The organism is Candidatus Binataceae bacterium, from assembly GCA_035650475.1.
In the GTDB taxonomy this organism is placed as follows: domain Bacteria; phylum Desulfobacterota; class Binatia; order Binatales; family Binataceae; genus JAKAVN01.
Map to the genome: position 1 here is coordinate 569,120 of DASRHP010000009.1, position 113,722 is coordinate 682,841.

At 67.0% G+C, this 113,722-nt stretch carries 107 protein-coding genes and 1 tRNA gene (2 of these 108 cut by a window edge); 34 read left to right on the forward strand and 74 right to left on the reverse strand.

The window, feature by feature from the left end; translation table 11 throughout:
• The 6 genes from VFB33_08920 to ruvX form a co-directional block, all read right to left on the reverse strand.
• Nucleotides 1–903, reverse strand: partial view of a BatA domain-containing protein gene (locus tag VFB33_08920; protein HZO81804.1) — the start only. The gene continues 930 nt to the left of window position 1, outside the view; only the first 903 of its 1,833 coding nucleotides appear in the window; its start codon is at nt 901–903; its stop codon lies beyond the left edge, outside the window.
• Nucleotides 904–913: 10 nt separating this feature from the next.
• Nucleotides 914–1,813 carry a DUF58 domain-containing protein gene (locus tag VFB33_08925; protein ID HZO81805.1) on the reverse strand — a complete coding sequence of 300 codons (900 nt, stop codon included), beginning with the start codon at nt 1,811–1,813 and terminating at the stop codon, nt 914–916.
• Nucleotides 1,814–1,819: 6 nt separating this feature from the next.
• Nucleotides 1,820–2,836 (reverse strand): AAA family ATPase, encoded by a 1,017-nt coding sequence (locus tag VFB33_08930; protein ID HZO81806.1) that lies wholly within the window; start codon nt 2,834–2,836, stop codon nt 1,820–1,822.
• Between the two features lie 14 nt (nt 2,837–2,850).
• Nucleotides 2,851–4,149: a hypothetical protein gene (locus tag VFB33_08935; protein HZO81807.1), complete on the reverse strand. Its 1,299-nt coding sequence runs from the start codon at nt 4,147–4,149 to the stop codon at nt 2,851–2,853.
• Nucleotides 4,150–4,319: 170 nt separating this feature from the next.
• Nucleotides 4,320–5,243, reverse strand: a complete 924-nt coding sequence (gene mltG / locus VFB33_08940) for an endolytic transglycosylase MltG (GenBank protein ID HZO81808.1) — start codon at nt 5,241–5,243, stop codon at nt 4,320–4,322.
• 223 nt (nt 5,244–5,466) lie between these two features.
• A complete protein-coding gene (gene ruvX / locus VFB33_08945; GenBank protein HZO81809.1) occupies nt 5,467–5,892 on the reverse strand; it encodes a Holliday junction resolvase RuvX in 426 nt (141 codons plus the stop codon).
• 261 nt (nt 5,893–6,153) lie between these two features.
• Between ruvX and VFB33_08950 the strand changes: the two genes are divergently transcribed.
• The 3 genes from VFB33_08950 (at nt 6,154) to VFB33_08960 (ending at nt 9,466) form a co-directional block, all read left to right on the forward strand.
• Nucleotides 6,154–7,428: a M23 family metallopeptidase gene (locus VFB33_08950; protein HZO81810.1), complete on the forward strand. Its 1,275-nt coding sequence runs from the start codon at nt 6,154–6,156 to the stop codon at nt 7,426–7,428.
• 126 nt (nt 7,429–7,554) lie between these two features.
• Nucleotides 7,555–8,349: a glycerophosphodiester phosphodiesterase gene (locus VFB33_08955; GenBank protein ID HZO81811.1), complete on the forward strand. Its 795-nt coding sequence runs from the start codon at nt 7,555–7,557 to the stop codon at nt 8,347–8,349.
• 100 nt (nt 8,350–8,449) lie between these two features.
• Entirely contained in the window at nt 8,450–9,466 is a 1,017-nt protein-coding gene (locus VFB33_08960; protein ID HZO81812.1) for a TIGR03617 family F420-dependent LLM class oxidoreductase, read from the forward strand.
• A 36-nt stretch (nt 9,467–9,502) separates the two neighbouring features.
• Here VFB33_08960 and VFB33_08965 read toward each other — a convergent pair whose 3' ends face one another.
• A complete protein-coding gene (locus VFB33_08965; GenBank protein HZO81813.1) occupies nt 9,503–10,060 on the reverse strand; it encodes an ABC transporter substrate-binding protein in 558 nt (185 codons plus the stop codon).
• Nucleotides 10,061–10,453: 393 nt separating this feature from the next.
• Here VFB33_08965 and VFB33_08970 point away from each other — a divergent pair, with 393 nt between their 5' ends.
• Nucleotides 10,454–11,236, forward strand: a complete 783-nt coding sequence (locus VFB33_08970) for a lipopolysaccharide kinase InaA family protein (protein ID HZO81814.1) — start codon at nt 10,454–10,456, stop codon at nt 11,234–11,236.
• Nucleotides 11,237–11,271: 35 nt separating this feature from the next.
• Nucleotides 11,272–11,994 carry a VIT1/CCC1 transporter family protein gene (locus VFB33_08975; protein HZO81815.1) on the forward strand — a complete coding sequence of 241 codons (723 nt, stop codon included), beginning with the start codon at nt 11,272–11,274 and terminating at the stop codon, nt 11,992–11,994.
• On the opposite strand, the gene VFB33_08980 is transcribed toward VFB33_08975, so the two are convergent.
• The 18 genes from VFB33_08980 to VFB33_09065 all read right to left on the reverse strand — a co-directional run bounded on the left by VFB33_08980 (nt 11,991) and on the right by VFB33_09065 (nt 31,965).
• The gene (locus tag VFB33_08980; protein ID HZO81816.1) at nt 11,991–12,797 is read right to left on the reverse strand and encodes a sulfotransferase; all 807 of its coding nucleotides are present in this window, start codon (nt 12,795–12,797) and stop codon (nt 11,991–11,993) included. The genes VFB33_08975 and VFB33_08980 overlap by 4 nt on opposite strands.
• 7 nt (nt 12,798–12,804) lie before the next feature.
• Complete coding sequence (locus VFB33_08985) at nt 12,805–14,040, reverse strand: glycosyltransferase family 2 protein (GenBank protein HZO81817.1); 1,236 nt, start codon at nt 14,038–14,040, stop codon at nt 12,805–12,807.
• A gap of 26 nt (nt 14,041–14,066) precedes the next feature.
• Entirely contained in the window at nt 14,067–15,935 is a 1,869-nt protein-coding gene (locus VFB33_08990) for an ABC transporter transmembrane domain-containing protein (protein ID HZO81818.1), read from the reverse strand.
• Between the two features lie 84 nt (nt 15,936–16,019).
• A complete protein-coding gene (locus VFB33_08995) occupies nt 16,020–16,982 on the reverse strand; it encodes a glycosyltransferase family A protein (protein HZO81819.1) in 963 nt (320 codons plus the stop codon).
• Between the two features lie 74 nt (nt 16,983–17,056).
• Nucleotides 17,057–17,956, reverse strand: coding sequence for a sulfotransferase (locus VFB33_09000; GenBank protein ID HZO81820.1), 900 nt, complete (start codon nt 17,954–17,956; stop codon nt 17,057–17,059).
• Nucleotides 17,957–18,106: 150 nt separating this feature from the next.
• On the reverse strand, nt 18,107–19,027 hold the full coding sequence (locus VFB33_09005; GenBank protein ID HZO81821.1) for a sulfotransferase domain-containing protein: 921 nt from the start codon (nt 19,025–19,027) through the stop codon (nt 18,107–18,109).
• Nucleotides 19,020–20,018, reverse strand: a complete 999-nt coding sequence (locus VFB33_09010) for a class I SAM-dependent methyltransferase (protein HZO81822.1) — start codon at nt 20,016–20,018, stop codon at nt 19,020–19,022. The genes VFB33_09005 and VFB33_09010 overlap by 8 nt, the downstream gene beginning before the upstream one ends.
• A 33-nt stretch (nt 20,019–20,051) precedes the next feature.
• Nucleotides 20,052–21,038 carry a sulfotransferase gene (locus VFB33_09015; GenBank protein HZO81823.1) on the reverse strand — a complete coding sequence of 329 codons (987 nt, stop codon included), beginning with the start codon at nt 21,036–21,038 and terminating at the stop codon, nt 20,052–20,054.
• Complete coding sequence (locus VFB33_09020) at nt 20,968–21,273, reverse strand: Rieske 2Fe-2S domain-containing protein (GenBank protein ID HZO81824.1); 306 nt, start codon at nt 21,271–21,273, stop codon at nt 20,968–20,970. Before VFB33_09020 ends, VFB33_09015 begins: the two co-directional genes overlap by 71 nt.
• A gap of 86 nt (nt 21,274–21,359) precedes the next feature.
• A complete protein-coding gene (gene argJ / locus VFB33_09025; protein HZO81825.1) occupies nt 21,360–22,556 on the reverse strand; it encodes a bifunctional glutamate N-acetyltransferase/amino-acid acetyltransferase ArgJ in 1,197 nt (398 codons plus the stop codon).
• 144 nt (nt 22,557–22,700) lie between these two features.
• Nucleotides 22,701–25,379, reverse strand: a complete 2,679-nt coding sequence (gene secA, locus VFB33_09030) for a preprotein translocase subunit SecA (protein ID HZO81826.1) — start codon at nt 25,377–25,379, stop codon at nt 22,701–22,703.
• 86 nt (nt 25,380–25,465) lie between these two features.
• Entirely contained in the window at nt 25,466–26,398 is a 933-nt protein-coding gene (murI, locus tag VFB33_09035) for a glutamate racemase (protein HZO81827.1), read from the reverse strand.
• The gene (locus VFB33_09040; protein HZO81828.1) at nt 26,398–27,513 is read right to left on the reverse strand and encodes a hypothetical protein; all 1,116 of its coding nucleotides are present in this window, start codon (nt 27,511–27,513) and stop codon (nt 26,398–26,400) included. Before VFB33_09040 ends, murI begins: the two co-directional genes overlap by 1 nt.
• Entirely contained in the window at nt 27,503–28,057 is a 555-nt protein-coding gene (locus VFB33_09045) for a hypothetical protein (protein HZO81829.1), read from the reverse strand. Before VFB33_09045 ends, VFB33_09040 begins: the two co-directional genes overlap by 11 nt.
• 30 nt (nt 28,058–28,087) lie before the next feature.
• Entirely contained in the window at nt 28,088–29,020 is a 933-nt protein-coding gene (locus VFB33_09050) for a glycosyltransferase family A protein (GenBank protein ID HZO81830.1), read from the reverse strand.
• Complete coding sequence (yihA, locus tag VFB33_09055; protein HZO81831.1) at nt 29,017–29,646, reverse strand: ribosome biogenesis GTP-binding protein YihA/YsxC; 630 nt, start codon at nt 29,644–29,646, stop codon at nt 29,017–29,019. Before yihA ends, VFB33_09050 begins: the two co-directional genes overlap by 4 nt.
• 232 nt (nt 29,647–29,878) lie before the next feature.
• Complete coding sequence (locus VFB33_09060; protein HZO81832.1) at nt 29,879–31,432, reverse strand: amidohydrolase family protein; 1,554 nt, start codon at nt 31,430–31,432, stop codon at nt 29,879–29,881.
• 68 nt (nt 31,433–31,500) lie between these two features.
• Nucleotides 31,501–31,965, reverse strand: a complete 465-nt coding sequence (locus VFB33_09065; protein ID HZO81833.1) for a YbhB/YbcL family Raf kinase inhibitor-like protein — start codon at nt 31,963–31,965, stop codon at nt 31,501–31,503.
• Nucleotides 31,966–32,363: 398 nt separating this feature from the next.
• On the opposite strand from VFB33_09065, the gene VFB33_09070 reads away from it, so the two are divergent.
• Nucleotides 32,364–32,588, forward strand: a complete 225-nt coding sequence (locus VFB33_09070) for a helix-turn-helix domain-containing protein (GenBank protein ID HZO81834.1) — start codon at nt 32,364–32,366, stop codon at nt 32,586–32,588.
• A 120-nt stretch (nt 32,589–32,708) separates the two neighbouring features.
• Here the strand turns inward: VFB33_09070 and VFB33_09075 are convergent, their stop codons facing one another.
• The 4 genes from VFB33_09075 to pyrF form a co-directional block, all read right to left on the reverse strand.
• The gene (locus tag VFB33_09075) at nt 32,709–33,482 is read right to left on the reverse strand and encodes an SDR family oxidoreductase (GenBank protein HZO81835.1); all 774 of its coding nucleotides are present in this window, start codon (nt 33,480–33,482) and stop codon (nt 32,709–32,711) included.
• A gap of 34 nt (nt 33,483–33,516) precedes the next feature.
• Complete coding sequence (locus VFB33_09080) at nt 33,517–33,936, reverse strand: DUF1634 domain-containing protein (GenBank protein HZO81836.1); 420 nt, start codon at nt 33,934–33,936, stop codon at nt 33,517–33,519.
• Nucleotides 33,926–34,756 (reverse strand): sulfite exporter TauE/SafE family protein, encoded by an 831-nt coding sequence (locus VFB33_09085; GenBank protein HZO81837.1) that lies wholly within the window; start codon nt 34,754–34,756, stop codon nt 33,926–33,928. Before VFB33_09085 ends, VFB33_09080 begins: the two co-directional genes overlap by 11 nt.
• 172 nt (nt 34,757–34,928) lie before the next feature.
• On the reverse strand, nt 34,929–35,726 hold the full coding sequence (gene pyrF / locus VFB33_09090) for an orotidine-5'-phosphate decarboxylase (protein ID HZO81838.1): 798 nt from the start codon (nt 35,724–35,726) through the stop codon (nt 34,929–34,931).
• 255 nt (nt 35,727–35,981) lie between these two features.
• On the opposite strand from pyrF, the gene VFB33_09095 reads away from it, so the two are divergent.
• Both VFB33_09095 and arsM read left to right on the forward strand, forming a co-directional pair.
• Nucleotides 35,982–36,332 (forward strand): metalloregulator ArsR/SmtB family transcription factor, encoded by a 351-nt coding sequence (locus tag VFB33_09095; protein ID HZO81839.1) that lies wholly within the window; start codon nt 35,982–35,984, stop codon nt 36,330–36,332.
• Nucleotides 36,333–36,366: 34 nt separating this feature from the next.
• The gene (arsM, locus tag VFB33_09100; GenBank protein ID HZO81840.1) at nt 36,367–37,194 is read left to right on the forward strand and encodes an arsenite methyltransferase; all 828 of its coding nucleotides are present in this window, start codon (nt 36,367–36,369) and stop codon (nt 37,192–37,194) included.
• Nucleotides 37,195–37,229: 35 nt separating this feature from the next.
• Here the strand turns inward: arsM and VFB33_09105 are convergent, their stop codons facing one another.
• From VFB33_09105 to VFB33_09115, 3 genes are all read right to left on the reverse strand, one after another.
• Nucleotides 37,230–38,513, reverse strand: coding sequence for a competence/damage-inducible protein A (locus tag VFB33_09105; protein ID HZO81841.1), 1,284 nt, complete (start codon nt 38,511–38,513; stop codon nt 37,230–37,232).
• A 57-nt stretch (nt 38,514–38,570) separates the two neighbouring features.
• Nucleotides 38,571–39,038 carry a phosphatidylglycerophosphatase A gene (locus VFB33_09110; protein ID HZO81842.1) on the reverse strand — a complete coding sequence of 156 codons (468 nt, stop codon included), beginning with the start codon at nt 39,036–39,038 and terminating at the stop codon, nt 38,571–38,573.
• Nucleotides 39,039–39,249: 211 nt separating this feature from the next.
• Nucleotides 39,250–40,071: a cytidylate kinase family protein gene (locus VFB33_09115; protein ID HZO81843.1), complete on the reverse strand. Its 822-nt coding sequence runs from the start codon at nt 40,069–40,071 to the stop codon at nt 39,250–39,252.
• Nucleotides 40,072–40,349: 278 nt separating this feature from the next.
• Here VFB33_09115 and speY point away from each other — a divergent pair, with 278 nt between their 5' ends.
• Nucleotides 40,350–41,468: a deoxyhypusine synthase gene (gene speY / locus VFB33_09120; GenBank protein HZO81844.1), complete on the forward strand. Its 1,119-nt coding sequence runs from the start codon at nt 40,350–40,352 to the stop codon at nt 41,466–41,468.
• 8 nt (nt 41,469–41,476) lie between these two features.
• Nucleotides 41,477–42,334, forward strand: a complete 858-nt coding sequence (locus tag VFB33_09125; protein HZO81845.1) for a 3'(2'),5'-bisphosphate nucleotidase CysQ — start codon at nt 41,477–41,479, stop codon at nt 42,332–42,334.
• A 46-nt stretch (nt 42,335–42,380) separates the two neighbouring features.
• Here the strand turns inward: VFB33_09125 and VFB33_09130 are convergent, their stop codons facing one another.
• From VFB33_09130 to VFB33_09145, 4 genes are read right to left on the reverse strand one after another with little or no spacing between them, the layout of a single operon-like run.
• Nucleotides 42,381–43,721, reverse strand: coding sequence for an ACS family MFS transporter (locus tag VFB33_09130; GenBank protein HZO81846.1), 1,341 nt, complete (start codon nt 43,719–43,721; stop codon nt 42,381–42,383).
• Nucleotides 43,722–43,760: 39 nt separating this feature from the next.
• Entirely contained in the window at nt 43,761–44,189 is a 429-nt protein-coding gene (locus VFB33_09135; GenBank protein HZO81847.1) for a helix-turn-helix transcriptional regulator, read from the reverse strand.
• Nucleotides 44,190–44,225: 36 nt separating this feature from the next.
• Complete coding sequence (locus VFB33_09140; GenBank protein HZO81848.1) at nt 44,226–44,582, reverse strand: FxLYD domain-containing protein; 357 nt, start codon at nt 44,580–44,582, stop codon at nt 44,226–44,228.
• Nucleotides 44,583–44,609: 27 nt separating this feature from the next.
• Nucleotides 44,610–45,773 (reverse strand): acyl-CoA dehydrogenase family protein, encoded by a 1,164-nt coding sequence (locus VFB33_09145; GenBank protein HZO81849.1) that lies wholly within the window; start codon nt 45,771–45,773, stop codon nt 44,610–44,612.
• Nucleotides 45,774–45,993: 220 nt separating this feature from the next.
• Here VFB33_09145 and VFB33_09150 point away from each other — a divergent pair, with 220 nt between their 5' ends.
• The 7 genes from VFB33_09150 (at nt 45,994) to VFB33_09180 (ending at nt 56,008) form a co-directional block, all read left to right on the forward strand.
• Complete coding sequence (locus VFB33_09150; protein ID HZO81850.1) at nt 45,994–47,025, forward strand: DUF1646 family protein; 1,032 nt, start codon at nt 45,994–45,996, stop codon at nt 47,023–47,025.
• Between the two features lie 345 nt (nt 47,026–47,370).
• Nucleotides 47,371–48,783 carry a type I glutamate--ammonia ligase gene (glnA, locus tag VFB33_09155; GenBank protein HZO81851.1) on the forward strand — a complete coding sequence of 471 codons (1,413 nt, stop codon included), beginning with the start codon at nt 47,371–47,373 and terminating at the stop codon, nt 48,781–48,783.
• A gap of 359 nt (nt 48,784–49,142) precedes the next feature.
• Complete coding sequence (locus VFB33_09160; GenBank protein HZO81852.1) at nt 49,143–49,490, forward strand: hypothetical protein; 348 nt, start codon at nt 49,143–49,145, stop codon at nt 49,488–49,490.
• A gap of 420 nt (nt 49,491–49,910) precedes the next feature.
• Nucleotides 49,911–51,989, forward strand: coding sequence for a mechanosensitive ion channel family protein (locus tag VFB33_09165; protein HZO81853.1), 2,079 nt, complete (start codon nt 49,911–49,913; stop codon nt 51,987–51,989).
• Nucleotides 51,990–52,227: 238 nt separating this feature from the next.
• Nucleotides 52,228–53,223 (forward strand): aldo/keto reductase, encoded by a 996-nt coding sequence (locus tag VFB33_09170; GenBank protein ID HZO81854.1) that lies wholly within the window; start codon nt 52,228–52,230, stop codon nt 53,221–53,223.
• A 65-nt stretch (nt 53,224–53,288) separates the two neighbouring features.
• On the forward strand, nt 53,289–54,674 hold the full coding sequence (locus VFB33_09175) for an amidohydrolase family protein (protein HZO81855.1): 1,386 nt from the start codon (nt 53,289–53,291) through the stop codon (nt 54,672–54,674).
• A gap of 44 nt (nt 54,675–54,718) precedes the next feature.
• Nucleotides 54,719–56,008: an amidohydrolase family protein gene (locus VFB33_09180; GenBank protein HZO81856.1), complete on the forward strand. Its 1,290-nt coding sequence runs from the start codon at nt 54,719–54,721 to the stop codon at nt 56,006–56,008.
• Nucleotides 56,009–56,037: 29 nt separating this feature from the next.
• On the opposite strand, the gene VFB33_09185 is transcribed toward VFB33_09180, so the two are convergent.
• The 7 genes from VFB33_09185 to VFB33_09215 form a co-directional block, all read right to left on the reverse strand.
• Nucleotides 56,038–56,802 (reverse strand): glucose 1-dehydrogenase, encoded by a 765-nt coding sequence (locus VFB33_09185; protein ID HZO81857.1) that lies wholly within the window; start codon nt 56,800–56,802, stop codon nt 56,038–56,040.
• A 60-nt stretch (nt 56,803–56,862) separates the two neighbouring features.
• Complete coding sequence (locus VFB33_09190) at nt 56,863–57,672, reverse strand: MOSC N-terminal beta barrel domain-containing protein (protein HZO81858.1); 810 nt, start codon at nt 57,670–57,672, stop codon at nt 56,863–56,865.
• 79 nt (nt 57,673–57,751) lie between these two features.
• Entirely contained in the window at nt 57,752–60,043 is a 2,292-nt protein-coding gene (locus VFB33_09195; protein ID HZO81859.1) for a N,N-dimethylformamidase beta subunit family domain-containing protein, read from the reverse strand.
• A gap of 57 nt (nt 60,044–60,100) precedes the next feature.
• The gene (locus VFB33_09200) at nt 60,101–60,469 is read right to left on the reverse strand and encodes a hypothetical protein (protein HZO81860.1); all 369 of its coding nucleotides are present in this window, start codon (nt 60,467–60,469) and stop codon (nt 60,101–60,103) included.
• A 147-nt stretch (nt 60,470–60,616) separates the two neighbouring features.
• Nucleotides 60,617–61,465, reverse strand: a complete 849-nt coding sequence (locus VFB33_09205; protein ID HZO81861.1) for an MBL fold metallo-hydrolase — start codon at nt 61,463–61,465, stop codon at nt 60,617–60,619.
• 195 nt (nt 61,466–61,660) lie between these two features.
• Nucleotides 61,661–63,043: a replicative DNA helicase gene (gene dnaB, locus VFB33_09210; protein ID HZO81862.1), complete on the reverse strand. Its 1,383-nt coding sequence runs from the start codon at nt 63,041–63,043 to the stop codon at nt 61,661–61,663.
• A 172-nt stretch (nt 63,044–63,215) separates the two neighbouring features.
• Nucleotides 63,216–64,037, reverse strand: coding sequence for a rhomboid family intramembrane serine protease (locus VFB33_09215; GenBank protein ID HZO81863.1), 822 nt, complete (start codon nt 64,035–64,037; stop codon nt 63,216–63,218).
• A gap of 57 nt (nt 64,038–64,094) precedes the next feature.
• Here VFB33_09215 and VFB33_09220 point away from each other — a divergent pair, with 57 nt between their 5' ends.
• Nucleotides 64,095–64,817, forward strand: coding sequence for a dienelactone hydrolase family protein (locus tag VFB33_09220; protein HZO81864.1), 723 nt, complete (start codon nt 64,095–64,097; stop codon nt 64,815–64,817).
• Between the two features lie 105 nt (nt 64,818–64,922).
• Here VFB33_09220 and VFB33_09225 read toward each other — a convergent pair whose 3' ends face one another.
• From VFB33_09225 to VFB33_09245, 5 genes are all read right to left on the reverse strand, one after another.
• Nucleotides 64,923–65,627, reverse strand: a complete 705-nt coding sequence (locus VFB33_09225; GenBank protein HZO81865.1) for a nitroreductase family protein — start codon at nt 65,625–65,627, stop codon at nt 64,923–64,925.
• An 84-nt stretch (nt 65,628–65,711) separates the two neighbouring features.
• Entirely contained in the window at nt 65,712–66,362 is a 651-nt protein-coding gene (locus tag VFB33_09230; protein ID HZO81866.1) for a response regulator transcription factor, read from the reverse strand.
• 5 nt (nt 66,363–66,367) lie between these two features.
• Complete coding sequence (locus VFB33_09235; protein HZO81867.1) at nt 66,368–68,098, reverse strand: ATP-binding protein; 1,731 nt, start codon at nt 68,096–68,098, stop codon at nt 66,368–66,370.
• A 37-nt stretch (nt 68,099–68,135) separates the two neighbouring features.
• The gene (locus tag VFB33_09240) at nt 68,136–70,916 is read right to left on the reverse strand and encodes a UPF0182 family protein (protein HZO81868.1); all 2,781 of its coding nucleotides are present in this window, start codon (nt 70,914–70,916) and stop codon (nt 68,136–68,138) included.
• A 51-nt stretch (nt 70,917–70,967) separates the two neighbouring features.
• Entirely contained in the window at nt 70,968–71,282 is a 315-nt protein-coding gene (locus VFB33_09245; protein ID HZO81869.1) for a hypothetical protein, read from the reverse strand.
• 149 nt (nt 71,283–71,431) lie between these two features.
• Between VFB33_09245 and VFB33_09250 the strand changes: the two genes are divergently transcribed.
• Nucleotides 71,432–73,144, forward strand: coding sequence for a thiamine pyrophosphate-binding protein (locus VFB33_09250; protein ID HZO81870.1), 1,713 nt, complete (start codon nt 71,432–71,434; stop codon nt 73,142–73,144).
• A 49-nt stretch (nt 73,145–73,193) separates the two neighbouring features.
• A complete protein-coding gene (locus VFB33_09255) occupies nt 73,194–74,810 on the forward strand; it encodes an AMP-binding protein (GenBank protein HZO81871.1) in 1,617 nt (538 codons plus the stop codon).
• Nucleotides 74,811–74,919: 109 nt separating this feature from the next.
• Here VFB33_09255 and VFB33_09260 read toward each other — a convergent pair whose 3' ends face one another.
• From VFB33_09260 to VFB33_09270, 3 genes are all read right to left on the reverse strand, one after another.
• Nucleotides 74,920–75,471, reverse strand: a complete 552-nt coding sequence (locus tag VFB33_09260) for a carboxymuconolactone decarboxylase family protein (GenBank protein HZO81872.1) — start codon at nt 75,469–75,471, stop codon at nt 74,920–74,922.
• A 108-nt stretch (nt 75,472–75,579) separates the two neighbouring features.
• On the reverse strand, nt 75,580–76,212 hold the full coding sequence (locus VFB33_09265; GenBank protein HZO81873.1) for a DedA family protein: 633 nt from the start codon (nt 76,210–76,212) through the stop codon (nt 75,580–75,582).
• Between the two features lie 81 nt (nt 76,213–76,293).
• Entirely contained in the window at nt 76,294–77,715 is a 1,422-nt protein-coding gene (locus VFB33_09270; protein HZO81874.1) for a DUF945 family protein, read from the reverse strand.
• A 220-nt stretch (nt 77,716–77,935) separates the two neighbouring features.
• Here VFB33_09270 and VFB33_09275 point away from each other — a divergent pair, with 220 nt between their 5' ends.
• The 5 genes from VFB33_09275 (at nt 77,936) to VFB33_09295 (ending at nt 81,830) form a co-directional block, all read left to right on the forward strand.
• Nucleotides 77,936–78,400, forward strand: a complete 465-nt coding sequence (locus VFB33_09275) for a nuclear transport factor 2 family protein (protein HZO81875.1) — start codon at nt 77,936–77,938, stop codon at nt 78,398–78,400.
• A gap of 51 nt (nt 78,401–78,451) precedes the next feature.
• Nucleotides 78,452–79,222, forward strand: a complete 771-nt coding sequence (locus VFB33_09280; GenBank protein HZO81876.1) for a dienelactone hydrolase family protein — start codon at nt 78,452–78,454, stop codon at nt 79,220–79,222.
• Nucleotides 79,222–80,583, forward strand: a complete 1,362-nt coding sequence (locus tag VFB33_09285; GenBank protein ID HZO81877.1) for an amidase — start codon at nt 79,222–79,224, stop codon at nt 80,581–80,583. The genes VFB33_09280 and VFB33_09285 overlap by 1 nt, the downstream gene beginning before the upstream one ends.
• Nucleotides 80,584–80,666: 83 nt before the next feature.
• Nucleotides 80,667–81,407: an SDR family NAD(P)-dependent oxidoreductase gene (locus VFB33_09290; protein HZO81878.1), complete on the forward strand. Its 741-nt coding sequence runs from the start codon at nt 80,667–80,669 to the stop codon at nt 81,405–81,407.
• 123 nt (nt 81,408–81,530) lie between these two features.
• Nucleotides 81,531–81,830, forward strand: a complete 300-nt coding sequence (locus tag VFB33_09295; protein ID HZO81879.1) for a hypothetical protein — start codon at nt 81,531–81,533, stop codon at nt 81,828–81,830.
• A 65-nt stretch (nt 81,831–81,895) separates the two neighbouring features.
• Here VFB33_09295 and VFB33_09300 read toward each other — a convergent pair whose 3' ends face one another.
• The 6 genes from VFB33_09300 to VFB33_09325 all read right to left on the reverse strand — a co-directional run bounded on the left by VFB33_09300 (nt 81,896) and on the right by VFB33_09325 (nt 89,629).
• Complete coding sequence (locus tag VFB33_09300) at nt 81,896–83,218, reverse strand: aminotransferase class III-fold pyridoxal phosphate-dependent enzyme (GenBank protein HZO81880.1); 1,323 nt, start codon at nt 83,216–83,218, stop codon at nt 81,896–81,898.
• 31 nt (nt 83,219–83,249) lie between these two features.
• The gene (locus tag VFB33_09305) at nt 83,250–84,680 is read right to left on the reverse strand and encodes a SpoVR family protein (GenBank protein ID HZO81881.1); all 1,431 of its coding nucleotides are present in this window, start codon (nt 84,678–84,680) and stop codon (nt 83,250–83,252) included.
• 30 nt (nt 84,681–84,710) lie between these two features.
• Nucleotides 84,711–85,955: a sporulation protein YhbH gene (gene yhbH, locus VFB33_09310; GenBank protein HZO81882.1), complete on the reverse strand. Its 1,245-nt coding sequence runs from the start codon at nt 85,953–85,955 to the stop codon at nt 84,711–84,713.
• A gap of 108 nt (nt 85,956–86,063) precedes the next feature.
• Nucleotides 86,064–87,998: a hypothetical protein gene (locus VFB33_09315; protein ID HZO81883.1), complete on the reverse strand. Its 1,935-nt coding sequence runs from the start codon at nt 87,996–87,998 to the stop codon at nt 86,064–86,066.
• Between the two features lie 242 nt (nt 87,999–88,240).
• Nucleotides 88,241–89,131 carry an MBL fold metallo-hydrolase gene (locus VFB33_09320; protein ID HZO81884.1) on the reverse strand — a complete coding sequence of 297 codons (891 nt, stop codon included), beginning with the start codon at nt 89,129–89,131 and terminating at the stop codon, nt 88,241–88,243.
• Nucleotides 89,132–89,203: 72 nt separating this feature from the next.
• Nucleotides 89,204–89,629: a hypothetical protein gene (locus VFB33_09325; protein ID HZO81885.1), complete on the reverse strand. Its 426-nt coding sequence runs from the start codon at nt 89,627–89,629 to the stop codon at nt 89,204–89,206.
• Between the two features lie 191 nt (nt 89,630–89,820).
• Between VFB33_09325 and VFB33_09330 the strand changes: the two genes are divergently transcribed.
• Complete coding sequence (locus VFB33_09330) at nt 89,821–91,206, forward strand: amidase (GenBank protein ID HZO81886.1); 1,386 nt, start codon at nt 89,821–89,823, stop codon at nt 91,204–91,206.
• 31 nt (nt 91,207–91,237) lie between these two features.
• Here VFB33_09330 and VFB33_09335 read toward each other — a convergent pair whose 3' ends face one another.
• The 5 genes from VFB33_09335 to VFB33_09355 all read right to left on the reverse strand — a co-directional run bounded on the left by VFB33_09335 (nt 91,238) and on the right by VFB33_09355 (nt 96,130).
• A complete protein-coding gene (locus VFB33_09335) occupies nt 91,238–92,020 on the reverse strand; it encodes an RMD1 family protein (protein HZO81887.1) in 783 nt (260 codons plus the stop codon).
• Between the two features lie 81 nt (nt 92,021–92,101).
• The gene (gene glgP / locus VFB33_09340) at nt 92,102–93,865 is read right to left on the reverse strand and encodes an alpha-glucan family phosphorylase (protein HZO81888.1); all 1,764 of its coding nucleotides are present in this window, start codon (nt 93,863–93,865) and stop codon (nt 92,102–92,104) included.
• Between the two features lie 89 nt (nt 93,866–93,954).
• Complete coding sequence (locus VFB33_09345) at nt 93,955–94,146, reverse strand: hypothetical protein (protein ID HZO81889.1); 192 nt, start codon at nt 94,144–94,146, stop codon at nt 93,955–93,957.
• 38 nt (nt 94,147–94,184) lie between these two features.
• Nucleotides 94,185–94,340: a hypothetical protein gene (locus tag VFB33_09350; protein ID HZO81890.1), complete on the reverse strand. Its 156-nt coding sequence runs from the start codon at nt 94,338–94,340 to the stop codon at nt 94,185–94,187.
• Nucleotides 94,337–96,130: a PAS domain S-box protein gene (locus VFB33_09355; GenBank protein HZO81891.1), complete on the reverse strand. Its 1,794-nt coding sequence runs from the start codon at nt 96,128–96,130 to the stop codon at nt 94,337–94,339. The genes VFB33_09350 and VFB33_09355 overlap by 4 nt, the downstream gene beginning before the upstream one ends.
• A gap of 402 nt (nt 96,131–96,532) precedes the next feature.
• Between VFB33_09355 and VFB33_09360 the strand changes: the two genes are divergently transcribed.
• Complete coding sequence (locus VFB33_09360) at nt 96,533–97,063, forward strand: transcription termination/antitermination NusG family protein (protein ID HZO81892.1); 531 nt, start codon at nt 96,533–96,535, stop codon at nt 97,061–97,063.
• A gap of 51 nt (nt 97,064–97,114) precedes the next feature.
• The gene (locus VFB33_09365) at nt 97,115–97,639 is read left to right on the forward strand and encodes a carboxypeptidase-like regulatory domain-containing protein (protein HZO81893.1); all 525 of its coding nucleotides are present in this window, start codon (nt 97,115–97,117) and stop codon (nt 97,637–97,639) included.
• A 64-nt stretch (nt 97,640–97,703) separates the two neighbouring features.
• Here VFB33_09365 and VFB33_09370 read toward each other — a convergent pair whose 3' ends face one another.
• From VFB33_09370 to VFB33_09390, 5 genes are all read right to left on the reverse strand, one after another.
• Entirely contained in the window at nt 97,704–98,753 is a 1,050-nt protein-coding gene (locus tag VFB33_09370; protein HZO81894.1) for an NAD(P)-dependent alcohol dehydrogenase, read from the reverse strand.
• Nucleotides 98,754–99,003: 250 nt separating this feature from the next.
• A tRNA-Ser gene (locus tag VFB33_09375) sits at nt 99,004–99,095 on the reverse strand.
• Between the two features lie 76 nt (nt 99,096–99,171).
• Entirely contained in the window at nt 99,172–99,525 is a 354-nt protein-coding gene (locus VFB33_09380) for a cytochrome c (protein ID HZO81895.1), read from the reverse strand.
• A 77-nt stretch (nt 99,526–99,602) separates the two neighbouring features.
• Nucleotides 99,603–99,884, reverse strand: a complete 282-nt coding sequence (locus tag VFB33_09385; protein ID HZO81896.1) for a hypothetical protein — start codon at nt 99,882–99,884, stop codon at nt 99,603–99,605.
• 29 nt (nt 99,885–99,913) lie between these two features.
• A complete protein-coding gene (locus VFB33_09390; protein HZO81897.1) occupies nt 99,914–101,425 on the reverse strand; it encodes a hypothetical protein in 1,512 nt (503 codons plus the stop codon).
• Nucleotides 101,426–101,772: 347 nt separating this feature from the next.
• Here VFB33_09390 and VFB33_09395 point away from each other — a divergent pair, with 347 nt between their 5' ends.
• The 3 genes from VFB33_09395 (at nt 101,773) to VFB33_09405 (ending at nt 104,573) form a co-directional block, all read left to right on the forward strand.
• A complete protein-coding gene (locus VFB33_09395) occupies nt 101,773–102,228 on the forward strand; it encodes a universal stress protein (protein ID HZO81898.1) in 456 nt (151 codons plus the stop codon).
• Nucleotides 102,229–102,300: 72 nt separating this feature from the next.
• Nucleotides 102,301–103,827, forward strand: coding sequence for a sigma 54-interacting transcriptional regulator (locus VFB33_09400; GenBank protein ID HZO81899.1), 1,527 nt, complete (start codon nt 102,301–102,303; stop codon nt 103,825–103,827).
• 278 nt (nt 103,828–104,105) lie between these two features.
• Nucleotides 104,106–104,573, forward strand: a complete 468-nt coding sequence (locus VFB33_09405) for a hypothetical protein (protein HZO81900.1) — start codon at nt 104,106–104,108, stop codon at nt 104,571–104,573.
• Nucleotides 104,574–104,600: 27 nt separating this feature from the next.
• On the opposite strand, the gene VFB33_09410 is transcribed toward VFB33_09405, so the two are convergent.
• Nucleotides 104,601–105,275 (reverse strand): DJ-1/PfpI family protein, encoded by a 675-nt coding sequence (locus VFB33_09410; GenBank protein ID HZO81901.1) that lies wholly within the window; start codon nt 105,273–105,275, stop codon nt 104,601–104,603.
• Nucleotides 105,276–105,305: 30 nt separating this feature from the next.
• Nucleotides 105,306–106,226 carry a TIGR03560 family F420-dependent LLM class oxidoreductase gene (locus tag VFB33_09415; protein HZO81902.1) on the reverse strand — a complete coding sequence of 307 codons (921 nt, stop codon included), beginning with the start codon at nt 106,224–106,226 and terminating at the stop codon, nt 105,306–105,308.
• 109 nt (nt 106,227–106,335) lie between these two features.
• On the opposite strand from VFB33_09415, the gene VFB33_09420 reads away from it, so the two are divergent.
• On the forward strand, nt 106,336–107,607 hold the full coding sequence (locus tag VFB33_09420) for a hypothetical protein (GenBank protein ID HZO81903.1): 1,272 nt from the start codon (nt 106,336–106,338) through the stop codon (nt 107,605–107,607).
• Here the strand turns inward: VFB33_09420 and VFB33_09425 are convergent.
• Nucleotides 107,588–107,875 (reverse strand): hypothetical protein, encoded by a 288-nt coding sequence (locus VFB33_09425; protein HZO81904.1) that lies wholly within the window; start codon nt 107,873–107,875, stop codon nt 107,588–107,590. The genes VFB33_09420 and VFB33_09425 overlap by 20 nt on opposite strands.
• 49 nt (nt 107,876–107,924) lie before the next feature.
• Here VFB33_09425 and VFB33_09430 point away from each other — a divergent pair, with 49 nt between their 5' ends.
• On the forward strand, nt 107,925–108,332 hold the full coding sequence (locus VFB33_09430; protein ID HZO81905.1) for a phasin family protein: 408 nt from the start codon (nt 107,925–107,927) through the stop codon (nt 108,330–108,332).
• A 41-nt stretch (nt 108,333–108,373) separates the two neighbouring features.
• Here VFB33_09430 and VFB33_09435 read toward each other — a convergent pair whose 3' ends face one another.
• Both VFB33_09435 and VFB33_09440 read right to left on the reverse strand, forming a co-directional pair.
• The gene (locus tag VFB33_09435; GenBank protein HZO81906.1) at nt 108,374–109,510 is read right to left on the reverse strand and encodes an ArsA-related P-loop ATPase; all 1,137 of its coding nucleotides are present in this window, start codon (nt 109,508–109,510) and stop codon (nt 108,374–108,376) included.
• A complete protein-coding gene (locus VFB33_09440) occupies nt 109,510–110,397 on the reverse strand; it encodes an ArsA-related P-loop ATPase (protein ID HZO81907.1) in 888 nt (295 codons plus the stop codon). The genes VFB33_09435 and VFB33_09440 overlap by 1 nt, the downstream gene beginning before the upstream one ends.
• Nucleotides 110,398–110,481: 84 nt before the next feature.
• Between VFB33_09440 and VFB33_09445 the strand changes: the two genes are divergently transcribed.
• Nucleotides 110,482–110,715: a DUF4911 domain-containing protein gene (locus tag VFB33_09445; protein HZO81908.1), complete on the forward strand. Its 234-nt coding sequence runs from the start codon at nt 110,482–110,484 to the stop codon at nt 110,713–110,715.
• A gap of 16 nt (nt 110,716–110,731) precedes the next feature.
• Here the strand turns inward: VFB33_09445 and VFB33_09450 are convergent, their stop codons facing one another.
• Together VFB33_09450 and tatC are read right to left on the reverse strand one after the other, a co-directional pair.
• Nucleotides 110,732–113,140, reverse strand: coding sequence for a glycoside hydrolase family 15 protein (locus VFB33_09450; protein HZO81909.1), 2,409 nt, complete (start codon nt 113,138–113,140; stop codon nt 110,732–110,734).
• A 33-nt stretch (nt 113,141–113,173) separates the two neighbouring features.
• On the reverse strand, nt 113,174–113,722 hold the 3' portion of the coding sequence (gene tatC / locus VFB33_09455; GenBank protein ID HZO81910.1) for a twin-arginine translocase subunit TatC. The gene runs 252 nt beyond the window's last position; 549 of the gene's 801 nt are visible here — the last part of the coding sequence; its start codon lies off the right edge, out of view — the gene reads right to left on this strand; its stop codon occupies nt 113,174–113,176.

A 113,722-nucleotide genomic window follows, 5' to 3' on the forward strand; every position in this document is an offset into this window, starting at 1 on the left:
CATGAAGCCGTCGGCGGGCTTCAGCTCCGCCCGATAGACGGCGGCCGGCGCCAGGTTGGAAAATTCGATCGCGCTGGCCTGCCCCGGGTCTAGGCGCGCCTGGGCCCGGCCCACCGGCTTGCCGTCGCCGCTGATCGCGACTTCCAGCGTCTGTGCGGCGGGGCTGAAGTTTGCCACCGTGAGCTGCGCGTGGAGCGCGGCGCGCCCGAGCGCCTCGCGGCGCAGGGCGAACGATCCGATCGCGTAGTTGGGCGCCGGACTGCTGACCGCAAAGGCCTCGATGCGCGCGGGCACCGGCGGGGCGAGCGGCAGCGCGCCCGCGTAAAGCACTCGGCGCAGGCGCCGATCCGCCGCGAGCCGACTGAGCAAGGAGGTGACCGCCGCGGGATCGGCCGGGGCGTCGCTCGGCTTAAGCGCCTCGAGCGCGGCGGCGGCCGCGGCCGTGCTGGGGAACGGCGTGCCGAGGCGATGGGGCTGCGGCGCGGTGAGATAGACCGTGACTTCAGCCTCGCCGCTCTCGCGCTCGAGCGCCTCCCTGAGCGCCGCGCGCGCGGCATCGAAGCGTGTGCGGTTCCCCGCCGACGTGGAGGCGTCGGGCCTGGTTGCGGCCGCCTGCATCACGGCCGAATCGTCAAGCACCACCGCCATCGGATTACCTGCGCGGGTTACGTACGGCTCGGCGATCGCCAGCACCGCGAGGCTTAAGATGAGCAGCTCGACGAAGAACATCCAGTCGGGCCGCGGCCATCCGCCGAACCGCTTGCCGCGCCGCGCGCGCAGCGCGCGGAAGGCGATCACGCTGGATACGGTGACCCGCCGTGGGCGCTCGCGCACCAGGTAGGCGACGGCGAGCGCCGGGACCAGCGCGAAGAGGTACAACGCGCCTGGATAGACGAAGCCCATCGCCGCCCGGCTAATGCCTCAGACCAAAGTCCGCGAACGCGCGCAGGAAGAAGTCATGGAAGTTCTGCTCGGTCGAGTACAGCGTGTAGTGCAGGCCGCGGCGCAGGCAGAAGGTTTTGATCTCGCGCGCCAGGCGATGGAGCGTCTGGCGGTAATGCTCGCGCTCGCGGTTGCCGATCGAAACCATCACGCGCTCGCCGCTCTCGGCGTCGACCAGCTCGACGTCGCCGCCGAGGCCGGCGGCGCTAAGCTCGCTGCCGCCGAGGATCTGCACCGCGGTCACGTCCATGTTGGCGGCGGTGAACAGTCCCAGCCCACGGGTCACCGAATTTATCATCATCAGGTAGTCCGAGATGACGAAGACCTTGCCCGCGCGGCGAATCGACACCAGCTCGCGCGCAAGTGCCGCCGCCAGGTCCAGCTGGCCAGCGGGACGAACCGCGCCCAGCCGCTGCGCGAGCTCGACGATCCGATGGCGGCCGTAAACGAAGCCCGGGGTGGACGCCTTGCCGTCGCCCGCCAGCACACGCACCATCACGCGGTCGCCCTGCGCCAGCGCGACGTAGGCGAAGGCGAGCGCGGTCGCCACCGCCATGTGGAACTTGCGGTCGGCCTCGGGCAAACCCATCGAGGCGCTGGCATCGAGGAAGATATAGGTCAGAAGGTCTTCCTCTTCCTTGAAAAGCTTGATGTAGAGCTTGTCGGTGCGGCCGAAGAGGCCCCAGTCAATATAGCGGAAGTCGTCGCCGAGGGCGTAGTGGCGAAAGTCGCTGAACTCCAGCGACGAGCCGCGCCGGGGCGAGAGATGGGAGCCCTTGCCCAGCCCCGCGTACTCGCGCCGGGTCTTAATCCGCAGTTGTTCGAGCCGGGCCAGGAAGTCCGGCGTGAATTCCTCGGGCAGTCCCAGCATCGCGGGCTACGCGCGCGGCCGCTTGAGCCGCTTGGTCACCTGTTCGAGGATCGAGTCGGTGGTCACGTTCTCCGCCTCGGCCTGGAAGTTACGCAGCAGGCGATGGCGCAGGGCGGGGAGGATCGCGTCGGCGACGTCGTCGTAGCTGACGCTGACCCGCCCGTCGAGGAGTGCGTTAACCTTGGCGCACAGGATCAGCGCCTGGGCGCCGCGCGGGCTCGGCCCAAAGCGCAAGTACTGCGAGACCTCGGGGATCGCGCCGGGGCCGTTGGGTGTGCAGGCGCCGATGATTCCGATCGCGAAGCGCTCGACCGGCTCGGCCACCATCACCTCGCGCACCAGCGCCTTGAGCTGTTCGATCGCGGCGGGTGCGTTGGCCGGACTGAAGATCGGCTGGGCGACGTGGGCCTGCGCGCCGGTGGTGCGGTTGAGGATTTCGCGCAGCTCCTCGGGCTTCGGCGAGCCCATCACGACTTTGAACAGGAAGCGGTCCATCTGCGCTTCCGGCAGCGGATAGGTGCCTTCCAGTTCGATCGGGTTCTGGGTGGCGAGCACGAGAAATGGGGGCTCGAGCGGATAGGTGTTGCCGAAGACAGTGACCTGCCGCTCCTCCATTGCCTCGAGCACCGCCGACTGGGTCTTGGGCGTTGCGCGGTTGATCTCGTCGCCGAGCACGATATGGGCGAAGATCGGCCCGGGCTTGAAATGGAACTCGCGCCGGCCGTCGGTCTCAGTCAGGACCTGAGTGCCGACGATATCAGAGGGCATCAAATCGGGCGTGAACTGGATCCGCTTGAAGCTGAGCCCCAGCGCGTCGCTGGCGGTCTTGCACATCAGGGTCTTACCGAGCCCGGGGACGCCCTCGATAAGCACGTGGCCGCCGGCAAACAGCGCGGTCAGAAGTTTGCGAATTACGTCCAGGTGGCCGACGATTACCTTGCCGACTTCGGCCTCGGCGCGTGCAAAGACGCGGCGGAATTCATTGACCCGCTCGGCCGGAGTGATTTGCGCAGCCGCTCCCATGCCTTCTCCTTCGTTTAGTGAATCAAATCGCGGTAGCGTGGCGGCACAAGCTGCCGCTCTTGGGGCGCCAGGTCAAGCCGCTCGGCCTTGAGCGGAACGTTGGCGTAGGGGGCGCTGGCGACCGGACGATTGGTGTCGGCCACCAGCTTGCCACCGTCGCCCGTGGCGACCTCGGTCGGCAGCCGGAACAGGACATAGCGCGCGTCGCGAATCTCGATCGGCGCCCCGGTTTTGCCCAGGCTGAAGCGCTGGAACTTTTCTGCCGCCGGGAACTGTCCCAGATGGGTGTCGCCGCTTCCGCCCTTGTCCTGCTTGCCGCTCTTGCCGCCAGAGGGCATCCGCTCGCCCTTGGCCGAACTGTCAGGCTTCGGAATTTTGGCCTGCGCGAGGGCATCGGGCTGGTTTGCTGGCCCCTTCCTGTCCTTATCGCTGCCCGGCTTGAGCGCGTTGCCCTTCCCCCCGTTGGCGGGTTTTGGCGCATTGCTCTCGTCGTGGACGCCGGCTTCGATCTGCTCCTGCGCTTTGCTGACGTCGTTGCGCAGTTCGGCGATCTGTTGGTCGCTCTTGGCGCCGTTAGGTTTTTCGCCCGCGCCGGCGCCTTGCCCCGCTCCTTGTCCCTGACCTTGCCCGTTGCCTTGGCTGTTACCCTGGCCGTTGCCTTGGCCGTTGGCGCTGCCCTTGGTGTTGCCGCTTTGCGCGCTCTGCTCAGTGGAGGAGCCCTTGGGCGGCTGCTTTTGCAGCTCGCGCATCACCTGGTCCAGCCGGGCGAGCTTCTCCTGCGGGGGAAGGGCGGGATTTTCGAGCGCGGTGGCCGCCGCGAGCACCTTTGCGGCGAGCGTACGGTCAGAAGGATTTTCCGACTTGGCGATTTGCTCGGCGATGGCCCGCAGCTTGCTCGCCTGCAATTCGGCGGGCGACGGCGGCCGCACCAGGGCCATTGCGGCCGCGACTAGCAGCGCCAGGATCGCCACCGCCAGCGGTAGCGAGCGGACGAGCGGCCGGCGGAGGTCGAGGGCAAATGCACGATTGGGGTCAAACCGTTCCAGATAGCCTATCGCGCGGCGCCACAGCAGGGGGAAGAGCGGCGTTCGCCGCGCCCGCTGGCTTTCGCTCTTCTCCGGCTCGGCCAGAGTCGCCAGGGTGACGATCTCCTGGCGGCCGCCGACCGCCTCGTCCACCCGCTGTGCGGCTGCGACGAAATCGCTCGCCTCCCGATACGCCGCCCACGCCATCCACCCGCTCGCGCCCGATGTCGCCGCGCCGAGGGCGAACAGGGCAAGGCGCACGTCGGCAAGAGTTTGCGCCGCCATCACATAGCCCATCCGCTGCCACGTGAGGCCTGCGATCGGTTCGAGCGCGGCGCCCAGCGCGAGCGCGGTCAGCGCCGGCAGCGAGAGCGTCAGCCCCGCATGCACCGCGGCGAGCAGCCGCAATCGGCGCCGCGCAAGGGAGATCTGCTCGACTGGGTTGATCACGACGTGGTTTACCGGCGGGCGGCGGCGGACGCGAGCCCGGCCGGGCGGCCCTGTGCCGAGCGCTTTTTCACCAGCGCGATCGCGCGTTCCTGTTCGAGCAACGTGCGCGAGAAAATGTGAGTTCCGTCGTTGCGCGCCACAAAATACAGATAGTCGGTGTGCGCCGGATACAGCGCCGCCATTATCGACGACATTCCAGGGTTTGCAATCGGTCCCGGCGGGAGTCCGGCAAATGTGTACGTGTTATAGGCCGAGGCAGTATGCACTGCCGCCGCCGCGGACTCCGGTTCCCCCAACGGATTATACTGGGCCGTGGGATCGGACTGAAGCGGCATCCCCAGCCGGAGCCGATTGTAGAAGACGCTGGCGATCGTCGGACGCTCGCCCGGAACCTTAGCCTCTTTTTCGATGATCGAGGCGAGCGTCAAGAGGTCGTGCGCTCCAATGCCCAGTTCGAACATCCGCTGCTCGACCTCGGGTGTCAGGACCGAATACAACCGCGCGAGCATCGTAGCCAGGATTTCTCGCGTGCTCGCATGCGGCGCGAAGCGGTAGGTTGCTGGAAACAGGTAGCCCTCGGCCCCCAGCGGGCGCAGCCCGAGCGCATCCACCAGCGGCCCGTACTGCGCGGCCGCCTCGAACTGCCACTGGCAAACCAGGCCCGCCTCCGCAAGCCGCTCGGCCACTTGATGCAGCGTCGCGCCTTCGGGGATCGCCACCGTCACCACCGTGAAGTCGCCGTTGACGATATGGCGCAGGACGGTTGGCAGGTCCTCGCCGCCATAGAAGGCGTAGTCGCCGGGCTTCAAATTGCGTCCGCCGCCGGTCAGGTCCGCGTACAGCGCGGCCGCGCGGGCGCTGCGCACGACCCCTGCGGCCTCAAGCCGCCGCGCCACAGTCGCCAGCGAATCGCCCAAATTTACGGAAACCATTCGAGGTTCCGCAAATCTGGGTGTCGGAACGAAGCAGTCGTAAACAATCCACCCGGCGGCGACAACAGCGCCGACCACTGCGATTGCGGCTGCGGCAAGGACGTAGCGGGTCACCCTGGCACCGTCGCGGAAACGAGACAGTTCTGTTCGAGCATAGCTACCCCTTGCGCCGGTTTCATCTCGGCCGCCGTTTTGCCCCAGAGTATGAGTCGCCTTTGAGGGCTTACGGGCCTAACCGACCTGCGCGGCGCTGCAGCCATCCTTCCAGGATCACCACGGCCGCCATCACGTCCACCACGCCGCGCCGCGTCCAGCGCGAGGAGGTTGCCTCGCGGAGTCGCTCCCTGGCTTCGAAGCTGCTCAGCCGCTCGTCGTACAACTCGACCGGAATACCAGTGGCGGCCGCTAGCCGCTCAGCAAAGGCGCGTGCTGAGCGCGCCATTGGGCCTTCGCTACCGTCCATGTTGAGGGGCAGCCCGACGACGACATGGCGTATGTCGCGTTCGGTTAGGTAGGCGCGGAGGGCCTCCAGGTCGGCCTTCATCGAACGCCGTTCTATTAAAACCCCTGGATAGGCGTTGACGTCTCGGTCGTCTGTGACGGCGACACCTAGGCGCTTGCGTCCAAAATCGATAGCGGCCGTTGCCATCAGGGCTTAGTTCATCTTATTTTCCAAATAAGTAGATCTGGCGAAAATCATGTGACCAAAGTGTTGCGTCTTGGCACCAATTCCCCTACCTTGGCGACAATGCTTCGGGGGAGCAGCACACGTGCCTTTCCGCGCCTGTTCACGGCGTTAGTGGTCGCCGCGGCGGCGACTTTTGCTTCAATACAGCTTTTTTTCCAAGCTGGCGAACCTCCTACCCCCGCTACGGCGATACTCCAGCTCTCCGCTGGCAGCATCCAGGACATGTCGCTGGAAACCGCCGAGAGCGCCTCACCCGCTGCGGACCCGATTATCATCGAGTTGACGCTCGATCGCTCCTCTTCCCTGTTGCGCTATCTGGAAGACGCCGGGCTCGACCCGGCGGAGGCGCAGCACTGGGCCGACAAGTTCCGGGAAGTGGCGAGCACGCCGATGCTGCGCCAAGGCCATGCGCTGGTGCTCTACAAGGACCCCGAGACGGGTGACTTGCGCGGGCTGCGCTACGACCTCAACACCAACGTTGCGATCAATGAGCGCGGACTTGGCGCCGGCGTTATTCGCACTTCGCGCGAGCTTATCCAGTACGACATTCGGCGAGTGGCCGTCGCATTTCAGGTCACCCGCAGCTTCCGCACCGCCGCGCAGAATCACAACCTGCCTGAGCCGGTCGTCTATACCTTGGAAAGCGCGTTCAGCGACCATCATCTGGACGAGCTTCCGACGGGCTCGGTGGTCAAACTTATCTATCAAGAGAAGGTCAGCCGCGACGGGCGCTACCGGCTGGTCACAGGCGTTGAGGCGGCACAGGTCGAGGATGGCGAGCACGTGATGAGCGCCTTCGCCTTTCGCGACGAGCACGGGCAGCCGCGCCTGTTCGACGCCAACGGGCAGGAGCTGGGTGAGCCGCAATCGCTGCGCTACCCGGTCAAATTCGAGTACATCTCCTCCGGCTTTACCTTCCATCGCTACCATCCGATCCTGCACGAGTACCGGCCTCACGTCGGCGTTGACCTAGTGGCGCGCTACGGAGCGCCGGTACAGGCGATCGCTGACGGACGAGTCGAGACCGCGGGATGGTGCGGCGAGCTCGGGAGGTGTGTGCGGCTTGATCACTCGCACGGCATGGTCAGCATTTACGGCCATCTGTCGCGGATAAGTCCAGGGCTGCAGGCCGGTTCGTGGGTATCGATGGGTGAAGTGATCGGGCGGGTTGGCTCAAGCGGATTGTCCACCGGTCCCCATCTCCACTTCGCGCTGGAAAAAGAGGGCCGCTACGTCAACCCGCTCACGCAGAGCCTTGGAGTCAATCATCAGGTGTCGCCGCGGATGCGCTCGCTGTTCGAGCAGTTCAAGGAAAACTACCTCGCGATGCTGGCGAAGCTACCCGACCTCGGCGGCCACTTCCACCTCGGTATCTCCGAAGCGTCAGCCTCGTCGGGCGCGGCCGGTGCATCCGGCAGCCGGCTCGCCCCCGCGCGCGCCTCGCGCCACCACGGGCGTCGGCGCTGGCGCCCGGTGCGCACAGCCCTCGCACGCTGACGTTGCGGATGGCCGGCGCCGCGCAGATTGCGGCTCATCTGCTGTCTAGTATGACAAAATGCCTTGCGCCGGCGATTCAGGTTTGCCGGCCTGCCGATCTAATTCGGCGCCGGCCGTCTTTTGGTGATGCCTCCGGAATACGATAGCGAGTTCTTTGTTCCTTCCCGTCCGCGCATTATCGCTCACCGCGGCGCAAGCGGCGAGTATCCGGAAAACACGCTGGCAGCCTTTCGCGCCGCCGCCGAGGCCGGCGCGCCGTACTTCGAGCTCGACGTGCATGCGACCCGCGACGGCGTGATCGTCGTCAGCCACGACGCCGAGCTCAGCCGCACCTGCGGAATCGACGCCGCGATTGCCGAGATGACCTCCGCTGAGCTTGCGCGGGCCGACGCGGGATGGGGATTCAGCGTCAGCGGCAGCGGCGAATTTCCCTTCCGCGGACGCGGGCATCGGGTCCCGACGCTGGAGGAAGTCTTCGCGGCCTTTCCGCGCCATCGGTACATCATCGAAGTCAAGCAAAGCGAGCCGAGCCTGATAGTTCCGCTGCTCGAAGTGATTCAGCGCTCCGGGATGCGCCGGCGGGCGCTAATCGCGAGTGAGCATCAGGCGCCGATTGACGAAGTGCGCGCGCTGGCCCCGGATATCCCGACCGGCTTTCCTTCCGCCGAGGTTGCCGGATTCATGAAGGCGATGGCGCCGGAGGGCGAGCCCTTTCGGCCCCGCGGCGCCGCGCTCCAGATTCCGTCCGAGTACGAATCGTGGCGGCTGGTCACGCCTCAGAGCGTGGCGGCTGCCCATCGGATGGGCGTTGAGGTTCACGTCTGGACGGTCAACGAACTTGCCGAGATGCGCGCGCTGCTCGCGCTGGGCGTCGATGGCATCCTGACCGACTATCCCGCGCGTCTCGCCGCGCTTCTTTAAAGAGCGTCCGGCCTGGTGGACGCCGGTTCCCCGCAAAGTCGGCTTTCTGTTAGGATTCCCCGCGCTTTGCGATCGGGTCAGTGATGGGAGGCCTGAAGCGATGAAACTCGACACGATGCTTTCGGCGCGCGAGCTGCGCGAGGTGCCGGCGGCGGCGCGGGCGGCCGAAGAGGCCGGTTTCGACGCAGTATGGTCGATGGAGGCCGGCAACGACGGCTTCCTGCCGCTGGCGCTCGCGGCCGAGCATACGCGGCGGATCAAGATGGGGCCGGCGGTCGCGATCGCCTTTCCGCGCAGCCCGATGGTGACAGCCTACACTTCTTACGACCTTGCGCGGCTGTCCGAGGGTCGCTTCATCCTCGGCCTTGGCACCCAGGTAAAGGGGCATATCGAGCGCCGCTACGGGATGCGCTGGGAGCCGCCGGTGCCTAAGCTGCGCGAGTACCTCGAATCGCTCAATGCCATCTTCAAATGCTGGAATGAGGGCGGAGCCAAACTTTCGTACAAGGGCAAGTACTACAATTTCTCGCTGATGACGCCGTTCTTCGCCCCGCGCCCGCATCAATACAAAGTCCCGGTTTATATCGCGGGGGTGAACCGGCATATCCTGCGCCTGGCCGGGGAGCTGTGCGACGGCCTGCACGCGCATCCGTTCAACTCGCCCAAGTACCTGCGCGAGTTTGTCCTGCCCCATCTCGAGGAGGGGCTGCGCAAATCCGGCCGCACGCGCAAGGACTTCACCATCTTCACCACCGCCTTCGTGGTGGTTGGGCGCAACGATGAGGAGATCGAGAAGGCGCGCGCCGGCGTGCGCCAGCAGATCGCCTTTTACGCCTCGACCCGCACCTACCAGGTCGTACTCGACACCCACGGATGGGGCGAGGTCGCCGCGCGGCTCAACGAGAAGGCCGCCAAGGGCGACTGGAGCGGGATGGCGAAGGAGATCACCGACGAGATGCTCGACGTCTATTCGGTGAGCGGCAACTGGGACAATATCGCGGCCAAGGTCAAGGCTCGCTACGACGGCCTGCTTGACCGGGTCGCCTTCTATATGCCGTACAAGGCGGGCGCCGACGAGGACGCCTGGCGCGCGCTCTGTAGGCAGTTCAACGGCTGAGCGAAGCGACCTTGCACCCTGGTCGCCTGGCGGGGCCTACTTGCTCAGCGTCTGTTCCAAACCCCGGGTCTTTTGCTGGAGCAGCTTGACCAGCGCGGGATAGCCGTCGTCGTTTATCACGCGGTTGAACTGGTTGCGGTAATTGGCCATCACGCTGATCGCGTCAATCTCGAGGTCGTAGATTTTCCAGCGGCCGCTGTCGCGCTTGAGCAGATAGTCCACCTTGACCGGCTGCGGGCGATCCTTGAAGGCCACCTTGCTGTGTACTTCGGCGTAGTCGGTCCCCTGAAAGTCCTGGCCGGTGAAAGTGACGTTGGTGGTGCTGATATCCTGGCGGATTTTTTCGACCCCGTAGTCCTGCATCTTGCTCAGGTAAACGTTCTCCATGAACGAGGTGAAGAGGGAAACGAACTGCGCACGCTGCGCCGGCGTAAGCTCGCGCCAATGGTAGCCCAGGGCGGTGCGCGCCATGTCGGCGAAATCAAAATTGGCCTCGGCGATCGCGCGTAACCTGCGGTTGCGCTCGGCCGCCGGCGTCGCGCTGTCGCGGACCACGGCGCTCGCCTGGTCGATGACCGACTTGACGAGCGCCATCGGATCGGTTGGTCCAGCCTGAGCGGCGCCGGCCGATACTGATGCGGATTGCGGCGGCTCGTCCGAGGCGGCGGCGGCCGGCCAGGCGACGAATGCGCGAAGGAGGATTGCGCCGCCGGCCGCTAGCGCCAACGCAAGCCGGGGTATTCGACGGCTGTTCGCGGATACGGTATGCATCACCAGCCATTATCGGCCGATGCTTCCGCGAAGAAAATCGCCGCGCGGACGAACGGCGCCTGCCCCAAGCGGCGGACGACCCGCGATGACCAAGCCACGCGGATGGGATAGGCTGTGATTCGCATGCGCAAGCGCCTCGTATATGCGGCCGATCCGCGATGGGCGGAGGCAGCGCGGCAGCTCGATGAAATCGTCGCCGCCTGCGGATCGAATGCGTTGAAGGACGAAGGCCGCACCCGGGCCTGCCTGGTGCCGGGGCCGGATGGCACGCCGGTTTTCGTCAAGCGCGTGCGCACGGGCTCGTGGCTAGGCGGCTTGGCCGCGATGGCGCGCGGCTCGCGCGTCAGGCGATGGCTCGCCGGGGCGGCGATGCTCGAAGCGGCAGGTTTCAACCACCCGACGCCGCTCGCCGCGCTCGAGGTGCGCCGCGCCGGCGCGGTGACCGAATGCTACCTGGCGTGCACGGCGCTGAGCCGGGCTACCATCCTAAGCCGCGCCGTCTTTGGCGATGGCAGCGTTGATTTGCGCCGCCGCCGCGCATTGTTGGGAGCGGTGGCGCACGAGGTGCGCCGGCTTCACGACGCCGGCCTTTACACCCACGACTTGCAGGAAACCAATTTGATGGTGGAGGCGGGCGCTGGTGCCGCGCCTCGCATTTGGTTCGTCGATCTCGAGGATTTTCGCCACGCGCGCACGGTTTCATGGCACCGGCGGCTGACCAATCTGATCCATCTCGACCGCAGCCTCGGCCGCTTTCTGAGCCGCGGCACCCGGATGCGGTTTCTACGCGACTACGTGGAGGGGATGGCGCCCGGACGCAACGAGCGCCGCCGCCTGGTCGCGGAGTTTTTGCGCATGCGCGCCCGGGTCGAGAAACGCCGGCGTCTCCAGAGCCCGCGCCGTCCGACCCTGGACGATGCGGCGGCTGTGCCCGCCCCTTCCCCACGTCGGGCGGGCGCCGGGGGCCCCGTCGAGCTTGCGCCGCGAGCCGGCGACTGATCCGCCCTGCCACGACAACGGGCTAATCGGCGACGATGGCATTTGCGATCCGCAAGCGCGAGTACGACCACCATACCGAGCAGGTCCACGCGGCAGGCGGCACCAGCGTGCGCGACCTGATGCTGGGGCTCAACGACGGCCTGGTGGCATCGTTCGCGGTGACCTCGGGAGTGGCGGGCGCGTTTGCCGCCAGCCAAATCGTGGTGATGGCGGGGCTGGCCGAGACGCTGGGCGGGGCAGTCTCGATGGGGCTCGCCGCGTTTATCTCGGCGCGCTCGCAACTCGAATTCTATCACAGCGAGATCGCGCGCGAGCGCGACGAGATCCGGCGCTGGCCCGAACGCGAGCGCGACGAGATCCGGGCGATCTATCGCGCCAAGGGCTTCACCGGCGAGTTGCTCGACACGGTCGTGCGTCACATCACGGCCGATCCCGAGCGCTGGGCCAACGTGATGATGCGCGAGGAGCTGGGGCTCGCAGTCGAGTCGTTCGATCGACCGCTGCGCTCGGCGCTGACGGTCGGGTTTTCCTACCTGGTGGGCGCGCTGGTGCCGGTGCTCCCCTACCTCTTTCTCGCGCCCCATCCGGGAGTGGTCGCTTCGGCCGCGACCACGCTGGCCGCGCTGTTCGGGGTGGGCGCCGCCAAGACCGCTATCACGCTGCGCCCGTGGTGGCTGAGCGGGCTGGAGAGCATGGCCACCGGAATCGCCGCCGCCGCCGTGACTTATGGCGCCGGCCGCCTGTTCGCCGCGCGCTAGGGATTCGGCACGCCGTTGCCAGCGCGGCGGGCTTCGTAGCCGGCAAGTCCACACAGGTGCCGATAGATTTGGCCGACGCGCCGCGACACCGCCACCGTCGGCCGCGAGCGGTTCAGCTCGGCGGTGGCGAAATCGCGGTCCAGCCGCACGCCGAGCCGCTCCTCGATCCGTGGGTAGGCGGAATGGTCGAGCAGCTGGTCGTAGTGCACGAACAGCCAGTCGCCGCCCTGCGGACGGTGGACCTCGAGGATCCAGCGGTACATCGCCTCCCACACCTTAAGCGCTCGGCTCGCATCCATCGCGACGCCCTTCATGTAATCGGCGGCCGCGCACTCGCGCACGATGCTGTGCGCGGTGACGCTCGGATCGCGGAAGACGCACAGCAGCAGCGCCTTCCCAAGGCAGGCCCGCCATGCGCCGAGCGTGTACGAGAACCGCGGATCCTTGAAGCAGAACGGCTGGCGCGCGGTGAGCGCCGCGATGCGCCGGCGCATCTCCGGATTGCACGCGATCGGCGCCCCGGGCTTCAGCACGGCCACCCAGTGCTGGAACTCGCCGAGCGGCGGAGTTTCTCCCAGCAGCAGCTTGCGCAATCCGCGCCGCGCCGTGGCGCAGACCGAAGAGGCGATCAAACTGTCATTGATCGCGTTGACCTCGCGATCTTCGAACTGGCCCTTGGGATTACCTTCGTTGGCCGGCCACAACTCGCCGCCCATGAAATAGCCCGCCTGCGCCAGCAGCCCGGCGGCCATGCTGGTGCCGCTGCGCCCTGAGCCGAGGATCACGCAGTTGCGCGGTGGCATGGTCGGTCTAATACAGAGCCAGCGGATGAGCGCCGGCCAGCAGTTCCCTGGCAAAGTCGGCATGGCTCGGCGGAGGCGGGGGAATCTCCAACAGCCCGCTGCGGCGCATCAGCGCGATCGCGTGGCGCCGCGGCAGGAGCGAGTACCAGGCCCGGAGCGTCTCCTCGCGCCTTTGCGGAAACGAGCGGACGCCGTTATTCATGTTCTTCGCGACGAGCGCTGGCGTCGCCGGCTCGGCCGAGGCGGCGACACCGCCACCGAGCGCCGGGCCCTCGGCCGCGCATACGCCGGCGCCCGCGGCGATTTTGCCGGCGGCGGGCGCCAAGTTGTTCGCCGCGCGCGCGCTTACGAAACGCGCCCGCCGCCGCTCGTCGCGCCGCATCCGGCGTCCCGGAGCGGCTTGATAGCGCAGCGCGCAGAACAACGCGTTGCGCGCCTGGCGCATATCGCCCGCCTGAAGGCATTGCAGTCCCTTGACCGTGAGCAGCCATCGATAGAGCGCCGCGCAGCGCAAGATTAGCTTTTCGCCGGCCAGTCCGTAGCGTTTGCGTATCCGACGGGCGAACAGCCGAAAGCCGGGCGCGTACTTCCGCATCCGCTCGACGAACGGACTGAGGCGATACTGCACCAGCGGTTCCGGGACGAAGATAAAGTCGCCGAGCTCGCGCAGCCGGAACCACACTTCGGTGTCCTCGAAGCCCGAGGCACCCTGAAATCCCTCGGCGAAGCCGCGGACCCGGCGCAACGCCCGGCGCTGGACAGTTACGGTGCTGGGCAGGATCGGCCACCAGCCTTCCTTGAGCAGGTCGGTCAGCATCGGCGGCCGCGCCATCCCTGGATGCAGGTAGGAGGGCGCGAGCGGGGTGTAGCGGTCGTCCACCGGCACCACGTCGGAAAAGGACAGGGTCGCAGTCTTGCTGGCTTGCAGCGGGGCGACCGTTCTGGCCAGCCGCCCGGGCATCCATACATCATCCGCATCGAGGAAGGCGATGTAGCGGCCCTGGGCGCGCGCCACTCCGCGATTGCGCGCGGCGGCCAGGCCAAGGTTGCGCGGCAGGCGGATGATCCGGATGCGCCGGCGGTAGCGCCGCAGGATACGGCGGGTGGAATCGCGCGAGCCGTCGTCCACCACCAGGACTTCGTAATCGGTGAAGTCCTGGGCCAGCACGCTGTCGAGTGCGCGCGCGATACAGTCCTCGCCGTTGTAAACCGGGATTATCACCGAAACCAGCGGCGCCGCCATCGTGCTCTGCGGGCCCCGCGCGCGGACTAGCCGTTGACGGCGCCGCGCACGGGCGCCTCGGTCTCCTCGGGCAGGTAGAACTGCAGGTCGCACAGCTTGCGGTAGGCGCCGTCGAGCGCGAGCAATTCATCGTGGGTGCCCTGCTCGACAATCTCGCCCTTGACGACGACGCAGATGCGGTCGGCGCGGCGCACGGTGGAGAGCCGATGGGCGATCATCAGCGTGGTGCGGTTCTCCATCAGCCGCTCGATCGCGTCCTGCACCACGCGCTCGGCCTCGGAGTCGAGATTGGAGGTCGGCTCGTCGAGAATCAGGATCGGCGCGTTCTTGAGCAGCGCGCGCGCGATCGCCAGCCGCTGGCGCTCACCGCCGGAGAGCCGCACGCCGAACTCGCCGACCACGGTGTCATAGCCGTCGGGCAAGCGGGAGATGAAGTCGTGGGCGTTGGCGGCCTTGGCCGCGGCGACGATCTCGTCGAGGCTGCGCGCGGCGCTGCCGTAGGCAATATTGGAACGGATGGTATCGTTGAACAGGAAGGTGTGCTGGGAGACCAGGCCGATCTGCGCGCGCAGCGAGCGCAGCGAGTAGCGGCGCGCGTCGACGCCGTCGATGAGCAGCATGCCTTTGCCGGGGTCGTAGAAGCGCGGAATGAGGTCGGCGAGCGTCGATTTGCCGCCTCCGCTCATCCCCACCAGCGCCACCGCCTCGCCCGCGCCGATCTTGAGGTTGACGTTGCGCAGGACCCACTCAGCGGTGCGGTCGTAGCGGAAGCTGACGTTGCGCAACTCGATCGTGTGCGGCCCGGGCTCGAGCTCGAGCGCGCCGGGCGAGTCATGCACCTCGGGCGGATGATCGATGACCGCAAAGATCCGCTCGGCCGAAACCAGGCCCTGCTGGATCGCGTTGTTGGTGCCGGCGATCCGTTTGAAGGGCTTGTAGATCACCAGCATCGCGGTGATGAAGGCGGCGAAGGTGCCCGGCGTGCGCGAGCCGGTCATCACCAGGTCGGCGCCGTACCACAGCACCGCGATCACCCCGCACGCGCCCAGCACCTCGATTATCGGGTCAGTGATCGCGCCCGCGCGCAGCACCCGACGCATGATCCGCAGTTGCTTGTCGAGCATGGCGCGAAAGCGCGTGCGCTCGTATTCCTCCATCCCGAAGGCCTTGACCACCCGGCAGCCCTGCGCCGCCTCCTGCATCATGACCGACAGGTCGCCCAGCCGCTTCTGCGCGCTCTTGGACATCTTGCGCACGCGCCGCGCGGCGCCGATCACCGGCAGGACCGCGATCGGGAAGACCACGAAGGCGAGGAACGCAAGCTTCCAGTCCATCCAGAACAACGTTCCCAGCATCGCCACCAGCGTGAAGCTCTGACCGACGAGCGAGAACAGGGTGTTGTTGATGATCGAGGAGGTGAGCTGGACGTCGCTTATCGCGCGGGTGAGCAGACCCCCGGTCGGCGTCCAGTTGAAGAACGACAGCGGCAGGTATTGCAGCCGATCGTTGAATTCACCACGCAGATCCATCGCGATCCGCATCCCGATGTAGTTGCTCAGGTAGGTGCCGGCGAAGTCAGTCAACGCGCGGGCGATGAACACCACCAGGATCTCGAGCGAGAGAACGTGGAGCTGATGGAGGTCCTGGGGAGTGAAGGCGCTCAGGTGGGTGATGGAAACCTTGTCGATGAACCTCTTGATTAACGGCAGGATCGCCGCGTTCACCGCGCCCAAGCCAAGCAGCGCGCCAATTGCCAGGACCGTGTCGGGAAAAATATACGGCCGCGCATAGCTCAGCACCCGCCAGTAGGTGTCGAGGTAGCGCTTGCTTTCCTCGTCGTCAGCCGAGTGCAGCAGCAACAGCTCTCCGACGCTGCGCCAGAACTTGGTGCTCATCGCCGCCTCGCTACAGAGGCGTCGCCGCCGGCGCCCGCTCTGTGCCCGTCCCGATTCATTGCCAACACTGTACGAGGGTACAGTTTAGCGAAAGTAGTTCTCAAGCTCAGGGTTGACCCGGTTTTCGCGCACCGCGCGCCCGCTGAGCGCGCGGGCCGCCGCGATCGGCAGGAAGGTGCGCAGCCAGCGCGAGGCGGTCCGCAACTCGAACGGGCCGTAGCGCAGCGCGCAGGCGAACGCCTGGCGCGCACGCAGCCTGTCGCCCTCGCGCAGCGCCACCAGTCCCGCATAACCCCATGCTGCGACGAAGGCTTTGGTCGATTCGCGGATCAACCGCCGGCCGGCTTGGCCGTAGCGCTGGGTGACCAGGCGGCTGAAGATGCGGTAGCCCTTGGCGTATTTCATCATTCGCGCGTGGGGCGGGGTGGTGCGGTAACGCACCAGGCGCTGGGGTATGTAGATGAAATCGCCCTCCTCGCGCATCACCAGCCACATGAACGGGTCTTCGAAGCCCGGCCGGGTGAAGCTCTCGTCGAACCCACCGGCGCGCTCGAAGGCCGCCCGCCGCATCACCGCCGCGCTGGTGAGGATCGGCCACCAGCGCGTGAGCAGTTCCTCCATCGTGGGAGCGTGGGCCGAGGGTGGGTCGATGAAGCAGGTGTCGAGTTCCTGGTCCGAATCGTTGACCGGTACGACGTCGCAAAAGGCGAGCACTGCGCCAGAGGTCGCGTCCAACTCGGCCACCATCGCCGCCAGCATCCCGGGCAGCCACACGTCATCGGCGTCGAGAAAGGCGAAGTACTCGGCCTCGGGACCGGCGGCAAGGGCGCCGGCGTTGCGCGCAAATGATGGGCCGCGGTTGCGCTGGCGCAGGACCTTGATCCGGTCGCCGTAGGCGTCCAGGATGCGCGCGGTGTCGTCGGTCGAGCCGTCGTCAACGACGACGACCTCGGGCGGCTCGGGCGCCTGCGCAAGGGCGCTGTCGATGGTGCGCCCGACGGTGGCGGCGCCGTTACGCACGGGGATGATGACGGAGACTCGGCTCATTCGGAGAAAATTATCATCCTTGCCCAATCACAACCAGCCAGAACATCAGCGAAGGAACCAGGACGCGATTAGCCTCAAAGCGAGGCGGCTCGCTTTTGCTCCCGCGCCGAACGGACCTTCCATGATGAAAGGTCGCGCCCGATTAGTTCCTTCAGCGCTTCGACTTCCGGAACGAAGAATTCACGCAGCCGGTGCTCGACGTCACCCGGCAGCGGCGCGAATGGGCCGCCGCCGCCAAAGCAGAGCCGCCACACCCCCAGTCGTCCGAGCCTTTCCACGGTCCGTTCAGCACGCAACGATTTGAGCGACATGCGAAGGCGCCATGCGCCGTATGCCAGGGCCGGGATGCGACAGTCGTCGTCGGCTTCGTTGCGCATCAGGTAGGCCGCGATGGTATCGACCTCGATCGAGGGAAGCCCGAGGAAGCGCAGCACCGAATCGGCGAAGCTTTGCGGATTTGCCCGCAGGTCGTCGTACAAGAAGACGCCGACGTTCTCTTCGCCGAAGCGCTCGCGCCAGGCCCGGAGGTGGAGCGCGTAACGGTTAGCCTGCCGCAGCTGCGGCTCATTTCCGCGCAGCATTTCGTCGAGAAAGCCGCGCCGTATGCGGCCTTCACGATGGAGCACGCGGTACCATGACCAGGCGCGCGACACCGGGTCGCGCAGCGTGCAAACGATCTTGCAGCCGGGTAGATCGCGGGCGATGCGCTCGCGCGCCTCGGCGAGCGCAAAATAGGTTGGCGTGACCTCCCCGACTACAGCGGTGCTCGAGCAACTGCGAAAGTAGCCCTGATACCAGCCCGCTCCCTTCGCATAGAACATGTCGAAGTAATGAGTTTCTTTGGTTCCTGCGGGCAGGCAAGCACGGTGATAGAGGAGACCGTGAAGCCACGTCGTTCCAGTGCGCGGCGGTCCTACCGCGAGGAAGGCGGGTAGACGCCCACGAACGCAACTTCGGTTATCGCTATCAGGCATCCCCCCCTCTGCGCCCGTATGCCGTTACAGCCGCGCCGCCGAAGCGCGAACATCGGCTTCGGCCAATCAAAATTGCTGGTCAGCCGATTGTACTGGTCACGTCAGGTCGGTCAAGCTAATTTCCGAGCGTGTGGAGCGCGCGAGAACAAATTAGCGCGCCGCTGGCACGGCGGCTGCGGCCGGGCTCCGCGCGTCCGCGGGCCCGGCCTGCCCGAGGGCGTCCGGTTTCCACGCGGAAAGGTCGCGACCGGTGAGTTTCTCCACCGCTTCGACCTCGGGTAAAAAACGCTCTCTCAGGCGCGCTTCGAGATGCGGCGGGAGTGCGGCAAACTCGGGGCCGCGCCCGGCGCAGAAGCGCCATAGGCCTGCGCGCCGCAACAGTTCGGCGACCCAATGTGCATGGTGTCCTTGCAGCCAATACCTCAGGCGGCGGGCGTTGTAGGCAAGTACTCGGCTACGCGATCCATATTTGACCTCGTTGCGGTCGAGGAAATGGCTAATCTCAGGCGTGAGAACCAGTGGAGGCACGCCGATGAATCGGCATACCGCATCGGCGAAAGCCCGCGGGTCCGCCTCGAGATCGTCGTAGAAGAATACTGCCATCCGGTCGCGACGCAGGAGCTCGTACCACCCGCGCAGATGCAAGCCGTAGCGGTTGGCTTCCAGCAGGTCCGCGTTAGTCGTCACCTCTTGCTCGAACGAACCTCGGATCAGGCCCTGCGCGTGCAGCAGCCGGTAATGGGAATAGACGCGCGCTACCGGCTCGCGCAGCGTGCAGATGATTTGGCACCCAGGGAGGTGGTGCGCGATGCGCTCGCGCACCTCTGGGCGGTGGAAGTACGACGGGCTTACCTCGCCGACCGGCCGCTTGTGGTCGCAACCCCTGAAGTACCTCGCGTACCACTCAAGGCCGCGACCGTAGAACATGTCAAAAAAACGGGTTTCCTTGACACCTTCGGGCAGGCAGGCGCGATGGTAAAGCACGCCATGCAGCCAGGTCGTCCCGGTTCTCGGTGGACCGATGGCGATAAAATCCGGCAGCCGCTGCCGTCTCCTCGATGGCTTAGTCATGCGCGCGCGCATCGCCGCCGCCTCTGGCCGACCGCCTGGAGAGCGCACGGATCATCGGCTGAGGCAAAAAGGTCTTGAGCAGGCGGAGGTAAGATTTCAGGCGAAGCGGCTGGAGGCGTATCGCCTGGAGCGTATATCTGCGCGCGGCAATCCGGTCGCCGCCGCTCAAGGCTAGCCGGGCATCCCGACGCAGCGCGTTGGCCCTCGCGCGCGACACCGAGTTTGCCCGCGGCGATGTCCTTGCGGCCCCTGCGGCGCCGACCGCGGACTCCTTCGGGGCGGCCGGAAAGAAGGGAACGAAATGGAAGCGTCCGCGCGGCTGTTCCTCGTTCGGCTTTTGCAGGGCGACCACCATCGCGCGCCATCCATTGGGTGAGTCGTCATCCAGTGCCACCGCATGGGGCGGATGCAGCGCCAGCGTCTGGTAGCCGTAGTTGGTCTGCACGTAACGGCAGGCGAAACGCACCGAATCCTGAAAGACATCGTCGAGCACGACCACGCCTCCGGGCCTGAGCAGACGATGGGTGTAAAACAGGTCAACGAAGACGTGGTCGAAGTGATGCAGCCCGTCGATGAAAGCGAAGTCAAAGCGGCGCCCCTCGCGCACCAGCCGCGGCAACAGCAGCTCCGAGCGGTCTTCGTGGAATTCGACCAGATAATCCAGCCCAGCCTCTCTCAGCGTCCGCAGGGCGGCGTTGTGGTATCTTTCGGCTTGGTTGCAATCCACTGCGACATGCGCCCCCGCACCGGCGCCATTGCTAAGCAGCGCCTCCAGGATGTGCAGGGTGGACATACCCCACGCCATCCCGACTTCCAGCGCGGTCGTGGCTCCTATCCGCAGGCACATCTCCCTGACGAAGGCGCCGCGGTCGGGCGTGACGCTGGCTGGAAGGATCTGCGATTCGCTGCCGTCATCGCCGCGAACCGTGCCCCTGGCGTAGGTCTCCTCGATCAGCTTTCCGATCTTCGCGGCGCTTGGGGTTTCTGTCATCGGGCTCTCTCGCACGTACGGGGGTGCTTGTGGCTATCGCACCGGCGTTCTCCACGCCGAGAGATCCCGGCCGAGCATCGCTTCGAGCGCTTCGATCTCGGGCCGCAGACGCTTGCGCAGCCGGCGTTCGAGGGCGGGGTCGAGCGGGCCGAATTCGCCGCCGCCGCGAAAGGCGAAGCGCCATAGGCCGGCCTTGCGCAGCACGGTTATCGCGGTGCGCGCGCCGCGGGCCTGAAGCCACTGGCGCAGTCGCCACGCCTGCTCGGCGAGTATCGCGACCCTGGGCCCGTGGGTGACGCTGTTGACCCGCTTGTTCAGCAACGGCGAGCCCGCAAGCGAAATCGCGGGAATCCCGATGAATTCACAGATCGAATCCAGAAAGCGCTGCGGGTCGGCTTCGAGGTCGTCATAGAGCGCGACCAGCACGTTCTCCTGGCCGACGCGTTCGCGCCAGCGCGCCAGGTGATGCGCATAGCGGTTGGCCTGGGTCGCCGGCAGCTCGCTGTACGTCAGCTGCTCGAATGTAACCCGCGTCCATCCGTTGTGCCGCATCAGGCGGTAGAACGAGTACAGTCGCTCGACCGGATCGCGCAAGGTGCAGATGATGCGACATCCGGGGATGTGGCGCGCGATCCGCTCGGGCGCCTCGGCGGCGGCGAAGTAGTTGGGCGAAATCTCGCCCGCCGGCAGCTTCGGATCGCATCCCGCGAACAGCTCCGCGTACCATTCCAACCCGCGGTCGTAATGGTCGGAGAAGAAGTCGGTCTCCTTGGTGTCGCGGGCGAGTCCGACGTGGCCGCTGAGCGCGCGGTAGAGCCAGGTCGTGCCGGTGCGCGGCGGGCCCACCGCTATGAAATCTGGCAGCCGCAGCGCCGACGATCGCCTGGGGGTCGCAGCCAATTCGGGCTCCATCAAGATGTGGAGACGCGTTGCCTCCGCGGCAAAAGCTTCAGGCCTCGACCAGCACGTCGTCGCCGTCCACGCGCACGGCGAAGCAGGCCACCTTGACGCTGGAGTCATCGAGGCTCTGCCCGTTGGTCACGTCGTACTCCCATCCGTGCCACGGGCATACCACCGTGGTGCCGTAGAGGTCGCCCTCGCCGAGCGGGCCGCCGCGATGGCGGCAGGTGTTGTCGATCGCGTAGAACTTGCCGCCGGCATTGAACAGCGCAATCTTGCGTCCGCCGAGTTCGACCGTCTTGCCGCTGCCGTCGGGAATTTCGTCGCGCCGGGCGACTTTGACGAAGCTTGCCACCGGCCGCCTACCTCCGTTCGCGCGCCGATTGTATTGGGCGGGCGCGCCCGGATGCAACGTCACCCATTCGCGCGTACGCGCCGTCTTTACGTCGTGTATTCGGCGTTGATCTTGACGTAGTCGTAGCTCAAATCGCAGGTCACGATTTGGGCGCGCGCTTTGCCCAGGCGCAGATCGACGGTCACACCGAACTCGCGCTCCTTCATCCGCGCTGCCGCGTCGGCCAGCGCCTCGGTATGCAGCGCACCATGGCTGGCGATCCGGATTCCGCCGAGGCTGACTTCGAGCTTTTCCAGATCGAGCGCCACCCCCGCCTTGCCGGCCGCCATTACGATTCGCCCGAAATTCGGATCGCATCCGAAGAACGCCGTCTTGACCAGCGGCGAGTTGGCGATCTGGCGCGCGATCCGCTCCGCGTCGGCAGCACGGCGCGCGCCCCGCACCTCGACCGTGACGAGCTTGGTCGCGCCTTCGCCGTCGCGCACCAGCTCGCGCGCGAGCACCGCAGCGACCTCGGCTGCCGCCGTGTTGAAGGCGGCGAGGTCGCGGCCTGTGAGCTCATGCCCGCCGGCCGCGCCGCTGGCGAGCATCAGCAGCGTGTCATTGGTGGACATGTCGCCGTCAACCGTGATCGCGTTGAAGCTCGACGGCAGCGCGTGGGCGAGCGTGCGTTTGAGCTCGGGTGCGCGCACGGCGGCGTCGGTGACGATAAAGGCGAGCATGGTGGCCATCTTCGGCTCGATCATCCCCGCGCCCTTGGCGCATCCGGCAATCGTCACCTCGGCGCCGCCCAGGCGCAGTTGCGCCGAGGCGGTCTTGGGACGGGTGTCGGTGGTCATGATCGCGCGGGCAAAGTCGTCGAGCCCGTCGGCGGAGAGCGCGCCGATCGCGTGGCGGATACCGGCGCGATATTTCTCCAGCTCGTAGAGGTGGCCGATCACGCCGGTCGAGCAGGGCGCAACCGCCTCCGCCGCGCACCCGATTCCCGCCGCCAGCGCCGCGCACGAGTCCTGCGCAAGCTTGATTCCCGCGCGCCCGGTGAAGCAGTTGGCCGAACCCGAGTTCACCGCGATCGCCTGGAGCCGGCCGCGGCGCACGCGTTCCTGCGCGACCAGCACCGGCGCCGCCTTCACCCGGTTGGTGGTGAAGACGCCGGCGGCGGCGGCCGGGCGCTCGGCCACGATGATTCCGAGGTCCTTGCGTCCGGGCTCCTTGCGCAGGCCGGCGGCGACTCCCGCGAAGCGAAAGCCCTTGACCGGCCGAGGTTCGAGAATCACGTCCATCGCGCTGCGCCCTCCACGGAGCGGTTGGCGATTTATACGCGGCGCGACGGCGCGCGCGCAAGGAAGCCGCGCGGAAACAGGTCGCGGGCGGGGGCAGGTCGCCAGTTATGCAAGCTTACGCGGAGCGGGAAGGCTTGCAGGCGCCTACTTGCCGTGGCAGCGCTTGTACTTCTTGCCCGAGCCGCAGGGGCAGGGGTCGTTGCGGCCGACCTTTTCGCCGTCGCGCTTGACCGTGGCCGGCGCCGCCTCCTGCTGGGTCTCGCCGCCGTGGCTCATCACGACGCGCTGCGGACGGTTCTGCTGCTCGAGCTGTTCGACGCTCTGCTCGCGCACGGTCTGCACCGAAAAGACCTTCTCGACGACGTCCGCCTGCATGGTGGCCATCATCGCCTCGAACATCGTGAAGCCCTCTTTCTGGTACTCGACCAGCGGGTTGAGCTGGGCATAGCCGCGCAGGCCGATGCTCTCCTTGAGATGGTCCATCGTGAGCAGATGGTCCTTCCAGAGCGAATCGAGCGTCTGGAGCATCACGATTTTCTCGATCTGGCGCATCACCGGCGGCGTGAACTCCTGCTCGCGCTGCTCGTAAAGCGCGCGCACGCGCTCGCCGGCGATTTCGACGAGGTCGTCGGGATGCTCGATCGAGCGGCCGTTGGCGTTCTCGCGGAAGTTGAAGTGGAAGTGGAACTGCTTGTAGAAGGCATCCTCGATCGCCTTCCAGTTCCATTCCGCGGAGTCCTCCTCGGCGCTGGCGTGGGCGGCGACGATCTCCTCGATCAGCGCGTCGCACATGTCGAAGATGTCTTCCTTCAGCGGCGCGCCCGAGAGCAGTTCCTTGCGCCGATGGTAAACCACCTCGCGCTGACGGTTCATCACGTCGTCGTACTCGAGCAGGTGCTTGCGGATGTCGAAGTTGTGCGCCTCGACCTTCTTCTGCGCGTTCTCGATCGCCTTGCTGATCCAGCGGTGCTCGATCGGGACGCCGTCCTCCATCCCGATCCGCCCCATCAGCCCCTTGAGCCGGTCGGCGCCGAAAATTCGCAAGAGGTCGTCCTCGAGCGAGAGATAGAAGCGCGAGCTGCCGGGGTCGCCCTGGCGTCCCGAGCGGCCGCGCAGCTGGTTGTCGATCCGGCGCGACTCGTGGCGCTCGGTGCCGAGGATGTGCAGGCCGCCGGCCTTGAGCACCTGCTCGCGCTCGGCCAGACACTGCGCGCGGTACTTCTCGAGCGCGGCGCGGAAGTGCTCGTCGCCGGGGTCTCTGGTCCCGGCCTCAGCCGCGGCCATGAACTCGGGATTGCCGCCGAGCACGATGTCGGTGCCGCGGCCCGCCATGTTGGTCGAAATTGTCACCGCCCCAAGGCGCCCGGCCTGGGCGACGATCTCGGCCTCGCGCTCGTGGTTCTTGGCGTTGAGCACCGAGTGCCTGATGCCGGTCTTCTTGAGCTGCTCGGCGACCCGTTCGGACTTCTCGATCGACACCGTGCCGACCAGCACCGGCTGGCCCGCCTCGTGGCATTCCTTGATCTCCTCGATCACGGCGTCGAACTTTTCCTGCTCGGTCTTGTAGACGACGTCGTGATGGTCGAGGCGGATCATCGGCATGTTGGTCGGCACCACCACCACGTCGAGGTTGTAGATCTCCTTGAACTCCTGCGCCTCGGTGTCGGCCGTGCCGGTCATCCCGGCCAGCTTGTCGTACATCCGGAAGTAGTTCTGAAAGGTGATCGTGGCGAGGGTCTGGTTCTCGGATTCGATCTTGACCCCTTCCTTGGCCTCGACCGCCTGATGCAGGCCGTCGCTCCAGCGCCGCCCGGGCATCAGCCGCCCGGTAAATTCGTCCACGATCACCACCTGGCCATCCTTGACCACGTAATCGACGTCGCGCTTGAAGAGCGTGTGCGCCTTGGGCGCCTGGTTGACGTGATGGACGAGCAGGATGTTGCGCGGGTCGTAGAGGTTGCCCACGCCGAGCATCTGTTCGACCCGGCTCACGCCGTCTTCGGTCAGGACCGCCGTGCGCAGCTTCTCATCGACCGTATAGTGCTCCTCCGGGCGCAGCCGCGGGATCACGCGGTCAACGATGTAGTAGGTGTCGGTTGATTCCTCGGAGGCGCCCGAGATGATGAGCGGGGTGCGCGCCTCGTCGATCAGGATCGAATCGACTTCGTCAACGATCGCGTAATGATGTTCGCGCTGGACGTAGTCTTCCAGGTTGAACTTCATGTTGTCGCGCAGGTAGTCGAAGCCAAATTCGTTGTTCTGGCCGTAAGTGATGTCGCAGGCGTAGGCCGCCTTGCGCTCGGGGTCGGTCAGGCCGTGGACGATCACCCCGACGCTCAGCCCGAGGAACCTGTAGATACGGCCCATCCAGTCGGCGTCGCGCCGCGCCAGGTAGTCGTTGACGGTCACGATGTGGACGCCACGCCCGGTCAGCGCGTTGAGCACGGCCGGCAGCGTGGCTACCAGGGTCTTGCCCTCGCCGGTCTTCATCTCGGCGATCTTGGCCCGATGGAGCACGATGCCGCCGATGAGCTGGACGTCGAAGTGGCGCTGGCCGAGGGTGCGGCGCGCCGCCTCGCGCACGGTCGCGAAGACCTCGGGCAACGCCTCGTCCATCGCCTCTTCCCGGCGCTCGCGCTCCTCGATCGCGCTGATCTTCGCCTTCCACTCGGCGATGCGCGCGCGCAGGCGATCGTCGCTCTCCGCGGAAATTTCGGGTTCAAGGCGGTTGATCGCCTCGACCGTCGGCCGCATGCGTTTGAGCTCGCGGTCGTTCTTGGAGCCGAAGACCTTATGGGCGACAGCGGTCAGGGTTGAGGCCATTTCGTGAGAACCATTACTAGCGCCCGCTGACGGTCAGGATCGACGGGCTGTCCAACACTTCATTGTACCTGAGCGCGGTGTGCTTTTCAGCGCTCGATGCGCACGGCGGAATCGACCTGCGGGCCGAGGAAACGCCTTCCCACGCGCACGAAGCGGTCGGGCGACTCGGTGATGAAGAAGCTCAGCGCGCCACGCCCCTCGCGGCGCATCAGCCCGAGCGCACCCAGCCGCGTGCGCACGGCGGCGGCGGTCGCGCTTGCCGAATCGACCAGCCGCACGCCGGCGCCCAGCACGCGGCGGAAAAGTTCGCTCAGCAGCGGATAATGGGTGCATCCGAGCAGCAGCGTGTCGATGCCGCTCTGCTTGAGACTCTCCAGGTAGTAGGCGACGGTGCGCTCGGCCACCTCGCCCTCGGTCCATCCCTCCTCGACCAGCGGCACCAGCAGCGGGCAGGCGCGGGTATAGAGCTCGACGCCCGCGCGCAGGCCCTGGATCGTGCGGGTGTATGCGCCCGAGGCGATCGTCGCCTCGGTGCCGATAACCCCGATCTTGCCCGAGCGCGAGGCGGCGACCGCGGCGCGCGCGCCGGGCTCGATCACGCCGATCACGGGCACCACGGTGTCGCGCGCGATCTCCTCCAGCGCGACCGCGCTTGCCGTATTGCACGCGATTACCAGCATCTTGATCCCTTTGGCGAGCAAAAAGCCAGTGTTCTCGCGCGAGTATTGCACGATGACCTCGCGCGACTTGGTGCCGTAGGGCAGACGCGCGGTGTCGCCGAGATAGATGAAATCCTCGTGCGGCAGCGCGGCGGCGAGCGCCTTGAGCACGGTGAGCCCGCCAATACCGGAGTCGAAGACGCCGATCGGACGGGCGCGATTGTCCACCGCCGCGCGCACGGCCCTGCCGTTGGCGAGCGCCAGGCCCGAGCGCGCGGGGCCGGCGCGGCGCGGGCGCGGCGGCGATCCCTGGCCGCCGCCGCGCCCGCGCCCGCCAACCTTGCCGTCGCGCGCGCCCATCAGCGCTCCGCCCCCGCCGTCCCGACGGTGGCGAGCTGCGCGCCCAGCGCCGCCACCGGCGTCGGTGCGCGGCCGAGCACGCGGCGATGGATGCTTGGCGGCTCCATGCAGAGGTAGCGCGTGATCGCGGGGTTGGCCGCCGCGATCCGGCGCTCCAGCGCGCGCAGCAGCCCAACTCGCAGCGGCGTGAAGGTGCGGTAGCGCCCGTCGGGCGCCAGCACCTCCTCGCCGCACAGCAGCGGGTCGCGTGGATGGCGCCGGCGCGCGGCCGCGCGCAGCGCCGGCGTCATCCGCAGCCCGCCCAGACTGACGAAGGAGATCCGCGCGGGCGCAATCGTGTCGAACAGCTCGTCGAGCAGCGCCAGGTAGTCGCGCTCGGCTTCGGGATAGGCGATCACGGGGTCGAGATGGAAGCCGAGCCGGTAGCCCGCGTCGAGCACCCGGTGCGCAGCCGCAAGGCGCGCGGCCGGCGGGGCCGTGCGATGTTCCGCCAGCGCGAAGACCCGCTGCGGCGAGAGTGTCCACGAGACCAGCGTACGGCCGCGCGGATCGACTGCGAGCAGGTTGTCGATTTCGTCGGTCTTGGTCTTGAGTTCGAGCGTCAGCCCGTCGCGCGCCGCGAAGTATTCGACCAGGTCGCGCGCGATCCCGGTCATCCGGTCAAAGGCCAGCGAATCGGCAAGCTCGCCGGTGCCGACCCGCAGGCTGCGCCCGCCCGCGCGCCGGCGCATCCGCTCCAGCTCGTCGAAGGCGTCGGCGTAGTTCGCATAGACCTGTAAGCCGGGATTGTCGGCAAGGTATTCCTGCAGGAAGCAGTAGCTGCAATCCATCGGGCAGTTCGACGCGAGCACCAGCACCAGGTAGCCACAGCAGGCGAAGTCGGCCGCGCCCGCCGGACAGGCCATCAGGAACGGCGCCCGCCGGCGCATCACGACCATTCGCCGCTTGCCCGCGCCGAACGGGTCGGCCGCGCCGGCGGCGGGGCGCGCGGCCTCGCGCCCGTCGACGACGTAACGGATCGATACGCCGTGCGCCGCGCGGCTCGAAACGCGGGCGGCGAGCACGCTCGCGCGGCATCCCTCCTCGATTACGATTTCGTCCAGTTCAAAGCTCATCTGGCTCAGACCCCTCGCCGCCGAGCATCCCAACTATCCGTTCGAGGCCTCGCGCGCTGCGCTCAAGCGCCGCTATCGACTCGCCAAGCTCTGCCGCGCTGCGCGCCCGGATCTCGATTCGCAACTCGTCCGAAGCGAGGTCCCTGGGCAGCACGACCGTTACCGTGCGCGGCAGCCTGAGCGCCGCGACCTCCGCCTTCACCCGTTCCAGCGCGCGCGCCAGGCGCGGAAAGCGCGTCGCGCGCAGCGCCTGGACAAAGACGCGTGCGCGCGCCGGCGCCGATCCGGCCCCTTCAAGTATCCGTTTGAGCGCGGGGCGGGCAAGCACGGCGCCGACCGTCTCGCCCTCGACCAGCGCAATCTCATCGAGCATGGTCAGCGCCTCGTGCAACTGCCCCACCCGCAGCCGCAGGGCGCGCGCCGCCTCGAGCAGCGCGGCCGCGCTCCTCTCGTCGAGCTTGAGCCAGCGCTCCAGATGCGCTCGATCCACGCGGCGCTGTGCCGCCCACGCGCGTATCGCCTCCGCAAGCGCCGGCTCGTTCATCGATGCGCTCGCTTGCTCCTCAGCAGGCGCTCAGGGGACGCCCGCCCCCCTGGAGACAGTGAGCGTCGCGCGCATCCGCGCGATCGCCCGACCCAACTCGGCGTCCGGCGCGCGGCGCCATCGCTCGACCGCCGCACGTCCCGCCGCGATGAAGAAGGCGGCATCGGCCGCGCGTCCGCGGCATGCGAGCCCGTGGGCGTAGATGGCGCACTTTTCCTCCATCACTTCGGCGGCTGCGGCACGCCGCTCGGCATCAAGGGTGCCGTCGCCGAGCAGCTTTGCCAGCGCAAGGATACGGAAGCGGTCGAGGGCGGGAATCGTGGCCGAGAGCTGTCCCGGATGTCCCGCACGGCGGGTCACCAGCGGCTCGTCGAGCAGGCCGACCGGATGACGCGCCAGGATTCTCAGCCACAGGTCGTAGTCTTCGCACGCCGCCATCGCCTCGTCGAAGCCGCCCGCCTCGTCGAGCAGGGCGCGCTTGACAATCACGGCCGAGGGACTGATGAGGCAGGTGCGCAGCGCGTCGGCGAAAAAGTAGCCTGGGCGCTTGAGATGGCGGCGGCCGGGATTGACGCGCTGCCCGTTGCGGAGCCACAGCTCGGCGGTCTGCGAAATCGCCAGATGTGGATTGGCGCGCATGAAGGCGCTCTGGCGCGCGAGCTTGTCGGGCGCCCACAGATCGTCCGAGTCGAGGAACGCGATCAGGCGCCCGCGGGCGAGCGCCAGCCCGCAATTGCGCGCGGCCGCCGGGCCGCGATTTGCAGTGCGGATTGCGCGAAGCGTCGAGTCGCCGCAGCCGGCGCGCCGCGCCAGGTCTTCCCACGTGCCGTCGGTCGAGCCGTCGTCAACCACGATCAGCTCGAAGCTTGCGCCGCGCTGGGCGAGGACCGAGGCGATCGCCTCGCGCACCATCGCGCGCCGGTTGTAGGTGGGCACGATTACGCTAATCTCGGGCGTCGTCATCGCGGCGCGGCGTCGGCGGCGCGCGTGCCGGACTGGTTGGCGGCGAGCAGATCCGGCGCGCGGCGCACGCATCGCAGGATGCGCTTGCGAAGGTCGTCGAGCCCTTCCTTGCTCAGCGCCGAGCACAGGATCGGCTCGACCCCGAGCGGCGCGAAGCGGCTAAGCGCGCCGATACGTTCCGAGCGACGCAGCTTGTCGCATTTGGTGGCGACGACGATCAGCGCAAGCCCGCGCCCGGCGGCGAGCGCGGCGAGGTCGGCTTCCTCCTTCCCGGGTCCGCGCCGCGCATCGACCAGCATCACCAGCGCGACGAGTTCGCGCCGCTCGTGCATATAGTGGCTCATCAGGGAGCCGACCCGTGCGGCCTCGTTGCGCGCCATTTTCGCGTAACCGTAGCCCGGCAGATCGACCAGCGCGAGGTCGTCGCCGACGGCGAAGAAGTTGAGTGCGCGGGTGCGTCCGGGCGTGCGCGAGGTGCGCGCCAGTTGCTTTACTCCCGCCAGCGCATTGAGCATCGAGCTCTTGCCGACGTTGGAGCGGCCGGCGAGTGCTACCTCCGCCCGCGCCCATCGCGGGTACCCCTGCGGCGTCACCGCCGAGGTCACGAATTTCGCGTCGAGCCGCATCGAGTCCGCGCGGCGCGCGCCGCGCACGACCAGCTTAGCGTGCCGGACACCAATAGCACGAGCGGCGGTGGGACGGTCGGGCCGCGAGCCACCAACTCGTCACCCGCGCCGCAGAGCCGCCGGCGTAAGGGATGGTACCCGAGGCCGACTGGGAGTGCGGCGCGCGTCGGGACCTCGCCGCCCGGGTGGTCCATGCGCACTCGATTGGTTTTTCGCCGGGCGGACGTGCGCGTTACTTCACTCGCGACCCCGGTCGTGCTCCGAGCATGCCGCCTGAGGCGCCTGTCACCGTTTGCTCCCCGCCCGCGCCATCCTGCGCGTGCCAGCCGGCAAGCAATTCGTCAACCGCGCGCTCCACGACAGTGCCCTTGAAGAAGTCAGGATTCATCCCGGCGTGCAGCTTCACCGGATTGACGAAGACGAACTCGCGAAAGTCGCCCTCCGTGATCAGCCCTTCTTCGACCAGCTCGTAGGCCTCTGCGGTGGCGTTGCGCATGTCGGCGAGGTCGCGATGGCCGATGTCGGAGCCGTAGATCGCGTTGAGCTTGACGCCGAGGGGAGTGCGGCGAGTGTCGAAGGCCCATGGGGTAACGCGGTCGTCGCCCTCGCATCCGAAGAAGAAGTTGGGCACGAAACGCTCGCGCACGTCGGCGGGCTGGGTGATGCCGGCGAGGGCGAATTCGTCGAGGTCGGCTGGGTCCTCCGGCCGTCCCCACATGACGTCGCTGACCTCGTCGGCGCTCTTTGGGAATTTTTCATAGAAGCGGCTGCCGCCGTACTGGAGACAGAGCGCGCGGAAGAGCTGACGGTCGAGATTGGCGGGATCGAACTGCGCCAGCGCATGCATGCCGTGCATCTTGAAATGCCCGATCAGGTCGCCGTACAGCACGCGCGCCCATCCGACGCCGCCCTCCTGGAAAGCGAAGCGCAAGGCGGGAAAGCGGCGCGTGACGCCGCCAAAAAAGAGCGACTTGCAGATAGCCTCGGCGGTCGCGGCGAAGTGGCCGATGTGGTTGTACATGAAGTTGGAGATCGAGTTGCGAAAGCCGATGCCTGTGCCCTTGCAATGGAAGGTCGGCGCGACCTTCAGCTCCAGGCATTTCGCCCACACCGGATCGTAGTCGTACTCGCTGTCGAGCGCGAAGGTGTCGAACCATACGAGCCGCCGTTCGAGCTCGGGAGCGCGCGCGGCCAGTGCCGGGATCGGCCGGCGCACGTAGGCGGGCATTACGATCGCCTTGTAGCCGAGCCCGCGCACCGCATGCTCCAGCTCGTCGAGCGCCTCGACCGGCGTATGCATCGGGATTGTTGCCACCGGCGTAAGCCGATCCCGGTAGGGGCGGAAGATCTCCGCGTGATAATTGTTGAGGGCGCGGCACGCGGAGCGTCGCAGGTCCTCCTCCCAGATGGCCGGCGAATTGAGCCCGACGCTCGGGTAGATGATCGAGAAATCGAGCCCCATTTCGTCGAGCCGCTCATGCATCAGCGCGGGCAGCGAGCTGGTCGCACGGTCGAGCGTATTGCGGGTCGGATGCGCCCACCAGTTGGGACGCATCGCGCGCTGCGCGCGCCGCTCGGCGGGCGAGAGTTGATGCCAGCCGAAATGGAAGCCGATATCCGGCGAGCGTTTGAAGCGCTCGACCATCGCGATGCCGCCGAGCGCGGCCAGATGGTCGAAGAAGAGCGGCTCGAACTCGGCCGCGTGTCCGTCGGTGTCTATTATCGGGTGGCCCAGGCGCGCGCGAATCGCGGCCGAGCGGCTGGCGGCCTGCGGTGCTGCATCCATCGCGGCTTACCTCCAAGGCGGCCGCAAGTTGCGCCGGCCGAACCGCTCTCAGGCGTGAGTAGCGGTTCCTAGCGCGCGAAAGTTCCGACCAACTCGGCCTCGGCCCTGACGTGCCGTCGGCTGGCGGCCTCGACCTCGTCCGCGGTGGCTCCGGGCTGCAAGTCGAGCCGCGTGTCGAGCGCCATCAGCCGGAAGTGGTAGTGATGGGCGGGACCGGGGGGCGGGCACGGACCCATGTAGCCGAGTTTGCCCAAGGTGTTGTTTCCTTGCAGCGCGCCGTCGGCGAGCCTTGCGGTCTGCGGCACACCGGCCTCCAAACCGGAGGCGGTAGCCGGGATATTGTAGATCACCCAGTGGACGAATGTCCCGCTCGGTGCGTCAGGATCCTTGACGATGAGCGCTAAAGTCTTAGCGCTGGCGGGAACTCCCTGCCAGCGAAGCGGCGGCGAGCCGGCGACAGAGCTTTTGCACGTGTATTGCTCTGGAATCGGTCCTTTGGAGGCAAAAGCCGGGCTGGTGATCGTCAATTCCAATGAGTTTTGCGCGCCTGCTTGCGCGGCGCACAGGCCCGTGACTGTCAGCAGCGAGAAAGCGGCCAGGAGCGGAAAGCATAGAGCTGGCTTTGCGGGCGCGACGCATGGCTTCATATGGTGGATTCCTCGGCGTTGGACACATCGCATAGTGTCCAAACCGTGTTAGGCCTTGGTTAGAGAATAGTAGGCTGGGTAGGGCGAGGTGTACAGAGACAACTGTGGAAAGCTCTTCGGCAATCCGGCTTGCGTCCTCTTGACCAGCGCAGGCAGTTTTGCGAATGTCGCTTGCAGTCAAGGCAGGTTTAAGGTAGCATCGAAAACAGCTGGATATTAAAAGCGCAGCGTTTTCCGACCGTAAAGGGGGCGATGCCGGAAGACGACTGGGATTTGGAGAAACCATGGCTACAGAACCGAAGTACAATCTGCCCCGCGTGATGACGGTGAAGGAGCTTTCGGCTTATCTTCGCGTCCACCCGTCGACCATCTACAAGCTTCTGCGACGCGGCGAACTGCCGGGCTTTCGTATCGGCACCGACTGGCGTTTCAACGCCGAGGTCATCGATCGCTGGTGCCTTGAGCGCAACATGCGCCCCAGCGAAGCCGAAACCGTCCGCGGCAACTAGCGCACGATTTTCCGCACGTGGGCCGGCACCGACGACCGCGCTGGCCCGCGATGCGCGTCTCGCTGCAAAGAGACGCGTTCCGCCCGCGTGTCGCTGGCGGAAACCGCTGCAATCAGTCAGTCAGCGCGCTGCTTTCGGTAGCTGAGGCAGCTCGACGATTCGGGCGCCCGAGGGTCGCACCTCGAGCGCACGTCCGCAAAGCTTGTCGTCGCGTACCAGCCGGACGACGCCGTCCGCGATCTGTTCGGGCTGCAGAATCCGCTTAGGCATATTGATCTGATAGCCGCCGGATTGCTGCGCCTCGACCGCCTTGCGCACCAGCGGCGTATCGACGACTCCCGGACAGATGCAGTTGACGCGGATCCCGCGCCGCTGCGCCCACGACGCCAGCGAGTAAGTCAGGTTAACCACTCCCGCCTTGGCTGCGGCATAAACCGGATCCTCGACATACGGATATAGCCCGGCCATCGAGGCCGTATTGATGATCGCGCCTCCGCGCCCGCGTTCCATCAGCGGCGCCGCCAGGTAGCATCCCAGGATCACCGCCTGCAAGTCGATATCGAGCACCCGCCGCCAGCGCTCGAGGGTGCATTGCGGGAAGCCCGGCGATCCGACCGCGATACCGGCGTTATTGTGCAAGATGTCGAGCGCGCCGAAGGTGGCGACCGCCCGCTCGAGCATCCGCTGCGCCTGCTCAGCGTCGGTCACGTCGGCAAGCACCGACGCCGCACGCCCGCCACCGCCTTCGATCATCGCGACAGTTTCGTGCGCGCTGCGTTCGTCGAGGTCGGCGACCATCACTGCCGCGCCCTCGGCGGCCAGCCGTACGGCGGTGGCGCGCCCGATCCCCGAGCCGCCGCCAGTGACAACCGCAACTTTCCCCTTGATTTCCATCAGCTTTGCTCCAAGTCGTGCGAGCAGTCGTTGGCTAGCCGACTCTGCCCAGGACGACGCCGAAAATCAGCCCCGCGAGCACGTACGCGGTCAGCAGAACATAAGTGTAGTCGCGCTCCTTGAGGAAGAGCAGGAAGCAGAACCCCACGCGCGCGAGCGGCACCAGCGTCAGCACCATCAGGCCGATTGTCATGATCCCGTGCGGGTTGCCGTGGAACGCGCTTATCGCAAGGTCCGACCACGCTTCGCGCTGTTCATAGGGGCCGCCGTTTTGCAGGCGGCGGAAGTGGGCGACGTAATAGCCCGGGCTTTGCCAGGCCATGCTGAACAGGCCGCCGACGAGGACCACGATAGCGGCGACCAGGATGGTGCGCAGGATAATGGGAGTCCAGACGCGGAGGATGCGTTCCTCGTCGGCTCCCGTGTCGATCGGTCTCCTCAGCTCAGAAGCCACTTAACGCCCGCCATCCCATCTCGACCGCTATAAGCACCAGGATCGCGACAAACATCGTCCGCAGCGCCTGCACGTTGACGTAGGGCAGGACGCGGCTGCCGGTGAGCGCGCCAGCGGTGACCCCGAGCGCGACCGGCGCCGCGATAACGGTGGCGATATCGCCGCGGGCGAGGAAGACCAAGGCGCCCGCGCCGGCGGTGACGCCGATCATAAAGTTGCTGGTCGCACTCGAAACCTTGAGCGGCAGATGCATGACGTAATCCATCGCCATCACCTTGAGCGCGCCCGAGCCGATCCCGAGCAGCCCTGACATCAGCCCCGCCACCACCATCAGCATCGCGCCGCCCGGGACATTGACCACGCCGTAATGGATCTCCTCGCGCTCACCGTCGGCCGGCATCGCGCCGCCCAGTTGCAGGCGGGCGGCCAGCGGATCGCTGCGCTCAACGATCGAGTCGCCGACTTTTTTGACCGTGAAGTAGGCCGATTGCAGCATCATCAGCGCGAACAGCAGCTCGAGCGCCCACCCTGGGATGATCCCGGCCAGGTAGGCGCCCGTGACCGCGCCGGTGACCGTCGCGCACTCCAGCACCATCGCCACCCGCAGGTTGGTCCAGCCGTCGCGCACGAAGGCGACGCTGGCGCCGGCGCTGGTTGCGACCACCGATATCATGCTGGCGCCGACCGCCACCTGCATCGGGACATGCGCGAAAATCAGCAGCGCGGGAACGATAAAGACGCCGCCGCCGAGGCCGGAGAGCGCTCCCACGAAGCCCGCGCCGGCCGCGAGCGCAAGCAGGCCGCCCATGATCGTCAGCATCGGTTGCCGTACTCCCCGGACATCAGCCCCCTACAATACGCGTGCCGAGGAACGAATCGAACCGTTGCCGAGCAAATTCACGCGGCGCTCGTGATAGATGCACGCCGATTGCTTGGTCAGGCCGGCGGTGACGGTGGCCTCGCAGGCCGCGGAGTTGCGCAACCGGCCACCTTCAAAACGGACGCGAGGGGTAGAGTTCGAGCGCGAGCCGCGGATTGGCGCGCAGCCCGCGTTCCATCTCGTCGGTGATCTCGCGCACCGCGCGCAGCGGCTCGGCGGCGCGCCAGATGGGGCCGCTGACGACGAGGTAGTCAGCGCCGGCACGTACCGCCTCGGCGGCGCCGAACGGATACTCGGCGGCCTCCCATCCGCGGCTGCGTCCGAGTCCCGAGCTGATCACGACGAAGCGTCGGCCGCACGCCGCGCGCACGCGCGCGGTCTCATGCGGCGAGGTCAGCACACCGTCAAGCGCGGCGTCGAGCGCGAGCTTGGCCAACTGCACGACACGCCGTGGCGCCCAACCGTCGGCGGGCGGTTGGGCGCCGCGGCTGAGCCCGGCCAGCATCGCGACCGCCACGATCTGCGGGCGGCGCAGACCCTCGCCGCGGCAAATGCGCGTCACCTCGCCGCGCACCCGTTCCATCATCTCGAGGCTGCCCTGCGGATGGAGGTCGAACATGCGTACGCCCAGCCTGGTGGCCTCGACCGCCGCCTTGCATACGGCGGGCGGGCTGTCGTGAAACCTAAGGTCGAGGAAGACCTCGCCGCCGCGGCGCCGGATCTCGCGCACGAATTCGGGCCCGCTGCTGAGGTAGAGCGGCTTGCCGACCTTGAACATTCCAACCACGCGCGCCAGCTCATCGACCAGGCGCAGCGCCTCGCGCGGCGTGCCGAGGTCGAGCGAGACGATCACGCGCTCGCGCAGGGCGCCGTGGCGGATCAGGCTGGAAAATGGCCAGTACTGCGTCATCGCTGCCGCTCAACCCATCAAATGATGCCAACGGCTTGCGATGTCAAGGCGCGGCCGTCGGGCGCCCGCGGCCGGAAGCTCGCCCAGACGCCGGCGACAGAGTTTCAGGCGCGCCGGCGCCAGGGCGTTCACGGACATGGTCCTGGTCGCAACGCGCGTGTGGGGCTCCGTTGGCGAAGTCCGCGAACCGCGGCGGCCGCCTGGCGACAGTCCAGGCTTGACCTCTGCGGGTCGGGCATTTATCGTAGATTTACGATGAAAGCTCGGGCTGTCGAACCTCTGTCGAAGCGCCCGCCGTCCGGCCCCGGCGAAGCGTCCGCCAGCGCCCAAGGCGTCGCGGCGGCCGACGAGGAGCTGGCGCGGCTGGCGCGCGCGCTTGGCCATCCGGCGCGCGTGCGGATCGTCCGCCTGCTCGAGGCGCGCAACGGCTGCGTATGCGGCGAGCTGGTCGAGGCGATTCCACTCGCCCAGTCCACGGTCTCGCAGCATCTCAAGGTGCTCAAGGAAGCGGGGCTGATCCAGGGCGAAATCGACGGCCCGCGGGTCTGCTATTGCCTGGTGCCGGCGGCGCTCAGGCGGCTGCGGATGCTGGTGGCAGCGCTGTGACTAAATCGTAACTCAACGAAGAGAGGTTCGGGTTATGGAAGAAGCGAAGCTCAAGGAAAAGGTGCGGGAAACCTACGCCGAAGCCGCACGCGGCGCCGCCCGCGCCGCCGGTTCATGCTGCGCAAGCGTGAGCTCCTGTTGCACCGATCCGATCACGTCGAATCTCTACGGCGCCGGCGAGGCGGACGCGGTCCCCGCCGCGGCGCTCGCGGCGTCGCTTGGATGCGGCAACCCGACCGCACTCGCCGAGCTCAAGCCGGGCGAGACCGTGCTCGACCTCGGTTCGGGGGGCGGGATCGACGTTCTGCTGTCGGCGCGTCGGGTGGGCCCCGCCGGCAAGGCCTACGGGCTCGACATGACCGACGAGATGCTCGAGCTTGCGCGCGACAACCAGCGCAAGGCCGGGGTCGCCAACGTCGAGTTTCTCAAGGGCGAGATCGAGAATATCCCGCTGCCCGACGCGTCGGTTGACGTGATCATCTCCAATTGCGTGATCAATCTGTCGGCCGACAAGGACAGCGTTTTGGCGGAGGCGCTGCGCGTGCTCAGGCCGGGTGGGCGGCTTGCGGTGTCGGATATCGTAATCCGCGGCGCGGTGCCGGTGGAAATCAAGCGCAGCGTCGAGCTATGGATGGGATGCTTGGCGGGCGCGCTGGAGGAATCCGACTATCGCGCGCGGCTCGAACGCGCGGGCTTCGAGGCGGTTGAAATCGAGCCGACGCGAATCTACTCGGCCGACGACGCGCGCAGAATGCTCGCGGGCTCCGGGCTGGACGTCGAGCGCATCGCGTCGATGGCCGACGGCAAGTTCATGAGCGCCTTTGTACGCGCACGCAAGCCCGTCCCGGTGGAAGTAGCCTAGAGGACGGGCTGGAAGACAGCCCGGAGAGCTGGAACTCACCGCCTGAAAGCGGCGGATTCGCTCAGCGGCAGGCCCAGCGCGTAGCGGCGCAGCCAGTCCAGTGCGACCTGCGAGGTCAACAGCTTCACCCAGTCGCGCGTGCCCCTGAACTGATAGCGGCGCGCGGCACGCGCCTCGCCGCCGACCAGCGCGATGCACACCGTGCCTACCGGGCGGTCGGCGCTGCCGCCGTCGGGCCCGGCGATGCCCGAGGTCGCGATCGCGAGGTCGGCGCCCGCGCGCTTGAGGGCCCCGGCCGCCATCTCGAGCACGCACTCCTCGCTCACCGCGCCGTGCTCCTTGAGCGTCTCCTTGCGCACGCCGAGCTCGGCCACCTTGAGCTCGTTGGCGTAGGTCACGAAGTCGCCGACGAAAAAACGCGAGCTGCCTGGCACGTTGGTCAGGCGATGGCCGATAAGGCCGCCGGTGCAGGATTCGGCGACCGCCAGCTTGTAGCCGCGCTCGACCATCAGCTTGGCGACCACCTCCTCCATCGAGGCGTCGCCCTCGGCGTAGATGAAGTTGGGGATGCGCTTGCGCACGCGCTCGCACAACTCCGCGAGCCGGCGCTCGGCCTCGCCCGGGCGGCCCTCGACGGTCACGCGCAGAGAGATCTGCGGGAAGCTTGCGCGAAAGGCGACCCGCGCCTCCTCCGGCTTGATCAGTCCGGCGACCGCCTCGTCGAGCGCGGATTCGCTGATGCCGAAGGTCTGGAAGACGCGCACGGCATAGATCGTGTCGACCCCGCGGTTCTCCTTGAGCCACGGGATCACCGTCTGCTCCATCATCGGCTTCATCTCGCGCGGCACGCCGGGGAGCACGACCAGGTGGCAGGTGCCGCCGTCGCGCGGCACCGCCATCCGGAAGCCCGGCGCGGTGCCGAGGGGGTTGCGGATGATCACGGCGCCCTCGGGGATATCGGCTTGCTTGAGGTTGTTCTCGGGCATCACGCGGTTGATCGAGGCGAAGATGCGCTTCATGTGCTCGACGCTCTCGGCGTCGCGCACGAGCGGCTTACCGGTGATGCGCGCGACGGTCTCGTTTGTCAGATCATCGGCGGTGGGGCCGATGCCGCCGGTCGAGACCACAACGTCGGCCATTCCGATCGCGGTGCGCCAGGCCCATTCCAGCCGCTCGGGCACGTCGCCCACCGTAATCACGGCGACGAGGTCGATGCCGATTTCGCTCAGCTTGTCGGCGAGGTAGTTGGAGTTGGTATCGACCACGCGGCCGGTGGTGAGTTCGTCGCCGGTGGAGAGGACAACCGCCTTCTGAATCATCGCTGGCTCCCTCGATCCGGCCGCGCCGGACCGCGCAAAGACGCCCGTGTGCCGCGCTCAGAGCGGGACCGCAAGGCAGAGCGCACGCAGCACGAGGTTCGCATATATGGCCGCCGCAACGTCGTCAAGCATCACCGCCGCACCGCCGCGCATCCGGCGGTCGATCGCGCGCGCGGGCTCGAGTTTGGCGATGTCGAAGAGCCGAAAGAGCGCGAAGCCGAGGGCGATTGCGGACCACGACGCCGGATTGAGGTACATCGTGATCGCCATTCCCACGATCTCGTCGATCACGATATGCGGGCTGTCGCATCGGCCGAGGATCTCCTCGGCGCGGCCGGCAAGCCAGCATCCGGCCGCGAACATCGCGGCGATAAGCGCGGTGCCGCCCACCGGCGAGCGACGCGTCAGCGGCGCGGTGACGGCCCATACCAGGAGCGCGCCGACTAACGAACCGGCGGTGCCGGGCGCGTAGGGCGCGTAGCCGCTGTACAATCCGGTCGCAAGAAAAGTGATCAGTGCGCGCATCGCGTGGCCGCCGATGGAGCAGCGAGCCTAGCACGCGCCGGGGCGGGGCGGGGAGCGGCGGCCAACGACCGCTACTGCCGCAGTCCCTTCGATCGCCTGCTGATGGCACAGGCCGCTATCGAAGGTTTGGTGCTGCTGAGCGCGGACCGCAAACTGGCCGCCTACGAGGTCCCCCGTAATAATCTGGTAGCCCGAGCGCGGTCTCGGCGGCTCAGTCGGGGCGCACCGGGATAGGCGTCTCGTCGGCCTCGACCGCGACCGAGCGCACGCCCTCGACACCGCTGGCGACCTGGTTGGCGAGCTCGTCCCACGGCGGCACCAGGCCGGGGCCGCGCACCTGCACGGCGCCCGCGCTGCATTCGACCTCGATCGGCGCGTGGCCGAGCTTGGGATGGGCGTGGCAGGCGGCGCGCACCTGGGCGGCCGTGGCGACGTCGCGCATTTGCTGCCACTGCTCGGGACGCACCTGGGCGTCGATGCGTTCGGCCCAGGCGGCGAGCGCCGCGGCGCTGAATTCCAGCGGCGCGCCGAAGCCGTTGATTACGAGATCAAAGGAGGCGGGGTCCTCAATATCGACGCCGGTCAGGGTCTGGATGCGTGCGCGGACCTCGCGGTCGTAGTCGCGCACACGGCGCTGGGCGGCGACCGGCGATAGCTTTTCCATCTCGCCCACCAGCCGGGCGCGCTCCTCGAACGGGCCCACCGTGCGCACCTTGATTCCGCATCCCACGGGCGGCAGATAAACCGCCGGCGAGCGCCCCACGACCACCACGCGGTCGGCCGCCATCTCGCGCAGCAGCGTCGCGCGGAAGAACGAGATGAAGCGTACGCTCTCGGTCTTCAGCCGCGACCAGAAATGCGGCTGGCGTTCGTCAACCACGACGAGCTGCTCGGGCGTGACGTGATACGTGCGCGAGACTTCCGCAATCAGGTCCTCGCTGCTCAGAAACCTGTAACCGAGCGTCCGCGCGGCAAGCCGGCCGAGTTCGATTCCCCGCGAGCCGAGCTGCTGACTGACAGCAATTATCGCCATGCCGGTCCCCTGGCTTAGCGAAGCTTCTCCCCGTCGCAATCTTAGGTGCTCGGCGCGCGGGTGGCAAACTCGGATTGGGCCCCAGCGTGCCGCCCAAGCGTGAGCAAACAGCCCGTCGCGAACTGTGACAATCGCTCAGCGTGATGCGGCTTTGATGGCATTGCGCGGCGCGGGCCGCTAGGATTTCGCGCGCGGCCCCGCACGCGGCGCCGCGGATGTCGCACAAAGGACGGGGAAGATCGGCGGGCGCGTGCGGCCCGCCCGCGGCGAACGCAATCATGGCTCGACGAAAAGCACGGATCGGCGGCACGCCGATCGATCCCGCGCCGGTGCGCGGAAGTATGACCGCCGCCGATCTTATCGACGGCGCCTTTCTCGCCTACAACGGCCGCCGCCTGCGCGAGGCCTGCCGGCTATTCGCGGAGAAGATGCTCGCCGACGACGTTTTCGTCGCGATGAGCCTGACCGGCGCGCTCACGCCGGCGGGGCTGGGGATGTCGTGCCTGATCCCGCTCATTGAAAACGGCTTCGTTGACTGGATGGTTTCGACCGGGGCCAACCTCTATCACGACACCCACTTCGGGCTGGGGCTCAAGATGTTCCAGGGCTCGGCCGAGGCCGACGACGTCGCGCTGCGGCGGGCGGGCGTGGTCCGGATCTACGACATCTTCTTCGACTACCGCGTGTTGCTCTCGACCGACGCTTTCTTCCGCCAGATCGCGCGCCAGGAGGAGTTCCAGCGCTCGATGAGCAGCGCGGAGTTCCACTACCGCGCCGGCCGCTACGTCGCTGAGCGCGAGCGCGTGCTCAGGCTCGGCCGCCGCTCGCTGCTTGCCGCCGCGCACGAGGCGGGCGTGCCGGTGTACACGTCGTCGCCGGGCGACTCGTCGATCGGGATGAATCTGGCGCTGCTCGAAGTCGAAGGCTACGGGCTCAGGCTCGATCCGCTGGCCGACGTCAACGAGACTGCAGCGATCGTCTACGCGGCGAAGCGGGCGGGGATGAAGAGCGCGGTGTTCATCCTGGGCGGCGGCTCGCCCAAGAATTTCGTGCTCCAGACCGAGCCGCAGATACAGGAGGTGATGGGCGTGGCGGAGAAGGGCCATGACTACTTCCTGCAAATCACCGACGCGCGGCCCGACACCGGCGGGCTCAGCGGTGCCACCCCCGCGGAGGCGGTGAGCTGGGGCAAGATCGATCCCAACCGGCTGCCGGATTCGGTGGTATGCTATGTTGACAGTACGGTCGCGCTGCCGCTGATCACCGCCTACGCACTGCAGCGGCGCAAGCCGCGTCGGCTGCGCCGATTGTATGACAAACGCGAGGAGATGATGGCGACGCTGCGCACCGCCTACGAGCGGGTGCGCCGCAAGCGGCTGCGGCGCGGCGAGCCCTGAGCCAAGCGATGAAGCGCGAATCACACCGGGCGCCGGCGGATCGCCCGCAGGCGGCGTCGGGAGCCGATCAGGCGCGCGCGGGCGGCGGCGAGTTCGCCGCCGAGCTCGAGCTTGCGCGGGCGGCAGCGCTCGAGGCGGGCGACATCCTGCGCCGACATTTCCGCGAGCGCGGCTTCGAGGTCAATTCCAAGGGCCACGACAATCCGGTGACCACCGCCGATCTCGAGGCTGACCGCGCGCTGCGCGAGCGCCTGGGCGGCGCGTTTCCCGAGTACGGATGGCTTTCCGAGGAGACCGCCGACGACGGCGCGCGACTTGCGCGCAGGCGAGTGTGGATCGTCGATCCGCTCGACGGCACCAAGGAGTTCATCAAGGGCATCCCGGAGTTCGTTGTCGCGATTGCGCTGGCCGAGGACGGTGTGCCCGTGCTCGGCGTGACCTACAATCCGGTCAAGCGCGAGATGTTCTGGGCCGCGCGCGGCGCCGGATGCCATCTCGACGGCGAACGTGTGCGCGTGACGGCGGCGGCGGGGCTGGCGCGCGCGGTGGTGCTCGCCAGCCGCAGCGAGACCGCGCGCGGCGAGTGGAAGGCCTACAAGGACCAGCTCATCGTCAATCCGATCGGCAGCGTCGCATACAAGCTCGCCCTGGTCGCCGCGGGCAAGGCCGACGCGACCTTCACCCGCACGCCCAAAAGCGAATGGGATATCGCCTCGGGCGCGGCGCTGCTCGCCGAAGCCGGCGGGGTGATGACCGACATCCATGGCCATCCGCTGCGCTTTAACCGCCGCCACGTCAGGCTCGAGGGCTTCATCGCCGCCGGACCCGAGCTCCACGCCGCGCTGAGCAAGCTCGTGATGAAGTAGCGGGAGCGGCGGCGCCTTTGCCCGCTGCTGGGCGTCGCGGGCGCCGCTACAGCCTGCGCTCGCCGCTGCCCCATAGGTTGAAGGCGACGAGTCCCACCGTGTAAACCGCGGCGGCCAGGTAGAAGGCGCCGGCGTAGGAGCCGGTGGCCTGGACGATAAAGCCGGTGGCGGCGACCCCGATGATGCCGGGCAGCGTGGCGAAGGTGTTCGAGATGCCCATCAGGATCCCGGCATAGCGCGGTCCCACATCGAGATGGTTGACGCCGAAGGCGCCCATTCCGAGCGCGCCGCCGCCGATCGACAGCGTCGCGAGCATCACCGCCTCCACTGCGCCGTGTGCGGCCGGCAACGCGCACATCGCAACCGCGCCCAGGGCGAAAGCGCTCGATTGCAGGAGCTTGCGCACCGCGGTCAGCCGCAGCCCGCGCGCCTGAAGCCCGTCGGCGATCCATCCGCTGACGTTGCCGACGACGAAGGCGGCGAGATAAGGCACCACCGCCAGCAGGCCGAGGTTTTTGAGCGGCACCTGGAAGGTATGGTCGAGATAGCTGGGAAGCCAGAGGAGCAGGATGTAGAAGCCGAAATTGTTGCAGGTGTGGGCGATAACGATCGCCCATACCGCGGGCTCGGCGCATATCCGCCGCCACGGAATTTGCTGTGCCGCCTCGACCTCGGAGCGTCCGGCGCGGATGACCGCCATCTCGGCCGTGCTCACGCCCGCCGAGCTCTCGGGCCAGTCGTCGGCTTTCCACCACCAGGCGGCGAGCCACCCGAGGCCGAGCAGGCCGGAGAGGTAGAATACCGCTTCCCATCCGAAGGCGATGATTATCGGCGGGCTCGCCAGCAGGGCGACGATCGTGCCGAGCGCGGTGCCGCTCAAGTGCAGCGAGATGGCGCGCGCGCGTTCGCCCGCGGGCGCCCATCGCGCGGCGATCGAATGAATCGCCGGAAAGTTGAGCGCCTCGCCCGCGCCTAGAAGCCCGCGCATGCACAGCAGCAGCGCGAACGACGCAGTCGCCGGCGGCGTCAGAAAAGTCGCCAGCGACCATAGCGCAACGCCCGCGCCGAGCACGCGTTTGCCGCCGAAGCGGTCGGCCAGCCATCCGCCGGGCAGTTGCGGCCACAAGTAGCCCCAGAAGAAAGCCGACAGGATGAGTCCGCGCGCGGCGGCGTCGTAGCCCTTGGCGTGGGCGAGAGGGATGATCGCGATCGAGATGTTGACGCGGTCGATGTAACAGAGCACCGTCGAGAGCGCGAAGAGGGCGATGACGGTGTAACGCCGCGGCCATCCGGTCGCGGCGGCCGCCGCCGCTTGCGCTGGAGCGGGTTCGCCCATGGTCGCTCGCGCGCAAGCATAGTTGGGGCGCGCCACGATTGCTATCGCCACTGCGGCGCGCCGCAGGCGGCCCCGCGCTCGGAATCGGCCTCAGCGTCCGAGCGCCTGGCGCACCGCGTTGAGGACGTAGATGAAGTCGCGCGGCGCGCGCACCTCGCCCATCGCCGCGACCCGGGCCAGCAGCTCCATCTCGTCGGCGCTGATGTTATGCACGCGGCGCAAACGCGAGTCGCGCCGGAAGTCCTCCCACGCCGAACGCCTGCGCTCCTCGGGCGCGCCGTTGACCAGCGTGCGGGCCTCGGGGTTGGCGAGAAAGAACAGCTCGCGGCTGGAAAGCCCCAGAACTTCGCTCAGGCGCGCGATCACCTTTTCAGAGGGATGGCGCTTGCCGGACTCCAGGTGACCTATGTATGGCGTCGAGGTTGCGATCTGCCTGGCGATCTCCTCCTGGGTCAGGTCAAGCTGGCGGCGGCGTTCGCGGATGGCGGCGCCGAAGCTGCGCTCAGTGGTCTTGGGCATCGCATGTTTCCTTCCACCGGCCCAGGAAATCCCATTCTAATTGCCGTACGGATTGCGTCCGTGGTTGAGATAGATTGAGTAGCTGTTGGCGGTGCCGAGGTTGTGGATCGGGGTGTGAAACTCGCGCTCCGTTCCCGCGCGCAGCGGCTGAATCGTCAAGACGTCGCGCCCCAGCGCATCGCCGTTGCGCGCGTAGTAGCGGACTTCGAGATCGAGCGGGCCGGCGGCGCGGGTGCCGGCGTTGCGCAGGCGGCCCTCGACAAAGACCTCCGAGCCATTGCGCACCATGCGGCTCTGCAGCACTTTGACCGGCTCATTGTTCTTCAGCAGGCTGGCAACGATCCCGACAAAGCCGAGCGCAACCAGCAGAATCACCATCGTGCCCTTGCGCATAGTCGTTGGGCCCGCCGCCCTGCGAGGTCAGTACGAGCGCGGCAGGTTGAGCACGTGCTCGCTTATCGTATTCAGCACCATCTCCTGCGAGACCGGCGCGATCTTCAGCATCCGGCACTCGCGGAAGTAACGTTCGACGTCGTACTCGCGCATGTAGCCGTAGCCGCCCAGCGTCTGCACCGCGCGATCGCAGGCCTCGAAGCCGGCTTCGGCCGCCCGCAGCTTGGCGATGTTGGCCTCGGCGCCGCAGGGCCTGCGATGGTCGAACAGCCAGGCCGCCTTCATCATCATCAGCTCGGCGACCTCCAGTTTGGCGTAGGCGTCGGCGAGCGGATGCGCGATGGCCTGGTTCTGGCCGATCGGCCGGCCGAAGACCACCCGTTCCTTGGCGTAGCGCACCGCCTTGTCCACCGCGGCGCGCCCGATCCCGATGGCCTCGGCGGCGATCAGGATGCGCTCGGGGTTGAGCCCGTCGAGCAGGTAACGGAAGCCCTTGCCCTCTTCACCGATGAGGTCGGCAGCCGAGACTTTGAGATTGTCGATGAAGAGCATGTTGGTGTCCACCGCATGGCGGCCCAGCTTGAGCAGCTCGCGCACCTCGATCGCGCCGCGGTCGAGGTCGGCGAAGAACAGGCTCATCCCCTCGGTTTTCTTCGCCACCTTCTCGAACGGCGCGGTGCGCGTCAGCAGCAGCATCTTGTGCGCTTCCTGCGCCTTGGTGGTGAACACCTTGCGCCCGTTGATCACGTAATAGTCGCCCTCGCGCCGGGCAAAGGTCTTGATGTGGGTGATGTCATTACCGGCGTCGGGTTCGGTAACGGCGAAGGCCGCGTGCAGCTCGCCGCTGACGATCCGCGGCAGATGGCGGCGCTTCATCTCTTCGCTGCCGTGCAGGACGATCGGCGTAAGTCCGAAGATCGACAAATGGATCGAGCTCGCCGCGTTCATCGCCCCCGCGTAGGCGACCTCGCGCATCACCAGCGCGGCCTCGGTGATGCCGAGCCCGCTGCCGCCGAATTCCTCGGGGATGGCGACGCCGAGATACCCGGCCTTGGCCACGGCCTGGTAGAAGTCATGCGGGAATTCGTGGGCGGCGTCCTTGGCGCGCCAGTACTCGTCGTTGAAGCGTTCGCACAGCGCGCGCACGCCGCGCACGATTTCCTGTTGCGCTTCGGTCAGTTCAAAATCCATCTCGTTGTCACCTTCGATGAAGCAGGTTTGCGGGGCCGACGCCGCGCTTCCTGGCCGGGCAGCGGCCGCCATCCATACGGTTAACATTATTATCAAGCCGGCGGCGACCGGTTTAGGCCCGCGATCGGACGCGTGCGCTGCGGTTGGCCGAATCGACTCGCTCACGCGTTTTCTATAAAAAGCGGATGGCGCCGGCGAAGCGCCGGACTTCGACCGAATCATGCATCCCGCAGTCGCCCTGGCGCTGATCGGCCTGCTGCTTCTGGGGCCACTTGTCTCGCACGTCATCGAACGCAACATCGAGGCGTATTTCTTCGTGATGGGCGTCGCCGCGATGACGCTGGGCGGGGCCTGGAGCCTTAAGGCGATTGGCGAGGCTGCTATGGAACCGGTTTGGATCACGCTGGCGGTGATCGTCGCCGGCGTCGCTTTCGATTCGCTGCGCGGGGCGATGGACCGCGCGATGACGCGACTGAGGGCGCGCGTTGCCCGTCCGTTGCTATGCGCCGCCGCGGTGTTTGTGATCGCGATGGTTTCGAGTCTAATCACTGCGATAGTCGCGGCCCTGGTGCTGGTCGAGACGGTCGGGCTGATGCGGCTGGAGGGCCGCGCGCGCGCCCGCGTGACGATCGCTGGATGCTTCGCGATCGGCTTCGGCGCCGCGCTCACCCCGCTGGGCGAACCCCTCTCCACGCTGGCGGCCAGAGCGCTGGGGCTCGGCTTCGGCGGCTTGTTCCGGCTGCTCGCTTTGTGGGTGGTGCCCGCAATCGTGATTAGCGCGGCCGTCAGCGCCGTGTTCGCCGCGCGCAGCCGCGCCGATGGCCCCGCTCCGGCAGTCGTACTTGCGCGGGCGCATGTGCGCGAATCGCTGGCAGCGTCGCTGTTGCAGGGCTTCAAGGTCTATGTATTCGTCGCGGCGCTGGTGCTGGTGAGCCACGCCTTCGCGCCCCTTGCGCTGCGCTACGTGCCGATGCTGAGCCACGAGGCATTGTTCTGGGCCAACACCATTTCGGCCGTGATGGACAATGCGACGCTGGTCGCACTGGAGATCCACTCGATGGAGCTGGCACGTGCGCGCGCGGCGATACTGGCATTGCTGGTTGCGGGCGGGATGCTGATCCCGGGCAATGTGCCCAACATCATCGCCGCTGGCGCGCTGCGCATCGGAACGGGCGAATGGGCGAAGGTCGGGATGCCGATGGGCTTGGCGCTGCTTGGCCTGTATTTTGCGCTGCTCAAATTCACGCACTGAGGCTCGCCCGTAGCCGCGGGCTTGCGAGGGCGATCAAGCGAGGAAACTGCCGGACAAGGTCGGGCCAAGCGCAACAGGCCGCGCCGCATGCGAGCCCGCGCCTTCAGCATCGTGCTGCCCAAACGGGCGTCAGCGCGTCCTCGGGGGCGTTGCGTTAGAGGGATTTTCGTGACAGAAAACCTTGGCAGTCGCCGCATCCGATTCCGCCTTGGCAGAACCTGCCGCGGCGGTACAGTTCTTGTTACGGCCGCGAAGTTTTGAAACCTGCGGCGCTTGCCGCGTGTGTTAAGTTACGATGCAACGGGGTTGGCCGTCCCCTAAGCGGCCAGGAGGGTTACGCGTCCGATGACTCCCAAACAAGTTCTCCAGATGATCAAGGACAAGGGCGCCACGTCGGTGGACCTGAAGTTCATGGACCTGCTGGGCCAGTGGCAGCACTTCAGCGTGCCCATCAGCGAGTTTCACGACGAATCGCCCTTCGAGGAAGGGCTCGGCTTCGACGGCTCTTCGATCCGCGGCTGGCAGGCGATCGACGCCAGCGACATGCTCGTTATTCCCGACCCTGACACGGCGGTGATGGAGCCGTTCACCAAAGAGCCCACGCTTACGCTGATCTGCAACATCTCGGACCCGATCACGCGCGCCGACTACACGCGCGACCCGCGCAACGTCGCGCGCAAGGCCGAGGCCTATCTCAAATCGACTGGGCTCGGCGACACCGCCTACTTCGGCCCCGAGCCCGAATTCTTCATCTTCAACGGCATCCGCTACGACACCAACCAGCACTCCAGCTTCTACTACATCGAGTCCGAGGAGGGTTTCTGGAACAGCGGGCGCGACGGCCAGAATCTGGGCTACAAGCCGCGTTACAAGGAAGGCTACTTCCCGGTACCGCCCAACGACAGCCTCCAGGACATCCGCGCCGAGATGGTGCGCGAGATGGAGCGCGTCGGGATCCGCGTCGAGAAACAGCATCACGAGGTCGCCACGGCCGGCCAGGCCGAGATCGATATGCGCTTCCAGTCCCTGGTCAAGATGGCCGATTGGCTGACCTGGTACAAATACATCTGCAAGAACGTGGCGATCCGCCACAACATGACCGTGACCTTCATGCCCAAGCCGATCTTCGGCGACAACGGTTCGGGCATGCATACCCATCAGAGCATCTGGAAGGGCGAGACTCCGCTGTTCGCGGGCTCGGGCTATGCCGGGCTCTCCGAGCTGGCGCTGCACTACATCGCCGGCATCCTCCATCACGCGCCAGCGCTCGCCGCCTTCACCAACCCGGGCACCAACTCGTATCGGCGTCTGGTCCCGGGCTTCGAGGCCCCGATCAACCTCGCCTACTCCAGCCGCAACCGTTCAGCCGCGGTGCGCATCCCGATGTACTCGCCGTCGCCCAAGGCCAAGCGGATCGAGGTTCGGTTCCCCGACCCGACCTGCAATCCGTACCTGGCATTCTCTGCGATGCTGCTGGCTGGGCTTGATGGCATCCAGCGCAGGCTCGACCCGGGCCAACCGCTTGACAAGGACATTTACGCACTGACTCCTGCCGAACTGGCCGAGGTCCCCAGCATGCCGGCCTCGCTGGAGGAGGCGCTCGACAACCTCAAGCGCGACCACGAGTTTCTGCTCAAGGGCGATGTCTTCACTGAGGACCTGGTGGAAACCTGGATCGACTATAAGATGTCCAAGGAGGTCAGCCAGACGCGCCTGCGTCCGCATCCGTACGAGTTCGTGCTGTACTTTGACGCCTAGACCACGGCGTCAGAGCCATGGATTCTGACGCAAACGCGGCGGGCCGAAAGGCTCGCCGCGTTTGTTTCCTCGCCGCCGACTTCCTCGCAATTTGGAAAGCATTTTGAGAATGCACAGCGGCGCCCGAGCTGCGCGGGCGCATTCGCGTTATCAATTGGCCGGCGGGAGGTGCGCCGGCAGGCGAATTTCTCCGCATTTCTGAGGCTTTTCGATTGCTGAAGCCAGCCGGTGAATCGGACGGTGTCGGCTCGGCGCGCGTGGTACGCCAATCGCAATCGTTGCCTGGCATCCCGACGTCGGCGACCCCGCCGTTTGGGCGCACCAGCGCGGCGTCGGCGCCTTTGGAGGAGGTAGAGCGAATGAAGGCATCCAAGATTGCGAGTGCAGCCGCGTTGGCGCTGATACTCGGCGCGGGTGCGGCGCCGGCATTTGCCGGTGACCTGCCTGCAACGCCGCAGATGACCATCCACGCCGACGTCGTGCCGACGCTCAACGAGACGCGTATCCAGCTCGCGCAGACGCGCCATCAGCTCAGGCAGTTCGAGCTCGCCTCGTTTTACAGCCCGACTGCGGAAGCGGATTACCGTGCGGCCCAGATCGCACTGGCCAACGGTCGCTATGACGAGGCGGCAGCCAACCTGAAACAGGTGCGTGCCGCGCTCACCGGGATTCCGAACTGGAAGTCATCCCCGCTCGACGCGCGCTAAGGCGCGATCATCGCCGGCCGTTTGTAAGCTGGCGAACTACCTGCGGCGCATGGCGGCGCGGGTGCCGCCGCACCTGTGTTTGCACCCACGCATGCGGCGGTGATCGAACCATCCGGCCACAGATGCTAGCCTGAACCACTGGTCCGGCCGCGGATACGGCCGGGCCGGTGGATGGCCGGGATGAGTCGAGGGTTTCAACGTGGCGCGCCCGATGCGCCGGTTGCGAGATGCGTTGGGCAACTGAGCGCGTCGCCTGCGGTCGCCCAGTGCACGTGGCCGCGCCGGCATGCGTTGGCGCTCGTTGCCTGCCTGTTCGCGCTGTGTGCTGCTGGAGGTGCGCGCCCGGCGAGAGCGGCGGGCCCAGCGCCTTCGCCCGCTGCGACAGCCGAAACCGCGCCGGGCGGCAAGGGCGCGGCTTCGATGGCAAAGGGCGCGCCGGCGCTGCAGGCCGCTGCGGCGCCGGCTGACGCGACGGCCCGTCCGAGTTCCGCCGCGAGTCCCACCGTTACCTCGGCACGCGTCGATCAGAGTGCCGAAACGCTCAATTTTCTCGGTCAGGCAATTGATTGGTATCGCGGGCTGGCAACCGAAGGGCATTTCGCGACTCAGCCCGCCGAGATGCTCTATCTCGATGACGACCGCCAACTGGCCCTTGAAATCGTTCAACTTGCCTTCGAGCACGCCCGCGCACGAGCCAACCTGATCAAAAGCGAAGCGCGGGAAGCGCAGCTCATTGCGCTGCCGGCCGGCGCTGTTGGCAACGTCGTTGGCGCCGCAGGAGCCGCTGGACCCGTGGGAGTCGGCCAAGGGCTTCCGGGATTGTCCTCGCTAATGGCCAAGGAAGGGCAGGCCGAGGATGACCTGCGGAAGGCGCAGGCACAGGCGGACCAACTCAAGGCCGCGATCGCTAAGGCTAGCGGCCGGCGCCGCGTCGAGCTGACGCGTCAGCTCGGGATCGTGCAAAGCCAGATCGAGCTCAATCAGGCGCGCGTCGATTCCTTCAAGTCCTTTATCGATTTCGACAAGGCGGCATCCTCCGGCTTGGGCAGGTCGGTCGGCCTCGCGCCCCAAATCGACGCCCTTGAGCGGAGCATCCCGCAACTCGGCGATTCGAGCAAAACGGCCACCGCTGGCCGAGGCCCTATCACCGGCGCTGCCGCTCAACCGCAGAGAGTGGGGTTGCTCGGCGCGATCGAGGGAATGCTGCGCCTGGGACGCGAGCGCGACGCGCTCGGAGACCGGATGGCGGCAACGCGCCGGTTTGCGAGCCTTGTGGAGGCGGCGCGCGCCCCGCTGGTCACTGGATTGCAAGCGCTCAACCAGCGCGCCAATGAGCTTGCCGCGCAGGGCGGCGTGGGCGATCTCGACACCGTACGCCGGCGTAAGCAGGAGTTCGACGCGCTAATCCGCCGCCACAAGCTGCTCGTGGCCGCGCTGATGCCGTTGGCCAAGCAGCTCGTCGTCCTCCAGCTATATACGACCAATCTGGAGCGCTGGGATGCGCTGGTCAGGGAGCGCACGGGAGCCCAGTTGCGCCAGCTCATCATGCGGCTGGCTGTGCTGGGCGTCCTGCTGATCGCGGTTTTTGCCGCGGCGATCGTCTGGCGCAGTCTGACCTTCCGCTACGTGCAGGACCTGCGCCGGCGCCGCCAATTGCTCCAGGTGCGCAAGGTGGTGGTGGCGGCGCTCGTCGCCCTGGTGCTGGTCTTCAACTTTGCCACCGAACTCGGGACGCTGGCGACCGTGATGGGACTGGCTGCGGCGGGGGTAGCGGTCGCCCTGCAGAACGTCATCCTTTCTTTCGCCGGCTACTTCTTCGTCACCGGCCGCTACGGGATCCGGGTTGGCGATCGCGTCCAGGTCGCCGGCGTCAATGGCGATGTAGTCGAGCTGGGGCTGTTCAAGATGGCGCTGATGGAGCTGTCGGGCGACGGCGGAACCAACCAGCCGACCGGGCGGGTCGTGGTATTCCCCAATTCGATCGTCTTCCAGCCCAACGGCAACTTCTTCCGCCAGGCCCCGGGGACCAGCTTCGTGTGGAACGAATTCAAGCTGACGCTGGCGCCCGAATGCGACTACCGGCTGGCGGAGAAGCGTCTGCTCGAAGTGGTCGATGACGTGTACGCGCGCTATCGCGACACCGTGCAGCGCCAGTACCGCGAGCTCGAACGCGACCTCAACCTGCGCCTTGAGTCGCCGCGCCCGCAGAGCAGGCTGAGGCTCGGGCAGAGCGGGATCGAGATGACGATCCGCTATCCCGCCGACACTCGCCACGCAGTCCAGGTTTCCGACGAGATCTCGCGCCGCGTGCTCGACGCGATCGCCCACGACCCCGCGCTCACGCTGGCAGTGCCTGGCACTCCCAATCTACTGCCGATGACGCCGCCGGCCGCGGAGGCTGACGATCACCCCCCGGCCGATGATGTGCCCAACGGCAACGAGCCGGCAGCGTCAGCCGCGCCGCCGCCGCCCGCATCCGCGCCAGTCGCCAAGGGCTAGCCAGTAGGGCGGGCGGCCCTATTGCAGCGCACATCTGGAGATACGGGAGAAGATGCTCGCGCGTTGGCGCAAAGTCGCGCCTGCCGTACGGCAGGCGCGCCCAAAGCGCCGCAACTTTCATGGATTCGGCGGCGGCCGTATGCTAGCGATTGCCTCGACCGCCGCGAGGCCGGCCTGCCAGGGCGAGCCCGCGGACGAGGCGATGCCGCCCGCGCATAAGGCGGCGGAGAGGCACATCATGGAATATCGTGCGTTCGGCCAGACTGGGATCCAGGTCTCGGCGCTCGGCTTCGGCTGCTGGGAGATCGGCGGCGGCTACGGCAGTATCGAGGAAAACGACTTCGTCCGCGCGGTCAACCGCGCGCTCGACGCGGGTGTAAACTGTTTCGACACCGCCGAGGCCTACGGCTTTGGCGCCTCGGAAAAGTCGCTCGCCAAGGCGCTCGGCGCGCGCCGCAAGGAGGCGGTGATCGCGACCAAGTTCGGCGTCGGCTACAAGGACGCGCCGAACTTTCGCGACTCCAGCCGCAAGCGCGTAACGGCGTCGATCGAGCGCAGCCTGAAGAACCTCGATACCGACTACGTGGACGTTTACCTGATCCACTGGCCGGACCGGAACACGCCGTTCGACGAGACGATGCGCGCGCTGGACGATCTTGTACAGCAGGGCAAGGTCCGCGCGATCGGCCTTTCCAATTTCAAGCTCGAGGAAATCCAGGCCTGCATGCGCACCCGGCGGGTGGACGTTGCGCAGTACTGCTGGAATATGTTCGACCGCCGGATGCAGAAGGAAATCTTCCCTTACTTCCACCAGCACGGGGTTGGCGTGATGGCTTACGGCTCGCTCGCCTACGGCATGCTCACCGGCACCCTGACCGAGGAGATGGCTTTCGAGAAGAGCGACTGGCGCTCGCGCCGAGGCCAGATGGCCAACCTCAACCTGTTCCAACATCTGTTCGGCCCGGAGCACTACCTCAACAACCTGCGTGCGGTCGAGGAGCTCAAGGCGATGGCGCGCCGCTACGGCAAGAGCCTGCCGCAATTCGCCTTGCGCTGGACGCTCTCCAATCCGCTCATCAGCACGGCGCTGGTCGGATGCCGCAACGAGCGCGAGGTTGACGACAACCTTGGCGCGCTGGGATGGTCGATCTCCGAGGCCGATATGAAGGAAATCGACGCGATCTTCGCCCGCCACCGCGTGGTCTCGATGCCCGAGGCGTGGCTGGAAAGTTGACGGGCGGAGTGACAGAACTTAAGCAGGTGTATTAGCCGGAGGACGACAGTCAGCGGAGGTGCGCGATGCCGGTTCAGAAATTTGCGCCAATGACGAAAAATTTTCCGACCTTTGACTGCGATGCGCACGTCACCGAGCCGCCGTGGCTGTGGGAGCGGGCCAAGGATTACCTGACCAAGGATGAGTTCCACGCTCTGCGCAATTCGATGTGGTTTGACGCGGAGAGCAAGCAGCTCGTCGTCAACGGGCTCGCCGGCGCGGGTCTTGGCTCGCAGCGCTACGGCGGGATGGTCGGGCAGGTCAACGTGCTGACGCTGGCCGGCCCCGGACTGAAGCACGATATCCAGCGCGCCTTCAATGTCCGCAACCTCAGCCGCAAGAGCGCGATCAACAAGGAACAGGCCGACTACCTCGATCACAAGGGCTCCTATTTGCCCGAGCCGCGCTTGCGTGACATGGACGTCCAGGGGATCGACCAGGTGATGATTATCCCCACCGACATCGACACCTATCCCTGGATCCAGAGCTCCGAGGGCGCGCGCGCGATGTGCAAGGCGTACAACGACTGGGCCTGGGAGTATTGCCAGGCGAACCCGGAGCGGCTGTACTTCGCGGCGATGCTGCCGATGCAGAATCCCAAGTACGCCGAAGAGGAGCTCTTGCGGGTGGCGGCCAAGGGATGCCGCGTCGGGCTGATTCGGCCGATCGACGCGATGGGCAACTACCCGATCCAGCCCAAGTACACGCGGCTATGGAGGGCGATGGAGGAGACCGGAGTCGTTTACGGGATGCATCCGTTTCCGGCCTTCGGCTCGCTCAAGCCGCCGGGCTATACTGAACAGCACTCGGGTGCCGAGTTGATCTCGCTCACCGCCAGCTCCGCCGGGCTGCCGCATTCGTTCCTCACCAACGTGCAGAACTTCCAGGCCGAGGCAGCGCTGTGGGTGGTGATGGTCCTGATGACGGGATTCTTCGAGCGCTTCCCCAAGGTCCGCGCGGCCGTGTTCGAGGCCTCCTCGACCTGGCTGAGCTTCCTGCTCGACGAGTGCGATAAGGCCTACAAGCTCTACCGCAACGAGCGCAAGCTGCCGCCGCTCAAACGGCTTCCCAGCGAGACCTTCTTCGAGCACTGCGTGACCGGCTTCGAAGGCGACGAGGCGCCACCCTCGCGCTATCCAGAGTTCTACGAGAACATTCTCGCCTGGTCCTCCGACGTCTACCATCACGACGGCGACGACGCCTGGCGCGCAATCGAGACGATGCGCAGCTGCGAGCTGCCGGAGTCCTATCAGGCCAAGTTCCTCGGCGAGAACGCGCGCAAGCTGTATCACATCGATGCGCCGAGGAATTTCATCCGCGACCGCGTAACCGAAATCGAGCGGCCCGATTGGTGGCCGACCGAGGCGGAAATCAAGGAGGCGCTCAAACCGGAGTCAGCCTTCCGCCGCTAGCGCCGTAATCGCGCGCTGCGGACGGGTGTGCGAGAGCATCAGCCATGAGCAGGAAACACTTTGCCGTCTTCGACGCCGACTCCCACGTGGTGGAGCCGCGCGAGCTGTGGGAAAAGTACGTCGAGCCCGAGTATCGCACGCTGGCCAGACACGCGCTCTGGCGCGAGGAGGGCAAGTTCGGCTCCTATCTCAAGGTCAACGGCAAGGCCTTCCGCGACACCGTCAACCCCAACATCCCGCGCCACGCGATCTGGCGTCCCGGAATGACGTGGGAGCAGATTGGCGAACTCGATCCCGACGTCCGCCATCCGGCCTGCGCCGGCGCGAGCGACCCGCACGCGCGTCTGCGCGACATGGACGCGATGGGCGTCGATCAGGCGCTGCTCTATCCGACCTGGTTCGCCGAGGGGTTCCATCTGGTCGAGGATCCCGACGTTGCCTACGCGCTCGCCCGCGCCTACAACGACTGGGTTGCGGATTTCTGCAAGATCGCGCCGGAGCGGCTGTTCGCGGCCGCGATGGTCCCGTTGCAGAACATGGATTACACGGTCGAGGAGCTGCGGCGGATCTCGAAGATTCCAAGCCTGCGCGCCGCCTTCATCCGCCCGATGTTCATCGAGGGACGCTACTTTACCCATCCCTACTTCGAGCCGCTGTGGGCCGAGCTCGAAAGCCTCGGGATTGCGGCCGCCGTGCATCCGACCGCTGGACTATGGAATCCGGAGTGGACCTCGCACGGCCCATTTTTCGAAAAGATCAAGGGCCGGATCAATCAGCACGCATTGGTACTCAACGCGGGCGGCGGGCCGGCGGCCGGCGGCGGCCCGGCGAAAAGCTTTTTCTTTGCGGCCTCGCCGCCGCTGGGCCATCCGATCGCGCAAATTCTCGCCCCGTGGCTGGACAACCACATGTTCGTCGCCGCCGCGCTGATCGCGTTCACCGTGATGCAGCGTTATCCGAAGATGAAAGTGGTGGTCGCGCACGGCAAGGCGTCGTGGATGGAAGAGGTGCTGGAGAAGATGGAAGCCTCGACCCGCACCATCCCGCTTCTCCATCACTACCCGGTGCGCACCGACACCGAGGAGATGTGGGAGCAGGGCAACGTGATGCTCGGCTTTGACGCCGAGGAGCGGCTGATCCGGAAGCTGCCCCATTCCTTCGCCGAGAAAGTCATCTGGGGCTCGCGCTACCCGCACCAGGACACCACCAGCGCGTGGGACGCCATCGACGCGATGAGCCGCGCGCACATCGACGAAGCGACCCTGGCGCGAATGTTCGGCGGCAACGCGGCCGCGCAGCTCGGGATCAGGCTGAGCCAGAGGGCAGGCGGCTAGCACAGCTCGCCGGACGCTTTGCGGCGACGCTACGAGGCCGCCACGCCGCCGTCGACGCGCATCGCGAAGCCCGTGACGTACGACGCCTGCTCCGAGCAGAGCCATACGACCGCGTTGGCGATCTCCTGCGGCACGGCGTAACGATGCATCGGGACGAAGGCCTCGAAGTCCTTGCGCTTCGGCTGTCCCTCGTTGTTGGTGATTCGTTCCATCATCGGCGTATCCACCGGGCCGGGGCAGACCGCATTGATCCGGATTCCGGCCTCGGCGTTTTCGAGCGCCGCGCTCTTGGTCAGGCCGACCACCGCATGCTTGCTCGCGACGTAGATCGGCAGGCTGCGAAAGCCCGAGAGGCCGGCGACCGAAGCGGTGTTGACGATCGCGCCGCCGCCCTGCTTGCGCATCTGGCGAATCTCGTACTTCATGCACAGCCATACGCCCTTGACGTTGATCGCCATCACGCGGTCGAAGTTGCGCTCGGAGGTTTCGTGGGTGTCGATGACGTCGCCCTCGATGCCAGCGTTGTTGTAGGCGCAATCCAACCGGCCGTGGGTTTTGACGATCCGCGCGATCAGCGCCTGCACCTGGGCGTCGTCGCTCACGTCCACCGTCGTGGATTCCGCCTTGCCTGCGGCCTCGCGGATGGCGGCGGCGGTCGCCTCGGCTCCTTCACGGTTGACGTCGGCGCAGACGGTGGTAGCGCCCTCGCGCGCGAAGGTTAGCGCGGCGACGCGCCCGATTCCGCTGCCGGCGCCGGTGATCAGAGCGATTTTTCCTTCAAGCAGATTGGCCATCTTGATGCTCCCCAAAATCCCGGCACGAATGGCGTGCTCGCACCGATTATCCGTCTCGCTTTAGCACGCCGCCGAGCGTTCCGTCAGCAGCCAGACGGGATCGTCGATTCGGATGCGGCCGGGAGCGCCGACCGAGGCGAATACTCCGACGTAGGCGTCGTGATGCCGTGCGGCCGTGCGCAGGATCGCGGGGTCGGGGCCGAACTCGGCCTGCGCGTGGATAGTCAGCGCGCAGCGCAGCGCCGGCCGCATCCCGACCACCCGCATGCCATCGGCGCCGATCTCGAGTTCGCCGCCGAGCCATTCGTCCTCGACGAAGCAATCAGCGCGGCTACCGGTGTCGACGTAGATGTTCGGGCGGAAGCGACGCACGTCGAAGTCTGAGTCGCCCCGGCGCAGTTGGCGCAAATGGGCGAGAGTGCCGCTTGCGAGCACATGCAGGACGTCCTCGTCGTAGAGGTCGCGCGGGGGCAGGAAGGCACGCCCGTCGCGGATCGCCGCGATCTCTTCCATCGTGAGCGGCCCCTCGCGCGGACGTTCCAGGCGCACGGCGAAGCCGAACAGCGACGAAAGAATTTCGTCGGCGCCGGGATCGCCGGCGTGGATTGTAGCGCCGTCAGGCAGTTCAATCCTGACCCGGGGCGTCGTGGCACTCGCCGGTTGGCTCTCGCAGGTCGCGCGCAACTGGAGCATCGCGGCGAACAGGCGCGCGCTCATGATCCCGCCGTATTTGAGCTCGCGCATCGCCCACAGCCGGTCGCCCGCCGCGCCGCGCTCGGTCACCATAACCTCCGCGACGCGCTCGCCGCGCATCGACTTGACCGGGTAACGCCACAGCTCGGCGACCGTTCCGACCTGACGTCTCGTCATCGCGTGTCCGCGCCCGCGCGGGGCGCGCCTGTCAGGACTTTATCCGGCCCGCCCGATTGAAGGGAGCATCTGTAAACGGTCACGACGTAGCCGGCAGCGGCTCGGCACTCAGGAAGCGCTCGAGGACGTTAGCCGTTATGCGCGAGACGTTGTTGTCGTAGTTGTTGTGCGAAAGGCTGCCGCACCACGCGATCGAGCTGGCGGAGAAGACCGCGCCGCCGCCGGCGGTGGTGTAGTACACGATATCGCCGCGCACGCCCGGGTCCTGGGTGCCGCCCGCGCCCGGGTACATGAAGTAGATTTCCTCGACCACCCGTTGGTAGCTGTCGCTGTGGCCCTCGGAGCATGCAACCAGCATCGCATTGGGCGGTGTGCCGAGCGACAGATCGTAGCGGTCGAGTTCATGGCCCGCCGCGCCGCCGCCGACCAGGCCGAAGTCGCCGATAAGCTCGTCCTCGCCGACGCCGGCGAAGATGAAACTCGCGCGCGGGTCGCGGCTGTCGGGCATCCGGCGGAAGTACGACGAGCGGTCGAATCCCTGCGCGGCGAAGCCGACCCCGACCAGCTTCTGCGGCGCGCGTCCGCGATTGCGCCATACGCCTCCGCGCTCGCCGGTGGTGCTATGGAAATACTCGCCGGGTTGCGCCTGCCATGCCCGCGAGCCGCCCTCGGCCTTGCGCACCTCGATCAAATGGGGCTTGTCGGGATGGAACGAGGTCACCCAGTAAAAGCCGTTGCCGCCGAGGTACATCAGGCGCCCGCCCGAGCCAAGGAACGCTTCCATCGCGTCGAGCATCGCGGACGAGTAGTACTCGGGATGCGTACCGGTGAGCGCGACGCGGTAGTTTCTGAGCAATGCGGCGCCTTCGCGATGCAGGTCTTCGTCGGTGGCGACGTCGTAGCGGATACCCCTGGCGTTGAGCCACCCGATGAGATCGAGGTCAGCGGCGAAGCCCCACAGCGAGCCGGTCTCGTGCCGGTAGTTGGGGCGCATGTTGGGAATCGGGCGCAGCCGTGACGAGTAGCACACGCCGCTGCCGTCGGAGTGATGGTCGTAGGTTGAAAGCCCCAGCTCGGGATGCGCGCAAAGGTAGAGGTCCTCCTGCTGGAGGACCGTGGTGTGGCCCATGATTGCGTCGCCTACACCCACGTCTACGCCGAGATGCTCATTAGCGTAAGCCATGTAGCTCGCCGTCGGCGCGAGAAAGAGCACCTGGGCGGTGGGACGACCGCTCGCCGGACGCACAAAGAACGGGATGTAGTCCACTGCATTACCGGCGCGCACCCGCGCGGCGTAAACGTCGGAACGCATCGTGTCGGGCACTATCAACTCGAAGCTGGGCTCCCATCCCGCGTCCTCGAGGTCGTCGTCGTGAAAATGAATCGCCCCGTACTCGGCCGGGGCATGGATGAAGTGCTCCTCGCGGCCGCTGAAGTTGTGCCCGGTCACCGCGCGCGCCGGCGCGTTGACGCATCGTCCATGCAGATCGTTGCCCGAGGCGTCGGTGACACGGTCGCTCGGGATGCCGATGGGACCGATGCCGTCGGCGAAATCCCATCGCGCGATAAGCCCCCGGCTGTCCGGCTCGCGTCCTGCCGCGAGTCCCGCCAGTTCGTCCGCGCTCAGCGCATGGCCGTAAACGCGCGGGCGATCGATCTTGCCGTTATAATGGCCGCCGACGAGGGTCGCGCCCGCAGTAGACGTTCCTTCGGCCCAACCGGCGATTACCGCCGCCGATTGCGAGTGGAAATCGACGCGCTCGACATCGACTTCACGCACGACCGGCGCCGCCAGCGCGGCCACCGGCCCGACCCGCGAGTTGTACGAGTTGACCACCGGTGCCAGATGCACGATCGCGCGCCCGGTGGCTCCGTCGTAACTTGCGCCCGCCGAGTACCATATCCCCGCCATCAACGGCGTCGTCGCCGCGACTTGTACGAGACGGCCGGCGCCGTCGCCCAGCCACAGAGCCAACCGTCCTTGCCCATCGATCAGCAGCGCCCATCCCATCCGCCGCTCCGGGTCGCATCGCGTGACGACTCCCTGCACGCCCTTCGCGGGCGTGGTCGGCATGATGAAGGTGTGCACGGTGATTGAATTCCCTACGTTGAGCAGGCCGCCCGGATCGTCGATGAGCACGTGCGAGCCGGCGCGGATCGGCTGCGTGCGTCCGGGGTGGTCGCCGCTGACTGCGGTCTCGACGACTTCCTCCTTGAAGCCTGGACCCGCGGGATTGGCGTCGCCATGGATGAGGCGCACGATGTCGGCACGGTAGCGCGCCGCGCCCTCGACGCTGACCATGAAGCGGATGCGCTCGCCGGGCGCGACGCTTATCCGATCGCTGTATCCGTGGATGGAAGTTTCGGCCATGACTGTAGGTCTCCGTCAGAATCGAGCGGGCGGCCGCGCTGAGCGCAGGCGCGCCGCCTAGTCGCGCATCAGCTCTTCGATCCGCACCAGGAACGCTGCGTGCATCGCCTTGGCTTCGGAGTTGTACGTGCGCTCGTCGATGAACACGGGCACCTGGCCGCGGGCGCCGGGCAGGCGTGCCACGCGCCACTGTTTGAACGGCTTGGTGCAGACGACCACGCATTTGCCCCAAGGCGCGCGGCGGCGGATGTAGTTGAGCACGCGGTTGAGAGCGTCGCTGTGATGGCCCAGCGGGTCGCGCCTGTGCTCGGTGATGATTTTCTTCGTGATCAGGGGGCGGAGCGCCGCGCGCATCCGCTTGTCCCACATCGCAAGCGCAATCTGCTCGCGGTCAGGGGGCGGGGCGGCGGCGGTTTCGTCGGCCATCGCAGGTGCACTCCTTTCTGGTTGCGATACAAACTCCAGCGACGCCAATAGCGAAAATGCGGGGATAAGTCACACCCCGGGGCAGGCCGCAGGCGCCTCGCCTGGGTCAACCGGAAGAAGGGCGGGCTGCGACGCTCGCCCTCTGAATCAAACTGCGAACCGCCACGTGTCGCCGTCGCGCACGATGCGTCCGGCGGTGGGCGTGGCGAAATGCGTTCCCAGCACGAGAATTGGCTTGTCGCCGTAGCGCGCGAGAAACTCGCGCCGGGTTTTGATCGCCTGCTCGTAGTCGGAGTCGAAAAAGCTGCCCCATTCCGGATGCGCCATCTGCACCGGATGATGCATCAGGTCGCCGGTGATCACGGCCTCCTGGCCGCGCGAACTGATGCGCACGCTGTGATGGCCGGGCGTGTGGCCGGGAGTCGGCTCCAGCCGCACTTCGTCGGTGATCCGATGGTCGCTTTCGACCAGCTCGGTGAGGCCGGCGTCGAACACCGGCCTCACCGAGTCGTCGAGGATGTCGCGAGTGTCGGCGGCCTCGACGGTGGACCAATGCTCCCATTCCTTGCGTCCGATGAGGTAGCGGGCGCGTGCAAACGTCGGCACCCATTTGCCGTTAACCAGCATCGTGTTCCATCCGACGTGATCGACATGCAAGTGCGTGCACAGGACGCGGTCGATCGAGTCGCGCGGAAAGCCGGCCCTCTCGAGATCGGCGAGGAAGGGCAGCTGAAGCATGTTCCATCCAGGGAACGGGCGGCGCTTGTCGTTGCCGATGCAGGTATCGACGATGATGCGAAGACCCTGCGACTCGACCACCAGCGCATGCACGCTCATGATCACCTTGCCGTCCTCGGCGGCGAAATGCGGGCGCAGCCAGGGGACGGTGCGGATATTCTCGGGCGTGCCGTCCTTGAGCACGAAGGTGGCCTTGGAGGTGGTCTCCATCTCGACGACGCGGGTGATCGTGACGTCGCCAATCTTCCAGCGGTTCATGCGCGCCCTCCGAAAATGCTGGTCGCAAATTAACTCGCCGCGCCCGCGCTATGCAATTGCGCGGCAGCGCCGTGCGGAAGGCTTCGTCGGCGAAACCACGCCGAGCAGCTCGGCGCGAGATCCTTTACTTCGCAGGCTCCGTTCGCGATGACACGAGGAGGAGGGTCGGATGAGGCATGAATCCCATCGGACCCGTCAGTTCTCCTCGGCGCCGTACACGCTGTCTTCGGGGGCGTAGTTCTCGAAGCGGGTGAACTGGCTGATGTAGGTCAGCTTGGCGGTGTCGGTGGGGCCATTGCGCTGCTTGGCGACGATCACCTCGGCGACCCCGGGCTCCTTGGAATCGCGATGGTACATCTCGTCGCGGTAGATGAAGGCGATTACGTCGGCGTCCTGCTCGATCGCCCCTGACTCGCGAAGGTCGGCGAGCAGTGGACGGCGGTCGGGGCGTGTTTCGACCTGGCGGTTGAGCTGCGAGAGCGCGATCACCGGAACGTTGAGTTCCTTGGCCAGCGCCTTGAGCGAGCGCGAGATCTCGGCGATCTCCTTCTCGCGCGACTCGCCCGGTCGCGCCGAGCGCATCAGTTGCAGGTAATCGACGATGATAAGGCCGAGGTTGGCACTTGAGTCGCGCGCCAGGCGCCGGCACTTGGCTTTGAGCACGATCGGAGTGGTGTCGGAGCTGTCGTCGATGAAGATCGGCGCTTCGGCGAGCCGTCCCGCGGCCTGGGCGAGCTTGGGAAAGTCGCGCTGGTCGAGATAGCCGGCGCGCGCCTTGGAGCTGTCCACCCGCGCCTCGGAGCACAGCAGCCGCAGCACGAGCTGCTCCTTGGACATTTCGAGCGAGAAGAAGGCCACCCCGCGGCGCGGCTGCGCTTCAGTGGCGGCGTAGGCCGCGATATTGAGCGCGAGCGCCGTCTTGCCCATCGACGGCCGCGCGGCAATCACGATGAGGTCGGAAGGCTGGAGGCCGGCGGTGATACGGTCGAGGTCGGTGAAGCCGGTTGGCACGCCGGTCACCATCTCGCGCTGCTCGTAGAGCCGCTCGATGATCTTGAGCGACTCGCGGGTCAGCTCGTGCATCGTGTGGAACGAGGCGCGGATGCGGCGCTCGGAGATCTCGAAGATGCGGTGTTCGGCCTCGTCGAGGAATTCGTCGACGCGGGCGGGCGCGTCGTAGGCGGCCGAGGCGATCTCGGTCGCGGTTGAGGCGAGCGCGCGCAGCACCGCCTTCTCGCGCACGATGCGCGCGTAGTGCGCGATATTGGCGGCGGTCGGGACGCAGGCGGCGAGCTCGGCGATATAGGCCGGACCGCCGATGGCTTCGAGCCGGCCGCGCGTGCGCAGCGCGTCGGTCATGGTGATGGCGTCGACCGGCTGGCTGCGGTCGGTAAGCTCGACCATCACGCGAAAGATCTCGCGATGCGATTCGCGGTAGAAGTCGTCGGCGCTCAGGATCTCGAGCGCCTGGTTGATCGACTCGTTATCGAGCAGGACGGCGCCGAGCACCGACTGCTCGGCTTCGAGATTTTGCGGGGGAACGCGTCTGAGAATGTCGTCCGTCGATGCCGCCGCCACAACCGCCTCTCCACTCAACAACGCTCAAGTATCGGCGAAGCAGCGAGCGCGGACAAGCAGGGTAACAGATTGTCACCTCAGATCTTTAGACAGTGTTAACAGGTCAAGCATGCGATCGCGCACGCCGCTTGACTCGACCTGTGAACAAGCGCGGGCGCGGACCGCAGCCGCCCTACTGACCTCGTCCGATTCGCCGGCGCGGCGGCTCGCGCACTACCAGCGGCCCGGCGGCGACGCCGAACAGGAAACCGCCAACGTGCGCCCACCAAGCCACGCCGCCCACCAGGATACCCGCCGCGCCGCTTACGATTCCCCAGTAGAGCTGCACTGCGAACCAGAAGATCAGGTAAACCACCGCCGGGAGTTCAAAGAGGAAAAACGGCGGGAAGAGCGCCAGGATGCGCCCGCGCGGGTAGAGCACGAAGTAGGCGCCAAGTACCCCCGCGATCGCGCCGCTGGCGCCGATTACCGGCACCCGCGACGCGGGCGCCATCGCGACCGTCGCCGCTCCCGACGCGAGCCCGCTGGCCAGGTAGAACCACAGGTAGCGCATCGCGCCGCTACGCTCCTCGACCGCGGGGCCGAAGATGAAGAGATAAAGCATGTTGCCGACGAGGTGACTGATGCTGCCGTGGACAAAGAGCGCCGTCACCAGAGTCAGCGGCGGCCAGGGCCGGCGTCCGATCCAAACGCTCGTGCGCAGATGGGCTCCGCTGACCAGCGCTGGCACCATCGCGTAGCGTGCGACGAACGCGCCGACCCGGCTGCCTAACGCGACCTCGTGAATGAAGACGACGGCGTTGACCGCGATGAGCAGCGTGTTGATGGGGCTGAGGCGGTGGCGGGCGACGTTGTCGCGCAGCGGGATCATCGCGATGTCGGCGCGCGCGCTGCGCGGCGGCCCTCGTATATTAGCGATTCCATTGCGCGTCGTCTTGCCGGGGCGTGCGCGCTTGAGCATCCCGACAAGGTGTGCGAGAGATTCGATCGACAAATACGCCGGGAGATACGCCGGGTGATCGCGGCCTCGGCGTGCAAGGAGAGGTATTCGATGGAAATCGTCAAGCAGGAAGTCAGCGTACACAGCGGGAGCGAGCGGATGCCGTGCTTCCTGGCGCGGCCGGCCACGGGCGGCCCCTACCCGGGCGTGGTGGTGGTGATGGAGGCGTTCGGCCTCAACGCCAATATCCGCAGGATTACCGAGCGCCTCGCCGCCGAGGGCTTCATCGCGATCGCGCCCAATCTCTATTTTCGCCAGCCCGACAACGTGGTCGGCTACGACAACCTGCCCGGCGCGCTGCGCCTGATGGGAACGCTGCGCGACGAGCAGGTGGTCGCGGACATGACGGCGGCGATCGACTACCTCAAGGGGCTGAAGGAAGCAAAACCCAGCTTCGGCACGGTCGGCTTCTGCATGGGCGGCCGCGTCGCATTTCTTACCGCCTGCCGCAATTCGGAGGTCAAGGCCGCGGTGCCTTTTTACGGCGGCGGGATGGGGCGGCCGGGTCCCGGCGGCGACAAGTCACCGCTCGACTACGTCGCGGGGCTGCGAGCGCCGGTGCTGGCGTTCTTCGGCGGCAAGGATGCTTTCATCCCGCTTGCCGAAGTGGACAAGTTCCGCGACGCGCTCAAGGCGGCCGGCAAGCCGGCCGACGTCGTCCTATACAACGACGCCGACCACGGCTTCATGTGCGACGAGCGCCCTTCATACCATCCGGCGCACTCCAAGGAGGCGTGGTCGCGGATGGTCGCGTTCTTCAAACAGCACCTGTAGAAGGAGAAGCGGCGCGGTTCGAAACTCAGGCGAGGCGGGTATGGAGGCCCGCCCGGCCCGGGACTGCGTGATTCGTTGCCTGGCGTTCCGTGTTAGACGGCGGCGCTAGCTCGTCTTGACCACCGTAACCGCAACGCCCGGCCACGGAGTGTCGTAGCTATCGAGGCAGGCGACCTGGTTGACCGGCAGACGGCGCACCGGACCGAACTTGCCACGCGGATAGCCGATCGGCATCAGCGCGTACGTGGAGACCTCCGGCGGCAGTCCCACCACAGCTTTGACTTCGTCTTCGAAGAAGGTGTGGATCGTCGTCAGCACGGTGCCGAGGCCGAATGCGCGGCAGGCCAGGATGAGGTTCTGCACGGCGGGGTAGATGCTTGCGCCCTGCGTGCGCGCCGCCCTGGCCATCGCGCTTTGCACCTCGGGGCTGAGCCCGCTGGGCGCGGGGCCGGGCGCCGCTTTGAGGCAGGCGAGCAGCAGCACCGGGGCGTCGCCCATGTGTTCGAACAGGTAGGTCACCGAGCTCATGAAGCGCTGGTATTGCTCTTCGGTGAAGTGCGCGGCGCGAGGGCGCTGCGCGTAGAGCGCGGTCAGGATCTTCGACGCCTTGTTGTAGATCGCGCCGAGCCGGCGGCGCTTCTCAGCGTCCTTGACCACCACGAAGATCCAGCCTTGCGCGTTGCTGCCCGAGGGCGCGCGGATTGCCGCGTCGAGCACACGGGTCATCACGTCGTCAGGCACCGGATCGGGCTTGAAACGCCGGATCGCCCGCGCCGTGTACATCGCCTCGAACAAGTCCATCTCTGCCATCGCTTCGCTCCTGCCCGGTTGGGCATCAGTCTAGTATCACGGCCGCATCGTGAATGACACGCGCGGCCTGCCCGGACGGCCTGCTCAATCGACGCGTATCAGCTTACGCTCGATCGCGTACCGCACGATCGCGGCGGTCGATTTCGCGTTGAGCTTGCGCTTGAGATTGTCGCGATGGACCCGAGCGGTCTTGGGCGCGATGCGCAGGCGGGCGGCGATCTCCTTGGCGGTCAGGCCCTCGCCGATAAGCTTGAGCACCTCGCGCTCGCGCCGCGTGAGCCTGAGGCCGGTGTCCGCCGCATGCTCGGGATTGCGCAGCCGCGCAATCAGCGCCGGCGCGACCGCGCTGCTCAGGTATCGCCCGCCGGTCGCCACCGCCCGTATCGCGCTCAACAGGTCGGTCGCAGAGTCATCCTTAAGCACATATCCCGCCGCGCCCGCCTCGACCATGGCCTCGATTACGTACTGTTCGTCGTCGTAGCCGCTGAGAACGACGACCTTGGGGGCGGGTTTGAGCTTCGCCAGGCGATGCGCCGCGTTGAGTCCGCCAATTCCCGCCATCCGCAGGTCCATCAACACAACTTCGGGCCGAAGACGCGCCGCGAGCTCGAGCGCCTCCTCGCCGCTGGCCGACTCGCCAACTACCTCGAATTCGCGCGCGAGGACCGCGCGCAAAGCCTCGCGGAACAGCCGATGGTCGTCGGCGATGAGGACCCTGATGCGCCCGGCGCTCATCGCGACTAAATCGGGATCTCGGCGACCAACCGCGTCATCCCCTTGCGCGATTCAAGCTTTATCCTGCCGCCGACGTATTCGAGCCGCTCGGCCAGCCCCGCAAGGCCCAACCCGCCACCGCCTTCGTCCGCCGCGCCGGGTTCGATCCCGCGGCCGTCGTCGCCGACGGTCAGGCGCGCGATGCCGTCGGCGCGCTCGATCCGTATTTCGACGCGCGTCGCATGCGCGTGGCGGGCGACGTTGGCAAGCGCCTCGCGCGCCACCTGGAAGCAGATTTGTTGCGCGCTCGCGGGCAGGCGGTCGGCCACGTTTGCGCCGGCAAGTTGTGTTTCAACTCCCGCCTCGGCAACGCGCGTCAGCTCGGCGCGCAATGCGTCGGCAAGCTTGCGATCGCCCAGCGCGGCGGGGCGCAATTCGCGCAAGCGCGCGCGCAACCCGTTCTGAAGCTGCTCGAAGATGGCGCGCGCCTCGTCGCGTCCGCCCTCCAGTGCGAGGCGCGCTGCCGCCAGAAGCTGGGCCTGGTCGTCGTGCAGGTCACGCGCGATACGCGCGCGCTCGGCATCGGCGGTGGTGAACAGCCGCGCGCCGAGCTCGCGCACGAGCGCGCGCGTCTCCGCCAGACGCTCTTCGGCGACCCATCCCGCGGTCAGTGCGCTCAGCCGCGCGGCCAGCGCCTCGGCTCGCCCGCGTGCGGCCGGTTCAAGCGGCCGGGTGGCGGACAACGCTATCGCGCCGCCCTCGAACGGAACGCAAAGGTAGGCGGCGAAGCCATCAAACACGCGGTCCTCGGCAAAAGCGCCGCGCGCGGCGGCCGGTTTGCCCCTGCTGCGTGCCCTGGCGCGGAGGATTTTGTCGGCGGCGCCGCGTTCCGCCAGCGCGCGCACGATCGTCGCGCGGCGACGGATCGCCTCGCCAAGCGCGCTGCGGGCGTCCGGCTTGAGCGCGGCCGCCAGCTTCGTCGACGAGGTGGCCACAATCCGCGGCGCCGCCGCTCCCTGGTCGGCAACCGCAACTGCCCAGGCGGCGAACGGCCCGCTGGCCGCGAACAGTTTGCCGATCCCGCTCCAGCGCTCGCGCGGTTTGAGCTTCAGCGCCGCGGTGATTGCGCGCTCGGCGCGCGACTGCGCGTCACGTTCGCGGCGCGCGGCGGCACGCTCGGCGGCGAGCTGCTCAGCGGCGGTTGCCGCACGGTCGCGCCAGAACCATAGCGAGGCGGCTTCCTCGCTCAGCGCCAGTTCGGCCAACGCCTGGCGCTCAACGAGTTCGATAAGCGCGTCGCTCTGGGAGGCCGGGACGCCCTGTGGCACGAGCAGAATCACGCTCGCCAGCGCGGTAGGCGAGGACGAGCAGGCCACCCCCAGCGCTTCCATCCGCGTCTGTACGGGGAGCGCCCGCCCGCATCGTAGCGCGACTTCTGCCGCGCTCATCCGAAGCGCGATCGGCTTGGTGATCGCAGGGTTCTTATGCAGCGAGAGGTCCGGAGCGTTACCGTCGGCACCGCCTTGGCGCCACAGCAGCCCCAGGATTGCCCACAGCGCCGGCTCCCAGCGTGAGTCCGCGGGCGCGTACGCGGCGCCGCCGTTGGCCAGCCGCTGCCACGAGATAAGGCAGGCGGCACCGTGGCCAGCCGCGGATGCGGCAAGCCCGGCAAGCGTGTTCATCGCGCTCGCCAGCGGATCGCCCGCCGCCGCGCCGGCCCGGTGTTCGCCCTGACGCACTGCGGATTGATCGCTCACCTGGTTTCCCCCATGCGCCGCCCGGCGGTGCGCCGGGCTATTGCCCGGCCGAATTGCCGGGATGGCTGAGTTCGGCGCCCAGCTTCTGCATCTCGGTGCCGAATTCTGCCCAGTCGCCCGCCTTCAATGCGGCCAATGCGCGGTTGTAGTGCATGCTCGCCGCGCTGAGACTGCCCTTGACGGGCGGAGGCGGCGGCTTGGCTGCCGGTGGCGCACCCATCGCGATTGTCTGCTGTGCGGGCGCGGCCTGCGTGATGGTTGGCAGCGAAGTTTCAGGGGGTGCCTTGAACAGCGCCGCCAAGGTGCCCTGCAGATCGTTGCCCATCACGATTCGGTCGCTGTAGGCCGCGATCACGCGCTGCAGTTCGGGGAGTTGGCCGTTTTGGGCGCGGATGTATAGCGGCTCAACGTAGAGCAAGGCGTTCTCGATCGGAAATACCAGCAGGTTGCCGAGGATGACCTTCGAGCCCATCTGGTTCCACAGCGAGTATTGCTGGGAGATGTCGGGGTTCTGGTTGATGCGGGCCTGGATCTGATACGGCCCGTAGAACAGGCGATCCTTGGAGAAGGCGAATTCGAACAGGTGACCGTAGTCCGCGCCGTCGCAGCGCGCGGCCAGCCACGCGATCATGTTGTCGCGCACGGTGCCGCGGCTCTGCGGCACCATCGGGAGCATCAGGATGTACTCGGCGTGCTTTTCGCCCGGCAGCCGCATCACCACGTAGTACGGCTGCATCGGCACCACCTCGTCGGCGTAGTTCTCGCGTGGGAAGCCCCAGAGGTCCTCACGGTTGTAGAACACGGCCGGGTCCTTCATGTGGTAGGTACGGTAGATATCGGCCTGGATAAGAAAATAATCTTCGGGGTAGCGGATGTGCGCGCGCAGGTCCTCGGGCATCGCCGACAGCGGTTTGAACATCGCAGGAAAGACTTTCTGCCAGGTGCGGATCACCGGGTCGTCGGGGTCGGCGATGTAAAAGTCGGTGGCGCCGGTGTATGCGTCAACCACAACCTTGACCGAGTTGCGGATGTAGTTGATGCTCTCGGGGTTGCGCTGCGAGTAAGGGTAGTGATCGCTCGTGGTATAGCAGTCGAGAATCCACACCAGGTGCCCGTCGTGGATCACGACGTACGGGTCGCGGTCCTCGTTCAGAAACGGCGCCAGGCGGGCGACGCGCTGGCTGATGTTGCGCCGGATCATGATCCGGCTGCCCGGAATGATGTTCTCGGTGACCAGCAGGTTGATGTCGCGGTAGAAGTAGCTGAATAGCAGCCGGCGCCATAGCCCGCTGACCGGCACGCCGCCGCTGCCCTCATAGTAGGCGTACACGTTGTCGGCGCCGAGCGGGTAGTCGAACTCCTTGGTCGCGGCCTTGACGATCGCGTAGTTGTCGGGCTCCTGGCCGAAGTAGATCGCAGGCTGAGTGATTTTGAAGCCGACGTCGGACTCGGCCGGGATGTTCTTGATGTAGAAGACGGGCAGCCCCTCGCTGTCCTTGGCGTTGACCGGGCTCATCGTGAGCCCGGTGCCGTGGGTGAACTTGAGATGGCGGTTGACCCAGGTCTGCGCGTTTTCGGGCAGCAGCCCGACGTTGAGCTCGCGCGGCGAGAGCATCACCTCGGTGTATTTGCCGTTGATCCAATAGCGGTCGATGTCGATGTCGAGGAAATCGTAGTAGAGGCGGATTTCCTGGAGCTGGCGGTAGGTCGCGATGAGCGGGCGCGGATCCCACAGGCGGATATTGTCCACGGTCGGCGCGTCCTCTTCGAGTGAGGCGTGCGTCAGCGTGCCCTTGCCGTTGAACTGGCGGACGTCAACCGTGTCCAGATGATAGGCGCGGCGGGTCATCGCGATGTTGCGTTCGATGTAGGGCGTTTCGACCCGCAGCTCGTCGGGTTTGACGTAGAGCTTTTCGATCACGGGCTGAAGCAGGTTGAGAAAAACCGCCGGCCCGACCAGTACGATCACGGCCACCACCGGCAGCCGCAGCCCCCGCTCGCCGACGTTGTACACGCTGATCGCAGCTGCCACGAACGACAGCCCGACGAGCAGCCACAGCCCCGGCTCCCACAGCACATGATCGACGTAGCGCAGGCCGTACACCACGCCGTTGGTGTGCAGCAGCAGTTCCGGGCGCGCCAGCCAATAGTTCATCGCACGCTGCACGAAAAACAGCGCGAGCAGCACCGACAGATGCGCTGCCGCGGCGGGTGCAATACGCGGCGGGGAGTCGCGGAAGTCCAGCGCGCCGCGCGCCCAGTAGATGGCGCCGGTCACCGCCGCGGTCAGGAGCAGGATGAGCAAGAAGAGGTCGCGCCAATCCTCCAGCAGTGGCAAGGTGAAGACGTAAAAGCCGATGTCGCGGTGGAAGGCCGGGTCGCGCAGATTGAACGGCACTGCGTAAAACCCCTTGAGATAGGTATCCCACGACGCCGCCTCGCCCGAGGCCGCGAACAGCCCGAGCACCGCGGCCGCCGCGACCACCAACAGCCGCCACGGCACCCGATCGCCCAGCGCGCGGATCAGCTCGGGCAGGTTGACCTCCACCATCTCCTCAGAGCGGCGCACGATGTGCAGCCGCTCGCGCTCGTGGCTCAGCCGCACCGCCAGCAGCCCGCTTGTGCAGATCGCCATGAAGGCCACGAACCAAACCGCACCGAATATAGCGGCCTGCGCGCCGAGCTGGGTCAGGAATACCGAGCGATAGCCGAGGGTGCCGAACCACAGGAAATCTACCAGCAGTTCGTCGGCGAGCCCGAGCACAATGAGGATGATGGCTAACGCGGCGAGGCCGAACAGGGTAATCCGCGATCGCATCTACACGTCTCCGGACGGGATGGCTTGCGATGGCATTGTGGGGCTCACCGCTCAGACGCCGCGCGCGACGTCGCTGACATGCTCGCGCACCACGTCGGGCGGGCACAGCCAGATGAAGAGCTTCAGGCAGATGAGGCCGACCACGATCCAGTCAAGCTCGCCGACAATCGGGATGAAATCCAGCTCCAGCAGCGGCGGCGAAATCAGCGCCAGCACACCCAGCGCCGGCACCGCCTTGGCAATGATCGACACCCGCGCATCGGTCATCAGGCGCCAGAAGACGCGCGCGAACTGGGGCAGGAACATGATCAGCCCGCGCATCTGGAGCGGACCGAGCAATTGCATCCTGAGAATTCGGCTGAACACGGTGAACCTTTCATCTTATACCCCACCACTGCCTGCCGCCCAAGCCGCGGCCTTGGGCTCGCCGAAGCACGCAGCTGACCGGCGCTTCAGACGCGCCTTGGCCGCCGATTCTGCTAGAATCGAAGATGGGCGGAGAGGAGGGCACGCGGGTGAAACGGCATATGGCGCTCGGCGACTTTCTGCTCGCCTACCTGCGCAAACTCGGCACGACCCACGTCTTCGGCATCCCAGGCGACCTCGCCCTCAAGCTGTTCTTCGCGCTGGGGCGGCGCGAGGGGCCGCAGATTCTCACCTTTTCCCACGAGCCCGGGGTCGGCTTCGCCGCCGACGGCTACGCGCGTGCGACCGGCCGCATCGGCGTGATCTGCGTAACCTACGGCGCCGGCGGCCACAACATGGTCAACCCTGTGGCAGGCTCGTTTTCCGAGCGCGTGCCGGTGCTCGTCCTCTCCGGTGGACCGGGCGAGGAGGAGCGCAAGCTCGGCACGCTCATCCATCATCAGGCGCGCGAGATCGAATCACAGCATCGCATTTACAAAGAGGTGACCTGCGCCTCGGCCGTGCTCACCGACCCGCGCCGCGCCGCATCTCAGCTCCACGACGTGGTGCGCGCGATCTGGGCCGAGCAACGGCCGGGCTATATTGAGATCCATCGTGACATGGTCGGGCGCGAAATCGAGGTGCCCGATGAGATCATCGAATGGGACGGACGGCTGCGCTTTCACGACTCTGACGCGCGCCGGGTCGAAGAAGCCGCGCGCGAGACCGCCGCGATGTTCAACGAGAGCCGCCGCCCGGTGGTCATCGCCGGCATCGAGATCCATCGCTACAAAGCGGCGCGCGAGCTGGTTGAGCTGGCCGAGCGGATGGGCGCGCCAGTGATGGCGACGGTGCTTGGCAAGGGCGCCTTTCCGATGGACCATCGGCTGTACATGGGCGTCCACGTCGGTCCGATCAGCCCGCCGGCGATCGTCGCGCGGATGGACGAGGCGGACTTCGTGCTCAACCTCGGATGCCTGCGCACGGACATGAACTTCGGCAACCGGCCGCCACAGATCATCCAGGACCGCACGGTGTGGGCGGTCGACCGCCGGGTCGACGTCAAGTACCACACCTATCTCGACGTCGGCGTACGCGACTTCGTGCGCGCGCTGCTCAAGCAGCATCTGCGCCACCATCACGAGACCGTCCACTACGCCGACAACCTCGGCGAGGTAACCAGCTCCAACGGGGCGGCGGCGCCGCTGCGGGTGGCCGAAATCCTCGCCACCGTCAATGACTTTCTGGCGACCCACCGCCGCTACATGGTGGTCGCCGAATCCGGCGATATGCTGTTTGGTGGGCTTGACGTGCGGGTTCCGCACAGCGGCACCTATCTCGCCCAGGGGTTTTACGCCTCGATGGGATTCGCAGTGCCGGCCGCGCTCGGCGCGCAGGTCGGATGCGGGCTGCGGCCGCTCGTGCTTTGCGGGGATGGCGGTTTCCAGATGACCGGGCCGGAGATCTCGCACGCGCCAGCCTTCGGCGCTAATCCGATCGTGATCGTCGTCAACAACGGCGGATGGGGCATCTTCCGGCCGGTCGCCGAGCGCCGCGAGCTGCTCGACATCCCCCCTTGGCCCTACGCACGGCTGGCCGAAGCGTGGGGCGGCGCGGGCTTCGAGGCCACCAGCGTCAGCGACCTTCGCGCGGCGCTGGAGCAGGCGCATCAAGCGCGCGGCTTCGCCGTCATCGACGCCCGGGTCGGTCGCGACGATCTCTCGCCCGTCACCGTCAAGTACATCAAGGCCGCGGCGGCGCGCTCGCAGGCGCCGCCGGTCGAGCGCCGCGCCGCCGGCCACCATCAAGCCGACGGCAAATGAGTCGCGCGGGTGGGAGCGTGCCGTCGGCGCGAGTGCGCGAGGGCAATCGGTGAGCGACAACTACCAGGAGCTGTATAACAACTTCCGATGGGAGGTGCCGGAGTTCTTCAACTTTGGCGCCACCGTTGACGCCTTTGCCGCCGACCCGCTGCGCGTCGCGATCCTGTGGGAGGACCAGGAGGGCAACCGCGCGCGGCTGACCTTCGCCGACATCCGCGACCAATCCAATCGTATCGCCAACGTGCTGCTCGGGCTGGGCGTCCGGCCGGGCGACCCGGTGATGATCGCGCTGGAGCGAATCACGCTCTGGCAGGCGGCTTATGTCGGCGCGCTCAAGGCCGGCGCACTGGTCATCCCGTGCACCGCGATGCTGCGTGAGAAGGACCTGGCCTACCGAGCCAATCATGCCGGGGCTTGCACGATCATCGCCGGGCTCGAGAATGCGGAGCTGATCGGCGATCTGCGCAATCACTGCCCGACGCTTAAGTACTTCCTGCTCGCCGGCAGCCCGCGCAGTGGATGGCTCGGGCTGCGCGACTCGATGCAGCGCGCCTCGTCGAGCTTCACTCCCGTGCGTACGCGCTCGAGCGATCCCGCGATTTGCTATTACACCTCCGGCACCACGCGCGAGCCCAAGGCCGTGCTCCATAGCCACGCCTACACATGGTGCCATCGCTACACCGGAAGCACGTGGCTCGACGCGCGGCCAGGAGAGCTGCACTGGACGACGTCTGACACCGGATGGGCGAAGGCGGCGTACGGGGTGCTGTTCGGGCCTTGGATGAACGGCGTGGCGACCTTCATGTACAACGGCCGCTTCGAACCGGCGAAGGAACTCGAGCTGCTCGCGCGCTATCCGATCGCGACCTTCTGCGCGCCGCCCACCGAGTACCGGATGCTGGTCAAGGAGGATCTGAGCCGCTACAAGTTCCCGGTTCTGCGCCATTGCACCGGTGCAGGCGAGCCGCTCAATCCAGAGGTCATCGAGACCTGGCGCGAGCACTACGGGATCACGATCCACGACGGCTACGGCCAGACCGAAACGATCATCGTTGCCGCCAACCTGCCCGGGATGAAAGTCAAGCCGGGTTCGATGGGCCGTCCGTTTCCGGGCCACGACTTGCGCGTGCTCCGGGCGGACGGTAGCGAAGCCGCCGAAGACGAGGTCGGCGAACTTGCGATCCGCACGCGCCCCGAGCGTCCGCCATCGCTGTTTTTGGAGTACTGGAAAAATCCCGAGGAGACCGCCGCGGCGTTTCGTGGCGATTGGTACTTCACCGGCGACCTCGCGCGGCGCGATGGCGACGGCTATCTGTGGTTCGTCGGTCGCGCCGACGACGTTATCATCTCGGCCGGCTATCGGATTGGACCGTTCGAGGTCGAAAGCGTTTTGCTCGAACATCCGGCGGTCATGGAATCGGCGGTGGTGGCGAGCCCCGATCCCGATCGCGGTGCGCTCGTCAAGGCGTTTGTCCGCCTCAAACCCGGCACCGAGCGCGGCGAAGCGATGGTGCGCGAGCTCCAGGAGCATTGCAAACGCGCCACCGCGCCCTACAAGTATCCACGCGAGGTCGAGTTCGTTGACGAGCTGCCCAGAACGGTGAGCGGCAAAATTCGCCGCGTCGATCTGCGCAAGGCTGAAGAAGCCCGCAAGCGCGCGCGCTGAGCGCGTGTCCGCGCCGTGATTGATTCGCTCCTTCCCTTGCGAAGGCGAGGCTTAGGGAGCGGTCACGCACTCGCAAGACTGGGCGTTCGGACAGGTCATCGATCGCCGCTCACCGCTTGCCCGAGGCCAGCAGATTGACTTTGCCGGCGAAGTCTTCGAGGTCGACCTCGGTCGTTTCGAGCAGCCGCGCCACCATCCCCCAGAACCCGATCGACAGGATGAGCTCGACGAGCTCCGCGGTGCCGAGATGCTTCTTGAGCGCCTCGAGCGTCTCCTTACGCCCTTTGACGTTGCGCGTCACCTCATCAGTCAACTTAAGCACCAGGCCCTCGACCTCGTCGAAGCATCGCGCGCTCTCCCAGTTGTCCATCGCGGCGACCTGCTCCTCGCTGACGCCCGTGGCGTGCGCAATCGGCACGTGTTGGGTCCATTCATAGACCGAGCCGGTGATCTTGGCGGTGCGCAGGATCGCTATCTCGCGCAGCTTGCCGTCGAGCTTCGCGCGGGTCAGCAGCGCGTGCCCCAGGCGCGAGAACTCGCGGAAGACCGGTTCGGTGTTCGCGATCATCCGCGCGACGTTGAGCTTGCGCGGAGTGTTGCCAAGGATCTCGCGGGTCTTGTCGGAAACTTTGAATTCATCGGCATAGGGCAGCAGCGCCATCGCGTGAGTTCCTCCGTTACGAAGATGATGTCCGCGGCGTGCGCGGAGGTCACGGCTGATGCGAAGCGTAGTCCGGGCGGCGAGGGCGATGCAAATCCGGACGCCGGATCAGGCCTGCGCGTCGGAGCCGGGGGTCGCCTGATGGGTCCACCACCAGATGAGCCAGCCGGCGAACGCAACCACCGCCACGCCCACCGCGACCCAGCGCGCGCTCCAGTGCACCAGCTCGACCACGCGCCAGATCTCATCGCCTACCATGTAGCCGATCGCAACCATCAGCGAGCACCAGATGATCGCGCCCATCACGTTCCATCCGAGGAAGCGCAGAAACGGCATCCCGGCCGCGCCCGCCATCGGTCCCGCCATGAAGCGCGCGCCCGTGATGAAGCGCGCCATGAAGACCGCCTTGCTGCCGTGTTGGTCGAAAAACGCGCGCAGCCGGTCCAACCGCCGGCGCAGCGCGGCAAAGCGCGCGGCGAGGTTCTCGAGCAAGCGCTGGCCGCCGGTGCGTCCGAGCAGGTAGCCGCAGCAATCGCCCGAAACCGCGGCCACCAGCACCACCGCCCATACCGCTTCAAGCCCAAGCAACTGGCGTCCGGCGAGGAATCCCGCCGCGATCAACACCGTCTCTTCGGGCACCGGCACGCCGAGATTTCCGATAAAAATGCAGGCGAAGATGCCGAAATAGCCCCAGGCCGCGAGCAGATCGGGGAACTTGGCGGGGTCAGGAAACAGATGCATTGCTGTGGCGGCCGGATTGCTCGCTCGCGACTCAAGCTTGCCCGAATCCGCGAACGGACGTAAGAGGGCGTCTGCCCGCGATCACGGACGCGGCGGAACGCCTGAGGCGCCCGGGGATTTCGTCGCTTGTGCCGCAGGAGTGAGCTTTTTGCCGTTGACAGTCCACGCCCCGTCCTTGTAGCTGGCATGGCAGGCGTAACTAGCGCCGTCGCGCACCAGGATCCCGCCCGCCAGCAGGCCCTTGACCTGATCGTTAGTGGCGAGCTGCGCGAGCAAGGCCGGGAGAATCGTAGCCTCGGCGGTGACGCTCGCGTATTTTTCCCAGACGCTCGCGGCCAGCGCCTTGCCGTCGGCCGCCCGGGCCTTCATTAGCGGGTCGTCGGCAAGCTGCGGCGCGATCGCGGCATGGGCATCGCCCATCGCCTTGCCGCCGGCACCGGCGAGGTCGAGATGGAGCGAAATCGTCGGCCCACGCTGGACCATCGCGATCAGCAGGCCCGCGCCCTTCTCGCGCATCATCTGAGTCTGTGCCGCCTTGTCGAGCCCCGAGCGCGAAATCGACAGGGCGTCTGTGCGCAAGCGCTCGAATGGCGCGGCCGCAAGATTGCCGGCGTTGGCCTCCAGCGCGAGCGGGCCGAGCCTCAGTTGCCCGCCACGGAGCTCGTCGGCCGCCAGCTTCAGGCGCGCCTCGATAAGCCCGTTGGTGAGCGAAGTACGCGTGGAGATGGACAGCTTTCTGAGCAGTCCGCTCCTGGCCGGATGAGCGCCGAGCGGCACGAGGCTGTAGCCGAGGCGTTGGAGCACGAGCGTGCCGCCGCCGAGCCATAAGCCCGAGGTGTCGCGGCGGGACTCGCCATCGAGTGCGAGGTTTGCCGCTTCGACCTCGCCAAAAGTGCCGGTCGCGGTAATCCCGGGTGCTCTGCCGCGCATCAGATGCCTGTCAGCGGACAGCCGCCATCGCCAGTCGAGGCCGCCGAATTCGACGGTCAGCCCCGGACTGACGCGCTGCGACGGCTCGCGCGAGACATGCAGGTCCAAAGCGCCGTTGATGGCGACCACGGTCTGGATGAGCAAGGGCGCGTCGCCTGCGGTTCGATTCAGAAAGTCACGCAAGACCGGCGGCGGGTCGGTATCGACGACGGCCGCCACTGGAAAGGCGACGCGCCATCCGTCGTAAAAGCCGAGCGGTCCGTGGTGGATATGCTGGGTTAGCGTGAACCGCTGACCGCGAGCGGTACCGCTCAGCTCGCACTCGGAGGAGAACCAGCCGCGCTGGTAAGAGTCGATCTTGACCGCAAAGCCGCTGTCGGCGACCTGCGCGATCGCGTCGCGGTAGATCGCTTCCGCGCGCCCACCGAACCCTCCGGGCAGCGCGACGATTACGCAGAGGATAGCTGCCAGAACGAGAAGAGCCGTTCGGGCCTGGCCGCGGCGCCGCCGGGTGCAATCCGTGCCTCCTTCGCAGAGCCGCCGCCGGAGCGGATGGAGGACGGGCGCCGGCATGAGAATAAGCAGTATCAGCCGCGCGATCGCGGGACAAGTCGTTGGGGGGGCCGATTGACAGCGTGGCTCGCGATAGGCCCTGACCGCGTGCCGCGGACGGATCCCGCGTTACCCTCAGGTCGTTCAAATGCGCTATTGGGTTCTCTGAGCATGCCCAAAGGTCGCCGCACCTCCCTGCGTCGGGAGGGCGGCGGCGGATGACCGCGCCTGCGAGGTCGCTATGAAAATCGAAGAACTCGAACGGAGGCTTCGCGTCCTCGAGGACATCGAGGAGATCAAGCGCTTGAAGGCGCGCTACGCCGCTGCCTGCGACAACAATTACGATCCCGACACGATCGCCTCGCTCTTCGTGCCCGATGGCGTATGGGACGGCGGCGAGCTGGGCCGTGCCCAAGGGCGCGAGGCGATCCGCGCCTTTTTCGCCAAGGCGCCCAAGGCCTTCCCGTTCGCGATCCATAACGTGATGAACCCGATTATCGAGGTCAGCGGCGACCACGCGCGCGGGCAATGGTATCTGCTCCAACCGCTGACTATGGCCAAAGGCAATCAGGCGGCGTGGCTCGCCGGACGCTACGAGGACGAGTACGTGCGCACGGCCGAGGGATGGCGATTTCTGCGACTGCGTTTCACGCCGACTTTCCTGACGCCTTACGCCGAAGGCTGGGCGAAGCAGCGATTCGTGTAGCGCCGCGCGCAACGCGCACGCGCATGCCAATTCAGAAGGAGGAGAGTAATCATGGCATTGGCAGGCGAGGTGACCAATCCCGAGCGGCTTGAGACCCGCGACCTGACGTTCCAGAGCGACGGCGTCGCGATTGGCGGCTACCTGGCGCGCCCGCGCCAGCCCGGCACGTATCCCGGGGTGATCGTGATTCACGAGGCGTGGGGCGTGATCGAACACATTCGCGACGTCACGCGCCGCTTCGCCAACGCCGGCTACATCGCGCTCGCGCCCGAGCTGTACACGCGCGTCGGCGCGCCCAAGACCACCGACGGGATGGACGTCGTGCGCAGCCGGATGCTCGCGATGAGCGATGCGCAGCTCGTGCGCGATCTCGACAAGGCGGCCGACGTGCTTGCCGCCGAGCCCGGGATGAGCGGCAAGATCGGATGCGTCGGTTTTTGCATGGGCGGCCGCACCACCCTGCTGTACGCGTGCAGCAGCAACCGGCTGAGCGCGGCGATCGATTGCTGGGGCGGCGCGATCACCGCCGACATGTCGCCGCCGAGCAGCAACCGGCCGACGCCGGTGATCGACCTGGTGCCGCAGCTCTGCTGCCCGCTCTACGTGGTCTGCGGCGAGGAGGACACCAACCCGTCGCCCGCTCACGCCGAGCAGCTGCGCCAGCGCCTGCAACAGTCTGGCAAGATCTTCGTCTTCGACATGTTCAGGGACGCGGGCCACGCGTTCTTTGCCGACTACCGCCCGAGCTACCGGGAAAAGGCCGCTTTTGAGCTGTGGCCGAAAATGGTCAGATTCTTTGACCGCTATCTCAAGGGCAAGTGATGGCGCAGCCGTACGCGCTCAGCTTGGCCGAGGCCGCGCGGCTCCTGCGCGAGCGTAAGCTCACGGCGCTCGAGATGGTCGAGTCCTCGTTGGCCCGGATCGACCGCCTCGACGGCGCGGTCAAGGCGTGGGTCGCGCTCGATCGCGCCAGCGTCCGGCGCGCCGCCGCCGAGCTCGACGCCGAAGCGAGCGCCGGCCGCATCCGCGGCCCCCTGCATGGCGTACCGGTCGGTGTGAAGGACATCTTCTACACCGCCGGGCTTGCCACCGAGGGCGGCTCGCGCTCGCTCAAGGGCTTCGTGCCGGACTACGACGCCGAGGCGGTCGCGCGGCTGCGGCGCGCCGGCGCAATCATCCTGGGCAAGACGGCGACCACCGAGTTCGCGCTGCTCGATCCCGCCGAGACGCGCAACCCGTGGAACCTCGAACATACGCCCGGCGGCTCCAGCAGCGGTTCGGGCGCGGCGGTCGCGGCGCGGATGTGCCAGGCGGCGATCGGCTCGCAGACCGTTGGTTCGACGATCCGGCCGGCCGCGTATTGCGGAATCGTGGGGATGAAGCCGAGCTTCGGTCTGATCAGCCGGCACGGGATGATGGCGCTGGCGCCGAGCCTCGACCACGTCGGCATCCTGGCGCGCTCGGTGGCCGACGCGGCCGCGATGCTCCAGGCGATGGCGGGTGCGGACCCGCGCGATCCGGCCAGTGCGCCGGTCGCCGCCGCCGACTATCTATTCGCCATCGCGGAGCCGGCGCGTGCGCCGCGGATTGCAGTTATGCCCAGGGCGTTCGACGACCGCGCGACGCCTCAGACGCGTGTGGCGGTCGAGGCGGCGGTTGCGCGGCTCAAGCGTGCCGGTGCGCACTTCGAGCCGATCGATCCACCCGAGAGTTTCGCCGCCGCCGCCGACAGCATCCTGGTCGAGCTGACCGCTGAGGCCGCCGCGGTCCATCGCGAGCGCTTCGCCGAGAAAGGTGATTTGTACGGGCCGAAGATCCGCGAGTTTGTCGAGCGCGGGCTCGCGATGGCGGCGTGGAAGTATATCGCCGCGCTCGAGGTGCAGCGCCGCTTTCGCCGCGACATCGACCGGATCGTCGGGCGTTTCGACGCGATCCTGACGCCGGCAACGCCCGCGCCGGCGCCGGCGGGGCTCGTTTCCACCGGCGACCCGTCGTTCAACGCGCCGTGGAGCCTCAGCGGCCATCCGGTGATCGCGCTTCCGTGCGGACTTGCGCCGTCCGGGCTGCCTGTGGCGATTCAGCTCACGGGCCGCACGTTTGGAGAGGCAGCGTTGCTTGGCGTCGCGCGATGGTGCGAAGAGGCGCTCGGATTCGACGCGCTGCCGCCCGCGGCGCCGCTCTGACGTTTGCACGCCGCCGTGTCGTTTGCCCTGAAATCGGCGCCGCGAACGGCGCGGCGCGCATGCACATAGGAGGAGGGGATGCCATGCGGCTTGCCGGAAAGTCCGCGCTCATCACAGGCTCGAGTTCGGGAATCGGCCGCGCCACGGCGCTGCACTTTGCGCGCGAGGGCGCCGATATCGTGGTCAACGGGCGCAACGAGCAGCGCATCGCGGCGGTCGTCGCCGAGGTCGAAAAGCTCGGCCGGCGCGCGCTCGGGGTTCGCGCCGACGTCGGCTCGTTCGCCGAGACCGGTGCGATGGTGCGGCGGGCGATCGACGCCTTCGGCCACCTCGACATCGTGGTGAGCAACGCCGGCGTTTTTCACCACACGGCCTTCACCCGGATGACTGAGGCCGAGTGGGACGAGGTGCTGACGGTCGATCTGAAGGGCGCCTTCAACTGCGCGCGCGCGGCGATCGACCATATGGTGGCGCGGCGATGGGGCCGGATAATCTGCGTCACCGCGATCTCCGGCCTGCACGGGCTCCCCAACATGGCGCATATCTGCGCGGCCAAGACCGGCGTGCACGGCTTCGTGCGCGCGCTGGCGGCCGAATTTGCCTCGGCCGGCATCACGGTCAACGCGGTGGCGCCGGGCCTGGTCGAGACGCCAATTCTCGCCAACTTCAGCGAGGAGGACCTCGCACGCTTTCGGCGCGGGGTGCCGCTCGGACGCATCGGCAAGCCCGAAGAGATCGCGGAAGCGTGCGTCTACTTCGCCTCGGAGGAGGCGGCCTACACGACCGGCAACGTGCTCAATCTAAGCGGCGGCACGCTCACCTGAGCGCCGGCGTTGCGCAAAGTTCAATTGTCCGCGGTCGAGTGCCGCTGTAGCGTGTCAGACATGGCGTTGCGCGCGCCGTCCATTGCCGCGCGCCGCGCACGACTGACCCGCAGGAGCGACTCCATGCCGACCGATCGTTACACCAGGTTCGTGCTTACGCTTATCGCCGCGGCGCTGATCGTGATCGCGGCGCGCCCGTTGGTCACGGCCCCGAGCGTCCAGGCCGCCAATGCGGAGCCGGCGTGCGGCGCCGACGCGCAGCATCCGTGTTTCATCGTCGGCCTCGGACCCGAGGGCACGGTGCCGATCGCGAACAGCCACAGCTACCCGCTCAAGGTGCTGATCGCCAACAGTGTGCACAATTCTATTCCGGTGGTCGTCTCGAACCCGCCCTTGCCGCTCGCCCCGCGCCGCACTCCGTGAGGACGAACCTAACCGAGCTCTGACCGTCTCCCCGGCGGGAGGGAATCGGGGGTTGGCCCCGGTATCTACAGGCAGCGGTCGAGGATCACGAAGGCCTCGGCCAGTTCCTCGTTGGTGAGCACCGCCGCCGGCAGGAACAATCGTACGCAGGCGGGCTCGTGGCCGCCGTAATAGAGCACCAGCCCGGCGTTGAAACATCGCTGGATCAACGCGCGCGTCGAGGCGAGCGAGCCGTCGCCGACGCGGAACGAGATCATCGCGCCGACGCCGTCGATAGCCGAGATCGTTCCCGGACGCCGCTTGCCGAGCGCGTGCAGATGCTCGCGAGTCAGCCGCTCAAGCTCGCGCTCGCGGCCTTCGGGGCCGAACATCCCGCCCTCGACCAGCCGCTCGATCATCCGCCGCGCAACCGCCATCGCGACCGTCGCGCCGGAAAACGTTCCCGAGATCAGCCCCGGATCGGGCGCGAATTCGCGCCGCAGCAGCACGGCGCTGCCCTGGAACACCTTGCCGACCGTGATCACATCGACGTAGTCGGCGAGTCCGAGCCCGGCGGTGGCGAACAGCTCGCCCGTGCGGGCGAAGGTCTGGATCTCATCGGCCCAGACGGGGATGCCGGCGCGGCGACACTCCTCGAACAGCGCCACGAAGAATTCGCGCGGGGCAGTGACGAAACCGGCCTCGCCCTGGACGAGCTCGACGACGAAGGTTGCGATCCGGTCGCCGTGGCGCCGGACGATGGTGCGCAGCGCGGCGCACGACTTCTCGATACTGTCGGGATCGTTGCGGTCGTAAAACGGCACGTAGTGGACGGGGAAGGTCGCGGGCTGGCTGAAGCGGTAATCCGGGCGGTCGGTGATCTCGGCCATCGCGCTGGTCCGCCCGTGGAAGCATCCGCCGAAGGCGATCACGCCGGGCCGCCCGCCGCGCTTCTGGCGCAGGAGCTTGAGCGCATTCTCGTTGGCGTCCGCGCCCGAGAGCGCAAGCCAGCAGTTCTCCATCCCGGCCGGGGCGTGCCGCAGCAGTGTCTCCATCAGCGCGCCGTACTCACGGTTGAAGATCAGGTTGCCCTGCATCACGAGGTCGGAGGCGGCGGCGCGAATCGCGGTCGCAATCAGATCGCGGTCGCCATGGCCGAACAAATGCACCCCGATGCCGAGCGCGAAATCGAGCACCCAGCGCCCGTCGGCAAGCATCGCGCGCGCGCCGCGCCCGACGCCGGAGCCGAGGTAAGGGTAGAAGGCCGGCCGCCCGCGCATCCGCGCCAACCGCTCCAGCTCGGCGCGCATCGCGTCGGGGCTGAGCGGCGCCCGCGCCTCCCGCGCGCGCTCGTCGATTGCTTCGAGCATCAGGCGCAAAGCCGCTTCGAACTTCTCTTGCGACGCCATCGCGACCGGAGCGGAAAGGCGGCGGGGCGCGCTATTTCAGCGCGCGCATCGAGAAGCCGCGCTCGTTGTAGCAGAGCAGTGTGCGCTTGCCCTGGAGGCTGGTTTCGAGCACGCACTCGCGCCCCCAAAGCCGCCCGACGTAGGCGAGCGTCTTCTCGGCGTATTCGAGCTGGAGGTCGCGGCCGTCGTGGTAGTGCTTGAGGTAGAGCGTGCGATTCTGGCCGAAGTCGGCATCCTCGACCTTGATCACCGGAATCGAGCCGGTGCCGACGTTGCGGATGAGCGTTTCCTTGACCTCGCGCCAGCCTTCCTCGTCCGAGACCTTGTCCACTACGAGGTCATCGCCGCGCGCCTCGTACTTGAAGAGGTCCATCTCGCGCATCAGGTCTTCGGTCAGGTAGCGGCGCAGAAAGGAGCTGTCGCGCTCGGTCTCGCGCACTTCGAAGAGCTTGGCATCGCCCCTCTTGGTCGGTGCGCCGTCGCGCTTGATCTCCTCCGGCGTCGGATTGGTGTGGCGGCGATAGATGTCCTCCCAGACTTTGAACCCGAGATGGTAGGGGTTGATCTGGCCCGGGATCGGACGGACGACCTGATTGTGGCGGACAATAAATTCGAGGTGCAGGCTCTGGTCGAGACCGAGCGACTCCAGGATGCGCTTGTGCCAGTAGCTCGCCCATCCCTCGTTCATGATCTTGGTCTCGATCATGGGCAGAAAGTACTTCGCCTCCTGGTCGACGATCGTCAGCAGGTCTTTCTCCCAGTCGCGCAGGAACGGATTGTGGTCGCGGATGAAGAGCAGGAGGTCCTCGTCGGGCTCGAGCGGCTCCTTGCGGATGTCCGGCTCGCGGACTTCTTCGCGCGCGTGGATGCGTTGGAAGGGGTCGGACTTGGGCTGCGCCGCCTCGACCGCGCGCTCGATCTGCTCGGCGCGGCTGAGCTTGCGGATGGCAAGATTGCGCCGGCACTGGTGGCTCAGCGCGTGGGCGGCGTCGAGCACGCGCTCGACCGCGTCGATGCCGATCGAAGGGTCCTCGACGTAGCGCCGCACGCGCAGCGCGTGCGCCTTGAACAGCTCGATGGTAAGCGCGGCGCGGGTGGTGCGGTAAGTGAAGTTGTTCTTGAAGAAGTCGTTATGCCCGTAGACATGCGCGATCGTCAGGATCTGGAGCAACAGGGTGTTGTCGCGCATCAGATAGGCGATCGCGGGGTCCGAGTTGATCACCATCTCGTAGGGCAGCCCGCTCACCCCGTGGTCGTACAGCGTCTTGAGCTTCTCGTAGGACTTGCCGTACGACCAGTGCGGATAATGCGACGGCATCCCCGAGTACGCCATGTACCCAAGCATCCCGAAGTGGTCGCAGATCTCGAACTCCTGGGTGTAGCAGTCGAGTCCGAACTCGGCGACCTTCTCGCGGATGCGCGCGTCCCACTCGACGAGGTCTCTCAGTTCGTAGTTCGCCATCGCAGTCCGTAAGATCGCCGCGCGACGCCCTTAGCCGCCCGCCTGTTCCTTGACCCGGTCCTTGGCGAGGAACGCCTTGAACGACGGCCAGATGTCTTCCTTGCGCTCGATCAGCACCGAATGGAAGTTGGGCGCCTCCAGCCGGCGGAACACGTTGAGCATCGAGGATTCGTAGTAGCGCGAGCCCAGCGGCTTGATCTCGCCGTAGCCGAACAGGTTGCAGACGTCCGAGAGGTCCTTGGCCGCCTTGAGCGCCGCCGGGTTGTCGGAGTCGAAGTTGTCGCCGTCCGAGCAGTGGAAGGCGTAGATGTTCCACAGCGAGGGATGGTAGCGCTCGTTGATGATCTCGAGCGCCTTGAGATAGCCCGACGAGATGAACGTGCCGCCGGCCTCGCCCTTGTGGAAAAACTCCTCCTCGGTGACCTCGCGCGCCTCGGTGTGATGGGCGATGAAGACGATCTCGACGTTGCGGTAGCGGGTCGCGATGAACTGGTAGAGCATGAAGAAGAAGCTGCGCGCGAGATACTTCTTCATCGTGTCCATCGAGCCCGACGTGTCCATGATGCAGATCACGACCGCGTTGGATTCTTCGCGGGTGTCGGTCTCGACGTGGCGGTAGCGCAGGTCGTCCTGATGGAAGGGGAAGCGGCGCTCCTCGGCGGGCTCCGCGCGGTCTTCCGGCTCCTCCTCGAGTTCGGCGGCGAGCTGCTGCCGCGCCTGGGCGTGGCGCGAGGCGAGCATCCGCATCACGCGCTGGCGCGCGGTGCGCCGCTTGTCAAGGCGCACGCGGATGCCGACGTGGCGGTAGCCCTTGCGCTTGAAGGCACGGTCGGAGGGGATCTGGCGCAGCGCGCGCCGCTCGAGGTTGGGCAGTTCGAGATCCTCGAACATGATCTCGATCAGCTCTTCGAGTGTGACGTCGGTTTCGTAGTAGTCGATACCGGGGCGGTCGCCGGCCTGGCCATCGCCCTTGCCCTGGCCCTCCTTGCCGACCTTGCCCACAACCTGGCCGGGGCGCGAGTCGCCCTGGCCCTGGGCGACTCCGGGCGCGTTTTCGCCGTACACGAAGCGGTATTCCTTGATCCCGCGCAGGGGGACCTTGATCACGCGGTCGCGGTCTTTGCCGATGATCGATTCCTCGGCGATGATGTCGGCGATGTTTTCGCGGATCGACTCGCGCACCTTCTGGCGATGGCGCATGCGGTCGCCGGCCGAGCGATCAGAACGCTCGGCGTCGGAGGGGCGATATTCGCGAAAGATGCTATCGAGCGGCATTGCTTTCCGTCCCGCCACCGTGGGGCGACACCGCAACCCGGACCATCCTGCGCCGGCTTGCTTTCAGGCAACGGCCGGGAGCTGGGTCGCCGCGCCTTTGTCGCCGGCTCAGTCCTTCCACAGATTGTTGGCCGCGTACTTGAGCACCACGTCGACGCACGATTCGCAATACCCGTTCTCCAGCAGGTTGCGCACCATCGCACCGTACTTTTCCGCCTGCTCCTCGTCGCGCGTGCGCGCCTTGGTGATGATGCGCGAGATGTCGCGCACCGAGGTCATCAGCTTCTTCTCGATCGCCTCCTTCAGCGGCTCGTAGCTGCGATAGCTGACCTTCTCGCCGCGGCGCGAGCTCGACCACAGGTAGGCGATCACTTCCTGGCGGAAACCGTCGGCCGCCGAGCCGATGATCGCGATCTGCTCCTCGATTGATTTCAGGAAACCCTCGTCGGGCGGCAGCTCCTCCTTGGTATTGCGGTCGCGCACCTTGGTCTTGTTGACGTAGGCTTCGGCGTGGTCGAGGTAGTTCTGGAACAGCGCCTCGGCCTGCTCCTGGTAGGAGTAAACGAAGGCGCGCGTGATCTCCTTCTCGAGTAGTTCGAGGTATTCCTTGTGCAGGGTGTCCTGGAGGAACTCAAGGTACTGCTTGCGGGAATCGTCGGGCAGGTCGGCTTCCTTGACCATCCCGATCAGCGCCTCGCGCACGTTGATCGGGTTGATGCAGTTGCCGGAGACGTTGTCGGAGAGCGCGTTGTCGAGCGCCTTCATGATGAAGCGGGTCGAGATTCCCGACATCCCCTCGCGCTTGGCGTCCTCCTTGAGCTCCTGCACGTCGATCTTCTTGGTCCGCCCCTTTTCCACGACCTCTTCGCCGTTGTACAGGCGCAGCTTGGTCATCAGGTCGCACTTCGAGGTCGGCTCCAGACGAGAGAGAATCGCGAACATCGAGGCGAGCTCGAGCGTGTGCGGCGCGACGTGGGCGCGAAAATCCGAGTTGCGGATGATCTTCTGATAAATCTTGACCTCTTCGGAGAGGCGCAGGTTGTAGGGCACCTTGACCACCACGATGCGGTCGAGGATCGCCTCATTGGTGTGGTCGGCCTTGAACTTCTGCCACTCGGCCTCGTTGGAGTGGGCCACGATGCAGGTGTCGACGTACACCATCCCGTGGCGGCCGGGCGCCGGGATTACCTTTTCCTGGGTCGCCGTGATCATCGCATGCAGGTACTCGGTCTCGTTCTTGAAGACCTCGATAAACTCGACTACGCCGCGGTTGCCGACGTTGAGCGCGCCGTTGAGCTCGAGCACCCGCGGATCGCCTTCGGAGTACTGGTCGAGCTTCGAGATGTCCTCCGAGCCGATCAGCACCGAGGTGTCCTGGTTGTTGGGATCCACCGGCGGGACGACGCCGATGCCCACGCGGTTGCGCTTGGAGAAGTTGCGGGTTTCGATCGGGACTTCCTCGTAGCGCTGTCCGAACTCCTCCTTGAGCCGGTAGCGACAGACCGGGCAGAGGTCGCCCTCGATGTGCACGCCGAGCATCTTTTCAAACTCGCGCCGCAGATGGCGCGGGATGAGATGCAGCGGCTCTTCGTGCATCGGGCAGCCCTCGATCGCGTACACCGTGCTCGCCTGCTCCAGCCCGCGCTGGACGCGCTCGACGAGCGAGCTTTTGCCCGAGCCGACCGGGCCCATCAAATAGAGTACCTGGCGGCTCTCCTCGCCCTTGAGCGAGGCGGAATGGAAATAGCGCACGAGTTGCGCGATGGTGCGCTCGATACCGAAAAACTCGTCGGCGAAGAAGTTATAGACCTTTACCGGCTCGTCCTTGTAAAGGCGCTTGGTGCGCGGATCGTCGGTGTCCTGGATGTTGCGGGTGCCCATCGAGATGATCAGGTCATAGATGCGAGCGTGGGCGAGCTTGGTGATGGTGGGGTCGGCCTTGACCAGGTCGAGGTATTCGAGCAGCGTTCCGCGCCACTGCTTGGATTCGCGAGCCGCCCGGTCTTGCTTGATCACGCGCTCAAAGTCGTTAACGGCCGTCATCAGCAGACTCCTTGTTTACATTGAGACCTAGGGAGAAAGGTTTGACGAGGAACGGACAGGAGGGATAATGCTATGCTTCACGCGCATCCCCGTTACAAAGCATAACCGACCGCGGGCCGGGAGCAAAGCCAGGTTCCGCCTCCCTGCCGGCATGTGGCTCTGCTTATCCACAACATTATTATCCACTGCGCGACGCAACTTAGCGATAGCCCCGCCGGCTGCGCTTCGCCGCCGCCGCGGCGCTAGCGTTGCGCCGCTTGTGGTTCGCGCATCGCGATCGATTCCCCCAGCACGAGCCGCCCACCGTCGTTGCGCACGCGCGCGGCGAGCACGCGCTCGTCATGGGCGAACGATACCCACCATCCGCGCTCGACCGCGCGCGCCAGATAGCCCGCCTTGACCTCCATCGTGCGCAGAGCATCGAGGTCATAGCTCTGGTTCCACGGTCCGCGCATGTGCGAGCGCGTCGGCACAATATCGGCCAGATGAACGAAGCATTGCGCGCCGCCGTCCGCGCTCACCGTCACCACCTGATGGTCGGCCGTGTGACCGCCGGTGACGCGGATGTCCAGCCCCGGCGCAAGCTCGGTGTCGCCCTCGAGCGGCTCCAGCGTGCGGCCGAGCGGCGCAAGGCACTCCTCGATATGACGATAGGCGGCGCGCAAGCGTTCATTGCGCGAGCCGCGCGCGACTTCGAGCTCGCCCCGCTGAACCATCACGCGCGCCCTTGGAAAGGCCGCCTCCAGCACGCCCGAGGCGCGCCGGCGCACCACTCCGCCGCAATGGTCGAAATGCAGATGCGAAAGCACGACATGGGTGACGTCGCCTGGCTCCATCCCGAGCGCGCGCAGGCCCTCGGGCAGCCATCCTTCGCCGTGGTCGAAGATCTTGCGCTCGACCGAGCTCAGCCGGTTGCCGATTCCGGTGTCCACCACCACCGCCATCGCGCCGCGCATGATCAGCGGGCACACCAGGTTGAGCCGGATCCGGTTGCGCTCGTCGGCGGGGTGCTCGCGCTGCCACAGCTCGCGCGGCACCACGCCGAACATGCATCCGCCGTCGTTGCGCCACAACCCGTCGCTGAGCAGCGCGATCTCGAAATCGCCGATTCGGATCTTTGGCGGTTGCTCCATCAGCCGTTGTTTTTGAGCTCCTTGCCGTCTAACGCGGCAGGCTGCAACGACGGTTCCATCGCCTTTGCCGACTCAGGCGCTGCCCGCAAGCCATAGCCCCAGCATCAGCGCGACCGCGCCCATCGCCGCCATCGCGCCGTACAGCCACAGCAGCCGGCGCGCACCGCGCGCGCGGTCGGTGGCTGCGCTCCACGCCACGCCCAGCGCGACTGCCATCCCGCACAGCAGAACGAGCTTGACGCTGAGCACGCCGGCGAAGGCCGGCGGGTAGCGGAAGTGATGCCCGCGTCCGACGTACACCAGGTTCGCAACGCCGGTCAGCGGCAGCAGCGCGATCGCTACCAGGTTGAGCCGGTTGAGCTTGGGCGCGACGCGCGCCGCGAACGCCTCGCGCTCGCCGTCGGCGGTTGCCGCCGCCGCCAGTACGAAGCTCAGGCTCACCGCCACCCACAGCGCGCCACATAAGACGTGGATCCACAGTATCGTTTCGCTGAGCATCGTCGGCCCGGCCGGCGCGCGATACCGCTACGGCCTTTCGTCGCTGGTCACACTAGCCCGCTCGACCGCAGGGCGGCAACGTGCCGCGCCGGCGGCGACGCGCCACGGCGAGCACGCGGGTGTTGTTGCGATGCGCGTTTTACACTAACAGACAGGGCGAATAGCCCAGCTGCTGCGAGAGGAGGCCGGTGATGCTGAATCCGTATATCGAAGCCGTCGAGTTGCGCGAACTGGTGCTCAGACGCGAGGTTCGGCCGCGCGAGGTCGCCGAATTCTTCCTTGCGCGAATCGAACGGCTCAATCCGCGCCTCGGCGCCTACATGACGGTGGCGGCCGAGCGCGCGCTGGCCGACGCCGAGCGGCTGGAGGAGCTGAGCCCGGCGGAGGCGGCGGCGATGCCGCTGTTCGGCGTCGCCTACTCGCTCAAGGACCTGACCTGGACGCGCGATATCCGCACCACCCTGGGCTCGCGCAACTTCGAGAATTTCCGCCCGCGCGCCGACGCCGAGCTCGCGGTGCGCCTGCGTAACGCCGGTGGAATCCTACTCGGCAAGACCACTACGCCGGAGCTGGGCGGGCGCCCGACCACCGAGGGCGGGCTCTGCCCGCCGGCGCGCAACCCCTGGAACCTCGAGCACAGCGCCGGCGGCTCCAGCGGCGGCGCGGCGGCGCAGGTCGCGGCCGGGATGGGGCCGCTGGCCGAAGGCACCGACGGCGGCGGTTCGATTCGCGTGCCGGCGGCGTGCTCCGGCGTGGTCGGGCTCAAACCATCGCGCGGACGGGTCAGCTTCGCGCCCGTTATGGGAGAAGGATGGGCCGGGTTAGCCACCGAAGGGCCGATCGCGCGCTCGGTGCGCGACGCGGCGCTGATGCTCGACGTGATGGCGGGGCCGGTGGTGGGCGATCCCTACTGGGCGCCGCCGCCGCCGCGCCCCTTTGTCAGCGCGGTGGCCGACCGCCCCAAGGGGTTGCACCTGGCGATGATCGCGGGCAGCGCGCTCGGCCCGGTCGATCCCGAGGTCACCGTCGCCCTTGAGCACGCGGCGGACGTCTTCCGCGCGATGGGCCATCGGGTGGAGCCGGTGCACATCGATCCCGCGCAGCGGCTGATCGAGTACACGCGGCTTGCGATCTCCGCCGGCCTCGCTTCGGTGCCGATCAAGAATCCCGACCTGATGGATCCGGTCGTGCGACGGGCGTGGGAGTTCGGCCGGCGGTTATCGGCGACCGACTACGTCGGCGCGCTGGCGCGGATGCACAACACGGCGCGCGAGATCGTGCAGGCGCTGGCGCCCTACGACGCGACGTTGGCGCCGACGCTGCCTCATCCCGCGCCGCGCCTGGGGATGCCCACCGACAAGTTCGAGGACGAGCTCTACCCGTTCATCCAGTTCACGTTTCCATACAACGCGACCGGCCAGCCGGCTTTCTCGCTGCCCAATGGGTTCAGCAGGGCCGGACTGCCCATCGGATTGCAAATCATCGGCCGGCAGGCCGACGAGCTGGGGATAATCGCGCTTGCCGCGCAGTTCGAGGAGGCCCGTCCGTGGCGCGACCTCAGGCCGCCGCTGGATTGAAATCGAGACGGACCCCGCGCCAGGCGCGGGCTCAGCTGCGGCGGATGAGCGCGAGCGCGACTTCAAGCAGGATGAGCAGCACGATTATCGCCTCGAGCAGGAGCAGATGGCGGTCGCGGCCGACCTCGGCCAGCAGCTCGAGCGCCTCCTGCACGCTGCGCAGCTTGAGCTCCAGCGCGTGGTAGCGATCGACGAGGTCGAACTCCGCGCGCAGGTCGTTGTAGATGCGGTCCATCGCGGGGTCGTCCCACGTCTCGTCGGGCTTGTCGAGCAGATGGAGCACCGCGAGCACCTCGCCGCGGGTCGCGATCGCCTGGCCGATGAAGCGATGAAGCGGGCGGGTGCGGAAGGGCACCGTGCCGCGGCGCTCGAGCCGCTCGACGAACTCGCCGGTGCGCGCGAGCAGCCGCTCGACGATCCGCTCGTAGTACTCCATTGCCGCGCTCTGCGCGACCGTCAGCGCGACGATCCCCGCGCGCTCGGGGGTGAAGCGATCGAGCCTGAGCGCGCCATCCGACAGCCCGATCGCAAGCGCGGGATCTTCGAGCACCGAGTAGTCCTCGCGGATAACCTGGGTCGTCAGCTTCGGACCTATCCGGAACAGCCGCGCGAGTTCGGCCTCGCGGCGCTCGGGCGAAAGGTCATAGGCGACCACCGCGCCGAACGGATAGATGTAGATGCCGCCCTCGGGCTGCATCGGCACGAACATCTGGTGCGCGGTGATCCGAGCCTGGGGGAAAATCGGCGCGAGCTGGCGCAGCGCGAGGTTTTCCTCGAAGGCGACGGCGTAGAATTGATGAAGTCGAGGCGCCATCCGCAAGCTCCCGGCCAAACCGCGCTCCGGGCCGCACGATGGTGCGCATCCTAGCATGACGCCCGCCGCCCGCGCGCGGCGCTAACGCTCGCCGGCGCCATGCTGCTCGCGGTAGGCCAGCGCCATGTACTCTTCGAGCATCCGATGAGTGTTGAAGAACGACGCGTTGAAGGCGATGGTCGCGCGCATGATTTCGGCCCAACGCTGCGGCTCGTTGTGATAAACGGGCAGGATGGTTTCCTCCAGCGCGCGGTAGAGGTCGGCGGCGTCCTCCGCGTCGGCGCGCCCGGCGCCGCGCTCGCGCGGCCCGATGGCCCATCCGGTGACCCCCTCGATATGTCCCTCCAACCACCAGCCGTCGAGCACACTAAGGCTGGGCACGGCGTTGTGCGCGGCCTTCATCCCGCTGGTCCCCGAGGCCTCGTACGGGGGCATCGGCGTGTTCAGCCACAAATCCACCCCGGCGATAATCAGCCGGGCCAGCGCGAGATCGTAGCTTGGCATGTAGGCGATCACGACCTCCGGGCCGAGCGCGCGCGCCATCTGGATCAGGCGGCGGATCAGCTCCTTGGCCTCGGTGTCCTGCGGATGAGCCTTGCCGGCGAGCACAACCTGGAGCCGGCCGTAGCGCGCAGCGATGCGGCGCAGGCGCTCGGGGTCGTGAAAGAGCAGGGCGGGGCGCTTGAAGGCCGCAACGCGGCGGGCGGAGCCGATGGTGAAGGCGCGCAGATCGAGGCCGGCGTTGGTGCGCGCGTTGACCGCGTCGATCAGCGCGTTCTTGGCCTCCGCGTGGGCGTGTGTGATTTCGGCCAGCGAAATTCCCAGCGCGTAGCGCAGGGCGAAGAAGTCGCGCCGCCAGTGCTTGATTCGGCGGTCGTAGAGCGCCTGGAACGACGGCGCGCTCCAGCTCGCCGAGTGCACGCCGTTGGTAATCGAGCCGATCGGGTAGCCCGGGAACATCGAGCTCGAAATGCGCCCGTGGCGCTGGGTCACCCCGTTGACGTAGTGGCTGAGCGAAAGCGCCACGCGCGTCATGTTGAGGCGGTCGTCGCAGCATCCCAGCCGCCCCAGCGCCGCCAGCGCGCGCTCGCCGAGCACCGCGCGCGCAAGCTCGAGCGGAAACTGGTCATGTCCCGCAGGCACTGGCGTATGGGTGGTGAATAGGCACTTGCGGCGGACCCGCTCGATGACCGCCTGATGGTCGGCAGAGTCGCGTCTGAGCTCCTCGAAGTACAGCTCCAGCGCGAGCAGCGCCGAATGTCCCTCGTTCATGTGGAAGCTGCCTTCCTGATCGAAGCTCAGACTGCGCAGCATCCGCACTCCGCCGATTCCGAGCACCACCTCCTGGCACAGGCGGTAGCGCTGGTCGCCGCCGTAAAGATAATCGGTCAACGTGCGATCGTAGGGGTCGTTGCCCGGCAGGTTGGTGTCGAGCAGGAAGACCGGCACGGTGGTGTCCGAGGCGCCATGTAGGGGGTACCACCATGCGCCGACCTTGACCTTGCGCCCCTCGACTTCGACCTCAATCGTCGTCTGCGCGCGCTGTAAGAGGTCCTCGGGCGACCATGCCACTGCCTCCTCCCGCTGCCATCCGTCGCGGTCGAGCACCTGGAAGAAATGGCCCTTGCGATAAAGCAGGCTCACCCCAACCATCGGCAACCCAAGGTCTGCCGCGCTGCGCAAGGTGTCGGCGGCAAGCACGCCGAGTCCGCCGGCGTAGGTCGGAATCGAGTTCTCCAGCGCCAGCTCCATCGAGAAGTAGGCGATATGATGCGCAGAGCTTTGCCCGTTGAACGTCGCGTCGTGGCCGCCTAGCCGCCCGATCCGTGGCGCTTCAGTATCCATCGCGTGCCGCTGCGCCGCGGTTGCGCGCGCGGCGCCTCCGCCAGCCGCTTCCTGTCCGAAGCCTGCTCCCCGCCGTCATCGCTCCAGTCCTAATGGGCGTGCGCTCCCGCCAGCTCGGGAAACATCTGGACCAGCTTCTGGCGCACCGGTGCAAACGAGAAATCGTTGAGCGGCTTGACGACGTAGGCGAGCACGCCGAGCTCAAAAAAGTCATCCTGCGTCTTCTCGAACGGCACCACGCTGATCACGACCACCGCGACCTCGGGCGCTTCGCGCTTCATCGCGCTGAGTAGCGGTAAAGCTTCTCGGCGCCGCGGCTTCAGCTCATGACGATGGTGTCAGGCGAGACGCCGTAGATAGCCTCTGCTTCGGTGGCGCCGGCCGCCTCGGGCACGCCGCGCCCGTGAAACGGCGGGCGAGTCTTCCCGGTGGCGGCGAGCGGCTGCTGCCACGTTGATTCGTTCGCCGCCTTCAACGGCCCTCCGCCGCCGGCACGGACGACGGCGCCGCGCCCGACCCCTGCTTCATTGACACCACGGGCCTCGCGCTGTTGTCCGCGCCGGCGGCGGAGGTCGTGCCAGAAAGCCGTTCACCGAGCTCGCGCGCGGTGACTGCCACGCCGCTTACCTCGCCGCTCTGCTCGATGATCGGCGACATTGCGAGCGCGACCTGGACGAGGCTCGAATCCTTGCGCCGGCGGACGCTCTCGAAGCGTTGGATACCTTCCTTGCGCAGGACCCGCGCGATGCGCTCGTGCAGCTCGGCGCGCCGGTCCAGCGGCACGCATGCGGTAATGCTGCGGCCGACGATTTCCGCCGCGCTGTAGCCGTACAGCCGCTCGGCGCCCGCATTCCAGCTCGTGACCGTGGTGTCGGGTCTGTAGCTGTAAATCGCGTCGGTGGCCGAAGCGACCACCGAGGCCAACAGCGAGCGCTCGCGCTCCAGGCGGCGGCGCTCGGCGATGTCGCGCGCAGCAGCGAACACGCCGCGCACCTCGCCCGTGTCGTCCCTGAAGATTGAGGCGTTAAAGGATACCGGCAGTTCGCGGCCGGTGGCCGAGCGCACCGTCAGCTCGTAGTCCCTGACCACGCCCTCAGCGAGCGTCGTGCGCACGCCCGCCGCCGCGTGCTCAGGTTCGGTGAACAGGCTTGGAAACGGAGCACCGGTCAGCTCGGCGCGCGAGTAGCCGGTGAAGGTCACGGTCTGCTCGTTGACGTCGGTGATGCGCATATCGGGGTCGATCGCGAACAGCGCGTCGACCGACGATTCGAGCAACGCGCGGCTGTAGTTACGTTCGCGGCGCAACTCGCGCTCGATCCGCCGCTGTTCACTCACGTCGCGCGCCAGCGCGAAGACCCCGCGCGGCTTGCCGGCGGCGTCGTAAAAGATCGATGCGTTGAACGAGACCAGCAGCTCCTTGCCGCTCGCCGCGCGCAGGGTCAGGTCGTAATTGGTCACCGCGCCCTCGCGCAGCGTCATGTGCACGCCCGCTGCCGCGCGCTCGGGATCGGTGAAGCAGGCGTCGAAGCGGCTCCCGATGAGCATCGTGCGCGGCATCTCGCTCATCCGCGCCATCTGCTCGTTGACGTCGGTTATAGCCAGGTTATCGTCGATGGTGAGCATTGCGTCCACCGAGGCCTCGATGAGTCCGCGGGTGTAGGCTTGCGCCGCGCGCAGCGCTGCTTCGGCGCTCATCCGTTCCACGGCGCCAGCCAACACGTTGGCCGCCGCCTGGACAAAATTGGCGTCGTCGCGGGTGAACTTGCGCCGGCTTCGAGTATATGCGCCCAGCACGCCCCAGGGCCGATCCGGATTGCCAATGACGGTGCTGATGCCGCTTACCACGCCGTGCTCGCGCAAGAGCGAAGGGCCGCTGAAACGGCCGTCTCTGGCGAGGTCCTCCACCATTACCGGCTGGCGCGTGCTCAGGGTGTAGCCCGCCTGCGAGTCGAGCCCGGCGCTGACGGTCGCATTTCCCACCAGACCCTCATTCCATCCCACGCCCGCGCGCAGCAGCAGCATCCTGCCGTCGGCCTGCAACTCGAGCACCTCGCAATACTCAAGCCCCAGCGTACGGGCGACCGCGGCCACGGCGTCGTCGAGGAGCGGCCCGACCTCAACCGTGCGCAGCGCGCGCAGGCCCAGCGTTGCGATCGCCTCCTGCTGCGTTAGGCGCGCACGCAACTCGGCCTCGACCTCGCGCGGCGCCTGCGCGCCGCCCTGAACATCCGTGCCTGTCTCCTGCGCCCGGTCTTGTGCGCGCATGCCCTTGTTCACTCCAGTTCACGGCTTTACTGTTTAGCTCTTCATTTACTGTGCAAGCCGCGCGCCATGGACCGTGTGCGAATTGCGTTGTGCAAGCGGCCAGGGGCTTGGTGGATCGTCACAAGGCGCGACAGCGCAGCTGTCTTTGCGATGGAACGCGGGTGCGATCGTTCGCTAACGAGACAGGCGAGCGAGACGCAGCTCTGATGCATCGCCACAAAATTGGCGCAGCGAATGCCACTTATTCATCAGGGCAGGCCGCCGTAACTGCCTCGTGTGCCTCCGTCGGCCCACGTTAGCCGCGCGGTGCGCGTCCTGGTGGGGCTTCGCGCATCCTCGCCGCGCGACGGTCTGAAAGTTGCTCGCTAACGGTGAAACTCGGTCCTTAGTGGGGGATTCAGCATGCCGGCGTGGTATCTCGTGCGCACCAGGTCGAACAAGGAGCGTAGTGTGCGCGATCAACTGGGCATGAGCCTGCCCGAGGTCTTTCTGCCGCTGCTGCGCGTGAAGGTGCGGCGGTGGGAGCGGCTGAGCGAGACGCTGGTGCCGCTGTTTCCCTGCTACCTCTTCGCGCGCTTCGAGCTCGAGACCGACTATCTGCGCGTGCGGTGGGCCTCGGGCGTGCGCGACCTGGTGCGTGCGGGCAGCCAGCCGCGCACGGTGCCGGAAGAGATCGTGGCCGAGCTTAGGCGGCGATGCGCCGGCGGGGCGGTCGAGCTTGCGCCCGCCGTGCTCAACAGGGGCGAGCGCGTGCGCGTAGTTGCCGGCCCACTGCGCGGATTGGAGGCGGTCTTCGAGCGCTACCTCTCGGGCACCGAGCGGGTGGCGCTCTTCTTGGCCTCGCTGGAGCGGTTCACGCCGCGGGTCGTGATGCGCGCCGAGGCGGTCGAACCGCTAGAGCGCCGGCGCCCGCTCTGGGGTGCCGCGGTTTAAGCAATCGCGTCGACTAATTCAATCGCAGGAGAGCAGGGAGTAGGGACGGCCATGAGCAAAAACAGTATCGCGACGGCGATCGTCGCGCTCGCGCTGACGGGCGCGATGCCGGCACTGGCTGCCAACGTCTCGGGTACGGTGACCGATACCGGCGGCAAGGCCGTGGCGGGAATCAAGGTGATGGCGCAGGACTTCAACGGTGCGCCGCTTACAAGCGCGCTCACCTCCGCCACCGGCGAATACATCCTCAGCGTCGCCGCCGACGCCAACTACCGCTTCGCGATCGACCCCGGCGCACTCGGATTCAAAAAGGGCGAGCCGGTGGGCGCCTTCGTGCCCCAGGCCGGACTGACGGTAAACTGGGTCGTCTCGTCCTCGGCCGAGCCGCTCGCCTACGCGCGGCAGGCGGCCGCCCAGGTTGCCGTCGATGATCCGCCAGCGATTGTTCCCCCGCTCATCCCCGAGCCGGTGGCGTTGGCGATCGGCGCGGCAGGAATCGTCGCCGGTGGGACGATCGGTGGAGTCGCCGCGGCCGGCGGCTTCGGTGGCACCACCGTGGTCAGCGCGTCCAAATAGACGCGGGTGCGGCGAAGCTCAGGCGGTCGTGGAACAATAGCCCGAGCTTGCGCCCCCGGCGAACTCAAAAAGTGATGAGTGGCTTGATGACCCCGTCGAGCTTTTTGTCCATGATCTCGAAAGCCTTGTCGAGTTCGTCGAAATTAAACCTGTGCGTGGTCATCCTGGTGGGATCGAGCCGATGAGACTCTAGAAGCCGCAGCAGACGCTCCATACGCAGCCTGCCGCCGGGGCAGAGCCCGGTGCGGATCGTCTTCTCCGCCATGCCCACGCCCCACGCAAGGCGCGGGATGTGAACGAAATCCCCCTTGCCATGGTAGCCAGCATTGGAAATTGTGCCGCCCGGCTTGGCGACCCTGACCGCGCACTGGAAGGTTTCGTCCGCGCCGAGCGCCTCGATGGCAGAGTCGACGCCCTCTTCTCCGGTCAGGCGCATAATCTCTTGCACGGGGTCGTTCTTCGAATGATCGATCACGACGTCGGCGCCGTACTGGCGCGCCAATTCCTGCCGTTTCGGGACTGAATCGACTCCGATCACGAGGCCGGCGCCGCGAAGCCTGGCCCCGGCCACGGCCATCATGCCGACCGGGCCGAGAGCGAAAACTGCGACCGTGCCACCGATGGGGATTTCAGCGTTTTCGGCGCTCATGAAGCCGGTCGAGAGCATGTCGGCGCAATATACCGCGGCTTCGTCACTGATAGCTTCAGGAATCAGCGCCATGTTCGCGTCCGCCTGGTTGACGTGGAAGAAGTCGGCGAACACGCCGTCTTTGACATTGGCAAATTTCCATCCCCCAAGGGCGGCGCCCGATTGAGAGGAATGGCCGGCCTGCGAGGCCAGATCGCCCCAATCCGGTGTGATGGCGCCGACGAGCACGCGGTCCCCAGGCTTGAACCGCTTTACCTCCGAGCCGACGCGGTGGACGAGACCGACCGCTTCGTGGCCCAAAGTGAGATTTATCCGCTCACCGATCGCGCCGTGCACGGTGTGGGAATCCGAAGTGCATATCAGTGCACACGTGGTTTTGATCACTGCGTCGTTGGGGCCGGGCTGGGGTTCCGGCTTCTCCATAAAACCGACCTGATTCAATCGCTTCATGACGAACGCTTTCACCGCGCATTACCTCCTTTGCAAAGATCCCGGACCAATTGCCGTAAAACTCATCGATGGCAGTCCATTCGCCTCTAGCGGCACTACGGGCGGGTACACCTTGCGAGCGCCGGTGACGATGGGGCCGAGCTCGAGCGTAACTGCCAGGCGCCATCATTGGGCGTTTCGCCGAGATTGCGATTCGGATCGGGGCTACATGGTTATCGACGGAAGCCGCGGGTGACCGTCCGCAGAGCCAAGGAATCTCTCGTTCTGGCGGAGAGGGAGGGATTCGAACCCTCGATCCCAGTTACCCAGGATGCCAGATTAGCAATCTGGTGCCTTCGACCACTCGGCCACCTCTCCGCGGCGCGCGCAAGCGCGCCTGAGGCCTAAAACTTACGCGCGCGCCCGCGCGCTAGCAACCGCGCGCTCCGGCGGGCTACTTCTTGCAGAACGCGCGCACGAACTGGACCAGCGCGTGGATCTCGTCGTCGCTGAGCCCGCTGCTCCAACTCGGCATGTCGCCGGGCAGGCCGACCGCAGCGCCGCCGTCCTTGATCGCCTTGAACATCGTGTCGTCCGAGAGCTTCTGCATCACCGCGCAATCGGCGAAGTCCTGCGGCTTGGTGGCTAGCGTGCCGGCCTGCGGGCCGTCGCCATGGCCCTGCGGACCGTGACACTTCTGGCAGTAGGCGGTGTAGTTCTCCTGCGCGGTGTCGGCCAATGCGGGTGCACCCACCGCAATGGTGACGAGCGCCGCGATCGCAAGCAGTCCTCCGGGCAAACGTCTCATCGTTTCCTCGTGTCGCCTCGCGGCGAAATTGCGCCCTGCGGCATCGCGCCCATCAGCGCGCGCGCTTCGCCGTCTCCCTATCGCGAGCCCTTGAGGTATTCGAGCAGGGCGCGGCTGTCCTGCGCCGGGATATTTCCCAGGGTCCGCATGTGCATCATGATCGCGTCCCATTGCTGGGGCGAAAACTCCGAGCCCGGCCGCGCATTATGGCACTGCGCGCAATACACCGGCCACAGCCGGGCGCCCTGCCGGAACAGCGCGCGCTTTTCGTTCTGATCGGTGCCGGCGGCGAATGCGCGGGCGGCAATCAGCACGGACAACGCGAGCGCCAAAATCGGGAACAACACTAACTTTTTCATCGCGCCTCCTCCTCGTCCGCCTCGCGCGCTCAGAAGCCGATCGCGAACTGGGTCAGGAAGGCGCGATCGTTGGGCACGCCGCCCACTGGCGTCATCGTGCCGTCGGCGGCAACGAAGGTGCCGCCGGCCTCGGGCAGCTCGATGTCGAATTCGTTCTGCCAGACAATCGACGGCGCGATCCAATAGTCGAGCCCGAGCGCGACCTCCCGGGAATGCGGAGCAAAGAGCGCGGGCGAACCGCTTACGCCGAAGTCAGGGACCAGCCCGCCGGTGAAGGCGTTGCGCAGTCCGCCCTGGACATCGTCGATCGCGACGAAATGTTGATTGACGCCGGAGTAACGGATCAGGGGCTCCAGCTTATGGATGATGTTGTTGACCTGCGGGCCAAACGGCAGGTCGAGGCCGCTCAGGAAATAGCCGGCCTGGACGTACCAGCCCTGGCGATTATCCGACGGGCCGCCGGGGATGCTGCGGTAAGCCTGCATCCATTCGCCGCGGGTCTGGAGATTTCCGATGAAGTAGTTGTAATCCAGGCCCCAGGCGTTATACCAACTGCCGTCGAGCCACTTGCCATTATACGTGGACGCGCCGAGTTCGAGGCGGCCCAGGTTCGCGTCGATCGGGAGCGGATAAACACGCAGCCGCCCGCCGTACGACTTACCGTTGGTCTGCGCGAAGAGAACCGGGGTCGGACTGTTGACCGCCGCGCCGGCGACCGGTTCGCTGTAGCTCGGACCGTCGCCCATCCATGCGGTGTAGTCGAAATCCTGGCCCAGTGCACCCCATTGCAGGCCGCCGCGCAACTGAACGCCCATCTCTCCGGGCGGGACCACGGGCGCCACACCGAACGGCAGCGGCGCGGTGATGAAGCGATTTATCCAGAGCGGGCTTTGGGTTTCGTACCAGTCGCCGAAGGGCTGATCGAACAGTCCGGCGACCACGGTCAGATAATCATTGAGGTAGAAGTGAAAATCGGCGAGCGGCAGGTCAACGCCAGTCCCATCGGGGCCGAAGGCCGCCTCCAGCTCGCCCTCGAACAGTATCCAGTCGGTCGGGCGATACAGAAATAGCGGCTCCCAGTTGAACAGGAAGGTGTTCTGCGACTGGTGCGCGAGGTCGTCGATCGCGCCGGGCTGCGCGTCGTACACGTACTGGACGGCGGCGCCGCCATTGATGCTCAGGGTGTGGGTGCCGAAATAACTGCTGATCGAATCGCTGAACTGCTGCTTGGAGGACCCTGCCGCGATCTGGCTCCTGATCTGGCTGATTTCCTGCCCGGTTTTGGTTTGTTCGTTCTTGACCTGCGTGTTGGTCGCGCGCAACTCCGCATTCTGGCTCGCCATTTGGTCAACCTTCTGCTCAAGCTGCTGGATCAGCTTGCGGTCGCTCGCGCGCTCGGCCTCCAGCCGGCGCAGCTCGCGCCGGACCGCCCTGAGCTCCTTGGCAGTGGCCGCGGGATCCTCGGCGGAAGCCGCGCGCAAACCGCCGAGCGAGATGGCGGCCATCACGATCGAAGTGACCATGACCTTCCTCCAGTCCATTACGCTTCCCTCCCCGGGCAGCAAATGCCCAAAGCTGCAACAAGGACGATCACGCAGGGCAATCGCCCTATGTGCTAATGACCAACGCAAAAAACTGCCGCACAGGGCTTCAAATTACACATCAGCTCAACCCATCCGCTCTGAACCCCGACAAACAGTCTGGGTATCGATGTCTGATTGCCCGGACCCTCTCTGCGGCGGTTCTCGGTGCTGACGCCAGGCGGGCCACAGTGTCCCTTTTGGGACCATCGTAGGCCCGGCTACAAAACTCAAGCAACGAAAATTTGTATCCCGCGGACCGGGGCGGATGGTCCAGCTTTTGCTCCCTGAGGATACGGGTCGCCGCGATGCCGCAACTCTTCCGTAGAATCCTGTGCCCAGTCGATTTCGATGAACCGTCGATGGCCGCGCTGGACTTCGCGCGCGAACTGGCCGCGCAGAACGGCGCCGAACTCACCGTGCTGCACGTGGCTCCGCTGCCGATGAATGCGACCGAAATTTCACCGATCCCGATGGAGCCGTATCCGGTGTGGGAGCAGGTCGCGCGGGGGCGGCTGGAGAAGGTTGTCGCCGAGCACCTCGAAGGCAGGGGCGTGCCCTACAAGGCGGAGACGCGTAGCGGCGAAGCGGCGTGGGGAATCCTCGAGCAGGCGCGCGAGACGGAGCCCGACCTGATCGTGATGGCGACCCATGGGCGCAAGGGGGTCAGCCACTTCTTCATCGGCAGCGTCGCCGAGCGGGTGATTCGTCAGGCCGCGCGCCCGGTGCTGGTGTTTCGGTCGGCACGGCGAGGCGAAAAGTGAGCGGCGGCGCAACGGGTCGCCTGGAGGCGGCGATGGAACCAAACCGCCGAGGCTGCGTCGAGAGGTGATCCCATGAGTGCGGTCGGCTCGATGCAAGGCCCGCGCAAGGAGGTCAATTACTACCATCTGCTCTGGGGGCACGAGCTGGCCGAGCTGACCCCTCTGTTGGAGGCGCTCGCGACCCATCGGCGCGAGGTCCTCGACCACTGGTATCAGCTCTACGTTCTGCATTTCGGCGACGACCGTTCGCTCGCGCAGAGCCAGTTCTTCAGCGTATGCGGACAGGACCTCGACGCAACCACCGAGACGCTGCGTCAGGGCTCGTTCGAGGAGTTCGTCATCCGGATGCGCCAGGTCGGGGTATGGCTGGCGGAGCGGCGAGTGCCGTTCGCCGAGGTCGTGGCCTCGATGCATCTGTTCGAGGAGAGCGCGATCCGGAGCTTTCCGCCGGGCGTCGATTCCTCGGCCTACCGGCTGTTCGACAAGCTCAGCCACTGCCGGATAATCGCTATCGCCGAGGCCTACTTCCGCCATCAGGCGGCGCTCGCCGCCGCGCGCATCCAGAGCCTGGAGAAGGAGGCGACGCGGCTGCCGGGCGAGGCGCGCACCAGCTTTCACGGCCTGGTCGGCGCCACGCCCGCGATGCGCCGGTTGTACGAGCGGATCGAGGCGGCGGGCTCGGTGCGCGGCACGATTCTGATCGTCGGCGAGAGCGGCACCGGCAAGGAATTGGTGGCGCGCGCGATCCACGAGTGCTCGCGCACGCCGGGCGCGCCGTTTGTCGCGCTCAACTGCGCGGCGATCCCGCGCGACCTGATCGAGAGTGAGCTATTTGGCTACAAGCGCGGCGCGTTCAGCGGCGCGGCGGTCGATTATCCGGGACTGTTCCGCGCTGCCGAGGGCGGCACGCTGTTCCTCGACGAGATCACCGAGATGAGCCCGGCCACGCAGAGCAAGCTCCTGCGCGCGCTCCAGGAGCGCACCGTGCGCCCGGTTGGCTCCACCCATGAGGTCCCGTTTGACGTGCGGGTGATCGCCTCGACCAACCGCGATCCGCAGGCCGCTTCACGCAGCGGCCAGTTGCGCGAAGACCTCTACTACCGGCTCGAAGTCAACGTGATCGAGGTACCCCCGCTGCGCGAGCGCCTGGCCGACATTCCGCTCCTGGTCGAGCACTTCATCGCGTTGTTCAACCGCCGCCTGGCGCGGCCGACGCCGGTCAACGGGATCGAGCCGCAGGCGCTGGAGGCGATGCGCCGCTACAGTTGGCCGGGCAACGTGCGTGAACTGTCCAACGCGATCGAATCAGCTTTCACCTTCGGCACGTCGGACACGATCCGGCTCGCCGATTTGCCGGCCGCCGTCTCCGGCGCCGCCGCGGCTGCCGACGCGGCGCCTGCAAACCCGGTTCCGCGTCCGGCCGCCGGCGAGCGCGACGGCGGCGGCAGCAGCAGCAGCCTGAGCTTCGCCGACACCGAGCGCGACCTCATCCATCGCGCGCTCGCCGCCACCGGCGGCAACAAATATCGCGCGGCGAAGCTGCTCGGAATTTCGCGCAAGCGGCTGTACGCGCGTCTGCGCCGCTACGACATCGCCTAGAATCCTCCGGCTTGGGCCGGGCAAGGCCCTGGCGCTGCGTCCGCCGCATCTGCGTGTTTGGCTGCGCCGGTTGGAGGAACCGCAGGCATCTTGCTAGCGTCGATCGCGGATGGACGAGCAACGCTGCGCGCAAACTCCGCCGGCGGAGCCCGCCTCGGGAGCGGCGCACAAAAGTTTCGCAGGCAGGATCGCGGATTGGCGCGACGCCGCGGCGGCGCGGGCGTGCCGGCTGGAGACGATGCTGCTGCACCGGCTTTTGCGGGCTCGGGGTGCTCGTGATGGTCGGGCTGTTTGTGTCGAATTACTCGAGCGGAGGCGCGCGCCACTATTGGCTCGCGATGTTTCCGCTGTTCGGCCTGACCTGCGTTGCGCACGAGCTGGCCGCCGGCCGCGCCGGCGAAGTCGCGCTGTGGCGGATTCTGCTGCGCCAGATGCTGCACTGGCTGGGTCCGATAATCGCGGTCAAGATTCTCTTCCTGCAACAGGCGCGGGGGCAGATGTCCACCGACGCTGTCGCGCTCACGATTCTCCTGGTGCTCGCTGTCACCTGCTTTCCGGCCGGTGTCCATTTCGACCGCAGCTTCTACTGGGTGAGCGCCTTGCTCGCGCTCGCCGCGATGATCGGCACCGAAATCGAGACCTACCTCTGGTTCGTCGCGGTGGTCGCGCTGGTCGTGATCGCGCTGGCCGCGCTGTCGGCGATCCTGCTGCGGCGCGGCGTGGGGTCTGCATCCTCGTCGGGTTGAGCGGACCGCCAGCGTGGCGGAGTCGCGCTAGCGGCGCGGGGTGGGGGCGACCTCGACGTCGTCGCGGTAGAGCTTGTACGCTTCGCTGTACTCCATCACGCGCGCGACCTCGGCGACGAACTTTTCGTCGTAGCCGGCCCGGCGCAGGAGATGGAATCCCATCTCCATTCCCGACGCGATTCCGCCCGCGGTGATTATCCGCCCGGCGTCGACCACGCGCTTGCGGCTGATCCGGCACGCCGGCGCGATATCGGCCAGGCGATCGATCGGAACCTTGCCCGAAGTCGCTTCGGCGCGGTCGGGCTCCTTGCGATTAGTCGCGGGAATTCCGTCGAGCAGGCCCATCGTGCCGTACACCCACGACCCGGTGCATACGCTGACCAGCAGGCATGAGGGCGGCTGCGCGCGGATGAATTCCTTGAGCCGCTCGTTATGCATCTCCTGGCGCGTACCGAAGCCGCCCGGGATGAGGAACGCGTTCATCGCGGGGCGGTCGGTGAAGCAGTAATTGGGGAGCACGGTGAAGCCGGCCTGCACCTGCACCGGACGCATCGCGTCGGCGACCAGGAAAGTGTCGAGTTCGGGATCGAAGCGGCGCGCGACCGAAAACACGCCGTAGGGCGCGGCGAAGTCAACGATCTCGGCGTCCTTGAAGACGTAAACGCCAAGCCGGAAGCCGGCAATTTTCGCATTCGTTGCCATCGTCAGTATCGGCGGCGAATCGGCCGCCGCCTAGACAAATGCCGGCATCACCTCGCGCGCGAACAGCTCGACCGTCTGCGGCGGCGCCATGTCGGCGAACATCATGGTGAACATCGTGATGCCCCACGAGACGCGCTCGCGCAGTTGCGCGATTACTTCGTCGGGCGTGCCCTTGATCGCGGTGAACGAGAACGGCCGGCGCCCCTTGGCCATCTCCCACTTCTGCTCGACCTCGGCCTTGTTGGCACCGATGCAGACCATCACCTGTTCGGAGATGGTCAGCGTGGCGGGGTCGCGGTTAACCGCACGGCAATGCTCGTGCAGGACGCCGAGCGTGCGCCTGAAGTCGCGGTAGCCCGCCGGGCAGTTCCAGCGGTCGGCGTACTTGGCGACCAGACGCAGCATTACCTTCTCGCCCGCGCCGCCGATGAGGATCGGTGGATGGGGCTTCTGCACCGGTTTGGGATTGTTGGGGGCATCGGTCACCGTGTAGTAGCGCCCTTTGAAGGTGGTGCGGTTCTCGGTGAACATCGACTTGAGAATCTGCAACGACTCTTCGAGCTGGCGCAGCCGTGTGCCCACCGGCGGAAATTCGTACCCGTAGGCCCGGTACTCCTGCTCCATCCAGCCCGCGCCGATTCCGATTTCGAGACGTCCGTTGGAGATCTGATCGATGGTCGAGAGCGACTTGGCGAGCAGCGCCGGGTTGCGGAACGAGTTGCAAATGACCAACGTACCGATGCGCACGCGTTCGGTGCGCGCCGCGAGCGCGCTCATCATCGGAATGCATTCGAGCAGGTCGAGGTCGGTCAGGCCGAGCGTCCAGAAGTGGTCCACCAGCCACAACGAGTGATAGCCCAAGCGCTCGGCCATCGCGGCGCGGTCGAGCAGGGTCCTGACCGTCGCGCCGGCCTGCGGCGACCAGAACGCGAATTGCACTTTTCCACCCATCGGCTGCTCCTTGGCCGGCCGCCTCGCGGCCGCATATCACGTGCGGTAGATCAGATGACTGTTTCGCATGGCCGGGCGCGAAGCGTCAACCGGCCGGACCGGAGCGGCGATGGAAATCGGAGCGGACAGCGCGATGAGGCGGGGGCGAACGCAAAAGCGCGGCGCGAGGCGCGGAATTGCGCTGCTTGCGGCGGCGTTCACGCTGGCTGCGGAAGCCGGGCTCGCCGCATTCGCGCGCCCTTCGGACCCGGCAGTGGCGCGCGCCGCCGATGGAACGGCCCGCGCATCGATCGAGGCCGCGCCCGCGCCCGACGCCCACACCGGGTTCGTCTCGACGGGATCGTCCCGTGCGCTCAAAGGCGCGCCGGGGATTTACGAGTGGCGTTACGTCGCCCGCTGCGGGCCGTCGCCGTTCGACCGTATCGGGCTCCATCGCGTCGCATTCGGGCCCAAGCTCCCGGCGCATCCGAAGGCTGTGATGCTCTATCTTCCGGGGACCAACATGAACGGCGAGATCGTTCCCGACGATTCGCGCTTCTCGCTGCCGCTTTACCTGGCCGCGCACGGCGTTGACGTATGGACGTTCGATTATCGAACGCACTTCGTGCCGCCCGACGCGCAGCCCTCGGCGCTTTCCGAGATGGCGGGATGGAGTTACCGCCTCTTCGACGGCGACATCGAGGCGGCGGCGCGCTTCGTCAGCGCCGAGACGGGCCGCCCGAAGCTTTTCGTGGCCGGATTCAGCCGCGGTGCGAGCTTCGCCTACCTGTTCGCCGCACTCCATCCCGAGCGCGTTGCGGGTCTCGTGATCCTCGACGGGTTCATTTCTCGCCGCCCCTCGCTGGCGCTGCCGCCCGGACGAATCGCCGACGATATCGGTGGACGCCATCTCACCTACGACAAGCGCAAGGCGCTGATGGAGGCGGTGATTCGCGATCCGGCCGGGACCGCGCCGCTGCCGAAGTACAAGAACGCCGCCGACAATCTCGCCCACGTGGTTTACGGGGCGGGCGGCGTGTTCGGCGGGCACGGAGGGCTCGCCAATCCGCTGGGCGGATTCGCGGAGCCGGCGGTACTGGCGGCGGTGCTGTTGAGTTACGACCGATGGTGGCCGGCGGTACAGGACTACGAAAATCCGTTCGACGCTCGGGTTATGGCGCGGCTCGCGGCTTCGAAGCTTCCGGTGCTCGCGTTCAGCAGCACGAACATCTCATCCGGATGGCCCGGCGAAGTCAGGCGCGCGGCGGCGGCCACCGGCAGCGCCGACGTGGGCTTCAAGCGGCTCGACGGATGGGGCCATCTGGACGTGATCTGCGGCACGCACGCCGAAAGGGAAGTGTACGCGCCGGTGCTCGCCTGGCTCAGGCGGCATCAGAAGTAGGCGGCGGCGGAGCCGTGGGCCGCGGCGCTCCGCCGGCCCGCGGCGGACGCATCAGCAGCGCCGCCGCCAGCGCCCACATTCCCAGCGCGAAGCCGAGGGGCGCCCACACCCACGGCGAGCGGCCGCGGCGTGACGCGATCGTCGCGGTCAGCGGCGCCAGCGCCGCGTCGATCAGCAAAGAAGTGGCGATCATTTCGGCCGGACCGCCGCGGTACCGCATCAGGGCGAAGCCCGAGGTCAGGCTGAGGACAGCGGCGAGGGTTTCCATCGGATTGCGCGCTTTGCGCCCGGCTCAGGCGAGACTATAGTAACCAGTGATGGCACGTCGCGAAGCCGAAAGCATCATCTCCAAGCTGCGCCACATGAGCGAAGAGGGGCTCGGCAGCGTGGTCAACGAGCTGATGTCCAACGAGAAGCTGCGCAAGCGCCTGGGACGGGCGGGCGAGCGGCTGATGGCCAATAAGCATATCTTCGACCGCAACGTCGAGACCGTGCTGGATTTCGTCAACATCCCCTCCAAGCGCGACGTGCGCGAGCTCAAGGCGCGCCTCGACACCCTCTCGAGCCAGTTCGTGAACCTTAGCATGAAGGTTGACCGGATGCTGGCGGCGGCGGGTCGCAGCGGCGTTGAGAGCGCAACCGCGCCGGGCGGCGGCGAGCGCCCTGCGCCGGTCCGCCGGATAACCCCGCGCAGGGCTGCGCCGCGCCCCAAGTCGTCAGACTGAGGCGAACCGCGCGGGGCGGCTTCTTCCGTCGACTCCGCAGGCTAGAGCTCGGCGATATTGTGGCCGAGCCGGGCGAGGTCGCCGAGCGACGCCGGCTCAGTGCCGAGGTCAGGCGCGGCAAACAGACGCATCTCGGCCGGCACGCCCGCGCGCAGCGATACGAGCGCCGCCGTCTCGCGTTCCTTGAGCGCGGCAAACTCGTGCGCCGCGCGCGCCAGCTTGCGCCGCAGCGCCGGGCCGACCGCGGCGCGGGCAATCTCCTCGGCGACGGGCATCGCAGGCAGCGTGCGATTGACGATCACGGCCCGAGTCGCGATACCGGCGGCGCTGAGCGCGGCGATGAACTCGTGGGCCTGGTCGATACGCTCGGGCTCGGCGGTGGTGACCACGACCACCGCAGTGTCGGCCGCGACCAGCAGCATCTGCGCGCGAGCGGCGCGTTCGGCGAAGCCGGCATACATCCCGTCGAAGCTGCGCACGAAGGTCTGGACGTCGCCCAGCAGGTGAAGGCCGGTGATCCGATCAAAGGCGGCGAGCACCGCGCGCGCGGCCAAATCGACCACGCCGAGCCCGCGGCGCATCCCGCCGCCGAGCAGACTGACGGCGCGCGAGTTTAAGAGCTCGAGCAGGCGGCGGGGCGCATCGAGAAAATCGAGCGCCTCGCGCGCAGGCGGGGTGTCGAGCACCACCAGGTCGGTCGAAGGCTGGTCGCTGAGCTCGAGCAGCCGCTCCATCGCCATGTAGTCGCCGACGCCGGCAAGCGCCTGAGAGAGATTGCCGTAGATGCGGTTGTGAAGGATCGCCTGCGCGGCGGCGGGCGAGGGGGCGTGGCGGGTGACCAGCGCGTCGAAGGTGTGCTTGGGGTCGAGGCGGAGCGCGCGCAGGCGGCCGGCGCGCCGCGCCGGCCGCCTGCGCGCGCTCCGGGCTGCGGCGCCCGCCTCCGCCCTGGCCTCTTCCAGCGCAACCTCGCGCGGCTCGGCGGCGTGGCGCGGATCGACGCCGAGTGCGTCGAGCAGCCGCGGCGCCGGATCGACGGTCATCACGTCCACCCGCCGGCCGCCGAGCGCGGCGCGCAGCGCAAGCGTAGCGCTCATTGTCGTCTTGCCCACGCCGCCCGGGCCGAGGCAAACCAGCAGGCGCGCGGCGAGCAGGTCGGAAACCGAGCCGGCGGTGCTCATCAATCGTTGAGCTGCGCGCCGAGCGCGCGGCTCAACTCCTCCACCTCGGCCCGGCCCATCGCCGGACTGAAGAGCATCGGCAGTTCGATCACACGCAGATGCGCGCGGGCGGCCGCGCGGCGCGCCCGCGCCGCGGGGCCGCCCGCGCCGCCGCGCCATGCGGCGAGCCTGCGGCACGCCGGATGCGCGTCGAGGGTGCGCAACTCCGCCGCGCTGAACAGCGGTTGCGGTACTGCGTTCACGACCGCCGCCGCGAGGCTGACCCCCAGGCGGTCGCGCAGGATGCCGGCCGCCTCCAGCGCCTCGCGCAGCGCCAACTCTTGCGCGCTGAGCGTCAGCACGACCGCGAAACGGGCGGGGTCGGCGAGGAAATCCTCGACGCCCGCGGCGAGCCGGTTGAGCGTGCCCAGCGGCGCTATACGCTTGACGCCGCCTGCGACCGAGAGCAGCTCCAGCGTGCTGCCGGTGGCGGGCGCGTCAACCACGGCGTAGCGGTCCTCCAGCGCGGCCTGTCCGGCGATGAGTCGCAGCCGCTCCAGCATCAGGAACGCCTCCAAACCGGGCAATGCGGCGCTGACGTAGCCGAACGTGCGGCTGTTGAGCATCCGGCGCGCGATCGTCTTGAGCGGCACGATTCGCTCGATGAAGGCTTCGAGCTCGCTGCGCGCGCTGAGCGACATCGTTTCGAGATCGGGAATTGCGCCCGCCGCGGAACCGCCGTTGCCGCCGGGCGCGATTCCGAGCATCCGCGCCGCCCACATCCGCTGGTCAAGATCGACCAGCACCGTGGGCCGGCGGCGCGTAAGGGCGAGCGCAAGCGATGCGGCCACCGCGCTTTTGCCGGTGCCGCCCTTACCGGTGACCAGGATTAGCCGGGCAAGCGCCATCGGCTAGAATCTAGAGCGCGCGGCCCTTGCGATCCACCAAGCCGCCGCCGATGGGGGCAAACGAGGCTCTTGACGCGCGTCACCATGAAAGCGGACTTGTGCCCATCGTTTCACAGCATAGTGCTGGCGATCGCACCGGCCGAGATCGCGCGCTTCAAGGCGGTGATAGAGTCCTACGACAACCTCGCCACCCTGCGCACCGAGGACCCGCGTCATCACTATCTGCGGCTGTACTTCAGCGCCGAGGCGGCCTCTGAGGTCGACGCACTGCTGGCCGCGCTGGGCGCGACATTTTCGATCCGGCGTATCGCTTCTTGAGCACGGCGCCTCGGCGCTAGGCCGGCGCGTCGCATAGCTCGACGGCGTAGTCGCGCCCCTCCCATTGTCGGCGCTTGGGCCAGTAGAACGTGAAGCGCACCGGCGCGCGGTCGGTCGGCGTGACCTCGATATCAGCGAAGCCGATCCCGACCGCGGTGTGCGCGGAACGGGTGTCGTGCACGTGATGCCATTCGTCCTTGGTCCAGTGCAGGACGAAGGGCTCGGGCGCCTGGATGCGCAGCTTGCATCCAGCCGGCACGCTTGTGATGCGCCGGTTGTGCTTCCACACCTCGATCGGCGGGCGCGGCGGGCCTTCGCGATAGCGCTCGGCGACTTCGGGAATCAGGTCGAAAATCACGCCGTCGGCGATCGAGCGCAGAAGCTTGAGGTATTCAGCGTGCGCCCACATCAGCGGCATCGCGGCGCCGGTCGGTTTGCCGTAGCGCATCAGCGCAGCCGGGATATCTGGCAGATCCCAGATCTGCTCGGGCAAAAGCCGCGTCGCGGTCGCGAAGTTCTCCATCGCGCGCAGGTACGGCAGCGGATCGCGGCCGGCGGCGAGTTCGTAATGGCCGCGCTCGCCGCTGAGCAGCGGCCACGGCCGCCCGACGCCCCATCCGGTGAATGGCCCGCCGTCGTCCTTCTGCCCGTAGCCGTCGTGGGTGTAGCGCTTCCAGCACGGCCCGGCGGGAAAGTCGTGCCTGAGCACCGCGTCGATCACGCGCAGCGAGTCCTCGATCAGTGGATCGCCGGGGCGGCGGATTCCGTAGCGCACGAGCTCGAGAAAGCCGGGGTCCACGATCTCGGCCGCGGGGAAGAGGTAGGGCGCATTCGGCGGGCGGTTATGGATAAGCACCATGCCCTCGTCGGGATCCTCGCTGGGCGTCTCACATCCGGGCCGCTCGGGATTGATGCGGACGTAGTGGCGGGCGATGCCGCGGACGAGGAAGCCACGGCGGGTCACCGTCCATCGCTCGATGTGGGTTTCCAGGAAGTCGGCATACTCGCGCAGGAACTCGGCGGTCGCGGCGTCGCCGCGCTCGTGAGCAAGACAGGCGGCGCAGATCAGCGCCGCGATGTTGCTCGCCAGCGTCGAAGGCGAGTAGCCACAGTTCTCCTCCCATCGCTCCTGCGGTGTCACCGGGCCTTCGCGGATTAGATAATGTGCCGCGGCCATCACCATCGCGTAGGGGTCGAACGCGCCCATCGCCGCCCCCGCGCGCACCAGCCGCCACGCCAGCACGATCGGGAAGGCGACCTCGTCGAGCTGGATGCCGCTCCAGTAGGGGCGGCCGTCGATCCAGAAGTTCTGGGGAAAGCCGCCGTCCTCGCGCTGGGTGCAGGCGAGATAGATGAGCGCGCGCACGGGCGTGGCGAGGTCGCCGGCGGCGAGCAGGCCGGTCGCGCTGTTGATCATGTCGCGCGTCCATACCAGATGATAGCCGCCGAGGTCCTCGTCGCCCTTGATTTCGCCCCACGGGATGCTCATCGAGGCGATGATCGCGCCGGGAAAGCGCTTGTCCTCGTGGGCGAGCAGGAGCTCGCGGCTCTTGCGCGCGAGCGTGCCGCCGTCGCCGGCCCATCGGTCGAGCGGATAGAAGTGCTTGCATGCGCGTTCCCATTGCTCGGCGAAGCGCGCGGCGTGCGCGGCAAACGGCACCCCCAGCGACTGATACAGGCCGGTCACGGCGCGATGGAGGCTGTTGCCGAAAGCGAGCCCGAGGGTGAAGTGGTAGTCGTCGGGCAGCGCGATCTCGCCGGTCAGCGCGACGTTGCCGTCGGGGGCGGCGGCGAACTGGTGGTCAAGGCGGAAATTCTGATTGAGGTCCTGCCAGCCGTCGGTCCGGCCGACATAGCCGCACGAGCGACGCACGAAGGGGACCGTCGCGCCGAGCGCCAGCCACGTGTTGCGCTTGTGCGCGGTAAGGAACTCGTAGCCCGCGATGCGTGCGACGTTGGCCGTGTTGCCCCATCCGCCGACCTCCAGATGCGGCGCGAGCAGGACGTAGAGATGGAGACGGCTGAGCAGCTCCGGGTCGCCCTCCAGCCGCGTATCGATAAGAACGCACGGCTGGTGGGGGTCCGTGATGATCTCCATCACGACCCGGTAGCGGCCTTCGCGGTCAGAGTTGGTGATGCGAACGCCGAGCCCGCGCTCGGCGAGATATTCGGTGACGCTGTCCTGATGGCGATGGACGTCGTGGAAGAAGGTTTCGCCATCGCTGACCAGGAACTGGAGGTCGCGAATCTGCGGGCGATCGATCGTCGGGTAGTAGATTTCGCTGAGCACGCCGCCCGAGGCTGTGAACCAGATATGGCTGGCGGTAGAGTAGGCAGTGCCCACGACGTCCTTGGCGCTGTGGGTCCAGCGCGGCTCGATCCCGGGCGCGCCGCAGGCGCGCGGGGAGTCCTCGATGACGGCCATCGGGCCCTTCCTTTCTGCCGACCCGGCGGGTAGTTAAGCGCTCGGCGGCGGCGCCGCGACCGGCTCGGGCGCGGCGGGTGCGGCGCGGAACATGTACGAGACGCCAACGCTCATCGCATAGAGCGCCAGCAGCGGAATCGCCAGCAGGAACATTGAGATCATGTCGGGCGGCGTCAGCGCCGCCGAGACCACAAAGATCCCGAGCACTGCGTAGCGGAAGTAGCGCAGCATCAGCCGATGGTCCACCATCCCCAGCCGGGTCAGGAACAGCGCGAAGATCGGCATCTCGAAGGTCAGCCCGAAGGCCAGCATCAGCTTGGCCGAGAACGCGAGATACTCGCTTATCCGGATCGTCGGGGTGACGCCGATGGTGCCGTACTCGCTGATGAAAAAGGCGTAGCCTATCTTGAACACCACCGCCCAGCAGAAGTAGCCGCCGAGCACGAAGAACATGCTGGCGAAGACCACGAACGGCAGCGCCATCCGCTTTTCCGAGTCGTACAGCCCCGGCGCGATGAACTTCCAGACCTCATAGAACACCGCCGGGCTGGCGACGAATACGCCCGCGATCAGCGCCACCTT

Coding starts and splice junctions, on each gene's coding strand:
- VFB33_09320 (HZO81884.1), bottom strand. CDS start 89,131: ATGGAGCAACCGCCAAAGATCCGAATCGGCGATTTCGAGATCGCGCTG.
- VFB33_09050 (HZO81830.1), bottom strand. CDS start 29,020: ATGACGACGCCCGAGATTAGCGTAATCGTGCCCACCTACAACCGGCGC.
- VFB33_09165 (HZO81853.1), top strand. CDS start 49,911: ATGGCAAAGGGCGCGCCGGCGCTGCAGGCCGCTGCGGCGCCGGCTGAC.
- yhbH (HZO81882.1), bottom strand. CDS start 85,955: ATGCCGCTCGATAGCATCTTTCGCGAATATCGCCCCTCCGACGCCGAG.
- VFB33_09260 (HZO81872.1), bottom strand. CDS start 75,471: ATGGCGCTGCTGCCCTATGCCGATGAATTCAAAGTTTCCGACAAGACC.
- VFB33_09300 (HZO81880.1), bottom strand. CDS start 83,218: ATGGCGTCGCAAGAGAAGTTCGAAGCGGCTTTGCGCCTGATGCTCGAA.
- VFB33_08985 (HZO81817.1), bottom strand. CDS start 14,040: ATGGCGGCGCCGCTGGTTTCGGTGATAATCCCGGTTTACAACGGCGAG.
- mltG (HZO81808.1), bottom strand. CDS start 5,243: ATGGTTTCCGTAAATTTGGGCGATTCGCTGGCGACTGTGGCGCGGCGG.
- VFB33_09200 (HZO81860.1), bottom strand. CDS start 60,469: ATGGCCGACGAAACCGCCGCCGCCCCGCCCCCTGACCGCGAGCAGATT.
- VFB33_09135 (HZO81847.1), bottom strand. CDS start 44,189: ATGCCCAAGACCACTGAGCGCAGCTTCGGCGCCGCCATCCGCGAACGC.
- VFB33_09125 (HZO81845.1), top strand. CDS start 41,477: ATGAAGCGCGAATCACACCGGGCGCCGGCGGATCGCCCGCAGGCGGCG.
- argJ (HZO81825.1), bottom strand. CDS start 22,556: ATGGACGTGATTCTCGAACCTCGGCCGGTCAAGGGCTTTCGCTTCGCG.
- VFB33_09205 (HZO81861.1), bottom strand. CDS start 61,465: ATGAACCGCTGGAAGATTGGCGACGTCACGATCACCCGCGTCGTCGAG.
- VFB33_09045 (HZO81829.1), bottom strand. CDS start 28,057: ATGAACGAGCCGGCGCTTGCGGAGGCGATACGCGCGTGGGCGGCACAG.
- VFB33_08980 (HZO81816.1), bottom strand. CDS start 12,797: ATGCCACCGCGCAACTGCGTGATCCTCGGCTCAGGGCGCAGCGGCACC.
- VFB33_09445 (HZO81908.1), top strand. CDS start 110,482: ATGAAAGCGGACTTGTGCCCATCGTTTCACAGCATAGTGCTGGCGATC.
- VFB33_09270 (HZO81874.1), bottom strand. CDS start 77,715: ATGCCGGCGCCCGTCCTCCATCCGCTCCGGCGGCGGCTCTGCGAAGGA.
- glgP (HZO81888.1), bottom strand. CDS start 93,865: ATGGATACTGAAGCGCCACGGATCGGGCGGCTAGGCGGCCACGACGCG.
- VFB33_09005 (HZO81821.1), bottom strand. CDS start 19,027: ATGACTAAGCCATCGAGGAGACGGCAGCGGCTGCCGGATTTTATCGCC.
- VFB33_09220 (HZO81864.1), top strand. CDS start 64,095: ATGGAAATCGTCAAGCAGGAAGTCAGCGTACACAGCGGGAGCGAGCGG.
- VFB33_09060 (HZO81832.1), bottom strand. CDS start 31,432: ATGGATGCAGCACCGCAGGCCGCCAGCCGCTCGGCCGCGATTCGCGCG.
- VFB33_08925 (HZO81805.1), bottom strand. CDS start 1,813: ATGCTGGGACTGCCCGAGGAATTCACGCCGGACTTCCTGGCCCGGCTC.
- VFB33_08990 (HZO81818.1), bottom strand. CDS start 15,935: ATGAGCACCAAGTTCTGGCGCAGCGTCGGAGAGCTGTTGCTGCTGCAC.
- VFB33_09330 (HZO81886.1), top strand. CDS start 89,821: ATGCTGAATCCGTATATCGAAGCCGTCGAGTTGCGCGAACTGGTGCTC.
- VFB33_09360 (HZO81892.1), top strand. CDS start 96,533: ATGCCGGCGTGGTATCTCGTGCGCACCAGGTCGAACAAGGAGCGTAGT.
- VFB33_09420 (HZO81903.1), top strand. CDS start 106,336: ATGGAAATCGGAGCGGACAGCGCGATGAGGCGGGGGCGAACGCAAAAG.
- VFB33_09435 (HZO81906.1), bottom strand. CDS start 109,510: ATGAGCACCGCCGGCTCGGTTTCCGACCTGCTCGCCGCGCGCCTGCTG.
- VFB33_09275 (HZO81875.1), top strand. CDS start 77,936: ATGAAAATCGAAGAACTCGAACGGAGGCTTCGCGTCCTCGAGGACATC.
- VFB33_09450 (HZO81909.1), bottom strand. CDS start 113,140: ATGGCCGTCATCGAGGACTCCCCGCGCGCCTGCGGCGCGCCCGGGATC.
- VFB33_09015 (HZO81823.1), bottom strand. CDS start 21,038: ATGACTCCAGCGTCAAGGTGGCCTGCTTCGCCGTGCGCGTGGACGGCG.
- VFB33_09285 (HZO81877.1), top strand. CDS start 79,222: ATGGCGCAGCCGTACGCGCTCAGCTTGGCCGAGGCCGCGCGGCTCCTG.
- VFB33_08965 (HZO81813.1), bottom strand. CDS start 10,060: ATGGCGCTCGTCAAGTCGGTCATCGACCAGGCGAGCGCCGTGGTCCGC.
- VFB33_09410 (HZO81901.1), bottom strand. CDS start 105,275: ATGGCAACGAATGCGAAAATTGCCGGCTTCCGGCTTGGCGTTTACGTC.
- VFB33_09415 (HZO81902.1), bottom strand. CDS start 106,226: ATGGGTGGAAAAGTGCAATTCGCGTTCTGGTCGCCGCAGGCCGGCGCG.
- VFB33_09335 (HZO81887.1), bottom strand. CDS start 92,020: ATGGCGCCTCGACTTCATCAATTCTACGCCGTCGCCTTCGAGGAAAAC.
- VFB33_09170 (HZO81854.1), top strand. CDS start 52,228: ATGGAATATCGTGCGTTCGGCCAGACTGGGATCCAGGTCTCGGCGCTC.
- VFB33_09440 (HZO81907.1), bottom strand. CDS start 110,397: ATGGCGCTTGCCCGGCTAATCCTGGTCACCGGTAAGGGCGGCACCGGC.
- VFB33_08975 (HZO81815.1), top strand. CDS start 11,272: ATGGCATTTGCGATCCGCAAGCGCGAGTACGACCACCATACCGAGCAG.
- VFB33_09240 (HZO81868.1), bottom strand. CDS start 70,916: ATGCGATCGCGGATTACCCTGTTCGGCCTCGCCGCGTTAGCCATCATC.
- VFB33_09390 (HZO81897.1), bottom strand. CDS start 101,425: ATGGACTGGAGGAAGGTCATGGTCACTTCGATCGTGATGGCCGCCATC.
- glnA (HZO81851.1), top strand. CDS start 47,371: ATGACTCCCAAACAAGTTCTCCAGATGATCAAGGACAAGGGCGCCACG.
- VFB33_09010 (HZO81822.1), bottom strand. CDS start 20,018: ATGACAGAAACCCCAAGCGCCGCGAAGATCGGAAAGCTGATCGAGGAG.
- VFB33_09425 (HZO81904.1), bottom strand. CDS start 107,875: ATGGAAACCCTCGCCGCTGTCCTCAGCCTGACCTCGGGCTTCGCCCTG.
- VFB33_08930 (HZO81806.1), bottom strand. CDS start 2,836: ATGGGAGCGGCTGCGCAAATCACTCCGGCCGAGCGGGTCAATGAATTC.
- VFB33_09110 (HZO81842.1), bottom strand. CDS start 39,038: ATGCGCGCACTGATCACTTTTCTTGCGACCGGATTGTACAGCGGCTAC.
- VFB33_09145 (HZO81849.1), bottom strand. CDS start 45,773: ATGGATTTTGAACTGACCGAAGCGCAACAGGAAATCGTGCGCGGCGTG.
- VFB33_08950 (HZO81810.1), top strand. CDS start 6,154: ATGTCGCTGGAAACCGCCGAGAGCGCCTCACCCGCTGCGGACCCGATT.
- VFB33_09085 (HZO81837.1), bottom strand. CDS start 34,756: ATGCTGACGATCATGGGCGGCCTGCTTGCGCTCGCGGCCGGCGCGGGC.
- VFB33_09355 (HZO81891.1), bottom strand. CDS start 96,130: ATGCGCGCACAAGACCGGGCGCAGGAGACAGGCACGGATGTTCAGGGC.
- VFB33_09290 (HZO81878.1), top strand. CDS start 80,667: ATGCGGCTTGCCGGAAAGTCCGCGCTCATCACAGGCTCGAGTTCGGGA.
- VFB33_09315 (HZO81883.1), bottom strand. CDS start 87,998: ATGACGGCCGTTAACGACTTTGAGCGCGTGATCAAGCAAGACCGGGCG.
- VFB33_09105 (HZO81841.1), bottom strand. CDS start 38,513: ATGATTCAGAAGGCGGTTGTCCTCTCCACCGGCGACGAACTCACCACC.
- VFB33_09000 (HZO81820.1), bottom strand. CDS start 17,956: ATGCCTGATAGCGATAACCGAAGTTGCGTTCGTGGGCGTCTACCCGCC.
- VFB33_09160 (HZO81852.1), top strand. CDS start 49,143: ATGAAGGCATCCAAGATTGCGAGTGCAGCCGCGTTGGCGCTGATACTC.
- VFB33_09175 (HZO81855.1), top strand. CDS start 53,289: ATGCCGGTTCAGAAATTTGCGCCAATGACGAAAAATTTTCCGACCTTT.
- murI (HZO81827.1), bottom strand. CDS start 26,398: ATGGGCGCGCGCGACGGCAAGGTTGGCGGGCGCGGGCGCGGCGGCGGC.
- VFB33_09305 (HZO81881.1), bottom strand. CDS start 84,680: ATGGCGAACTACGAACTGAGAGACCTCGTCGAGTGGGACGCGCGCATC.
- VFB33_09395 (HZO81898.1), top strand. CDS start 101,773: ATGCCGCAACTCTTCCGTAGAATCCTGTGCCCAGTCGATTTCGATGAA.
- VFB33_09075 (HZO81835.1), bottom strand. CDS start 33,482: ATGGAAATCAAGGGGAAAGTTGCGGTTGTCACTGGCGGCGGCTCGGGG.
- VFB33_09325 (HZO81885.1), bottom strand. CDS start 89,629: ATGCTCAGCGAAACGATACTGTGGATCCACGTCTTATGTGGCGCGCTG.
- VFB33_09400 (HZO81899.1), top strand. CDS start 102,301: ATGAGTGCGGTCGGCTCGATGCAAGGCCCGCGCAAGGAGGTCAATTAC.
- arsM (HZO81840.1), top strand. CDS start 36,367: ATGGAAGAAGCGAAGCTCAAGGAAAAGGTGCGGGAAACCTACGCCGAA.
- VFB33_09195 (HZO81859.1), bottom strand. CDS start 60,043: ATGGCCGAAACTTCCATCCACGGATACAGCGATCGGATAAGCGTCGCG.
- VFB33_09185 (HZO81857.1), bottom strand. CDS start 56,802: ATGGCCAATCTGCTTGAAGGAAAAATCGCTCTGATCACCGGCGCCGGC.
- VFB33_09280 (HZO81876.1), top strand. CDS start 78,452: ATGGCATTGGCAGGCGAGGTGACCAATCCCGAGCGGCTTGAGACCCGC.
- pyrF (HZO81838.1), bottom strand. CDS start 35,726: ATGACGCAGTACTGGCCATTTTCCAGCCTGATCCGCCACGGCGCCCTG.
- VFB33_09365 (HZO81893.1), top strand. CDS start 97,115: ATGAGCAAAAACAGTATCGCGACGGCGATCGTCGCGCTCGCGCTGACG.
- ruvX (HZO81809.1), bottom strand. CDS start 5,892: ATGGCAACGGCCGCTATCGATTTTGGACGCAAGCGCCTAGGTGTCGCC.
- VFB33_09225 (HZO81865.1), bottom strand. CDS start 65,627: ATGGCAGAGATGGACTTGTTCGAGGCGATGTACACGGCGCGGGCGATC.
- VFB33_09385 (HZO81896.1), bottom strand. CDS start 99,884: ATGAAAAAGTTAGTGTTGTTCCCGATTTTGGCGCTCGCGTTGTCCGTG.
- VFB33_08960 (HZO81812.1), top strand. CDS start 8,450: ATGAAACTCGACACGATGCTTTCGGCGCGCGAGCTGCGCGAGGTGCCG.
- VFB33_09265 (HZO81873.1), bottom strand. CDS start 76,212: ATGCATCTGTTTCCTGACCCCGCCAAGTTCCCCGATCTGCTCGCGGCC.
- VFB33_09380 (HZO81895.1), bottom strand. CDS start 99,525: ATGAGACGTTTGCCCGGAGGACTGCTTGCGATCGCGGCGCTCGTCACC.
- VFB33_09430 (HZO81905.1), top strand. CDS start 107,925: ATGGCACGTCGCGAAGCCGAAAGCATCATCTCCAAGCTGCGCCACATG.
- VFB33_09180 (HZO81856.1), top strand. CDS start 54,719: ATGAGCAGGAAACACTTTGCCGTCTTCGACGCCGACTCCCACGTGGTG.
- VFB33_09230 (HZO81866.1), bottom strand. CDS start 66,362: ATGAGCGCCGGGCGCATCAGGGTCCTCATCGCCGACGACCATCGGCTG.
- VFB33_09405 (HZO81900.1), top strand. CDS start 104,106: ATGGTCGGGCTGTTTGTGTCGAATTACTCGAGCGGAGGCGCGCGCCAC.
- VFB33_09150 (HZO81850.1), top strand. CDS start 45,994: ATGCATCCCGCAGTCGCCCTGGCGCTGATCGGCCTGCTGCTTCTGGGG.
- VFB33_09095 (HZO81839.1), top strand. CDS start 35,982: ATGAAAGCTCGGGCTGTCGAACCTCTGTCGAAGCGCCCGCCGTCCGGC.
- VFB33_09295 (HZO81879.1), top strand. CDS start 81,531: ATGCCGACCGATCGTTACACCAGGTTCGTGCTTACGCTTATCGCCGCG.
- VFB33_08995 (HZO81819.1), bottom strand. CDS start 16,982: ATGAGCCGAGTCTCCGTCATCATCCCCGTGCGTAACGGCGCCGCCACC.
- VFB33_09115 (HZO81843.1), bottom strand. CDS start 40,071: ATGGCGATAATTGCTGTCAGTCAGCAGCTCGGCTCGCGGGGAATCGAA.
- VFB33_09070 (HZO81834.1), top strand. CDS start 32,364: ATGGCTACAGAACCGAAGTACAATCTGCCCCGCGTGATGACGGTGAAG.
- VFB33_09140 (HZO81848.1), bottom strand. CDS start 44,582: ATGCGCAAGGGCACGATGGTGATTCTGCTGGTTGCGCTCGGCTTTGTC.
- speY (HZO81844.1), top strand. CDS start 40,350: ATGGCTCGACGAAAAGCACGGATCGGCGGCACGCCGATCGATCCCGCG.
- yihA (HZO81831.1), bottom strand. CDS start 29,646: ATGCGGCTCGACGCGAAATTCGTGACCTCGGCGGTGACGCCGCAGGGG.
- VFB33_08955 (HZO81811.1), top strand. CDS start 7,555: ATGCCTCCGGAATACGATAGCGAGTTCTTTGTTCCTTCCCGTCCGCGC.
- secA (HZO81826.1), bottom strand. CDS start 25,379: ATGGCCTCAACCCTGACCGCTGTCGCCCATAAGGTCTTCGGCTCCAAG.
- VFB33_09345 (HZO81889.1), bottom strand. CDS start 94,146: ATGAAGCGCGAAGCGCCCGAGGTCGCGGTGGTCGTGATCAGCGTGGTG.
- VFB33_09040 (HZO81828.1), bottom strand. CDS start 27,513: ATGAGCTTTGAACTGGACGAAATCGTAATCGAGGAGGGATGCCGCGCG.
- VFB33_09190 (HZO81858.1), bottom strand. CDS start 57,672: ATGACGAGACGTCAGGTCGGAACGGTCGCCGAGCTGTGGCGTTACCCG.